Below are 115,343 nucleotides of genomic sequence, written 5' to 3'. Positions count from 1 at the left end.
CGTAATGGAGCTGAAGATGATCCAATAGGAGTTATACCTATTGATAGCCTTTATTCACCTATTAGAAAAGTTTCTTATAAAGTTGAAAATACACGTTCTGGACAAATTCTTGATTATGATAAATTAATTTTATCTGTGGAAACTAATGGATCAGTTAGTGGTGAAGATGCAATTGCATATGCAGCTCGTATTTTGCAAGAACAGCTTTATGTGTTTATTAATTTTGAAGAACCACAGAAAAAATCTGTTGAAACTTCAGTGGCTGAATTATCTTTCAATCCAGCTTTATTGAAAAAAGTGGATGAATTAGAATTATCAGTGCGTTCAGCAAATTGTTTGAAAAATGACAATATTATTTATATTGGTGATTTAATTCAAAAAACAGAATCTGAAATGTTAAGAACGCCTAATTTTGGTCGTAAATCACTTAATGAAATTAAAGAAGTTCTAGTTTCAATGGGTCTTCATCTTGGAATGGATGTGCCAACTTGGCCACCAGAAAATGTTGAAGAGTTAGCTAGACGTTATGAAGATCAGTATTAATATTAGAAAAGGAGAAAGCTTATGCGCCACGGTAAATCAGGTCGCAAGCTAAATCGTACAGCTAGTCATCGTAAAGCGATGTTTTGTAATATGTCTGCCTCATTGATTGAGCATGAGCAAATAGTTACTACTTTGCCTAAAGCAAAAGAAATTCGTCCTATAGTTGAGAAATTAGTTACTCTTGGTAAAAGAGGAAATTTACATTCTCGTCGTCAGGCACTTGCTTCAGTCAAAGATTCTAGTTTAGTTGCTAAACTTTTTGATGTTTTAGCTCCTCGTTATGCTGCTAGACAAGGCGGATATCTACGTATTGTAAAAGCTGGATATCGTTATGGTGACAATGCACCTTTAGCTGTTGTAGAGTTTGTTGACAGAGATGTTAATGCAAAAGGTAAGGCTGATAAAGAACGTGTAGCAAATAATACCGTTGAAGAGCCTGTATCTGAGTAATTAAAATTACTTGTTATTTAATAAAGAGACCTTATAGAGGTCTCTTTATTCTTTTATATTATTAATTATCCAGATAGTTTAATAATAGATTATGGTTATTGTAAAATAATTTTTAGCTTTTTTCTATGAGTTATATTATATTAATGTAACTCATAGAAAATTAGGAAATATAATGCCGGAAAATTTATTTGCAGATTTACCTTTTGACGATAATAATTCTGGTAGTAAATTATATATACCTTTAGCTGAAAAAATGCGTCCTAAAAATTTACAACAATTATTAGGGCAGGAACATTTAACTGGTTCTGATGGAATATTAGAACGTAATCATTTATCCTCTATGATATTTTGGGGCCCTTCTGGAACAGGTAAAACTACCGCGGCTCGTTTATTATCTCAACGTGATGAGTATGAATTTATTCAGATTTCGGCTATTTTTTCTGGTGTTGCAGAATTAAAGAAAATTTTTGACAAAGCTAAAGAATATAGAAATAATAATAAACAAACAATATTATTTGTAGATGAAATACATCGTTTTAATAAAACGCAGCAAGATTCTTTTTTACCTGTATTGGAAGATGGTACGGTTATTTTAATTGGAGCAACCACCGAAAATCCTTCTTTTAATTTAAATTCTGCATTATTATCCAGGGCTCGTGTTATTATTTTTAAACCTCTTAGCGAGGAGATTTTAGATAATTTATTGACTCAAGTAGAAGAAACAGAAAATCGTTGTTTACCAATAGATGAAACAGGAAAGAAAATCTTAATTAATTTAGCAAATGGTGATGCTCGTTTCCTTTTAACTTTAGTTGAAGAAATTTTATCGAGAACTGATCCAAATATTTTATCTAATGACCAATTATTAACAATATTACAGAAAAAATTTGCTATATATGATAAATCAGGTGACGGACATTATAATTTAATCTCTGCTTTACATAAATCTATTCGTGGTAGTGATGCTGATGCTTCTTTATATTATTTTTGTCGTATGTTATCTGCTGGTGAAGATCCTTTATATTTAGCACGGCGTTTGATTAGGATAGCTAGTGAAGATATAGGTTTAGCAGATCCTCAAGCTTTATCTATTTCAATTGCTGCTAGGGAAAGTTATTTGCATTTAGGTTCTCCTGAAGGAGAATTAGCAATTGCGCAGGCATGTTTATATTTAGCTACTGCGCCAAAGTCTAATGCTATATATAAAGCTTTTAAGGAAGCTATGAAAGACGCTAAAAAATTTTCGCATTATGCTCCACCCGCTCATATTCTAAATGCACCTACTAAATTGATGAAAGAATTAGGTTATGGTGCTAATTATAATTATGATCATAATTATGAATATGCTTTTTCAGGTGCTGATTATTTTCCTACGGAGCTAGGTAGAAAATCTTATTATCACCCGGTTGAGCGCGGGTTTGAGAGAGAAGTAAAAAAAAGAATATCTTGGTGGAATAATCTTAGAGAGAAAAAAAACAAAAATAATGAAATTTAATAAAATGATTGTGGAAATATATATTTCAATCATAATAAACAATTAATTACCTGTATAAATAGATTATAGTTAATATATTGAACTTTGGAAAGTAAATATTATGACAACGGATAAGACAAAAGCTTTAGCAGCAGCATTATCGCAAATTGAGCGAACTTTTGGTAAAGGTTCAATTATGCGGATGGGATCAAATGATCAAGTTAAGGGAGTGGAAGTTATTCCTACCGGATCTTTGTCTTTAGATATAGCTTTAGGCATTGGCGGTGTTCCTAGAGGTAGAGTAATAGAAATATATGGTCCTGAAAGTTCAGGTAAAACCACTCTATCTTTACATATTATTGCTGAAGCTCAAAAAATGGGTGGTGTGTGTGGCTTCGTAGATGCTGAACATGCTTTGGATCCTGTTTATGCTCGTAAATTAGGAGTTAATCTAGAAGATTTATTAATTTCACAGCCTGATACTGGAGAGCAAGGATTAGAAATAACAGATACTCTTATACGTTCAGGTGCTTTAGATGTTTTAGTAGTTGATTCAGTCGCGGCATTAACTCCTAAAACTGAAATTGAAGGTGAAATGGGCGATAGTGCTCCAGGTGCTCAAGCGCGTCTTATGAGTCAAGCATTACGTAAAATTACAGCTTCATTATCTAAATCTAATTGTGTATTGATTTTTATCAATCAAATGCGCATGAAAATAGGTGTATTTTATGGATCACCGGAAGTTACTACAGGTGGTAATGCATTGAAATTTTATGCATCTGTTCGTTTAGATATTAGGCGTATAGGTCAAATAAAAGATAAAGAAAATATTATAGGTAATCAAACTAAAGTTAAAGTTGTTAAAAATAAAATGGCTCCTCCTTTTAAACAGGTGGAATTTGATATCATGTATGGTGAAGGTATTTCTAGGTATAGCGAGTTAATCGATCTTGGAGTAAAAGCTGGTATTGTTGAAAAATCCGGCGCTTGGTTTTCTTGTAATTCCAATAGGTTAGGTCAAGGTAAAGAAAATGCTAAACAATATTTACGTGATAATCCAGAATTAGCTGAATTTATAGAAAATTCTATAAGAGAAAATGCTGGTTTATTAAGCACTAAACTTATGGAAGGTTCAGATGATTTGACGTCTAATAGTGATTTAGTATTAGAAGAATAATATTTAAAAAATTTAATTATTTATAGAATTAGCTTTTATTGTGTTTAGTTTAAGAGAGTAAAAAAATGAATAGCGTTAATAAGATTAGGTCTGTTTTTTTAGATTATTTCGCTAAAGTTGGACATGTGAAAGTTGATTCTGCTTCTCTTATTACGCATGACGATCCTAGTCTTATGTTTACCAATGCCGGTATGGTACCTTTTAAAAATTTTTTTACTGGTGTAGAAACACCTAAAGATAAAAGAGTTACTTCTGCGCAGAAATGTGTTAGGGCTGGTGGTAAACATAATGACTTAGATAATGTAGGTTATACTGCCAGACATCATACTTTTTTTGAAATGTTAGGTAATTTTTCTTTTGGGGATTATTTTAAAGAAGAAGCTATATTTCACAGTTGGAATTTATTAACTAAGGAATTTGCTCTTCCTAAGGAGAAATTGTTAGTTACTGTTTATCATACAGATGAAGAATCAATTAATTATTGGAAAAAAATTGCTAATTTATCTGAGGATAAAATAATCCGTATTAGTACTAAAGATAATTTTTGGACGATGGGCGAAACAGGACCTTGTGGACCATGTTCTGAAATATTTTATGATCATGGTGATAAAATATGGGGTGGACCTCCTGGAAGTGCCGATGAGGATGGCGATCGTTTTGTTGAAATTTGGAATTTAGTGTTTATGCAGTTTGAGCAAACAGCTAGAGGTGAAATGCTACTGTTGCCTAAACCATCTATTGATACTGGCATGGGTCTTGAGCGTATAGCTGCTGTATTACAAGGCGTGCATGATAATTATGATATAGATTTATTTAAAAAATTAATAGATGCTTCTGTGACCTTCTCAAATAAAGCGGCTAAGGGTGATAGTTTAATCAGTCATAGAGTTATTGCTGATCATTTGCGTTCAGCGAGTTTTTTGATTGCTGAAGGTATATTACCGTCAAATGAGGGTAGAGGTTATATATTACGCCGTATTATGCGTAGAGCGATGCGTCATATAAATTTACTTGGTGTACAAGATTCTATGATGTGGCGTTTAGTGCCGACTCTTATAAAGGAGATGGGTGATTTTTATCCAGAATTAGCAAATAATGAGTCATTAATTTCTGAGACATTATTGTTAGAAGAAGATCGCTTTAGACGAACCTTAGATCGTGGTTTATTGTTATTAGATGAAGCTACAAAACACATGAAATCTGGAGATGAATTGCAAGGTGATATAGCCTTTAAGCTTTATGATACTTATGGATTCCCTTTGGATTTAACTCAAGATGTATTACGTAAAAGAAATATCAAAGTTGACGTAAAGTCTTTTGAAGTTGCTATGGAAAAGCAAAAACAGGATGCTCGTTCTAATTGGTCAGGATCTGGTGAGCAAGCAATTGATTCTATCTGGTTTAAATTGCAAGAACAATTAGGTGAAACAGAATTTTTAGGTTATTCAGGTTTGCATTGTCATTCAGAGATTAAAAATATAATTTGTGCAGATAAATTAGTCGATAAGATTATCGAAGGACAAGAAGCAATTATTATCAGTGATAAAACTTGTTTTTATCCTGAATCTGGTGGGCAAATAGGTGATAAAGGTTTAATAAACGGAGATGATTTTAGTTTTGAGGTGTTAACCACTAAAAAACATGCCGGTATTATAAGTCATTATGGTATTGTTAGAAGTGGTATTATTAATAAATCTATGAAAGCAGATTTTATAGTTGATAAAGATTTTAGGAAAAAAACAGCTATCAATCATTCAGCCACTCATTTATTACATGCTGCTTTACGTAAGATACTTGGTAATAATGTTATGCAAAAAGGATCGTTAGTTTCTGCTGATCGTCTTCGGTTTGATTTTTCATATCCAAAACCTTTGACTAAACAAGAATTGATAGATATCTCTAATTTGGTTAATCAACAAATATTTTTGAATAACAATGTAAATACATCAGTAATGGATAAAGAAAAGGCTATTGATAAAGGCGCAGTAGCATTGTTTGGAGAAAAATATTCTGATTTAGTACGTGTTGTCACTGTATCAGGTAATAAGTTCGATAGTGATGATAATATTTGTTTTTCTACTGAATTATGCGGGGGTACTCATGTAGAAAATACTGCTGAGATCGGTTTATTTCATATAATATCTGATAGCGGTGTGAGTGCAGGAGTCAGACGTATTGAGGCTTTAACCTCTGAAAAAGCAAGAGAATATCTATTGCAACAAGAAGACTATGCAGAAAAAGCAGCTAGTTTATTAAAAACACAACCAGAAAAATTAACAGAACGTTTAGTTAGTCTATTAGAAGATAAAAAGAAATTAGAAAGAGATTTAACTAAGTTACGTAAAGAATCTTTATTATCTAGCAATGATACTAATAATGGTAAAAATGATAATATAGAAGAAATTGCAAATATAAAATTTTTATCTAAAATATTATCCGGTGTGTCCGTAAAGGAATTGAAAGCTTTAGTAGATGCAGCAAAAATTAGAATTAAAAGTGGTATTGTAGCTTTTATTGCTGTCGACGAAACTAATAAAGCCACTATAATAGTAGGCGTTACAGCTGATTTACTTGATAAATTCACTGCTGTAAGTTTAGTTAAATTAGCTGCTGAAATATTAGGGGGCAAGGGTGGAGGAGGGCGTCCTGATATGGCCCAAGCAGGTGGCTCAAATGGTAGTAATGCTTTAAATGCTATTGAAGCTATTAAAGAAGTTATTCTAGATAAACAAAAGTAATATATAGCTGTAAAATATTTGTAGCAAATTAATCTATTATAAATTATTTAGTAAGGTGTGTTGCGATATCACGGCTTATTGTGGTAAGTGGTTGATGATATAATATTGTTACTTGTAGCAAGGCTATATTGAGATTATAAATTATTTTTAGTTAAGTAGCTTAAGAATATTTCTATTACCGTAGTAAAGTTAGGTAACTATATAACATTGTTGTTTGCAGCAAAGTTATATTGAGGTTATAGTTTATTTTCAGTAAAAGGAGCGTAACAATATTATTATATTACTTACTGAAAGAAATATAATAATATTGTACGTTCCCCTTATATTTTAAGAATTGCGCAGTAAATTACGTACTAGTCCTGCGATTATAGTGACGATTATACCACCTAATAGACCGCTTATTAATATATTTACTAAGTTTTGAAGATAGCCAACACCCCAGACGCTTAACACATTTGATAATAATATTCCACCTAAAGCTCCTGCAATAGTGTTTCCAGTGCTTCCTAGGCTTATTTTACGGATAAGACCGGCAATATTACCTCCAGCAGCTCCAGTTAAAAGTTGAATAATGAGTATTATAAGACCATTCATACGTATATCCTTTATTTTATCATATATAATAATTTAATTTTTATAGCTGGTTTAGCATTTAGTGGAATTTTTAGTAAAGTGAAGAGGGTAAGCGTTATTAAAGGATTTTTTCTTTTAAAAATTATACTTTTTTGTTAAAAATAGATAAATAATAGCAATACTTAATAAATCAATATTTAATTAAGTGAAAAATAGCTAAAACATAAATTAAAATAATAAGGAATAAGAATGACTGGCGTAGAGCAAAAAATAGTCCAACAAGATGAAGCTGAAATGCGTTTAGATCGTTGGTTCAAGATTCATTATTCTGGTTTAGCTTTTGGAGCATTGCAAAAGTTATTGAGATCTGGACAAATTAGGGTAGATGGTAAAAGAGCTAAATCTGATAATCGTTTAAAAGTCGGTCAGATTGTTCGTATACCTCCCTTAAATATAGATATCAAAAATAACCCTAGTTTAACTAAAAATTTATTAAAGCAATATGATGATAATAGTGCATTGCAGAAAATGTTATTATATGAAGATAAAAATATGTATATCTTGAATAAACCAGCTGGTTTATCTGTACAAGGCGGTTCTGGAGTGACTCGTCATATTGATGGCATGTTAGAGAGTTGGCGTAATAAGAAAGGTGAAAAACCTAGGTTAGTACATCGTATAGATAAAGACACATCTGGGTTATTAATAGTTGCTAAAAGTCGATTAGCAGCGCAAACTTTAACAGATGCCTTTAAAAAAAGAGAAGTTAAAAAAACATATTGGGCAATTGTGCGTGATATTCCTGCAAAAAGAACTGGAAGAATATCTAACTGGCTATGTAAAAAGTCAGGTTCACAAGGTGATTATATGACCGTTTGTGAACATGGAGATCCAGACGCTCAACATGCTATTACTTGTTATAAGGTGATAGATCATATTCCTAAAAGTATTTCTTGGATGGAGTTAGAGCCATTAACCGGTCGTACGCATCAACTTAGGATACATACAGCTAATATGGGGAATCCTATTATAGGCGATCCTAAATATTTTCATGCTGATAGTAATTGGATTTGTCCAGGTGGTATACAAAATAAATTACATTTACATGCTAGAAAATTGTTTTTTGCTAACATTTTTGGTAAAAAATTAGAAATAATAGCGCCTTTACCAGCTCACATGCAACAAACTTTCAATTTATTTGGGTTTGACGAAAATATAGACGAAGATAAAAATATTTAAGGATAATAGATGAATAAGTCGACGCTAAATAAATTTTACAATAAAGTTACTATCGCAGCTGCAGAGGGAGGTTATAAAATATATTTAGATGATAAATTTTTGACTACACCAGCCAAAAATATATTAATTTTACCTAATGAGAATATAGCAAATTTAGTTGCTCAAGAATTTATTAATCAAACAAGTGAAATAAAGCCACAGCAAATGTTTGTAACACGAATGGTTAATACAGCTATAGATGGGGTAGCTAATGATACTCAAGTTATTTATGAGGATTTATTAAGATTTACTTGCTATGATTCAATCTTATACCGTGCTCCTTATCCTGTAGGATTACGTGAACTACAAGAAAAATCATGGGATCCTATTTTAGATTGGGTAAAAGATACAATAGGAGCAGATTTTTTAGTAACGCAAGAATTAATATCTATTCAGCAACCGAAAGAATCCATTGCTTTATTTGGTTCTTTTCTAAAGAAAATAACCAATCCATTTGCGTTAACTGCTTTTTACACGATAACTTCTATTTTTAAATCTAGTCTATTAACTTCTGCTTTATTATTTGATCAAATAACCTTAGAAGATGCATGGAATTATTCTAATATAGATGATAATTGGGTAGATGATCAATGGAAAAAAGATGAAGAAAAACAGCAAATTCAGCAAAATAATTTGGCTGAATTAACTGCTGCTTATAATTTATTTAAGGCTAGTTATAATTAGAGTAATATCAGGTAGTTATTTAATTAAAAGGCTAACAATATATAAATTATAATAATTTCATTATTATAATTTATATATTAATTTTGTTAGTTAATCTATAAATGGGTATAATGTACCCATTTATAGATATAGGATGTAAGTTATAGTGAATAATAAAGTTCAAATTCAATAGGGTGAGGTGCCATTTCGAATTGTTCTACTTCTTGCATTTTTAAGTTAATGAAACTATCAATAATATCGTCATCAAACACATTGCCGACTTTTAAAAATTCTCTATCTTGATCTAAGGCATTTAGAGCTTCTCTTAATGAAGTGGCTACAGTAGCTATATTTTTTAATTCCTCTTTAGGGAGTTTATATAGATCCATATCCATTGGTTCACCGGGGTGAATTTTATTTTTAATTCCATCTAAGCCGGCCATAAGTAAAGCTGCAAAAGCTAAATATGGATTAGCAGTAGAATCAGGGAATCTTACTTCTACTCTTTTTTCTTTATCAGAATTTGAAAATGGAATGCGACAAGACGCAGAACGGTTAGAAGCTGAATAAGCTAATAATACTGGAGCTTCATATCCAGGTACTAATCTTTTGTAAGAGTTAGTTGATGCATTTGTAAAGGCATTTAATGCTTTAGCATGTTTGATAATACCGCCAATAAAATATAAACATTCTTGAGATAAACCTGCATATTTATCTCCTGCGAATATAGGTTTATCTTGTTTCCAGATAGACATGTTAACATGCATACCTGATCCATTATCTTTATATAAAGGCTTTGGCATGAATGTTGCCGTTTTACCGTAGGCATTAGCTACTTGATGTACCACATATTTATGTATTTGTAATTTATCAGCTATTCTGGATAAATTATCAAATTTAATACCTAATTCATGTTGAGCGGGGGCTACTTCATGATGGTGTTTTTCAACTGTTACGCCCATCTCTTTTAAAATGGTTATCATTTCTGAACGGATATCTTGACCGGTATCCACAGGCGATAAAGGCGCATATCCTCCTTTAGCTTTAGGGCGATGAGATAAATTTCCAACATCATATTTTTTGCCATTATTAGCTGGTAATTCGATTGAATCCAATTTAAATGACATTTCATTAGGTTCTGTGGTAAATTGAATATTATCAAATAAGAAGAATTCAGCTTCTGGTCCAACATAAATAGTATCACCTATATCGGTGGTTTTTAAATAAGCTTCAGCTTTTTGCGCAACGCTGCGTGGATCTTTATTGTAATATTTTCCTGTTTTAGGATCTATTATATTACAAAAAAGCACAATCGTTGATTGTGCAAAAAAAGAATCAATATGTGCAGTATTTATGTCTGGCATGAGGATCATATCTGAATTATGGATATCACACCAACCATCAATGGAAGAACCATCAAACAACATACCATTTTCAAACAAATTTTCATCTACTAAAGCTTCGTCAATAGTCATATGGTGTAATCGTCCACGGCTATCGGTAAAGCGTAAATCAGCAAATTTAATTTCATTTTCTTTTATTTGGTTCAATAGGTGTGGTATTGTTATCATATTTGCACAATCCTTAAATTTAACTACAACCTAGTTAGGTTATAAAGAAATTATCTTAATGACAATAGTTCTTTTACAATTTAATGACTTATTAACATTTTAACTTTTGGTGCATTTGTGCCTATCTAACGCAATTTTTAAAAAATGTCCTGTGTAAGATAATTTAGAATTTATTATATCTTTAACAGTTCCTTGAGCGATAATTTTTCCGCCTCCGTCACCACCTTCTGGACCAAAGTCTATAATCCAATCAGCATTTTTTATTAAATCTAAATTATGTTCTATTATTATAACGCTGTTACCCTGTTGTACAAATTCGTCAAGCAATTCTAATAATTTTGCTATATCATGGAAATGTAAACCGGTAGTTGGTTCATCTAATATATAAAGGCTATTGCCCGTAGCGCGTTTTGATAATTCTTTCGCAAATTTAATTCTTTGCGCTTCACCACCTGATAAAGTTGTAGATGGTTGCCCTAATTTTATATAGCCTAAACCGACTCTTTCTAATGCGTTTAATTCTCTACGGATTGAATTAAGCGGTTGAAAAAATTCAGCAGCTTCGAAAACGGTCATATTTAAAATATCAGATATAGATTTATTCTTATATGTAATTTCTAAGGTTTCTCGATTATATCTTTTTCCTTTGCAAATATCACAAGTAACATATACGGCTGGTAAAAAATGCATTTCTATTTTAATTAAACCATCACCTTTACATGCTTCACATCTTCCCCCTTTTACATTAAAAGAAAATCTGCCACTTGTATAACCGCGGGCTTTTGATTCTGGTAATTTAGCGAACCATTCTCTAATAGGGGTAAAAATACCCGTGTATGTTGCCGGATTAGAACGTGGAGTACGACCAATAGGAGATTGGTCTATACGAATAAGTTTATCTATTTGATCTAATCCTTTAATCTCCTTATGAGGAGCAGAAGAGATTTTGCTGTTATATAAATATTTTTGTGCTTCTTTAACTAAGGTTTCAATTAAAAAAGTGGATTTACCTGAGCCGGATACGCCAGTAATACAAGTAAAAACACCTAAAGGAATTTCCACATTAATATCTTTTAAATTGTTACCAGTAGCTCCAAAAACTTGAATTTTAGGTTGTGTCTCAAAATTAAAGATTTTTTGTTGACGCTCTATTTTTAACTGTCCAGATAAATATTGACCAGTTAGAGATTCTTTATTAGCCATTATTTCTTCTGCTGTGCCTTGGGCAATTATTTGTCCACCAAATTCCCCTGCAAATGGACCTATGTCAATAACTTGGTCAGCTCTTAAAATAGCATCTTCGTCATGTTCTACTACTAATACACTGTTACCTAAGTTGCGCAGATGTTCTAAGGTGATTAATAATTTTTCATTATCTCTTTGATGTAATCCAATAGATGGTTCATCTAATACATATAATACTCCAGTTAGTCCTGATCCTATTTGAGAAGCAAGTCTGATACGTTGACTTTCTCCACCAGATAAAGTTTCTGAACTTCTTGAAATAGTTAAATAGTTTAAACCTACATTGATTAAAAATTTTAAGCGAGAGGTTATTTCTTTTATAATAGGTTCAGCTATAGTATTTTCTTTATCAGATAAATGTTGCGGTAAATCTGTGAACCATTCATATGCAGATATTATCGACATATCACTTATTTGTCCGATATGTCGATCATTAATTTTAATGAATAAACTTTCCTTAGTTAATCTATATCCATTACAGCAGGAGCAAGTTACTCGAGTCATAAATTTTTCTATATCTTCTCTTACTGTAGGGGATTCAGTTTCTTGCCACTTTCTTTCTAAGATTGTGATTAATCCATCAAAAACTTTTGTATTTTTATAGTGGATTTTTTCATTACTATAATCAAATGGAATTTTTTGTTCACCAGAACCATGTAAAATTATATTTTTATATTGTTCAGGTAAATCTTTCCATGGGGTTTTTAGATCAAAATTGTAGAAATTTGCTAATGATGATAAAATTTGTTGATGGTAAGAAGATTGCCAAGGTATTAACACTCCTTCCGCTAAACTTTTTTCATCATTATCTATAATTAGATTACTATCTATTTTTTGTTGGAACCCTAAACCATTGCAACCGGAGCAGGCGCCAAAAGGACTATTAAAAGAAAATAATCTAGGTTCTATCTCCGTTAAAGTAAAGCCTGATTCTGGGCAGGAAAATTTTTCAGAAAAAGTAATTCTTTTATGTGTTTCATTTTTAAATTTACCCGGTTTTATTAATGGCTCATCGGCAAATTCTATAACTGCAATTCCATCGGTTAAAGCTAAAGCAGTTTCTAAACTATCTGATAATCTAGTTTGAATATCTTCTTGTATGACAAGACGATCAACAACAACATCAACATCGTGTTTTTTATTTTTGTTTAAGATTGGAACATCGTTAATATCGTAAAATTGACCGTTAACTTTTAATCTTTGGAATCCTTTTTTTTGTAAATCTGCTATTTCTTTTTTAAATTCTCCTTTGCGTTCTTTGATGCAAGGTGCTAAAAGATATAATCTAGTATTTACTGGAATAGCCATAATTATATCTATCATTTCAGAGACAGTCTGTCTCTTAATGGGCAGTCCCGTAGCAGGGGAATGGGCTATGCCAATCCTAGCAAAAAGTAGCCTTAAATAATCATATATTTCTGTTATAGTGCCTACAGTAGATCTAGGATTGTGATTAGTTGTTTTTTGTTCAATTGATATAGCCGGAGATAGACCTTCAATTTGTTCAACTTGTGGTTTTTGGACTTTATCTAGAAATTGTCTTGCATATGCTGATAGACTTTCTACATATCTTCTTTGTCCTTCAGAATATATTGTGTCAAATGCTAAAGAAGATTTTCCTGAGCCGGAAACCCCAGTTAAGACGATTAATTTATGACGGGGGATATCTATATTTATGTTTTTAAGGTTATGCTCTTTTGCTCCTTTGATTGAAATCATGGAATTTGGCATTGTAAAATCCTTAGTATTAGTTGTAATATTGTTTATAAATAAAAAAAACTTTTATTACAATTTGTCATTTACATTTAATGGTAATAAAAGATATAAGTTGCATAAATTAGTTAACGGAGAGTAAAATGGCAGGTAGCATAAATAAAGTAATTCTAGTAGGCAATCTGGGAACCAATCCAGAATCGCGTAGATTTGCATCAGGGGATTTAATGGTTAGCTTTTCTATTGCTACCTCAGAAACCTGGAAAGATAGGCAATCTGGTGAAAAACGGGAAAAAACTGAATGGCATAATATTGTTGTTTTAAATGAAACAATAGCAAAATTTGCAGAATCTTATCTAAAAAAAGGTAATAAAATATATCTGGAAGGTCAATTGCAAACTCGTAAATGGCAAGATAAAGAGGGCAAAGATAGATATACAACAGAAGTTGTCATACCAAGATTTCGTGGAGATTTGCAAATTTTAGATAGCCGAAATCAAGGCGACAATTCTGTTTCTCAAACTAATAGATTTGATAATAATTTCGAAAATAAAACGAATACTGACAATTCGAATAATAAACATTCAATGGCTGACTTTGATGATGAAATACCATTTTAATATAATGGGCGCTTAGCTGCCCATTATATTATATATTATTACTTTTTAATAATATAAATTCTTGTATACCATCACCAATTAATTGGATGGATAAAGCAACGAGTAACACTCCTAATAAGCGTGATAATAAGATTCCACCCGTTTCGCCTAATACTTTATGTATAGAACCAGCTAATAGCATGCAGGTATAAGAAGCGGCTACCACTATAAATATTAAGAATATGATAATTATTCCACCAATAATACCTGAGGATTGTTCGGCCATTAAAATGCTAGTAGATATTGCACCTGGACCAGCAATTAAAGGTACTGCTAGCGGAAAAGCTGCAATATTTTTAATATGGTCTTTGGTGATAGCGGTTACAGCAGTTTCTTGTCTTCTTTCTGTTCGTTTTGAAAAGACCATTTCAAATGCGATCCAAAATAATAATAATCCTCCTGCTATTCTAAAAGCTGGAAAACTAATACCTAATATCATTAGGATTTTAGACCCTAATAGGGCAGAAATGATTAATATATAAAAAGCTATAGAACAAGCAAAAAAAGCGGTTTGTTTACGCTGTGCGTTGCTCATATCTGGAGTTAGCCCGAGTAAGATCGGAGCTAATGCAGGTGGATCAATAACAACTAATAAAGTTACAAAAAGACTAGAAATGGCATCAAAACTATACATGATAATCTCGTGAAGTTAATAATTATAGGACTAAGTTATATTATATTATATTTAAATTCAGTAGATAAGATATTTTTTATATCAGCTTGTAAAGATAAATATATGTAGCTACTAGTTTTTACACTTATTATTTTATTATTATTATTAAAATAATATATTTTTTGTATAAATGTTGCATAAATTATAATTACTAGCCTAAATATTTTAGAAAAATGGTAAAATATGCTATAAAACATAACGATTCGTAATAGAAAGTTGGGAAAGCGTGACAAACTATAATTTAGATAATGAAAATATTATAGAGATTGAACAAATATCTATCATTGATGAGATGCAAAGATCTTATCTTGATTATGCGATGAGTGTTATCGTATCACGGGCTTTGCCGGATGTGCGCGATGGATTAAAACCAGTACATAGACGTATATTATATGCTATGAATGAAATGAGCCTCCATTGGAATAAATCATACCGTAAATCTGCAGGTGTGGTTGGTGAGGTTATGGGTAAATATCATCCGCATGGTGATAAATCAATTTATGATGCTTTAGTAAGAATGGCGCAGGAATTTTCTTTGCGGGATCCTCTGATTAATGGTCAAGGAAACTTTGGTTCAATTGATGGTGATTCTGCTGCTGCTATGCGTTATACAGAATGTAAATTAGAAAAAATCAGTGAATTTCTATTACATGATATTGATAAAGACACTGTGGATTTTCAAGCTAACTACGACGGTCGTGAACAAGAACCAGTAGTTTTACCAACACGATTCCCTAATTTATTGGTGAATGGCGCCGGTGGTATCGCTGTGGGTATGGCTACTAATATACCACCACATAATTTAGGAGAGTTATTACAAGCTTGTTTGGCATTAATAGATAATCCTAATATTTCATTAGATGAAATATTGGAATTTATTCCTGGTCCTGATTTTCCTACCGCGGGTATTATATTAGGAAAGGCTGGTATTAGGTCAGCATATGAAACTGGTAGGGGTTCTATTGTAGTGCGAGCAAAAGTAGATATCGAACAGATGTCTAATGATAGAGAAAGATTAGTAATTACCCAAATTCCTTATCAGGTTAATAAAGCAACTATGATAGAGAAAATCGCGGAATTAGTGCGCGGTAAAAGAATAGAAGGTATTTCAGATCTTAGAGATGAATCTGATCGCGATGGTTATAGGGTGGTGATTGAATTAAAACGTGATGCCGTGGCAGAAGTTGTATTAAATCAATTATTTAAATATACTCCTTTGCAATCTACTTTTAGTGTCAATATGGTTGCTTTAAATAGCGGTAAACCAGAATTGATGTCTTTATTATCGATTTTACGTGCTTTTATTAATTTTAGAGAAGAAGTAGTAAGTAGACGTACGAAATATTTATTACGTAAAACAAGAGAAAAAGCGCATATTTTAGTAGGTTTAGCCATTGCCGTAGCTAATATTGATGAAATTATTCAACTGATTCGACATGCACCAGATCCAGCTGCTGCACGCGAACAATTGTTAGCGCGTAATTGGGATGCTAGAAATGTTGAGACTTTATTACAATTAATAGATGATCCTCTTCATCAGATTTTAGATGATAAAACTTATAAATTATCTCAGGAACAAGCAAAAGCTATCTTAGATTTAAGATTGCAGAGATTAACAGCTTTAGGATGTGATGAAATAGGTGAAGATCTCAATAAATTAGGTCAAGAAATTTCTGATTATTTACAAATTTTAGCTTCTCGTGAGCGGATTATGAGCATCGTAAAAGAAGAGCTCTCCTTGGTTAGTGAAGAATTTTCTACACCACGTCGGACTACTTTTGGTAGCGCTATTGGTGACGTGCAAGATGAAGATCTAATAGCTCGTGAAGATATGGTAATAACTGTTAGTCATGCTGGATATATAAAAAGAGTTCCGTTAGCTACTTATCGTGCACAAAAGAGAGGCGGAAAAGGTCGTTCAGGAATGTCTACTAAAGATGAAGATGTAGTAACAAAATTATTTATTTCGTCTACTCATACTTCAGTATTATTTTTCTCCTCTAAAGGAATGGTATATAAAGAAAAAGTTTGGCGTTTACCATTATGTTCGCCGCAAGCAAGAGGTAAAGCCTTAATTAATTTATTGCCTTTATCACAAGGGGAAACTATAACCAGTATATTATTATTACCAGAAGAACAAGAAAAATGGAGCCAGTTAGATGTGATGTTTGCTACATCATCTGGTACCGTAAGGCGTAATAAGCTTAGTGATTTCGTACAAATTAATCGTAATGGAAAAATTGCGATGAAGCTTGAAACATCAGAGGATAAAATTTTATCAGTACAAACATGTACTGCTGATGATGATATATTATTAACTTCTGCTGGTGGTTTTACTGTGCGTTTTCCGGTAAATGATGTCCGCGTTTTCTCTGGTAGGAATTCTGTAGGGGTAAGAGGAATTAGATTAGAAAAAGGAGATAGGGTTATCTCCATGGCAGTTATTAAACATATTAATGTTGAATATCAAGAACGCCAGGCTTACTTAAAAGCAGCTTTATTAGAGCGTAAATTAGAACAGAATATTGATGAAGAATTAATTGACGCTGATGATAATTCAGAAGATGTAAATATAGATAAATTTAAATTATCAAAAGAAAGATATGAGGAATTACGTGAAAAAGAAGAATTTTTACTTACCGTGACTGAACAAGGTTATGGAAAAAGATCTTCTTCTTATAGTTTTAGAATATCTGGCCGGGGTGGTAAAGGTATCAGGTCTACAGATTTCAATAAGGTAAATGAAATCGGTAATTTAGTATCTTTATTTCCAGTTGAACATGATGACCAAATTATGCTAGTTTCCGATGGTGGACAGTTAATAAGGGTTCCTGTAGCCGATATTCGCATAGCAAGACCTTCAAGTAAGGGTGTTAAGATCTTTAATACCGCAGATGATGAAAAAGTTGTGTCAGTAGAATCTATATCAGAAAATGATTGTGATAATGACAATATAGACGAAATGAAAATAGATTAACCTAGTTTTAATTTGGGTATCTGTTGTTTTTCTATGAGGAATATATGAAAAAAGCTATTTTTGCTGGGTCTTTTGATCCATTAACTCGGGGGCATGTGGATATTTTACAGCAGGCTTTGTCATTATTTGATCATATTTCGATTGGTATAGGTAAGAATGTCTATAGAAAAAAATGCCTATTTACAGTAGAAGAAAGAATGAGTCTTATTAATCAGGTAATAGATGAAGAGTTAAAAGATTATAAAGATTCGTTAGTTGTTTTTTCTTATGATAAATTATTGGTAGAGGCCGCTAAAGAAGTAAAAGCTAATTTTTTAGTCAGAGGTGTTCGTAATACTATTGATTTTGAGTATGAATTACAGGTAATTGGAACCAATGCGCTATTAGATAGCGGTTTAAAAACAATTTTATTTGCTTCTTCCTTAACTCATCGTCCAATAAGTGCGACTTTGGTAAGACAAATTGCCTTAATGGGCGGTGATGTATCTGCTTTTGTTCCTAATGTTGTAGCTCAGGCTTTAGCTAATAAATTTCAGAAAGGTTCTATATGTTAAGAAAAATTGTTTTATTATTTACTTTATTTTTTGCTTCTATTACGTTAACTTGGTCAAATTCTGCAAAAATAGATACATTAGTTTTAGTGTTAGCTTATGGTAATGTTGAAATAACTCTTGATAGTAAGCTTGCCCCTAAAAATGTGGAAAGAGTTAAAAAATTAGCAGAGGAAGGTTCATACGATGGAGTAGTATTCCATCGAGTGATAGATGGATTTATGGCGCAAACTGGTGATGTGCAATTTGGTAATATTTACGGTTATAATGATAAATTAGTAGGTTCAGGTGTTTCTGATTATGCAAATTTACCAGCCGAATTTAGTGATAAACCATTCAAGCGCGGTGTGGTAGCAATGGCTCGTAGTAGTGATGTTAATTCTGCTAATGCACAATTTTTTATTTGTTTTGGTGATGCACCATGGTTAAATGGTCAATATACCATTATAGGGGAAGTAACTAAGGGGATGAAATATATAGATCAATTACGTAAAGGTAATACTGCTAATAACGGAGCAGTAATAGACCCCGACCATATTATAAAAGCTTATTTAAAGTAACGGAGATTATAATGAATGATAAAACTACTCAAGATACATTGATCTTGGAAACAACTCAAGGAGAGGTTACTATAGAGGTATTTCCTGACGTAGCTCCTAAACATGTAACACGTATTAGAGAGTTAGTAGCTGAAGGTGCCTATGATAATGTAGTATTTCATCGGGTTATTGAAGGTTTTATGGCGCAAACTGGTGATGTGCAATTTGGTAAAACAGATGGCAGTAATTTTGATATGAAACGTGTTGGCATGGGAGGATCTGATAAAAGTGATCTTGCTGCAGAATTTTCTGATTTATCACACGAGAGGGGTGTAGTATCCATGGCTAGAAGTCAAAACCCTAATTCTGCTAATTCTCAGTTTTTTATCTGTTTTGAATCTGCGCCTTGGTTAGATAAACAATATACTATTTGGGGTAAAGTTGTTAAAGGCATGGAAAATATTGATAAATTAAAAAGAGGTGAGCCAGTTCAAGATCCTGATAAAATAGTTAAAGCATATTTTGCTGGTTAGCTTTTATTGGTATTTATTTAAGTGTTGTTTTAATAATTAAGATCCTAACAGGGTCTTAATTATTATTTATATCTAATTGAGAATATTATGCTTGTTAATGAATTTGATTTTAGCTTACCAGAAGAATTGATTGCTTTACGTCCTGCTAATCCTAGGGATAATGCTAAATTATTATATGTTCCAAAAAACAAAAATGCGCCAAGTAACTTTAAAATAAAAGATATTGTTGATTTATTAAAGGAGGGCGATGCTTTAGTATTGAATGACACTAAAGTTATTCCTGCTCGATTACAAGGTAAAAGAATTAGAGCAGAGCATATAGTAGATATCTCAGTAACTTTACATCAAAGAAAATCTTTATCTAGCTGGCATGCTTTTGTGCGACCTGCTAAAAGATTAAAGGTAGGGGAAGAAATTATCTTCACGGCGGATGATATTAAATTAGTTGCAAAAGTAGAAGAAAAATTAACAGATGGTGGAGTAATTTTAAAATTTCAGGCTGAGGGAGATTTATGGGAGGCTTTAGAAAAAATAGGTAAAATGCCCTTACCTCCTTATATTGCTAGTAAAAGGGCTGAAGATAAGCAAGATCAATATGACTATCAGACAATTTATGCTAATGAAAAAGGTGCAGTAGCAGCTCCAACTGCTGGATTACATTTTACAGAAGATTTATTACAAAAAATTAAACAAAAAAATATAAAAATTTATTTTATAACTTTGCATGTAGGAGCAGGAACTTTTTTGCCTGTTAAGGTTGATAATATTCACGATCATAAAATGCATTCTGAGTGGGGAGTTATATCTGCACATATTGCTGATGAATTGAATAAGGTTAAGCAGCAGGGGGGGCGTATAGTTGCTGTAGGTACTACATCTTTGCGTTTATTAGAAACAGCCGCTCAAGAGGGCAATTTAACGGCTTGGAGTGGTAATACAGATATATTCATTACTCCAGGGTATAAATTTAAATTTGTAGATCTATTAATGACTAATTTTCATTTACCTAAATCTACTTTATTTATGTTAGTATCTGCTTTTTGCGGTATAGAAAAAATAAAAAATATTTATCAATATGCTATTAATAATGGATATAGATTTTATTCATATGGGGATAGTTCTTTACTAGAGAGAGATAATGATAACCAATAATTTTAGTTTCCAATTATTAAACCAAGCGGCAAAAGCTCGTAGGGGTAAAATATCAATGCCACGAGGCAATATTGATACGCCTGCTTTTATGCCCGTAGGAACTTGTGGTACTGTTAAAGCTATGTATCTTAATCAGGTGAAAGAATTAGGAAGTGATATTATTTTAGGAAATACTTATCATTTGATGTTGCGTCCAGGAGCGGAAAGAATTGCTAAACTAGGAGGCTTGCATAGTTTTATAGGTTGGGCTAAGCCTATTTTAACGGATTCAGGCGGATTTCAAGTTATGTCATTAGCGTCATTGCGGAAAATAAATGAGCAAGGTGTAACATTTAAATCTCATATTGACGGTCGTGCTTATGAAATGTCACCAGAAAGATCTATTGAAATACAAGGCTTATTAGGATCTGATATTCAAATGCAATTGGATCAATGTGTTTCATTACCTAATGATATTAGCGAGATAGAAAAAGCTATGCATCTTTCTATTCGTTGGGCTGATAGATGTAAACAAGCGTTTGGTGATCAAGCTGATAAGGCTATGTTTGGAATTGTGCAAGGTGGTGATAATTATAAGTTACGCGAAGAATCTGCGAAAATGTTAACGGAAATGGATCTTAAAGGTTATGCTATAGGTGGTTTAGCTGTAGGTGAGACGCAAGAAGTTATGTTAGATATATTATCTGTAGTTTGTCCTTTGTTACCAGCGAATAAACCTCGTTATTTAATGGGGGTTGGTACACCTGATGATATCTTAAAAAGCGTAGCTGTTGGAGTGGATATGTTTGATTGCGTAATGCCTACTCGTGCTGGTCGTCATGGTTTGGCTTTTACTCGTTATGGTAAAATAAACTTGCGTAATGCTAAACATGCTGAAGATTTGCGTCCTTTAGATATTGAATCTAATTGTCCAGCTAGCAGAGATTATAGTAGAGCTTATTTACATCATTTAGTTAAAGCGGGGGAACCTTTAGCTGCTATGTTATTAACCTGGAATAATTTGGCATATTATCAACAATTGATGAGAGAAATAAGAGAGTCTATTGAGAAGCAAACATTTGCTGATTTCTTTGTGCAAACTAGATTAAACTGGGAAAAAGAAACTAACAAAGCAGTTTAGAGTTAAGCTATAAATAAATCCCTCTTTAAAGAGGGATTTATTTATGTTACTTGCAGTATATTCAGTATGATTTATTGGCACATAGCTTTTTTAAGATTTTCGTCGATTTTATCGATAAATCCAGTAGTTGATAGCCATTCTTGTTCTGGACCAATTAGTAAAGCTAAATCCTTGGTCATATAGCCTTGCTCTACTGTTTTTATACATACGTCTTCTAGTGTTTTAGAAAAATCTGCTAATTTTTGATTATTATCTAATTTTGCTCTATGTGCTAAACCACGTGTCCAAGCAAAGATAGAAGCAATAGAATTGGTTGAAGTTTCTTCGCCTTTTTGATATTGGCGATAATGTCTTGTTACTGTACCATGTGCAGCTTCTGATTCTACTGTTTGACCATCTGGTGTCATAAGAACAGATGTCATTAAACCTAGTGAGCCAAAGCCTTGTGCGACTATATCTGATTGTACATCACCGTCGTAATTTTTACATGCCCACACATATCCACCAGCCCATTTTAGTGCTGAAGCTACCATATCATCTATTAATCTATGCTCATACCAGATTTTTAAATTATCAAACTCTTGTTTAAATTCTGTATCAAATATTTGTTGGAAAATATCTTTAAACCGTCCATCATAAGATTTTAAAATAGTATTTTTAGTTGATAAATAAACAGGAAGTTTACGTTGTAAGCCATAGTTAAATGAAGCCCTTGCAAAATCTTTAATAGATTCATCTAGGTTATACATTCCTAAAGCTACGCCGCTACTTGGAGCATTAAATACTTCATGTTCGATTACTTGTCCATCATCTCCTACGAATTTTATTGATAATTTTCCTTTTCCAGGAAATTGGAAATCTGTCGCTTTATATTGATCACCAAAGGCGTGTCGTCCAATGATAATAGGTTGTGTCCAATTAGGTACTATGCGTGGTACGTTTCTAGCAATAATTGGTTCTCTGAAAATAACTCCTCCTAGAATATTTCTGATAGTACCATTAGGAGACTTCCACATTTTTTTAAGATTAAATTCTTTGACTCTAGCTTCATCAGGTGTGATTGTAGCGCATTTTACCCCAACACCATATTTTTTAATTGCATTTGCGGCGTCTATAGTAACTTGGTCATCAGTTGCATCACGATTTTCAATTGAAAGATCATAATATTTTAATTCTATGTCAAGGTAAGGATTTATTAATTTATCTTTAATTAATTGCCAGATAATGCGGGTCATTTCATCGCCATCTAGCTCTACTACTGGATTTGTAACTTTAATTTTTATCATTTTATACCTCGCTTAAAATTACTATTTATCATATAATAATTACTAATATAATAACTATTTTTACTTTTACCAAAAAGAGTTTACGGCACTAGGGTTATTAAAAGTAAAATTTAATTTTTTTAGTTAATAATATATGTAGTACTATTATTTTTAAAAAGTTCTACAGGTGCTCTTATAATATTCTAGAATTTTTCAGAATGTTGGTTTAGATAGATCTTGCTTGCCATTATCGTTAAATATTTCAATTAATATTAGTTTTTTTGGTATGGATCAAAGGTTCAAAGGTAATAAGGGTAGGTTAAAGCAATCAGTTAAATAATTTTTATAAAAAGTCTCTTAAGCTAGATATGTGATTGGAAATATTGTTGTAGTTAAAGAATTAATCAGACTTCAATTGTTCTATTTTATATTTTTCAGTAAATTATAGGGTTGGTTACATTATGCGTAGGAAAAAGGAAAAGCAGTATTAGTAACAAATAAATGCTTATATGTAATATTGTATAACTTACTTTTATATTTAATAATCTATTTAAATATAAGTTATATTATTGGTTTTATTTTTATAAAATAATTTATAGTTGACAATGGATTTAGAATCAACTAGCCTGAGATAGTTCAATAAATTTTGGGAGGATGAAAAATGAATAAAATAAAATCCGTAGAGAAAAAATTATTGATGTAATTTAAATCAAATTTTCAGTTTAATTATAATCTAAAGTAATGTTTGGTAGTTATGTATCGTAAGCAAGTTTTTTGCTTGTCTGTTGTAATAATAAAAATATGATCATATGGAAGCATGTGATTTATAAAAATTTACCGTTACAGGTTAACTTTTATGAATTTTTATCTAGTGTATTGGCTTATGCAAATATAAATGATTTTGCTAAAAGGTTAATTTTGTAGGCGGAAAAATTAACTTTTGAGCAGGTGGAAATGCACAAAAATTACCAGAAAAAGTTAATATATTATATTCTTTTGATGAAAATATAAAAGAAAATTTACAAATTTTAAAAAAAATATTTTATGAGTGCGAATGTATAAAAAGATTTATTTATTTAGGATATTATATTTTTTACCTATGGCTCTTTCTAAAATGCTATTTCCTATCTTATGGGAAATGGAAGGTAAATTAGATTTATTTTCTATTTCTTATGTAACCATGGCGTGTGTTGGAGCATTTTCTTTCCTTTATGCAAAAGTTATTAAAAAATTTGGCTTAGCTTATTCTTTAGCCTTTGGTTATATTTTATATGCTGTGGGGCTTATTTTACGAGCATTTCCAGTGGATATATATTTAGCAATGACTACAGGTATAGTTGCTGGTATAGGAGCAAGTGCTGTAGGATTAGTTTTAAGTGCTTTAATGGTAAATATTGATTCTGAAGTAAGACCTAAGGTCATTTTGAAAATAGGGAACATTAGTGCAATAGTTAATATGTTAGGCCGCACTATTGCCGGTTTTTTAGTTGCTGGTTTGGCTTATTTTACTATATATAATTATCAATTAGCTATTATATTGACCGGTGTTATAACTTTTTCTGGTTGTTTATTCATTAATAAGAAAGAAGATATTTATAAATATAATCCTAAGCAGAAGAATAAGGATAAACAAAATTTAAGTTTTATTAAGAATTTTAAAGCTAATAAATCTCTTTATTTATCGTTAATGTCTTATGTTTTTATATCAGGAATATTTTTTGCATGTTTTTTGCCATTGATACCTATCTATCTGAAAAATTTAGATTTTTCTATTTCTGCAATAGGTATGATTATGTCGTTAGCTGTAGTTAGTGCTCTAGCCGCTAAAAATCTTTATATGTATGTTTCTGCTAATGATTCTATTTTTGCATATATGGTTTTTGCTTGTTTAAAAGCTATTACTATATCCTTATTATTTTATATTTTAGGACAGCAGTTAGCTATATTATATGTAGCTTGTTTGTTAATTTATAACATGTTTAGTTCTATTGAAGGAATTATAGAATCTATATTAGAACTTAAAATAGCTGAGGAAAATGATAGTGCTACAATATTTGGTTTGATTCAAAGTTGTTATTTATCAGGTGATGTTTTGGGTGGAATACTTATGCCGATAGTCTATAAATATAATATATTTGTTAATTACCCTATATTGGTGGGAGTTATTATGCTCAGCTGCTCATTGATCTTTGCTACATGTGCTAGGGTAAGTAAAAAGTCTTCTGAGTCTGTTTCTGTTACTGCTTAGTTGATAAGGTAGATTGTAATAAAATTATTTTATTACAATCTATGGTATTAATGTTGCTATTTGTTTTAGGTTATTAATTTTTTTGAAAAATATTTGAGTATATGTAATGCTATTTTATATATTACATCACTTTATTTTAAACAAAGGTAAATAATTGATTTTTGGATATTTTTATATTTTGTATAAAAGCTATTTAAGGTTAATTCTATTGTTTAATCAATTATTTTATGAGTAATAGTTAACTTATTAAATATATTGTTTATATATAAAATTTTGAGCAGAATGTCACGTAAGATAAAAATATAATTATAAGAGAGTAATTTATTATATAATAATATATCTTATTGTAGATATGACTTAAAAGAGGGCTAATATAAAGTACAAGAATATATTATTGTTTGCTGGTATTTTTTAAAATACACTGGTACGCCCAAGGGGAATCGAACCCCTGTTTCCGCCGTGAAAGGGCGGCGTCCTAACCGCTAGACGATGGGCGCCTAGGTTATTTTCTTCTTATAAAGTTATTTTTTTTATTATGCAAGAATAATTTTTAAAAAAAAATAATTTTTGTTTTGCTTGGGGAAAACTATATTATTATGCTAATAAATATTATAGTTTAGCAAAAATCTTGCTAAAAGAGGATTATTTTTATAAATAAATGAGGACTAATTATGTCACATAATTCATCAACTTCTCTTTCAAGGAACTTAATTATTGATTTGGCTTATGTCACTGAACAAGCGGCTATTGCAGCTGTTGGAATGTGTGGTAAAGGTGATGAAAAAGCAGCCGATCAAGTTGCTGTAGATGCAATGCGTAATGCTTTAAATCAGTTGGATATTGACGGTACAATAGTAATTGGTGAAGGGGAAAGAGATGAAGCTCCAATGTTATATATTGGAGAGAAAGTAGGAACTACTAAAGGCATTGCGGTTGATATTGCTTTAGATCCTCTTGAGGGCACTACAATATGTGCTAAAGATATGCCAAATTCCTTAGCTGTGGTAGCTGTAGCTAAAAAAGGAAATTTATTATATGCTCCAGATGTATATATGGAAAAAATAGCTATTGGTGCAGGATATCCAAAAAATATTGTTAGCCTTAATAATAGTCCAACAGAAAATATTCTTGCTTTAGCTAAGGCAAAAGGCGTCGCACCAGCACAAATTATGGCTTGTGTGATGGATAGACCAAGACATGAAAATATCATAAATGAAATAAGGGCTACTGGAGCAGGGGTAAGATTAATAGGGGATGGTGATGTTGCTGCAGTAATACATACAGCGACAGCAGAATCTACTATTGATATATATATGGGCATAGGCGGAGCTCCAGAAGGTGTTCTAGCGGCTGCTGCTTTACGTTGTTTAGGTGGGCAAATGGAAGCTAGATTAATTTTAGATACTGATGAAAAAATTGCTAGGGCTGCTCAAATGGGAATTAAAGATCCTAATAAGATATATCAAGCAGACGAATTAGCTAAAGGTGATGATGTTATATTTTCTGCTACCGGTGTAACGGATGGAAATATGTTATCCGGGGTAAAAATTTGTGATAACTACATAAAGACTCATACACTAGTCATGCGTTCAGCTACGAAAACTATTCAATTTATAGAAACTAAATATCCAAATAATAAATAGTTTAACGGAATATATGATTTATATATTATGCAAAATATTAAAGATAAAAGTAATTCTATAGGAGGATATATTTGGCAAGAGATTCTTGATCAACAAAAGATTAATTATGCTCTTTCCATTAGCCAGAAAAAAAATATACCAGAAATTATTGCTCGAATTCTGGTCGCTCGTGGCGTAACTGAAGCAGAAGTAGAAGATTTTTTAGATCCTAAAATAAAAAATACTTTACCAGATCCTTTAACTTTAAAAGATATGGATCGCTGTGGTGAAATATTGGTTAATGCTATTTTATCAAAACAGAAAATCGCTATATTTGGTGATTATGATGTGGATGGAGTTTGTTCATCTTCTATATTATCAAAATTCTTAGAAAATTTTGCTATAGAGCATGAAGTATATATACCTGATCGAATGTATGAGGGGTATGGCGCTAATGAAACAGCTTTAACAGAATTAATAAATAAAGGTTATAAGTTAATTATATTAGTAGATTGCGGTTCAGGAAATATTGATTTATTACGTGATGTACAAAAGTTGAACGATATTAAGATTATTGTATTAGATCATCATCAAATAATTGATGATTTGCCTGATGATCTTGTTGTAGTAAATCCTAACCGTATAGATGATTTTTCTGGGTTAGGTAATTTATGTGCTGCAGGCGTAGTTTTTATGGTTTTAGTGCATATATCGCGCTTGTTACGCAATAGTACTAATACAAATTTACCTAATTTATTGGAATTATTAGATTTAGTTGCTTTAGCGACTATTTGTGATGTGATGACTTTAGTTGGTTTAAATCGTAGCTTTGTGGTTAGCGGGCTAAAAATTATGCATAAACTACATAATAAAGGAATCGCTGCATTAGCTAAAGTAGCAAGAATAGGAGAGCCTTTAAATATTTATCATTGTGGTTTTTTATTAGGTCCTCGTATTAATGCTGGTGGAAGATTACGAGATGCGGCTCAAGCAGTTAAATTATTAACTAGCAATGATAAAAATATAGTAGAAGATATTGCTGAAAAATTAGATAAATTAAATTTTCAACGTCAATCTATACAAAATTTAATGATCGAACAAGCTTTAGTAGAGTTAGATTGTATGGAGAATAAAGATTCACAGAATTCCTGTGTGATTTATAATGAAAGTTGGCATATAGGTTTGATAGGCTTAGTTGCTTCTCGGCTCAAGGATAAATTATTTTTACCTACAATTGTTATTGCACCAAAAAACGATGGTTCCGCAGTTGGATCTGGTAGATCTATTGCAGGATTTGATCTAGGTAAGGTAATTAAAGAGGCGGTAAATTTAAAACTTTTAGAAAAAGGGGGCGGTCATGCTATGGCAGCTGGTTTAACAATTAAACCAGAAAAAATAGCTGAATTCCGTAATTGGTTTGAAGAAAAAGCAGCTAAGATTATTCCTAATCTTAAATCTAATCGTTTGTTAAAAATAGATGCAGCTTTAAGTGCTTCAGGGGCGAATGTGAACTTAGTGAAAATGATAGAACAGGCTGGACCATATGGAACTGGGCACCCTAAGCCTTTATTTTTATTTGCATCGCATAAATTAGCTAATATACATGTAATTTCTAATGATCATTTAATCTTAATGATAGAGGATGGTTTTAAAAAGAAATTAAAGATAATGGCTTTTAATTCTTTAGCGGATGATATAAAAAAATTTTTATTAGCTAACGAAGGTAGTTATTTAGATTTTATTTGTAATTTATCGATTAATAATTATCAATTTAAAGAAAATGTAATAGGTTTTCTAGTGGATGTTCGCACTGCTAATTAATATTACATCTATTAGATGTCAATGTTATTTGCAAATGCTGCATTTTCTTGAATAAATTTAAATCTTGTTTCTGGTTTAGTGCCCATTAAATTATCTATTGTTTGTTTGGTGATTTCTTTATCATTTTCAGCTATTACGATTTTTAATAAATTTCTATTTTCTGGTGCCATGGTAGTTTGTTTCAATTGATCTGCTCTCATTTCACCTAAGCCTTTAAAGCGATTTATTTCAATTTTTCCACGTCCTTTAAAAATATTTTTAATAATTTCTTGTTTTTGTTCTTCATCACGAGCATAGAAAATTTTTCCGCCTTGATTTAATCTAAATAAAGGTGGTACAGCTAAATATAAATGACCATGTTCAATAACTTGAGGAATTTCTTGATAAAAAAAGGTAATTAACAATGAGGCAATATGTGCACCGTCTACATCTGCATCGGTCATAATTATAATTTTATCATATCTAAGATCCTCTTCACGATATTTGCTACCAGTTTGAACACCAATCGCTTGTAAGAGGTCTTGTATTTGTTGATTATGTAACAGCTTTTCTCGGCTAGCACTAGCTACGTTAAGAATTTTTCCTCTTAATGGTAAAACGGCTTGAAAAGCTCTATTTCTTGCTTGTTTTGCTGATCCTCCTGCAGAATCACCTTCTACTATGAATATTTCAGCTCCTTCAGTAGCAGATTGTACGCAATCAGCTAATTTGCCAGGAAGTCTTAATTTTTTTGTCGCTGTTTTTCTATTAACTTCTCTTTCTTGACGTCTTTTAAGTCTTTCATCTACTCGTTCTAATATCCAATCTAACAGTTTATTCGCTTCGGTAGGTGATTGAGCTAGCCAATGATCAAAAGGATCTCTTAAAGAATTTTCTACTAGCTTTTGTGCTTCTACAGTAGCTAAACGATCTTTTGTTTGACCAACGAATTCCGGCTCTCTGACAAAAACAGATAATAATACATTTATTGAAGATAAAATATCTTCGGTTGTGATATTATTTGCTCTTTTTTTACCAATAAACTCGCCGTATGCTTTTAATCCTTTAGTTAGCGCTAAACGTAGCCCAGATTCATGTGTTCCTCCTTCACGGGTAGGAACCGTATTACAATAAGAATTAATAAAAGAATCATCTATTTGCCATGATATAGCCCACTCTAGATAACCATGTTTACCAGGTTTGCCTATTTTACCAGCAAATATATCTTTGGTAATTTGTTTTTGTGGATTTATTCTTGTAAGTAGATAATCTTTTAAACCACCAGAAAATAGAAAAACTTCTTTAGTCGGAGGAGATTTGTCATCTGGTTGTGAAAAGTTATCTTGCCAAGTAATTTCTATACCACCAAATAGATAAGCTTTCGAGCGCGACATTTCAAAGAGTAAATGAGGGTCAAATTTCTGAGAGCCAAATATTTGACTATCTGGATGGAAGGTAATAGAAGTCCCTTTGTTTTTAGTAGTAGATATTTCTTCTAATGGTGTTTGTGGAATACCACGTGAATAATTTTGTCGATATAATTTTTTATTTCTCGCTACTTCTATAGTAAGAAAATCTGATAAAGCATTAACTACAGAAATACCAACCCCATGTAGACCTCCAGAGGTTTCATAGGCATTTCCTTCAAATTTACCTCCAGCATGTAATTTAGTCATAATTACTTCTAATGTAGAAATATTAGGCATCTGAGGATGGGGCTCAATAGGGATACCTCTACCGTTATCTGATACTGTTAATGAGCCATCAGCATTTAATGTTACGGATATTTTAGAGGCATGACCTGCGATTGCTTCATCCATTGCATTGTCAATCACTTCTGCAAATAAATGATGCAGTGCTTTTTTATCCGTACCGCCGATATACATACCAGGGCGCAAGCGAACAGGCTCTAAACCCTCTAATATTTTAATTGATGAGGCATTATAGTCATTATCTGATTTGTCTGTTTTTACAGCTGTTGTTTTCTTATTTTCATGTTCGTTAACAAGGCATGAAAATAAATCAATCTTATCATTAGACGTTGTAGATTTTTTTTTCAAAATGTTACCTCTTATAGCGTCAGAATAAATATATTATATTATAAGGTTATTTTTATGCGTAAAAAGACGGATAAAGTTTTTTTTAAGTGATAAATCAACATCATTTAAATCAGTAAGATAACCTAAATCTTCAAAAGAGGTTATACCATATTCAGATATACCACAAGGAATAATACCTGTATAGTGACTTAAATTAGGATTAATATTAATAGCAAAACCATGCATAGTAACCCATTTTTTTACTCTAACTCCTATAGCCGCTATTTTATCTTCTCTAACTTTATTATTAGCTAAAGGTGGTTTATCAGTGCGAGTAACCCACACACCAACTCTATCTTCTCTTGTTTCACCCTTTATATTAAAATCGGCTAGACTATTAATTATCCATTTTTCTAAATAAGCGATGAATAATCTAATATCTGTTTGTCTGTTTTTTAGATCTAATAATATATATACAATTCGTTGACCAGGTCCATGATAAGTAAATTCACCGCCGCGTCCAGAATAATATACTGGAAATTTATCTTTTAATAATAGGTCATCATTTTTAGCGCTGGTACCAGCACTATATAATGGTGGATGTTCTAAAAGCCAGATAAGTTCACAAGCTTTTCCTTGTTGTATAGATAAGACTCTTTCTTCCATTATTTCGACAGCTTCGTGGTAATCAACTAATTGATCAGAAATTTTCCATTCTATCGTATTATTAGTCTTTGGAAAAAAACCAGATAGCTCTTTAGTATCAATAAGATTAGTTCGTTTAGTAGCAATAAGATGTGACATAATGTACCATAATTAGTTAAATTAACTTATCTTAGTATAATTCAGTTATTTTATAATTTTAGAAAAATCAGCTACGCTTTTTGCAATATTCCAAATATATTGTAATAAAATAACACGATTATTTTTTATGGTCGGGTTTGGATCATTAATGAAGATATTTTCAAAAAAATTATCAATAGCAGGAGATAAGTCAGCTAAAGCTTCTAATATTAATAAATGATCATATTTATTTAAATTATTTATTCTTTTTGTGACCTCTAATAACTTATTATATAATTCTTTTTCTGCATTATGAGTAAAATTATCAATATTAGGTAAGGTTAAATCATTGGATAATTTTTGTTCATTTAATATATTATAGATTCGATAGAGAGAATTTTTTACGTTTGGATTATTTATTAACCATTTTGCTAATTCATCTATTCGACCTGCTATTAAATATAGATCATCATTCTCTTTGAGCATTAAAGCATCTATTAGATCTATTTTTTTACCTTCACTTAGTAAAATAATTTTAAAACGTTCTTGAATGAATTTTAATAAATCATCTGCGGTTTTTTCAATATCTGGAGCTTTAGTTAATTGAAGATCTTTTGCTATATTTGATAAGGAATGACGTAAGATAGGGAGTAAGTTAATATATTTCTTTTGAGTTAATAATATTCTAATAACTCCTAATGCTGCACGTCTTAGAGCAAATGGATCACGTGAACCGGTTGGTTTTTCATTTATTAACCAAAAACTACATAAAATATCTATTTTATCAGCCAATGATAAACTTGCAGTTACAGCAGAAGTAGGTACATAATCATTTGGACCCTGAGGACGATAATGATCACTAATAGCGGAAGCTACTGCATCTGTTTCGCCTTGTAGTTTAGCATATTTACCACCCATTATACCTTGTAACTCAGGGAATTCTCCTACAATTTCAGTTTGTAGATCTGCTTTGCATAAAATAGCAGCTCTTACAACTAAGTTTTTATCAGCATCTAGTAATGGAGCTATATAAGAGGACATTTTTATTATGCGTAAAATTCTATCACCTAATGTGCCTAATGAAGAGTGAAAGATAACATTTAATGAGATTAATTTGGCTAATCGTTGATCTAGGGGTTTGCTAAGATCTAAATTAAATCTTTCTGCAATTATGGTTGAATTTTCAATATTGGTTAAAGGCTCTTGATCTTTTTGCCAAAAATATAATGCATCTGATAGACGGGCATTAACTACTTTGCTATTACCTGTTATAATTTTTTCACCTTTATCGGTGGGTAAAATATTTGCTACAATAATAAAATGGTTAGATAAATTATTAATATCATCACCTTGATAGGTAACAAAGGATTTTTGATGAACTTTTATTGTTAATCTAGTAATTTCAGCCGGCATGGTTAAAAATTTAGGATCAAATTCTCCTAAAAAGACAACTGGATATTCTACTAATCCTGCTATTTCATCTAATAAATTTTGATCTTCAACAATTTTTAATTGTTTAGCAAAAGCAATATTTTTGGCGTCAGTAATAATAATATTTTTACGCTGATTTACATCTAAAATTACTTTTTGTTTAGCTAAATTATCTTGATATTCTTCAAAATTATTGACAGCAATTGCTTGAGATTGACCCAAAAACGGGTGGCCGTAAGTAAGATTATCTGAGGCTATATCTTCAACTTTAAAGTTAACTATCTCTGACTGGTCATTATCACTTAAGATACATAAAATAGATCGCAATGGTCTAATCCATTTTAATGAATTTAGTGATATAGAATTAGAGCCCCAGCGCATTGATTTGCCCCAAGAAAAATTTTTAATAATTTCAGGTAATATTTGTGCAATTATTTCTTTTGCTGGTTGAGATGGATAGGTAATTGTAGCACAATAATAGCTGCCTTTTTTAGGGTCAGTTTTTATAGTAGCTTCTTCAATAGATTGTAAACCATTAGAACGGATAAAACCATCAATCGCTGATTTAGGAGCTTTGGTTGAGGGGCCTTTTTTTTCTTCTATACGCTTAGCAGTATGATTAGAAAGATTATGAATAAATAATGTCAGACGACGTGGAGTATAAAAAATTTGCGCAGTTTGATAGGATAAGCCATGTTCTACTAAAGAATCTGTCAATTTTTTTTGTAATTGACAAGCCGCATCTTGCTGTAGAGAAGCCGGGATTTCTTCACTATAGAGTTCAACGAGCAGATCTGACATTTAAGTTCCTTTATTTGGTTAGTTAATATTAATATTTTTTTTAAAACCACCAGCTTTAGTTTGTAAAAAAGCCTCACCGCATTTTCGTGCTAAGTCTCTAATTTTTAAAATATAGCTTTGACGCTGTGTAACAGATATAGCGCCTCGTGCTTGCAGTAAATTAAAAATATGACTTGCTTTTATACATTGGTCATAAGCAGGTAAGACACATTTATGTTCATCCATTTCTGTCGAATTTTGACCTAGTTTTAAAATATTTAAACATTCTTCTTCAGCTTGATTAAATAAAGAAAATAGAGTTTCTATATTTGCTAATTCGAAATTATAAAGTGAAAATTCTTCTTCAGCTTGTAGAAAGATATCGCCGTAACTAAGTCGATTCTCATCTGTGCGACCATTGTAATTTAATTCATAAACATTATTTACACCTTGAAGATACATTGCTAATCTTTCTAAGCCATAGGTAAGTTCGCCGGCTACAGGAGTACATTCAATACCGCATACTTGCTGAAAATAAGTAAATTGAGATATTTCCATTCCATCACACCAGCATTCCCAACCAAGTCCCCAGGCACCTAGGGTAGGGCTTTCCCAGTTATCTTCTACAAATCTGATATCATGTACAGCAAAATCTAAGCCGATTGCTTTTAAGGAGCCAAGATACAGTTCTTGTAAATTAGGCGGTGATGGTTTTAAGATAACTTGAAATTGATAATAATGTTGTAAACGATTAGGGTTTTTGCCATATCTACCGTCTGTAGGTCGTCTACACGGTTGTACATAAGCAGCATTCCAGGGCTTGGAACCAAGAGCTCTGAGAGTGGTAGCTGGATGGAAAGTACCGGCTCCTACTTCCATATCATATGGTTGTAATATAGCACATCCTTGCATTGCCCAGTAATTTTGCAATGTTAATATTAGATCTTGAAAGGATTTTTTAGGGTTAAGATTGGTGATATTAGACATACAATACTCATATTTTTTCTTTAGATTAAAGTACTTTTAATTAATTAACAAGGGATATTTTTAATTTTGGTTTAATTGTAAATCTTTTTGTGCATTGTTAATTTTTTGCGTAAGTGAATCTTTCAATTCGTCTGATATGTCAAGTTTTTTAGCTTGCTTCCATTGGTATAAAGCAGATAATTTTTTATTTATTGCCCAATATAGGTCACCTAAATGATCTTGAGCAGTGGCATTTCTCGGTAAGATTACTAATGCTTCTTCTAGATATTTTTGCGCATTTTTATAATCTTTCATATTATAATATATCCAGCCTAAAGTATCTACTATTGCACCATTTTCTGATTGTAAATTATAAGCTTTCTTTGCCATAGTTAATGCTTTTTTATATTGTTTTGGCTCTGTTTGTAATAAAGCTAAAGCGTAATCTGCTAGCAGTAACGGATCTGATGGAAATAACTTAATAGCTTTTTCATAATTTTCTCGCATAGCTATGTTATTTTTTAAATGTTTATAGCTTAAAGCGGTTAGATAATATAATTGCCAATCTTCAGTGGATATTTTTTTTACATTAGTTAAATAAGAAGTTAATGTATCTAAAGCTTTATCATAATTTTGTTGTTCTATATATATTTTAGCTTTTAAGATTAATAAATCTCGTAAGAAAGGATAATCTTTTTCTAGAGTATTTAAAACTTGCAGTGCATTATCATATTCTTTTAGTAAAGATAAACTATAAGCTTTCTCTAATTGAGCATCTACATAATATAGATCTTGTTTAGTTATTTGATTAAAATAAAATATGGATTTTTGTGTATCTAAATATCTTATCATTGTGCCATTATATAATAATGATAAGGAATTTTTGTGGTTAAGTCCAAGGCTAAAACTATTATAAATAGATGGTAATAATCTAATATTTAATTTTTCCAAAATATCTACCAAAGTAACAAAAAATTCACTTAAGGCTTCTGTGCTATTAGTAACTAATAGAGGAATTTCATCTTGTTTAGCTATAGTGGTATAAAGCGCCGTATATAATAAATTTCCTTCAATATCAGGAACTTTGCCTAAAAAATTTATTGCTTGCTTGTGTTTTTTTTGTAAAGACAATAACAAGATGTAATTACTAACAGATCTAAGATAACTATTAGTAGTAACAGGATCTTTGTTTTTAGTTATTTTTTGATAATATTTTATTATATCTTCAGTTCTATTGCTTAATTGTGCCATGTAAAATGCTTGATTATAAATAATAAATTTATTCCATTCTTCTACTGGTTTAGCAAAAAGCCTCGCTATAGCTTTATCATAACCATCTTTGGCGAAAATAAGCCAGCTCTCGACGGTTTTTTGTATTTCTTGTTCCATAGGAGACAGATTATCAGAAAAATTTATATATTTTGAAGCTTTATCATAATCATGGGTTTTGATAGCTTGTAAAGTTAGAGCTAATTTTGCCCAAGTACCTACTTCAGGATCATTTATCAAATCTGTTGCTAATTTTAAAGCTTGTTCAAAATTGTTACTTAATAGATTTTTTAAAAAAATATCTCTTTTTAATTCTAATGAATTTGGTTGATATATAAGAGCTTGTTCAAATGAGTTAATAGCAGTAGGGATATTCTGCTCAAAGCTTGCAACTTGACCTATTAAAATATAGCCAGAATAATTATCAGTACGACTAGGAGAAATATTTACATTTTTTAGAATAAATTTATTTATATGATTATTATAAATAAATATAATTGAGGTTATAATAATAAAAATAGTTAAAAAAACTGATAATTTAATATTTATACGTTGCATAAAAGCCTCAATTATATTTATTTATGGTGAAATTATTTAATTCTATTTAAGCAAAAATCAACAGTTTCTAATAAAGCAACTTTATATGGATTTTCAGGTAATATTTGTAGCGATTCTTTAGCTAATATTACATGTTGTATAGCTTTTTCTTTACATTGTTCTAATATTTTACCATTTTTCAAGATAGTTAAAGCTTGTTGTAATGATTCTGTATCCTTGATGTTATTGTTGAAGGTCTTTTCCCAAAAACTTCTAATTTGGGTGTCGCCATTTTTATAGCTTAGAATTATAGGTAAGGTTATTTTACCTTCTCTAAAGTCATCGCCAGTGTTTTTTCCTAGATTTTGACTGTCACCTTTATAGTCTAAGATGTCGTCCATTATTTGAAAGGCTAAACCTAAATTTAAACCATAATTTTTAAAAGCTTCCCTGTAGTTTTCTTTATTGGCTAGTATGGCTCCTACTTCTGTTGCAGCAGCAAATAATATCGCTGTTTTATTATAAATTATTTTCATATATTCTGCTTCGGAGGTATGTAAATTATCAGCTGCGGCAAGCTGCATTACTTCACCTTGCGCGATAATAGATGAAGCATTGGATATTAGTTTTAATGCTTCAATATTGTCGACGTTTACCATCATTTTGAAAGCTTGCCCTAATAAAAAATCACCTACTAAGACGGTTGCTTGGTTTCCCCATAATAAACGGGCTGTTTTTTTACCTCTACGCATATCACTTTCATCTACTACATCATCATGTAACAAAGTAGCTGTATGTAAAAATTCTATAGCGGTAGCTAAGGTTATATGATGAGATCCTTGGTAGTTACAGCAACGAGAAGCAGCAAGAGTAAGCATCGGCCTTAGACGTTTGCCATTGGCTGAAAATAAATAATCATTTATTTCATCGATCATAGGTATATGACATTGCATATTATTTAATGAAAAAGCATCAACTTTTTTCATATCTTCATAGGTAAGATTAATAAGTTTTGATATATTCATAGTTTTATTTTTCTTATAGAAGGACGGTAATACCGTAGGTTACTCATTAATATATTATATATCTTAAATATTTTAGCATATTTTTTACTTTATAAGGTTTTTTTTTATTCTTTAGCAAGTAAATAAGTTAATTATCTGCCAGAATATAGTTATAAATTAAAAATTAGCATTAGGAATGGGTAATAAATATATTACTTGTGATATTATATTTTATCAACTTATTAAGTTATAGGAATGGGTAATAAATATATTACTTGTGATATTATATTTTATCAACTTATTAAGTTAATTGTCTGTGATAATATAGTGATAAATTAAAAATTGGAATTAGAAATGGATAATATAGAGATTACTTGCGATGCATTTCATCGAGGTCGTTTTTACTTGTTACAACCAAAAAAAATTGGTCATCGTAGTGGTGTAGATGCTATGTTGTTGGCTTCTAGTGTATCTAGTAATTTTTCTGGTAATTTAGTGGATTTAGGGTCAGGTGTAGGTGCTGTTGCTTATGCGGTATTAAGTCGATGTAAGAATGCTAAGGCTACTCTAGTAGAAAATGATCCTTTTATGATAGAATTAGCAGAAAAAACCCTTAATTTACCGCAAAATACTGAGTTTTTAGAAAGAATTAGAATATTAAAAGCTGATATTGGTGTTACAGGGCAACAGCGTATAAAAAGCGGTTTAATTGATAATTATTTTGATTTTGCTTTGATTAACCCTCCATTTAATGCTTGGTATGAAACTAAAACGCCCCGACTATTAAAGCAACATGCTCATGTTATGCAACAAAATATGATCGAACAATGGATAAAAACAGCAGCTATAATATTAAAATCTAAAGCTTATTTAGCAATGATAGCTAGACCTTTCTGTTTAGCAGAAATATTACACAATTTAGAGAAATATTTTGGCGATATTAATATCGTGGCTATCCATTCTAAAAGAAAGCAAAATGCTAATAGAATAATAATATTAGCTAGAAAAGCTAGTAAAAAACCATTATCTATTAAACCAGCTTTAATTCTCCATAGTGATGAAGATTCGTCCTTTTTACCAGAAATAGAGGAACTTCTTAACGGAAAAAAATCTATATTTGATATATAAAAATTTTGAATATCTTTTAACTATATGTTATAGATAAGAATGGGGAACTTATAGAACAAGGGAACTTACTGTAGAGATATAAGTTATCCTTGATTATGAAGGTGGGTCTTATGGTTGAGTATTTTTTTGCAATTACTTTTTTATTGCTATTAGTAGCTTGTGTTTTATTATTGAATAGGAGTATAGCTCTATTAGCTCCTATTTCTGTTAAAGATAAAACTCACCGAAAAAAGGTAAAAAACGGCATATTAGTTTATAATCGTAAAACTAGGCATTATCACTTTTTTAAAGAATAATGATAAAGCAGCTTGATATATTAGCTCCAGCTAAGGTTAATTTATCTTTATCTATTTCTGGTAAAAGGTTTGATGGATATCATTTGCTAAGTAGTTTGGTTTGTTTCGCTGATTTCGGTGATAGGATATATTTGCAAAAGTCAAATGTTGATCGATTTTCCATCCGGGGCGAATATGCTTCTAAACTCAATCAAGAAAATAACTTAGTTACCAAAACTTATAATCTAGTTAAACAACAAGCCGTTATAGCTAAAAAATATATCGGAAATACTCTGATTTGTTTACAGAAAAATTTACCTATATCAGCAGGTATAGGAGGTGGTTCTAGTGATGCAGCCGCTACTTTGGTAGGGCTTAATAAATTATGGAATTTAAATTTAGCTAATGAAATTATATATCAATTAGCTGGTAAATTAGGTGCAGATGTGCCCATGTGTGTGTATAATATTTTAGAAAATAAGAATTTATGGGTTACTGGTATTGGTGAAAAAATAACCGTCTTACCGAGATTTCCAGCTTTTAAATTATTATTAATAAATAACTTAAAAGCTGTTTCAACAGAATTAGTCTTTAATAAATATACAGATGAAATTAAAACTACTAATAGGAAATATACAGCTAACATTATTGAACCAACGGTAAATGATTTAACTAATGTAACTAATTTGGTTGCTTATTTACGTAGATATGGTAATGATTTAATAGATATTGCACTAGAATTAGAACCATCTATCCAAAATGTCTTGAATCTTCTTAAGAATAGTGGTGCTTTATTTTATTCTATGTCAGGCTCAGGAGCTAGCTGTTTTGGAATTTATTCTAGCGATATTGACATTTGTAGCATTAGTGATAAAATCAAACGAGATTACCCAAAATATTTTGTTAATAGTACAACTTTTATAGGCTAAAATGCCGGATTTTTTACATGAATTAGAACTTATTAAGGAAGGGGCAAACTTTGTAGCAGGTGTAGATGAAGTGGGGAGAGGGCCTTTAGCAGGGCCGGTAGTCGTTTCGGCGGTGGTATTAGATCCATATAACTGTGATTTGCCTTTACAAGATTCTAAAAAAATATCAGCTAAACAGAGACAATATTTATATCAGCAAATATTGTCTAAAGCTCTCTCTATTAGTATTTGTAGTCTTAATGCTAAATATATTGATGAAAAAAATATTTTACAGGCTAGTTTAGATGCTATGCAAAAAGCTGTTAATGCTTTGTCTATCAAAGTGGATTGTGCAATTATAGATGGTAAATATATACCAAAAAATCTTCCTTGTGTAGGTAAAGCTTTAATTAAAGGCGATCAAAAATCTATGTCGGTTGCAGCAGCTTCAATAGTTGCTAAAGTAACTAGAGATAATATAATGTCAAGATTAGATGATTATCATCATGGTTATGCTTTTAAAAAACACGCAGGTTATGCCACTTTATTGCATAGACAATCATTAGATTCTTATGGTGCAATAGATGGTATTCATCGATTAACTTTTGCTCCATTACGGTTAAAATTATAAATGACTATAGAAACATTAACAACAAAATCTATTACTAAAGCTGTTGAATTATTAACTGCTGGTGACATAGTCGCATTACCAACAGAAACAGTTTACGGTTTAGCTGCAGATTCTTATAATACTACAGCTATAGATAAAATTTATACTATTAAGGGGCGACCTAAATTTAATCCATTAATAGCTCACGTTGCTGATTTAGAGATGGCAATGCAGCATGCTGTATTTTGTAACAAGGCAAAAATATTAGCTGAATATTTTTGGGCTGGGCCGCTGACCTTAGTATTACCTTTAAAAAAAAATAGCTCTATTAGCTCTCGTGCTTCTGCAGGTTTATCAACTATAGCCTTACGTAAACCACATGGGGTTATAGCAGAAATTGCTCAGATTTTAAATCGACCTTTGGTTGCTCCTAGTGCTAATAGCTCAGGGTTTTTAAGTGCTACCACGGCGCAAGCGGTATATAATGATTTAGGTGATAAATTGCCATTAATTTTAGATGGTGGAACTTGTGACATAGGTTTGGAATCTACTATTATAAAAATAGATGCTACAGGTAATATATATTTACTAAGAGCTGGTGGATTAGCTATTGAACAAATTGAACAAAAAATACAGCAAAAATTAATAACTTTAAATATTGCGCAGGCCATTGAAGCACCTGGAATGTTAAAATCACATTATGCGCCTAATAAAATTATTCGAATGAATGCTAATGAGATTTATAACGGTGAATTATTGCTAGCTTTTGGAAAAGATAGAGCTATTAATTCAGAAAATGCTGCTTATTATTTAAATTTAAGCCCCGAAGGTAATTTGATTGAGGCTGCTTATAATTTATTTGATTATTTACATAAATTAGATAACTTACTTAATAATGCTATCATAGCTGTAGAACCTATTCCTAATTATGGTTTAGGCGTGGCTATTAACGACCGTTTAATTAGAGCATCTGCTAACAAAGACTAGAGGGAATAATGTCCTTATATGAAAAGTTTGTTAATATAGTTGGTAGTCATTCTATAATTGCTGAGCCTAAGTTAATGCAGCCGTTTTTGCAGGAAAAACGCAATCTATTTCATGGTACTACAGATTTAATTTTACAACCTACTAATGTTCAACAAATAAGTGCAATTGTAAAATTAGCAAAAGAGGAAGATGTTACAATTACTCCTCAAGGTGGAAATACCGGTTTAGTAGGTGGACAACAGCCTAATACAATTAAAAAATCAATAATTTTATCTTTATCTAAGTTAAATAAAATAAGATCTATTAATTTGTTAGATCAGATCGCAACGGTGGAAGCAGGGGTTATTTTAGAAAAATTACAGCAACAGTTACAAACATCAAATTATTTCTTTGCTTTGAAACTTGCTTCACAAGGATCAAGTCAAATAGGTGGTATTTTAGCAACTAATGCCGGTGGTAGTAATGTGCTTGCTCATGGTATGGTGCGCCAATTATGTTTAGGGCTAGAGGTGGTTTTACCAGATGGGTCTATTATTAATGACTTGAAAAATTTATATAAAGATAATAGTGGTTACGATATTAAAGATCTTTTTATTGGATCAGAAGGAACTTTAGGTATTATTACTGCCGCTTCTTTGAAAATACTACCTCTACCAAAATCAAAAAATATTGCTTTTATAGCTATCACTGAATTAGCTCAAGCTTTAGACATATTACAACAAGCTCGGCATAATTTTTCTAATATGCTAACAGCTTTTGAATTAATGCCACATTTTGGTTTAGAGTTACTGAAAAAATATAATTATTATAATAGTCCAAAGATATTTAACCAATTTTATCCTTGGTATATTTTATTGGAAGTTTCTAGTCCTTTTGATAGTGATGAAGGGCAACAACAGCTAATAGATTTCTGTAATATATTGGTTGATAAAAATAGTATTGGAGAAGCTATAATTGCTCAAAATATTAATCAAGCTAATTTTTTTTGGAAACTACGTGATCTTATGTCTGAGGTGCAAAAAAAAGAATCTCCCTCTATAAAACATGATATTTCTTTGCCTATTTCTAAAATAGTAGATTTTATTATAGCAGCAGATAATTTGATTAAAAAGTTATTGCCAAATGCAAGAATTATGTGTTTTGGTCATTTAGGCGATGGAAATTTACATTATAATATTTTGCCTTCTGTTACAGAAGATCCAGAATTATTTATTAAAAAATGGAAGTTTATTAATCAAGAAATACATCAATTAGTACATAAATTTTCAGGTAGTTTCTCAGCCGAACATGGCGTAGGGCAATTGAAACGTGAAGAGATGGATAGTTATAAAGATAAAATTAGTTTAAAATTAATGAGGTCAATAAAAAAGACAATTGACCCTAATAATATAATGAATCCTAATAAAATATTTAAGCTTTAGTAGTTTTATAAAAAGCTAATCCTTTTTGTCCTATATCCGTACGCCATTGAGCGTTATTGAATGATATTTTATCAACGGCATAGTAAGCTGTATCTAATGCTTGTTTTAGGTCTTTACCTACAGAAGTAATATTTAATACTCTTCCTCCTGCGGTTATGTAATTTTGGTTTTCATCCTTACTAACCCCAGCATAGAATAATTTTATATTTTCTATTTTTTCCGCTTCCTCTATACCGGTTATTACATCACCTTTTACTGGTGCTTCTGGATATCCTTCTGCGGCCATTACTATACAAGTAGCAAATTCAGCACTCCAATTAGGCTGTTTGTTATCTGGTAATTTTCCTTCTGCTGCAGCTTTTAACCAAGGGATAATATCATCTTTTAAACGTCTCATTAATATCTGGCATTCAGGATCGCCTAATCTTACATTATATTCAATTAATTTGGCCCCTTGTTTAGTTAACATTAGCCCAGCATATAAAATACCTTTAAAAGGCATATTATTTTCTTTCATAGCTAATAATGTAGGGTTAATAATTTTTTCTAAAACTTCTTGTTGTAATTCATCGGTGAAGATAGGAGCCGGTGAATATGCGCCCATACCCCCAGTATTAGGACCTTGGTCATTATTGAATAATCTTTTATGGTCTTGTGCATTACCGAAAGCTATCGCTTTTTCGCCATCACATATACAAAAAAAGCTAACTTCTTCACCTATTAAACATTCTTCGATTACTATATTAGGATTTTCTGTATTAGATAAGAATTTTTCAATAGTTTGCTGTGCTTCGATTCTACAATTAGTCACTACTACGCCTTTTCCAGCGGCTAAACCGTCTTGTTTAATTACTATTGGCATAGTTTGTTGTGATAGATATTCTTTAGCTTTCTCTATTGATGAGAATCTTGCATATTTGGCGCTAGGTATATTATATTTATAACATAAATCTCTCGTAAAACCTTTTGAACCTTCTAATATCGCAGCTGCTTGTGACGGAGCAAAGGTTAAAATATTATTGTTAGTTAGCGCGTCACTTAACCCGTCTATTAAAGGTTGCTCAGGACCTATAACGACTAAATCAATTTGATTATTTTTAGCAAATTCACAAATAAACTCAATATCTGTGATAGATGCTTGAATAATTTGCGCTAAATGTGATATGCCTAAACTGCCGGGTAAAGCGTAGAAATTTTTGACTAATGGCGATTGAGAGATTTTCCAAGCTAAAGCATGTTCTCGACCACCTGAACCAATAAGTAGAATATTCATAGACATATCCAAATTAATAATTAATGCTAGTGTGAATTAACATATTATAACACGAGGAAAATAATGGCAAGAGATACTAACATCACACCTAAAAAATCAGAGGTTAAAATTAAAGATGCTGATAATAGTCTTTGGTATAATATGAATGTTAAAAGAATTTTACCTTTTGCACAGCTAGCTAGATGGGAGCGTTCCATAGGTTGGAAATTATTATTAATACCCTGTATATTTTCGCTATTCTTATATTCTATAGATCAAGCCCAACTTGATCCAACTCAGATAAAAGCAAAAGAATATTTATATTATCTAATATTATTTACGATAGGTGCTATAGCTGCTAGGGGGGCGGGTTGTACCTATAATGATTTAGTGGATCAGAATCTGGATACTAAGGTGGATCGTACAAAGTTACGCCCATTACCAGCAAAGCAAATATCTCGTTTATCAGCTTGGATATTCTTATTTTTACAGCTTTTAGTAGCTTTTTTAGTGATTTTACAATTTAATAATTATAGTTTTTGGTTAGCGCTTTCTTCTGTTTTTTTGGTAGCTCTTTATCCTTTTATGAAAAGAATAACTTATTTTCCACAAGTTATTTTAGGTTTATGTTTTAGTTGGGGAGCGTTGCTTGGTTGGAGTGTTATGGCTGGAGGATTATCTTTACCGCCTATTTTTGTTTATCTAGCTAATATATGTTGGGTTATTGCTTATGATACGATATATGCTTATCAAGATATTGAAGATGATAGGAAAGTTGGAATATATTCAACAGCATTGTTCTTTGAAAAGAATAGCCGTTTAGCTATATCTATATTATATAGTTTTACCGTTATATTTTTGGCTATGGCATTATTTTATGTGAATGCGCCTATAATAGCATACATAGGGTTAATTTTCTTTGCTTCTGGTCTTGTGCAGCAAATAATAAAATTAGATATAGCTAATCCAGAATTATGTTTAAAATTATTTAAAGATAATGCTAAAATAGGTTTTTTATTCGCTATATTTTTATGGCTAAGTTTAATTTATTTATTAGTGACATCTTATCTTTAAAAGTTGATGCTCGACCCTGATTATTTATTAGGGGTAGAGCCTATGTTTTTGCCACAGATTGCTATTTGTATCCTCGCGATTAAATATTATACGGTCATGTAATCTAGAGGGTTCTGCTTGCCAAAATTCTATTGATAAAGGTTTTAAGCAGAAACCTGACCAGTAATCAGGGCGAGGTACCTTATCGTTAGGGTATTTTTTTTGTTCTTTGAGTAGTTTATCTTCAAAATATTGTCTTGAAGGTAAAATTTTTGATTGCTGCGATACTCTAGCACCAATCTTGCTTAGATAGGGTCGACTAGCGAAATAAGAATCAGCTTTAGCGTCAGAAACGACATCTATTATTCCTCTAATTCTTATTTGTCGTTCTAGTGACTTCCAATAAAAGCCCATAGCAGCCTTTTTATTTGTTAATAATTCCTGCCCTTTTGTACTTTCAAAATTAGTATAAAAGATAAAATATTCATGATTATATTCTTTAAGTAATAAAATACGTACATTTGGTTGCCCTTCTTGGTTTACGGTAGCTAAAGAAAAGGCATTATGATCTTTTGGCTCAGTTTGCTTAGCAAGCTCTAGCCAATTTTTAAACAATTTAAATGGACAATCTGCCTTATCAAAATCTTGTATTATTTGTGTAAAACTAACAGACATATGCAACTCTATATGTTATAACGGATTTATAAGTTATTATTTCTATTATAGTACTATATGTATTATAGTACAATAATTACTATAATATTATACGTCAAAGGTAAAAATATGGAAGATCTTTACAAGGTATTAGAGGTATCCAGAAATGCTACAGCTACGGAGATTAAAAGTAGTTTTCGTAAATTGGCTAAAAAATATCACCCAGATCAAAATAAGGATGATCCTAAAGCAAAAGAAAGATTTGCTAAAATAAGTTCTGCTTATGAAATATTAGGTGATAAAAATAAAAAGCAACAATATGATAATGGTGAGATAGACGCTGAAGGAAAGCCTAAGGCGCCAGATTTTTCTTCCTATGGTTTTGGTAATAATCAAGGTGGATTCAATGGTTTTTCTCGGCAATCTACTGCTGGTTTTGAAGATATCTTTAGTGAATTATTTTCCTCGATGGGCTCTACAACAAACAGACGTCCTGACCATAATTTTACTTATCAATCAGCCTCTCCAAAAGTAACTGATATAGAAATTAATCTTACTATTACTCTAGAACAATTAATGTTAAGAGATACAACAGAAGTTACATTTCCTAATGGTAGGAAAATTAAAATAAAATTACCTGATTATATAGAAGATGGGCAGGTTATTCGTCTAAAAGGACAAGGTGAAGTAAATTCTTTAGGTAAAAAAGGAGATGCTTTAATAAAAATTAAAATAAAGCATCATGATATTTTTGAAGTTAAAAATAGAAATTTATATATGGATTTAGCCGTAACTTTGAAAGAAGCTGTATTGGGAGCTAAAAAAGAGATAAGTACCTTAACAGGTAAATTGTCTGTAAAAATACCTGAATGGAGTAGTTCAGGAAAAATTTTTAGAATACCAGGCAAAGGATTAAAATTAAAAAAAGGTGGATTTGGTGATCTATATCTTAAATTAATGATAATTTTACCAGATGAATCTGATCAAAAACTAAAAGATTTTTTAAGCAACAACTGATATAAAAGGATATGATTATGTTTTTAAAACGTGTATTAATTGCTTTAATTGCACTGTTATTTTGTATAAATACCGCTAATGCTCATTCACCTAATGTAGAATATAAATTTGGTGATCTAGTGATAAGTAATCCAGTAATAAATGAGCCTTTAACAAGTAGTAAGGTGACAGCTGGATATATGAAAATTCGTAATTTAGGTACTAAAGACGAATATTTAATTGATGCTTTTTCTGATATTGCTCAATCAGTTATGATACATAATATGGTAGTTAGAGATGGTGCTATGAAAATGGTGCATATGAAAAATGGTTTAAAGATACCAGCTGGTAAAGAGGTAATTTTAAAAAGAGGCAGTTATCATATTATGTTTGAAAAATTAAATAACAATAATATAAAGGCTGGAGAAAAAGTAAAGGTTGGTTTAAAATTTTCTAATTTAGGCGTGGTTACTATAGATTTTGATGTTAGAACTAATAAGAGACAACATAATAAAAATCATAAACATCACCATCATCACTAATTATGTAATTAGATCTATTTATTACCCTCTAGACAAAACAGTATAAAAAGTTTTAAAATACGCATCTTTAATAAGATAAAATAATATTTATAATATAAGGCTAGTTAAATATGGATAAAGTTGGATTACTGAAAGGTAAAAAAGGATTAATTATAGGGGTAGCAAATAATCGTTCTATAGCTTGGGGTATTGCTAAAGCTGCACATGAAGCAAGTGCAGAATTAGCTTTTACTTATCAGGGTGATGCTCTTAAAAAAAGGGTTGAGCCATTAGCAGAAGAACTAGATGCTTTAGTAGTAGGACATTGTGATGTAACTGATCCTGCTTCTATTGATAATATTTTCAATGTTATAAAAGAAAAATGGGGGAAAATTGATTTTTTAGTACATGCGGTAGCTTTTTCAGATAAAGATGAATTAACCGGGCGGTTTGTTGATAGTTCTGAAAAAAACTTTTCTCAAACTATGAATATTTCTGTTTATTCATTGATTGCCATAATGCAGCGAGCTGAAAAATTAATGTCTGACGGCGGATCTGTGTTAACTTTGACTTATTACGGAGCAGAAAAAGTTATGCCAAATTATAATTTAATGGGCGTAGCTAAAGCTGCTTTAGAAGCTTCAGTTAAATATCTTGCAGTTGATTTGGGACCACAAAATATACGTGTGAATGCTATTTCAGCTGGACCTATTAAAACCTTGGCAGCTTCAGGAATTGGAGATTTTAGATATATTCTTAAGTGGAATGAATATAACGCACCATTACGCAGGACTGTGACTATCGAAGAAGTAGGTGATTCTGCTCTTTATTTCTTATCAGACTTATCTAGAGGTGTGACCGGCGAAGTTCATCATACTGATTCTGGGTATCATGTGATCGGAATGAAGGCGGTTGACGCGCCAGATATAAGTGTAGTTAAAGATTAATTACAGAGTGTTGTTATATCTTAAATTGAGGAACACAAATGATTTTAAAAAAAAGTCCTTGGATTTTATCATCTGAATGGTTAGCTGAAAATTTAACAGATGATAAACTTAAAATCATAGATGCTTCTTGGTATTTACCAAATCAAGATGTTAATGCTAAGTTGGAATATAACAAGCAGCATATACCTAATGCTGTTTTTTTTGATTTAGATGAAATATGTGATAAAAATTCCTCACTACCACATATGGTACCCCCGGTAGAATTATTTGAAACTTCAGTAGCAAAATTAGGTATTTCTACTTGGGATCCAATAGTTATTTATGATCAACATGGATATTTTTCTGCTCCACGTGTCTGGTGGCTTTTTAGAATAATGGGACATAGAAAAGCTTTTATATTAGATGGTGGATTTAAAGCTTGGCAGAAAAATAAATTACCTGTAACTAATGATGTTATTTCTCCTAAATTAGGTAGTTTTAAAAGTAATTTTCACCCGGATATGGTGGTATCTTTATCAGAAATGCAAAAAATTGTAGCAGAACAAAAGGCTAATATTATAGATGCCCGAAGTTCAGCTAGATTTAATGGATTGGAACCGGAGCCTAGGAGTAATCTTAAATCTGGTCATATGCCTGGTGCAATTAATTTGCCTTATAATATATTCACAGAAGATGGATTTTTAAAAGAACTACCTGAAATAAGTAAAATTTTTAAAGAAAAGAATATTAATCTAGATGATCCAATAGTTGCTACTTGTGGTTCTGGTGTAACTGCCGCGATGATTATTTTTGCATTAACATCTTTGGGGATAGAAAATGCTAGATTATATGATGGTTCTTGGGCAGAATGGGGCGCTTTGTAGCATTATTTAGAAGTGTAAATAATAATTAAAACTAATATATTATATTAGTTTTAATTATTCCTCTTACAGAATTACCTATATAAATGTTTCGGGATGTTTTTATATCGCTTAGAGTTATTTGCGTTGGTTTAACTTGCAAATATTTTATTAATTTTTTTCTTAATATACCATCTAAAGCTCCTGAAGATAGATCTGGAGTCAATAATTGTCGCTGAGGGGTTTCAATGAAGATATTACTAATAGTACCATCAGCTAAGTGATTATTTTTATTAAAAATAATCACTTCTTGGATTGTTTTTTGATCAAATTCATTTCTAGCAATTTTATATATTTCTCTATAAGAAGTTTTATGATTATATAAAATATTATTATTATCTAATTTTTTTGAGGCTATAGCTATATTCCATTTATTATATGGTGCTTGTCGAATAAAATCATTTTCAGTTAATTCTAGTCTACCGTCTTTATCTAAAGTTATTCTTACTTTTTTGATAGATTTAAAGCTTTCTAATTTATTAGTTAGAAATTTTTGTATTTTATTTTTTGTATAAGGAAAATTAAAATATGCCGCGGATTTATCCAAGCGGGCTAAATGATCTAATAAGTTAACAGCGCCATAATTAGGTATATATAAAAAAGTTTCTATTAGTTTTAGATCAGTATTCATTATTACTTTAATATATTTATATAGGTGGTTTTTAATAATGCTTCTTGATATTCTTCTAGCGCCGTAGAATCGTAAATTACTCCACCTCCAGCATTTAAAATAGCTTTATTGTTTTTATATAATGTTAAAGTTCTAATTGCTACATTAAAATTAAGCTCTTTCTTAGGAGAAATATAACCTAAAGTACCACAATATATATCACGTGATGTTACTTCTAATTCTTTTAATATTTGCATGGTTCTAATTTTAGGTACACCAGTGATTGATCCACAAGGAAATAACGCAGAAAATATTTGATATAAGGTTAAATTAGGTAATAATTTAGCTTTTATAGAAGAAACCATTTGATGCAAGGTTTTATAGGTCTCTATGTCAAATAATTTTGTTACCGTTAAACTTTTTGGTTCACAAATACGTGCAATGTCATTTCTAAGCAGATCGACTATCATAACATTTTCACAGAGATTTTTAGGATCATTTTTTAATTGATTTTTTAATTTTTGGTCTTCTGCTTGCGTCTTTCCGCGTGGGGATGTACCTTTCATTGGTCTTGTTTCTATCCAGCCATATTCATCAATGTTGAAAAATAATTCTGGAGATCTAGATAGAATAATTTCATCACCTAAGTTGCAAAAAACTGAATAAGATACAGGTTGATTTTTTGCTAACTTTAGAAAAGCGTTCCAGGCATTTCCATTCCAATCTGCAGTAAATGGAAAGGTTAAATTACCTTGAAATAAATCACCATTTTTTAGATGAGTAACTAATTTATCAAATTTAATTTTATAATCATCAAATGATAAAGTTGGTGTTAGATTATCTAAGTTAAATTTTTTATCAATATTAAAATTAGGTAACTCCGTTGTAGGTGCATTAAAGATCGCAAAATATATCAACGGAATTTTACGATTTTGTGGTAGATAGTCTATTAAATTATCATCTAAACAATATCCTAATTCATAAGAGAAATAACCTGCTAGCCAATAACCATCTTGATGATATTTTTCTAATTGTTGAAAACAATGAGCTATATCTTTAGCTTCATAACAGATTATTTCTTTTATAGGATTTTGAAAAAGAATATTTTTGTTATTAATATCATCTTTAAAAAATATAATTTTTTGGTGCTGATACGACATAAGTTACATATCTTTATATAATTTTTTTTGCGTTAAATAATATAAAAAAATCATAAAGGATAATAAAGCTCCAATTTGAGTAGCTAAAGGCAACCCTCCTAAATTATAGCTAAAACCACCAATGATTGTTCCTAAAGCTCCCCCTATAAAAAATATGGCTAAATAATATTTATTTAATATTTCATAAGTATCCTTGTCAAAACTAGCAAAGATTTTTTGTCCTATTATAAAATTTGTTACTAAACCAATGTCGATTATGATAGCAGCTATAATAAGTAATATTAAAGAAAATACAGAGCTGACCGGGGCTATATGTGCTAACAAGAATGATAATATAATTAAGAAAGTAGCTAGTCCAGATAATATATAATAACATTTTTTGTCTAAATATTGTGTAATGAATGGAGTAACACTAATACCGAAAATAGCTGCTAAATAAAATAAAGTTACGCCTTCTTGATTAAGACCTATAATAGGGCTTAATAAATGTAACGGTATGATTATCCAAAATAAATTATAGCAGGCAAAAATTAAACTATGGTACAAAGATATATGGATAAATTTTTTATTTAATAAAGAATTTTTTAAAGAAGGGGCTAAGTCTTTATAGGAGTTCTTTTGACGAGAAATATTATTAGGAAGCAAGTAGCTTAACAATAAAAAAATTATAAAGATAGCGATAGCTGAAACACAATAAATTAATCGCCATGAGTAAATTTGTGCTGAAAAGCTTGCTAAAGGTCTAGCAAATAGAATTGCGATTATGATTCCAGTTAAAATATTACCTATAGCTTTTCTTTTATAAGATGCAGGAAAGTTATTTTTTATATAAGATAAAATTAATTGTATCAAACAACCGGATAAGCCAATGAAAAATGATAATATTAATAATAGACCCCAAGAAGAAGCATTATTGAACAAAAATAGACTAGTAAAATTAATAGCACATAATAATAAAATTAAAAGTTTATTATTTATACTACCAGTTATAGGCAAAATAAATAATAAACTAAAAGCGTAGCCTAATTGTACGAAGGCGGGGATAAAACTACTGTAAAAAGGTGATATTCCTAAAAGGTAACCAATATTACGTGTTAGTGGTTGACTATAATATAAATTAGCTACTATTAGCCCACAAGCTATACTTAATAAGATAGAAAATTTTCTAAAAGATAAATTATAGCTTTTAAAGTTCATCTTGTGCCTTATAAATATTAGTGGTTTTATGTGGTAATAATTCTGTTAAATAATAAAGGAATAATATAATACAAATTATTAAAGCAACTTTTGCCGTAATTAACCATGATATATCGCTGTAAGCATAAGTTCCTATAATAGAACCCATTACGCCGCCTACAAAAAATATAGTACGGTAAACACTGTTTAATCTTCCTCTAATGTTTTCTCCTAGCTGTAATATTTCTTTTTGTCCAACTACTAAATGTAAAGTAAAACCAAAATCCATCAAGATAGCGGCAATAATAAAGTAAGTAATTGATAGATGTCCTATATAATAAGCTGACATAGGAATTAAAAAACTCAATGATACACAAATTATAGAACCAATTGTAGATATATTTATGTAGCCTTTATCAGCTATATATCCTCCTAAAGAAGCGGTTATAACACCAACAAAGCTTATTAATGCAAAAATAGATAATTCATTAGGCGATAAATTAAATTCTACGCGGATAAAACGTGGAACTGTCATCCAAAATATAGTGAATAGGGCAAAAAGTAAAGCTTGATATATTGAACGACGTTGTAATACAGGCATTTTAATGAAAAAAACGGCCATAGATTTAAGAATCTGAGTTAATTTAATATTATTCTTGGGTTTTTTAGCAGGTAAATAATGGTTTAAAGTAAAAATTAATATCAATGATGAAAGTGCAGAAAAATAATAGACCCAGTGCCAAGATAATAAGCTAGCCATTTGTCCTGCAAAAGTACGTGCAAATACAACCCCGAGCATAAGACCACTAGTTACCGCTCCAGTAATTGTACCACGGTTCTGTTCATTAGAGATAAAAGCTGCATATAAAATTATATATTGATTAGCTGAGAGACTTAATCCAATAAAACAAGAAGCTATGATTAAATATGTAGGTGTTGTTGAGATGGAAAAAAATAAAGATGAGATACCTAATAGTAATAATATAGCGATTAACATTTTTTTATTATCTAATTTATCTGATAAAGGGACTAAGAATATTAATCCAGTAAGATAACCGGTTTTTATTGCGGTCATCATCCAACCCACGGATACTTCAGTTATGTTAAGATCTTGTGCTATATAGGGGATTAATAGATCATTATAGTATAAATTAGCAATAATGAGTGCACTTGCAATTCCTAATAATAAAGATAAAACTATAGTAGATGTTTTTTTCGATATTTCAGAAACCGATGAGGAGGATAAATTCATTATATAATCTTTCAGATAAGCTTAATCTGTATTTTTAATAAAAATGGTCGGAGCGGCGGGATTTGAACCCACGACCCCTTGACCCCCAGTCAAGTGCGCTACCAGGCTGCGCTACGCCCCGATATTTTTCTTTTAGCTATTTTTAGCTTTAACTGCAAGTTAATTTTATATCTATAGGATGATATGTTAATTTCAGATAAAGTTATTTATGTAAAAAAACATGAAAATACTAGCGAATTATTTGATTTTTTAGTAGATTTAGGTAATTTTAATAGGAAGCTCCAATGCCGTATTTTTCGTTAAACTCACAGCAATTAAAACGCAATAAATATATTCGTTATTGGTTATACTCAATATTATTTTTATTATTAGTGATTGTTTTGGTAGGGGGCATTACTAGAATGACTGATTCTGGTTTATCAATTACCGAATGGAAACCAATATATGGTATAATACCACCATTAAACCTGGCTCAGTGGCAACAGGAATTTTTTCAATATCAACAAATAGCTCAATATAAAATTTTTAATCAAGGTATGACATTAGAGGAATTTAAAAAAATCTTTTGGTGGGAATGGATCCATAGATTTTTAGCTAGATTAGTTGGTTTTTTAGTTATTGTACCTTTACTGTATTTTTGGATAACTAAAAAACTTAATAAGGCTTTAAAACGTCGTTTGCTATTTATCTTAGCGATTGGAGCATTGCAAGGTTTTATTGGTTGGTGGATGGTTTCTTCAGGTGTAGGAAATAGCTCGTTGATTTTTGTTAGTCATTATCGTCTAGCTATTCATCTTACATTTGCTGCTGTCCTTATCTTTTTAGTATTTTCTTTGGCGTGCCAATTAATTCATAAAAATTATTTATTCGCACCGAAATCAGTTCGAATTGGTAGCGGGATAATAATTTTTTTAATTATTGTACAAATTTATTTAGGAGCATTAGTAGCAGGATTAAGGGCGGGTTATATTGATACTAGCTGGCCTTTAATGACAGGTGGATTTTTACCGGCAGATTTATTTCCAAGCAATCCTTGGTGGGTATCATTATTTGAAGATAAATTAACAGTACAATTTGTACATAGGATGTTTGCTTATTTACTGGTGATTATTGTGGGGTGGCATAGTTTTTGGACTTCTCAAGTGGTACCAGCTAGCCGTCACTCTAAATCAGCATTATATTTGTTTTTAGTGGTGTTATTACAAGCAATAATAGGAGTATGTACTTTATTAACTGATATTTCTATTGAATGGGCATTATTGCATCAGTTAATTGCATTTGTGGTTTTGATATTTGCTGTAGTACATCGTCAAATTGCAAAAGGGGATAATATAAAAATATTGTTATAATATCAAACTAAGGGTTAAATATTAATTTTAGATTTGTGTAGCTATTTCGGTAGCTATGTATCTAAATTAAATAATTGAGTAATTAACATATTTAGTTGTTTATATATTGGAATGTATGGTTAGATTACCAAAGGGATAATATAAATATTGTTATAATATTAAACTAATGGTTAAACATTAATTCTAGATTTTGTACAGCTGCGCCGGCAGCGCCTTTACCTAAATTATCTAATTGTGCAACTAATAGAATTTGTTGTTGATCTTTCTGCGGGAAAATATAAATTTTTAGATCATCTCTATTAATGAAGTCCGCTGGATTAAGACGAGAAATATTGTTGATTTCATCATCTGTGGCTATAGAAATAAAATTTTGATTAGCGTAGTGAGAGGTATATATTTCTTTTATCAAAGATACATTATAGTTTGTTTCTAGCATAGCTAGATTTAAGCTAATACACACAAGCATTCCTTGAGGAAAAGATCCTACGCTAGGTGTAAAGATAGGGGTATTTTTTAATAAAGAATATTTAGTTATTTCAGGTAAATGCTTATGCCCGCCATGCATATTATAGGTAAAATAATTAAGATGGTTATCTAATTGCATTTCTTTTATTAGTTCTTTTCCTCCGCCGGTATAACCAGAAACAGCATGTATATTAAATGGAAAATTAGCGGGAATAATATTATTTTCCGTTAATGGACGAATAAGAGCAATAGCCCCTGTAGCATAACAACCGGGGTTAGAAATAAATTTAGCTTCTTGAATTAATTTCTTTTGATCTCGACACATTTCCGCAAAACCATAGATCCAATTATTGTTAGTTCTATGAGCTGTAGAGGCATCAATTATTCTGATATGATCATTATCACTTAATAACTTTACGGTTTCAACTGCAGCTTGATCAGGTAAACATAGAATAGCTACATCAACCTTATCTAATATAGCTTTCTTAGCGGTAATATTATGGCGATCTTGAAAATCTATTGAGATTAATTTAATATTATTTTGCTCGGCTAAACGTTGGTGTATTTGTAATCCTGTGGTGCCATATTCACCATCGATAAAAACTTTTATAGCCATAGCAAACTCTTACATTTCAGAAGTCATCTTAATTTAAAAAGTTATACAGAAAGACAAATTAATTATTATGTTTAATTTGTCTTTCTGTATGAATAAATAGACAGTTTTATCGTTTAGAGAATTGGAAAGAACGGCGAGCTTTAGCTTTACCATACTTTTTACGTTCTACTATACGGCTATCACGAGTTAAGAAACCGCCTTTTTTAAGAGCTGTACGTAGTTCTGGCTCGTAATATGTTAGTGCTTTTGCTATTCCATGCTTTACAGCACCAGCTTGACCAGATAATCCACCACCCGCTACAGTTGCTACTATATCAAATTCTGTGCGACGGTCAACTAAAACAGCAGGTTGGCATAATATCATTTGTAAAACTGGGCGAGCAAAATATTTAGTATAATCTTTACCGTTAACAGTAATTTTACCATTGCCTGGCTTTACCCATACACGAGCGATAGCATTTTTACGTTTTCCTGTTGCGTAAGCACGTCCATAAGAATCTAATTTTTGAACGTAGACGGGTGCTTCAGTTAGCTTATGATCAGCTTTATCAGAATTATTTAATGTTGCAAGATCTGCTAAAGAATTTAATTGGTCAGCCATTAACGGTCCCTCTTATTTTTTGGATTTTGATCAGCGAATACCACAAGTTCTGGTTGTTGTGCCTCATGTGGGTGTGTGTTACCAGCATAAACTCGTAAGTTTTTAAGTTGACGACGTCCCAGTGGACCACGAGGTATCATACGTTCTACAGCTTTTTCGATTACTCTTTCAGGAAAGCGTCCTTCAATTAATTGTCTCGCTGTTCTTTGTTTGATACCACCTATATATCCTGTGTGCCAGTAATATATTTTATCAGTGTATTTTTTGCCGGTAAAAACAACTTTATCTGCATTAATGATAATGACATTGTCACCATCATCCACATGTGGAGTAAATGTTGCTTTATGTTTTCCTCTTAGTCGATTGGCAATAAAAGCAGCCAAACGACCGACAACCACGCCTTCTGCGTCGATGACGATCCATTTTTTTACGACTTCTGCAGGCTTCTGAGAGAAAGTAGTCATAGAAAATCCTCTATATTAACCCTATTATTTAGGACATTTTTTGTTGCTTATGTTACTTAGTAACGATATATCTATAAGATAATAGATGGTATTTTTTAATGCTTTTAACTTCCTCTGTCAAGTTTTTTTACTATTAAAGGCAATAAAATTATTGCCTTTAATAGATTATAGTAATTTATTACATTATAATAGTTAGGTTTACCTGGAAATTATTTTTAGGACATCCGGTCACCAATTAGATTCATTATCAACATTATAACTTATTGGAGTGATTATATTATTGACGTCTAGGTGAAATTTGCGGTGTAACCTGTGGATTTATTGATTGATTTAGCGTATCTTTTTCTTTTAAATTTTGTCCTTCAATTATTATAGGTACTCGTTCACCACCCGTGAGAGGTTGTGATATTGGTTGATCTCTCATATGGGGTAAACCCTCTATCGCGTTATGTGGTTCTATAGTGGTTTTTTGATTATAATTATAGAGTGCGAATGATAACCATAATAATCCTAAAATAGAAGCTAATACTAAAAAGCTTCGCCAAATAATAGAACTAGATTGCGGTGATCTATCTTTATATAGTGGTTCTCCTCTTAATCGCTCACTATATACATTATGAGCCGCATTATTTAAACGGGTAGGCCGTTCATGTGTAATATATGGATAAGCGGGCCTATCTTCATATAAATATTTTTCTCTTAATAATCTGTTATTATCTATTAGATCATCTTTTTTGCTTGAGCGTCCTTTTTTAGATTTTATATTTATTTTTTTATAATTTGTTATAGGGCGATCATTGAGGGGACGTTTATTGTTAATATTCTTATCCATTGTTAAACTCCTTAGATATATTCTTATTAAAGATCTAAGTAAGTTTTTGTTCCAATATTATAATATTACAATATTAATTGAACTAAATTTATAGATAATGACTTAACTGATATATGTATGGTATAATATTGATATGAAGTGAGAAAGAGTTATGAAATCTATGAATTTAATTAAAAAATTGCAGAGGTCAGGATTTATTGTTGGGCTTACTATTTTTTTGATTGCTTGTGAAAAAGATTCTAACGATGGAAAAAAGCCTAATTTAGCAAATCCAGCAGCTGAAAAAAATTTGCTTACTTTAGCAAATCCTGCTGCAGTTCACTGTAAAGACATTGGTGGTAAATTATATCTTTATACTGATGAAGATGGTGGGCAAACAGGCTATTGTGAGATAAAAAAAGGTGTAATATGTGAAGAGTGGGAGTTGTTTCGTAGTGGAAAATGTGATCAAATTAGTGAAGAGAAAAAAAAGAGATTAACGTAAGTTAAGGATATTATAAATTAATATTTTATAATAAGTTGTGCAATGAATAATATAAAAGATATTGACAAAAAATTTAATGTAAATAGTGATGCAGATAAATATCTTAATTCTATCAAAGGGGTAGAGAATTGGTCACAAGCAGAAAGGTGGCTAAAAGAGAAAAATATAGAAGATATTGAGTGTATAACACCTGATCACGCTGGCATCGCTAGGGGTAAAATGATGCCGGCAAAAAAATTTGTTTCTGAAACTTCTCTAGCATTGCCTGGAGCCGTATTTATGACTACTATATCGGGCTCTTATCCAGAAGATAGTCATTCTTTTCAGTATCCAGAAACTGATGGAGATCTTAAATTGGTTCCAGATCTATCTACTTTATCTGTTGTACCTTGGGAGGATGATCCAACAGCACAAGTTATATGTGATTTAGTAGATCAAAAAGGGCAATATGTAGAATTTACTCCGCGTAATGTATTGCGTCGTATTTTAACTATGTATGATGATTTAGGGTTAAATCCAGTAGTGGCGCCAGAGATAGAATTTTATCTAGTTGATAAAAATACTGATCCTGACTATCCGCTTAGACCACCTATTGGTCGTTCTGGGCGTATAATAAGTGGTGGCAATGGATATTCTATAGCTGGGGTTAACGAGTTTGATGATCTTATTGATGATATATATCATTTTTCCGAAGCACAAGGTTTAGAAATTGATACTTTAATTCACGAAGAAGGAGTAGGACAGTTTGAAATAAACCTGCGACATGGAGATCCGCTTAAGTTAGCGGACCAAGTATTTTTATTTAAGCGTACTATTAGAGAGGCTGCTTTTAAACATAATATATATGCTACTTTTATGGCCAAACCTATCCAGGGACAGCCAGGATCGTCAATGCATATTCATCAATCAATAACGGATAAAATTACTGGAAAAAATATTTTTTCAGATGATGATGGTAATGAATCTAATATCTTTTTTAATTATCTTGGTGGTCTACAAAAACATATGTCTTCTGCTATCGTCATGCTAGCACCTTATGTTAATTCTTATAGAAGATTAGTACCAGATGCTGCTGCGCCGGTTAATGTTCATTGGGGTTATGATAATCGCACAGCAGCTTTTAGAGTTCCAATATCTAATGCGAATGCTCGTAGAATAGAAAATAGAATACCAGCTTCAGATGCTAATTCATATTTGGCTATTGCTGCATCTTTAGCTTGTGGATTAATAGGGATTATTGATAAATTAATTCCAGATGCTCCATCAAAAACAGGTGTTAATTATGAAGATGATATATCTTTTCCTAGAGGATTATTAGAGGCGGTAGCTGCTTTTGAAGCTGATAAAAGATTACGGGAAATTTTGGGGGAGCAATTTGTGCCGGTATATGCTGCTATTAAAAGAGCTGAATTTGAAACTTTTATGGAAGTTATTAGTCCATGGGAGCGTGAGTTTTTATTATTGAATGTGTAACGATGAATTTAAATAATGTTTGGTATGAAGCTACTCTTACTAGGCGTAAAAATTATGCTGCTTTACAAGAGGATAGTAATTGTGATGTCGCCATCATAGGAGGTGGTTTTACAGGTGTTTCTGCTGCTTATCATTTGGCTAAGGCCGGTTTAAATGTGATATTGTTAGAACAATGTAAAATAGGATCAGGTGCATCTGGTAGAAATGGCGGACAATTAGGAACAGGACATAGATTGTGGCTAGAAGATTTAGAAAAAGCATATGGTTTTGAAAAAACAAAAGCTTTGTTTAATTTAGCTGAACATGCAAAAAAACATTTATTGAATTTTATAACAGATAATAATTTAGATGTTGATTATGTAAATGGTCATATATCAGCAATACATAAACCTAGGTTTAAAAGCGCTTATCAAGATCATATCATTACAATGCAACATTTTGGTTATGATAAATTGTCATTCTTGGATAAAGAGCAATTAGCGAAACATTTAGGGTCAAGACGTTACTCAGGCGGAATATTAGATAAAGGGACAGGACATTTAAATCCACTAAAATTATTATTATCTACGGCTGAATTAGCTAGTAGTGCCGGAGCAAAAATTTATGAAAATACTTATGTGTCAAATATTAATATAGTAGATGGTAAAATTTTATTAAAGCATAAAAATATTGCGGTAAAAGCCGAGCATTTATTATTAGCTACTAATGGATATACTGGTAATTTAGAATCTAAAAGTGCAGCTAGAGTAATGCCAATTCGTTCTTATGTAGCGGCGACAGAAATATTGGACGATGAATTTAATATATTATCTTATGGTGAATCTGTTGATGATTCTCGATTTGTTGTCAGATATTTCAAAAAAACTCCACAAGGGAATTTATTATTTGGAGGAAAAGAAGCCTATACGAAAAATGACCCTAAGGATTTAGCTAAAAAAATGTCCAAGCAAATAGCTGAGGTTTATCCGCAATTAAAGAAAGTAAAAATAACACATGCATGGGGCGGAAATGTTGCTATTACTATTTCTCGTATGCCCTATGTACAGCAAGTTAGACATAATGTTTATTATATTGGTGGATATTCTGGTCATGGTGTTATGTTAGCAAATTTTTTTGGTTATTTATATAGTAAAAAAATAACTAAAAGTTATGATAAATATTTTGATTTAATACAAGAATTGAAAACATTTCCATTTCCTGGTGGGCGTTACTTACAAAACCCACTGTTGTTTTTAGCAATGACCTGGTATGCTTTATTAGATAGAATTTAAGTTCAGTTGTTTTTGCCAGTCAATTTTATCAAGAGATAAGCTAAGTCTAGTAGAATTTAAGGTGTTAGCCATAAGCATAGCGATTGTCATCGGACCAACGCCGCCCGGTACAGGAGTGATAGCCTTTGCAACTTGTTTTACATTATTAAAATCCACATCACCTACTAGTTTGCTAATTCCATTTTCATTAATTCTATTAATTCCTACATCTATAACTATAGAATTTTCTTTAACCCAATTAGCTTTTATTAGGTGAGCTTTACCTACTGCTACTATTAAAATATCTGCTGTTTTGCATAAATCTGGTAAGTTTTTAGTATAACGATGAGCTATTGTTACGGTGGCATTATGATTAATTAATAGATTTGCCATAGGCTTGCCGACAATATTGGATCTACCCACAACTAAAGCATTATAACCTGCAAGATTATCTCCTAATATTTGTTGAATCATTAATAAAATACCTGCGGGTGTACAAGGGATAAATCCACTATTATCATTTGTTACATATTTACCAACGTTAATATTATTAAAAGCATCTACGTCTTTATCTGCATTAATAGTTTGAATAATTATATTAGGATCTATATGTTTTGGCAGCGGAAGTTGGACTAATATACCATGTATATTAGGATCATTATTTAATTGTTTAATTAAACTTACTAATTCTGCTTGAGAGGTGTTTTCTGGTAAATTTTTTTGTATAGATAAAAAGCCTAATTGTTGAGCTTTTTTGCTTTTAGAGTTAACATATATTTGACTGGCTGGGTCATTACCCAAAATAATAACTGCTAACCCAGGCGTGGTAGAATATTTTTTTTTAAGATATTCAGTCTCTTGCATCATAGCTTTTGTTAGTTTATTTGCTAATTTTTTGCCATCAATAATCTCAGCCATGATATTGCTTATCCTTGTTTATTTATTGTTATTTTATAAAAAATAATATAAAATTTGGTTGTAAGATATTATTATATAATAACAATTACTGGAGCAAGGATATATGAAAAAAATTCTGTTAATAGGATGTGGTAAAATGGGCTTTGCTCTTTTGCAAAGGTGGGTAAAATATATTGATCCACAAAATATATACGTGGTACAGCCCTCTCAACATTCTAGAGATAAAGTTGCGGAATTAGGAGTCCATGTATTTTCTAAAGTTGACGAATTACCAGAGTTAACTAACATTATTGTAGTTTTTGCTGTTAAACCACAAGTTTTATTAGATATCTTACCTAGCTATAAATATCTTATTACTAAAGCTATCTTTTTAACCGTAGTTGCTGGAGTGACGGAAGTTGTTTATCAACAAAAATTAGGGGAAAATCTAGCCTTAGTTAGAGTTATGCCTAACACACCTTCTGCTATAGGGGAAGGTGTGTTAGGCTATTGGGCAAATGATTTAGTAGCGGAGGAGGATATTAAGATAGTAGAAACATTACTATCTTATAATGGATATAGCTTCTTGGTAAAAAATGAATTAGATTTAGATAAAGTAACAGCTTTATCAGGGTCAGGCTCTGCTTATGTATTTTATTTTTTAGAAGTTATGATAAAAATGGCGCAAGAATATGGTTTTAATGAAGAAACAGCTTATAAAATAGCGCAAAATACTGTAAAAGGAGCCGTTTTGCTTAGTGAGAAAAGTGACTTTTCTATCGAGGAATTACGTCAACAGGTCACTAGCCCAAACGGAACAACACAAAAAGCCTTGGAAATATTAATGCATCAAACTCATGGTTTATTTCCTTTACTAAAAAATACTATCTTAGCTGCAGAAAAAAGATCGAAAGAATTAGGTGCCGCTGTCAGCAATAATTTGAATAATAAGTTATAGGAAGCTTATGAATTATAGTGAATTTTTTGATCTTGCTTTAGCAAAATTACATCAAGAGAAACGATATCGTGTGTTTATTAATTTGGAAAGACAAGTTTCTAAACCTCCTTATGCTATTTGGCATTCTAGTGTGGGGGAAAAAGAGGTAATTTTATGGTGTTCTAATGATTATTTAGGGATGGGTTTTAATAAACAAGTTTTAAACGAGACTAAATCTGTTATTGATAGAATGGGTGTAGGGGCAGGCGGTACTAGAAATATTTCAGGAACGCATTGTCAGATTGTAAAATTAGAACAAGAAATAGCTGCATTACATAATAAAGAAGCGGCTTTAGTTTTTTCTTCTGGTTATGTGGCTAATGATTGTGCTTTATCTACTTTGGGTAAGATTTTACCAAATTGCGTGGTTTTTTCTGATCAGAAAAATCATGCCTCAATGATAGAAGGTATTAAACATTCTGGTGCAGAAAAATATATTTTTAAACATAATGATATAGTTGATTTAGAAGAAAAATTAAAAAAAATATCTTTGCAACAACCTAAAATAATAGCTTTTGAATCAGTTTATTCTATGGATGGTGATATCGCTCCAATTGCGGATATTATTGATTTAGCTAAAAAATATCGTGCTTTAACTTATATAGATGAAGTACATGCGGTAGGTCTATATGGTAAACAGGGTGGAGGATATGCTCAAAAATTAGGTTTAGAAGATAAAATTGATATTATTGAAGGAACTCTAGCTAAAGGTTTTGGTACTTTTGGTGGATATATTGCAGCTTCAAAACAGATTGTAGATTTAATACGTTCTTATGCGTCTGCTTTTATTTTTACTACTGCATTAGCACCTCATTCTGCTGCTGCTGCTTATGCTTCTATAAGTTATTTGCGTAATTCTGATATCGAGCGTTTAAAACATCAGGAAATAGTAGAAAAGACTAAACAATCTTTATCACAAGCGGGTTTGCCTATTAAAAAAAATAAAAGTCATATCATACCATTGATAGTAGGAAATGCTGAATTATGTAAAAAAGTAACTGATGAATTATTGGAGAATTATAATATTTATATACAGCCAATAAATTATCCTACCGTAACTAGGGGCGAAGAAAGGTTAAGAATTACTCCTACGCCATTTCATACTGATGAAATGATAAATGATCTTAAGATAGCTTTATCTGATTTATGGGAAAAATATAATATTAATTATCAGGAATGAGATAAAATGCTACAACGCCCTTTTTATAAGTTACAAAGATTATTTTTAGATCAACTTATTGATCTCGAACAAGAATTAATAATAAAAGATAAACAATATCATTATCTTATTAATGTGTTACGATTAAAAGTAGGTGATAAATTTTTAATCTTTAATGGAAAGCAGGGAGAATATTTAGCAGAAATAATAGAGATTAAAAAAAAATATCTTACTATTAAGATCATTCAACAAACTAATTCACAGCCAGATAAAATAGATATAATATATTGTTTTGCTTTGTTAAAACATGCTCGTTTAGATTATATGGTACAAAAAGCGGTGGAGATGGGGGCTAATATTTTGCAACCTATTCTAACACAACATACTCAAATATCTAAAGTTTCATTAGATAAAATAAGAGCTAATGCCATAGAAGCTTGTGAACAATCAGGTAATTTAAATGTACCTTTAGTTCGTGAGTTAATTAATTTTGATAAATTTTTAAATAATTGGAATAGTGAAATACCATTAATTTTTTGTGATGAGACTTGTTTTAAAGAAAATCCTCTACAAAAATTAATAAAAATGCCTAAATTAAAATCTGTGGCATTATTAATAGGTCCAGAAGGTGGTTTTTCGGAGCAAGAAAGAAAACAATTAAGAGCTTTACCATTTGTTATTTCTATTGGTTTAGGTTCTCGTATTTTGCGTGCTGATACTGCCGCTGTCGCTGCGCTAACAGTGATTGGTTTAACCGTCGGTGATTGGTAAGATAATATAAATCTATATATTATAGATTAGAAAATAAAGGTAGTACAATGGCACGTGACATCACTAACGCACAAAAAATTTCTAATATAAATGATTTAATAGATTATTTTGTTGAGGGTTGTAAGGTTAAATCTGATCTCAAAGTAGGAACAGAACATGAAAAAATCTTATTTAATCCTGATAATTTAACGCCATTACCATATGAAGGTGATAATGGTATTGCTGTTATTTTAGAAAAAATGGCTGATAAGTTAAAGTGGCAAAAAATTATTGATAATGGTAATTTAATTGGCTTATATGATCCTATGACTATGGCGGCTATATCTTTGGAGCCAGGAGGACAGTTTGAATTATCAGGCGCTCCGTTAGAAAATATTCATCAAACCTCGAATGAACTTAAGCAGCATTTTGTTAATTTACAGCAAGTAATACAAAATATGCAGGTGTCTATTTTAGGTATGGGAGCTGTACCTAATGTTTGTTTAGCAAATCTTCCGCAGATGCCTAAAAGTCGTTATAATATTATGCGATCTTATATGCCGCAAGTAGGTACTAGAGGCTTGAATATGATGCATCAAACTTGCACTATTCAAGCTAATTTAGATTATTGTTCTGAAGAAGATATGCGTAATAAGATGCAAATTTCTTTTAAACTGCAACCGTTAATAACTGCTATATTTGCTGCATCGCCTTTTAATTGTGCTATTCCTAACGGTTTATTATCTTGGAGAGCAGCTATCTGGCAGGATACTGATAATGTAAGATGTGGTATTTTACCATGTGTATTCAAGGAAAATTTTGGTTTTGAAGATTATATAAATTGGGCCTTAGATATACCTATGTATTTTATATTGCGTGATAATAAATATCATCAAGCAACAGATATTACTTTTAGGCAATTTATCAATGGAGCGATGAAAAATAAAATAAAAGATTATCACGCTAATATGGGTGATTGGATTAATCATCTAGGCACGTTGTTTCCAGATGTAAGATTAAAACAATATATTGAGGTAAGAGGAGCTGATTTTGGTTCCTATGAGCATATTTGTGCGTTACCGGCATTATGGGTTGGTTTATTATATGATAAAAATTCATTGCAACAAATAACTGACTTAACCAAAGATTGGAAATTGGAAGAAATTCTTACCTTAAGAGATCAAGTGCCTTCACGGGCATTAAATGTCACTTTTAGAAAAGAAAAATTGAAAGACATCGCATTAAAAGTTTTAAATATAGCAAATCTTGGTTTAGAAAAACGTAGTTTTATTAATAATAAACAGCAAGATGAAACTATTTATTTGCAACCATTATATGATATAGTGAAAAATGGTGAAACTTTAGCAAATAAGTGGAGAGATAATTATTATAACGAATGGAATTTAGATATTAATAAAGTATTTAATAGTGCATATATTACTATACCATAGAATAAAAATATATGTTATACGTTAAGTCAATTTAACTTAACTTGATGGAATGTTAATTATGAGAAAATTTAATATATTTATGGTATTATTTATGTCATTTTGTTTAACTGCATGTGCAGGCAGAATAGGAAATCCTGTTCCAATGATTCAACCTGGTGATAATTCTAAAAGTTGTAGCTCTTTGGAGTATGAAGTGATGGAGATCAATCAACAAATGTCGCTGTTGGCTCCATATCGAGATAAAACAACAAGGAATGTCGTCTTTGGAGTTTTAGGTTTGACTTTTCCGATTCTTTGGTTTTTTCTTGATTTAAAACAAGGTGAGCAAGTTGAATATAATGCCTATCAACAACGTTTATTACAGCTTTCAAATTTATTGAATAAAAAGGGTTGTAAGTAGGTTCATATGCAAGATGAATGCCTTGAGTTTAGTGTATCTTCTTTATCTTTAGCTCTTAAAAAAAGTGTTGAAGATAATTTTAGTAATATCCAGTTAAGAGGGGAAATCTCTGGCTATAAAGGTGCGCATGCTTCAGGGCATTTATATTTTTCTATTAAGGATGAAAATGCTAGAATAGATGTGATCATGTGGAAGTGGAACGTGTCAAAACTATCGGTTCAACCACAAGATGGCATGGAAGTAATTGTTAATGGAAATGTAACAACTTTTGGAAAAACTTCTAAATATCAAATTGTAATTGATAAAATGCAAGTTGCTGGCGAAGGAGCTTTATTAGCTCTGTTAGAAGAAAGAAAAAAAAAGTTAGCTGCGCTTGGTTTATTTGATGAAAGTCGAAAGCAAAAATTACCATTTTTTCCTAAAATTATAAGTGTTATAACTTCACCTACTGGTGCAGTAATACGAGATATTTGGAAGACATTATTACATCGTTTTCCAACACATATGTCACTTTGGTCTGTAAATGTACAAGGTGAAAATTCAAGTAAAGAAATTTGTAATGCTATTAAAGAGTGTAATAAATTAACTGCAAATACAGATATTAAGAGACCAGATGTAATTATCATTGCTAGAGGTGGTGGTAGTATAGAGGATCTTTGGGGGTACAATGATGAAGAGCTTATTCATGCGGTTAGTGAATCTAAAATTCCTATAATTTCTGCGATTGGACATGAAACAGATTGGACATTGTTAGATTTAGTATCAGATTTACGTGTTTCTACTCCTACAGCGGCAGCGGAGGCTTCTACCCCTAAATTACAAGAGTTAATACAAAAAATAGATGAATTAAGTAATCGAAAAAAAGTAGCTATAACTAAATTAATTGAATTAAAATATAAAGAGTTAAATTTTGCTGTTAGAATTTTAAATAATTTGGATAATATATTGGCAGTTCCTTATCAGCAATTTGATATATTATCAAATAGGCTCATAGAAGCATTGACAAATTATATAACAGTTAAAAAAACAGATAGGTATGAATTATTAACTTATCGTTTAATTAATTTTTCTTGGGATAGTTATTTTTATAAATATAAACAAAGGTTACAATATTTATCTAATCAACAAATTTATTTTGTTAAGCAAAAAATAATCCATTTAACTCAATCATTATCTTCTTTAGCTAGATTATTAGAAAATTTATCTTATTTAAGAATTTTAGATAAGGGATTTGCTTTAATTTTAGATAAAAATAATAAAGCTATTGTTAGAGCTCAAAATATTCAACCTAATAAATTGATAAAAATAAAATTTGCTGATGCAGAAATACAAGCTATTGCTAAAATTACGGCAAATAATAGCCATAAAATTACATCTAGTAATAATTTGCAAGGTAATTTACTAGCAAATTTATTGGATGATGTTAATGAATGATAAATTCTTTTTAATTAATAATGAGTATAATGTAGCGTAAAAATTAAAGATATATTTAGTTAAAGCGTTTGCGTCAGGTGTCTTGGGTTATTAGGGCTAGTTGTTTGCTAATATTGTAAATATAAGATTTGTACTGAAAATCACTATTATAATATCCTACAGTAATTTATCTGCTTAAATATATTAAAAACTTTGGTTATAAATTTATTATTAATACAAGAATTGTAAGTAGTAGATATCAATATTATTGGATATCAATAAACTTGTTTTAAAAATAATAAAATGTTAGATCTTTAGAATTAAATTATAGGTTGGTTTGAGAAACATGGCAAAAAATAGTAAAAAGCTTATAATACCACGCGTGGTAAAAGGATTTTCTGATATTTCAAAAGATCAATTAGATTATTTGAGAAATATGATCAATAAATTGAGAAATATCTACCAGCAATATGGTTTTGATGAAATTGAAACACCAATGTTTGAATATACTGAGGTATTAGGAAAATTTTTACCAGATAGTGATCGTCCTAATGATGGTGTCTTTTCTTTACAGGATGAAGACGAACAATGGTTATCGTTACGATATGACTTGACCGCTCCTTTAGCTAGATATGTAGCAGAAAATTTTGAAAGGTTACCTAAACCATATAAAAGTTATCGTTATGGTTGGGTATTTCGTAATGAAAAAGCCGGACCGGACCGCTATCGTCAATTTTTACAATTTGATGCAGATATAGTTGGTACTGCTAATATGTTAGCTGATGCAGAAATATGTATGATGGCAGCTGATGCTTTAATACAATTGGATATCAATAGAGCTAACTTTAACATTAGAGTGAATAATCGCAAAATTTTAGATGGTATTTTACAGCAAATAGGTATCACTGCAGATGTAAAAAATGATACTAAATTAACTATATTACGGGCTATAGATAAGTTAGATAAATTTGGTATAGAAGGTGTTAAATTATTATTAGCTGAAGGGCGCATGGATGAAAGTGGTGATTTTACTAAGGGAGCTGAATTAGCGCCGCAAGCAATTGATAAGATTTTAGCTTACTTAAATTGTAATAAATTTAGTCAGGAAGAGATTTTACATCAACTGTCATTAATTGTGGGTGATTCTGCAATAGGGCAAGAAGGTATTGAAGAGTTAAAAATTATTCAGACTATTGTTAATTCTGCTGGTTATAGTGATTGTATTAAAATAGATCCTTCTATAGTAAGAGGTTTAGAATATTATACGGGCCCCGTATTTGAAGCAACGTTGGAAGGTGATATTCCTAATGAAGATGGTCAAATAGTGGTTTTTGGGTCTATTGGTGGCGGTGGTCGTTACGATGGTTTAATAGATAGATTCAGATCAGACTCTGTACCTGCAACAGGATTTTCTATAGGTATTTCTAGATTATTACAAGCTTTAAAAAATTTACGGTTATTAGGTAAAATTAATCATAAAGAACTAGTAGTAGTTGCCGTTATGGATAAAGATCTAGAAAGTTTAAAAATTTACCAAAATATAGTGCAAAAATTACGCAGTGCTAATATCGCATCAGAATTATATGTTGGGTCGGCTGGTTTAAAAGCACAGATGAAATATGCTGATAAAAGAGGAGCTGCTTGTATAATTTTGCAAGGTACTAATGAGAGAGAAAAAGGCGTAGTAGAAATAAAAGATTTAGTAACAGGTTTAAAATTGTCTGAACAAATTACTAGCCATAACGAATGGAAAGAATTACGTCCAGCGCAAATTACGATAAAATATGATAAAATAATACCGGCTGTAAAGGATATTTTAGACAAAGTGAATAAGTAAATAAGTATGGTTACTCATAACTAGAATATAAAATAGTTATTAGTAACAGGTTTAAAATTGCTTGAACAAATTACTAGCCATAATGAATGGAAAGAATTACGTCCAGTGCAAATTACGGTAAAATACGATAAAGTAATTAGCTGTAAGAAATTTGGCAAACGTTAATATAATATCCTTATGAATATTATATGTTTATACTTATTATATGATAGATTAAAATTAATATTAGCGATGTTAGTAGCTACTGCGCTTACCTATTGGACTGCAGGATAATTTTATTTGTTAACCTATTCTACAAAGGTAAACTAGGTTAACAGCTAAATAATATTTTATTATTAATAATTTTAAATTGATGTAGAAAATTATTAAGTAACATAAAAAATGAAGAAAATTATATGCTACATAAATTGTGGTAAGTAAGATGAAATTATATAAGCTACGATAAATTTAGCAAATATTAATTCTAATAGCTTTATTAATATATGTTTATGTTGATTATATAATATTATGAAGTTAACATTAATGCTGTTAGTAGTTACTGCATTTATTTGTCTGTAGGGGAACTTTATTTGTTAACCTATTCTACAAAGGTAAAATAGGTTAACGGATAAGTAATATTAATTTTTTAAATAATTTAATACAGTTTCTGCATTACTTACTTCAAAAGGATCATTAGGTGCATTATCTTGTTTGCCTTCTTCGCTAAATAAAGCTTCAACTTTTTTATTGTTGATAATAGCTGCATAACGCCAAGAGCGCTCACCAAAGCCTAAATTATCTTTTGCTACTAGCATATCTACAGCTTTAGTAAATTCAGCTGAGCCATCTGGAATAAATTTCACATTTTTAATATTTAAGTGTTTAGACCAGGCATTCATTACAAAAGCATCATTAACAGATAAACAATATATTTCATCTATGCCTAATTTTTTGAATTCTTCATATAAAGCATCAAATCGAGGTAAATGTGTACTAGAGCAGGTTGGTGTAAATGCACCTGGTAAAGCAAATAGGATGACTTTTTTATTAGCAAAATAATCATCTGTAGTATAGTCTTGCCAGCGGTAAGGATTTTCACCGCCGACGCTTTCATCTTTTACTCTTGTATGGAAAGTAATATCTGGTAAAATATCGCCAATTTTCATTTGTATCTCCAATTTTAAGTTATTAAGCTGGTTCTAACATTAGACTAGGATCCACGATAATGTCATAGTCTTTTTCTGAGATTAACCCTGTTTTTAACGCTTCCTCCTTTAAAGTAGTACCATTGTTATGAGCTTTTTTAGCAATGGTAGCAGCGGCATCATAACCGATTACAGGAGCTAATGCGGTAACTAGCATAAGCGAACGTTCTAGTAAATTTTTAATATTATCTTCATTCACTATTATGCCTTTAATACAATGATCAGTAAATGAAACCATAGCATCTGATAATAAGCGAATAGATTCTAAAACATTATAAGCTATTACTGGTTTATATACGTTTAATTCAAAATGTCCTTGTGAGGCAGCAAAACCAACAGTTGCGTTATTTCCAAATATTTGAGTGGCTACCATGGTTAGTGCTTCACATTGGGTTGGATTAACTTTGCCAGGCATAATAGAAGATCCAGGTTCATTTTCAGGTAGTTGTAATTCACCAATTCCTGAACGTGGGCCTGAACCTAAAAATCTGATATCATTAGCAATTTTAAATAAATCCATAGCTAAAGAATTTAGGCTACCATGGAAATTTGTCAATGCTCCATGACTAGCTAAAGCTTCGAATTTATTTCCAGCAGTTTTAAATGGTAGATTGGTTATATTTGCTACTTCTTGAGCAAAAGCTTCTGCAAATCCTTTAGCGCTGTTTAATCCTGTACCTACAGCAGTTCCGCCTTGAGCAAGTAAAAAGACATCTTCTAAACTATTTAAGATACGTACTTTAGCATAATCTAAAGCCGCTCTATAGCCAGAAAATTCTTGCCCTAAAGTTATTGGAGTTGCATCTTGTGTATGGGTGCGTCCTATTTTGATGATATTAGAGAATTTTTGTTCTTTCTCATATAATTCATCACGTATTTTATCTAAAGCTGGAATAAGTGTATCTATAGTCTTGCTAGCTATCGCAATATGCATAGCGGTAGGGAAGGAATCATTAGAAGATTGTCCCATATTAACATGATCATTAGGGTGTATGGGTTTTTTAGAACCTAATTCACCGCCTAATAATTCAATAGCACGATTAGAGATTACTTCATTAACATTCATATTGGTTTGGGTTCCTGAACCGGTTTGCCAGACCACTAGAGGAAAATGATCATCTAATTTTCCGCTACGTATTTCCTTAGCTACAGTTATTATAGCTTGAGCTAATTTAGTATCAAGTTTTCCTAATTTTTCATTAGTAACGGCAGCAGCTTGTTTTACTAAAGTTAAGGCATGAATAAGTTCTATTGGTTGTTTTTGAGTGCCTATCTTAAAATTTAATAAAGATCTTTGTGTTTGCGCACCCCAATATTTATCTGATTGTACTTCGATACTACCGAAGCTATCAGTTTCGTTACGAGTATCTTTCATTTTTTTTCCATATTGTTAATAATATTTTACATATTATAGCATTAATTATGTTTCGTTAATGCTTTTTTTTGCTTATTACACAATTCAATTATTTAATATTAAAAAAAGCGACTATAAAAGCCGCTTTCTTTAAGTAATAGAGGGTTTTGCTGTCGGGGATTAAAAATCCATACCGCCCATACCACCCATGCCGCCCATACCACCAGGCATTGCAGGCATTCCGCTATCTTTTTTAGGTAATTCAGCAATCATTGCTTCAGTAGTGATTAATAATCCAGCAACTGAGGCAGCATTTTGTAGAGCTGTGCGAACTACTTTCACTGGATCAACAATTCCAAGTGAAATTAGATCTCCATATTCACCATTAGCTGTGTTATAGCCAAAAGTTTCAGATGAATTTTCTAAAATTTTACCAACAATGATAGAGGCTTCACAACCAGCGTTAGTTGTGATTTGGCGAGCAGGAGCTTGTATAGCGCGACGTACAATATTGATACCAGCTTCTTGATCAGCATTAGCGCCTTGAGCTGTAATAGCTACAGAAGCTCTTAATAAAGCAGAACCACCACCAGCTACTATACCTTCTTCTACAGCAGCGCGAGTAGCACTTAAAGCATCATCTACACGATCTTTTTTCTCTTTAACTTCTACTTCAGTAGCGCCACCAACACGAATAACAGCTACCCCGCCAGCTAATTTAGCTAGACGTTCTTGCAATTTTTCGCGATCATAGTCTGAAGTTGTTTCTTCAATTTGTGCTTTAATTTGATTTACACGGGCTTCAATGTTATTTTTTTCACCAGCGCCATCAATGATTGTAGTTGCTTCTTTAGTGATATGTATTTTTTTAGCGCGTCCTAACATATTTAGGTCTACATTTTCTAATTTCATACCTAATTCATCAGAAATAACTTGACCGTTAGTAAGGATAGCAATATCTTCTAGCATAGCTTTACGACGATCGCCAAAACCAGGGGCTTTAACCGCAGCAACTTTTAAACCTGCGCGAATTTTGTTAACAATAAGAGCAGCAAGTGCTTCACCTTCTACATCTTCAGCAATGATAAGCAATGGTTTACCAGATTGCATTACCATTTCTAGTATAGGTACTAATGTTTGTAGGTTAGATAATTTTTTATCATGGATAAGGATATATGGATCATCAAAGTCGGCTAGCATTTTTTCAGCATTGGTGACAAAGTAAGGTGATAAATATCCGCGGTCAAACTGCATACCTTCAACTACTTCTAATTCTGTTTCAGCTGTTTTAGCTTCTTCAACAGTAATTACGCCTTCGTTGCCAACTTTTTTCATAGCGTCAGCGATCATTTGACCTATTTCAGTTTCACCATTTGCAGATATAGTACCTACTTGTGCAATTTCTTCAGATGTCTGAATTTTTTTAGCACTTTTGATTAACTTTTCTACTACTTCATTTACGGCTAGATCAATACCACGTTTTACGTCCATTGGATTCATGCCAGCAGCAACAGCTTTAGCGCCTTCTTGTACAATTGCTTGACCTAATACAGTAGCTGTTGTAGTACCATCACCAGCAACATCATTTGTTTTAGACGCTACTTCACGTAACATTTGAGCGCCCATATTTTCAAATTTATCGTCAAGTTCAATTTCTTTAGCAACAGAGACACCATCTTTAGTGATACGAGGAGCACCAAAAGATTTTTCAATTACAACATTACGTCCTTTAGGACCTAAAGTCACTTTTACAGCATTAGCTAAAATATCAACACCACGTAATAAGCTTTCACGGGCGTCACGTCCAAATTTAACTTCTTTAGCAGCCATTATTTTACTCTCCTATAATTTAGTAATTAATTAAGCAATAATTCCTAGAATATCAGATTCTTTCATTATTAAAAGATCTTCACCATTGATCTTAACTTCAGTGCCAGACCATTTGCCGAAAAGAATATGGTCACCGGTTTTTACTTCTAAAGCTATGACTTTGCCGTTTTCATCTTTTGTGCCAGTTCCTACAGCTATTACTTTACCTTCTTGAGGTTTTTCTTTTGCTGTATCAGGGATGAAAAGACCGCCAGCGGTTTTTTCTTCTGATTCTAATCTTTTTACCAGAACACGGTCATGTAATGGACGAAAGTTTACATTTGTCATTTTTAACCTCTTAATCTAACATTTAATTCTTTCTAATAGATAAAAATTGTTATCTTTAATTTCAAGGGTAATCAAATAATATTTTCAACATAAGCTAAATTATTTAGTTTTATATTTTTCTAGTAATTCTATACTAAGTAATTCAATATTTTTTAGATATTTTTGTCTTGCTATTGTTGCTGATGTAGTACAATATTCATAGTTATCTCTGAAAGATTGGTAACCATGATTATAATAAGAAATCATTTGTGTTTTTTGTTCATCAGAGGCGTTTTGTGCTTCAATTAAACGTTCTAAATAATTTTTCCATATTGCAGATTTACTATTACATAATCGTTCTAAAAATTGTAACGACCCTAAAATTTCACTGAGACGATTAATTTTCTGATTGTAAATATTGCTATCGTATAATTGTTGATAATTATTACTTAACACAATATAATTAGCATTAAAAAATAATAGAATAAAGTATATATATTTTGCCATTCTATAACCCTTAAAATAAATGTTACATTTAAAGTTATGGGTTGGTTTTGTTGTTTGACAAGTGAGATAAATTAAAATAAAAGCTGCTAATAAAGGAAATAATATGACGTGTTTATCATTATATAATACTAAAAGTCAAACTAAAGAAACATTCCAACCAATAGATCCTGAAAATATTCGTATGTATGTATGTGGTCCTACGGTTTATGATAGTCCTCATATAGGGAATGCACGTCCAATTATAGTTTTTGATATTTTATTTAGGTTATTACAGCAAAATTTCGGTAAAAAAAATGTTATATATGTGCGTAACATTACTGATATTGATGATAAAATTATAAAAAGAGCAAATGAATTATATCCAGATATAGATATTAATCTTGCTATTAAAAAATTAACAAATGATATTAATAAAGAATTACAAACAGAGGTAAATTTTTTAAACTGTTTATCACCTGATGTACAGCCTAAAGCTACTGAATATATTGACCAAATGAGAGAAATGATCAATCTTTTGATTGATAAAGGCTTTGCATATATAGCGAAAGAACATGTGTTATTCTCTGTTACTAAAATGAACCAAAGTAATTTACAATATGGACAATTGTCACATAGGTGTTTGCAAGATATGCAAGCGGGTGCAAGGGTTGAGGTGGAAGATTATAAACAAAGTGAATTTGACTTTATTTTATGGAAGCCTTCATTGAAAAATGAACCAGCGTGGGAGTCTCCTAAAGGAGTTACTATCAAAGGTCGACCAGGATGGCATATTGAATGTTCAGCTATGTCATATGCTACTTTACTGATGCCTTTTGGGGGCGGGTTGGATAATGATAAAGCTGAAAAAAATATTTTTGATATCCATGGCGGGGGTATAGATTTAATATTTCCACATCATGAAAATGAAATAGCACAATCATGTTGTGCTTTAAACACTGAGATTATGGCAAATTATTGGATTCACAATGGGTTCGTACAGTTAGAAGGTAAAAAAATGTCAAAGAGCACCGGCAATTTTTTAACTATTCATGAAGTGTTGAATTATTCTATATTAGAAAATATCAATAATTTACCTGCGGAAATTAATAGTAAATGGAATGGATTAGCAACAAGATTTTCAATCTTACAAACTCACTATCATGAACCATTTAATTGGACATATGATAGATTATGTAATGCAAGTAAAGAATTATATAGATGGTATAAATTTTTACGTAACGAAAAAGTAAATATTAATGAAATTAAACAGGAGGATTTACAAAATGCTGCTAATATCCTTAATGATGATTTAGCTACTCCTGCTTTAATTACTTATATGAGGAAGAGCTATAAAGAAAAGGAAATATTGCCTTTATTAGCTGCAATGCAATTACTAGGATTATTTTCTAGTGATCTATTGAATGATAATCATCCTATCTTTATTCAGACTTCTGTTGTCGATGAAAACTATATTTTGGAACAAATAAAAATTAGGCAGGCTTATATTGATAAACAAGATTGGCACCAAGCAGATCTAATAAGGCAAAATTTATTGGAAAAAAAGATTGTGTTAAAAGATTATAAAGACCCCAATTCAGGGGTCAGAAAGACTAATTGGGAAATAAAAGATATTAGTTAGCCTATTTTAGGCTGTCTAATAGAGGAAATACTTCTTCAACATTATTTACAAATAGAGGTCCATTATCTTGAAAAGATGTGATAAAACCCTCTGTTAACATATGTTCAAAAAATACTTTAATAGGATCCCAGTAATTATTTATATTGACGAAAATGAACGGTTTTTTATGTTGATCTATTTGTGACCAAGTAAAAATTTCTACTATTTCTTCTACTGTTCCTATGCCGCCTGGTAAGGCTAAAAAAGCATCAGCTCTAGTGAACATTTCTTGTTTACGTTGGTGCATATTTTCAGTGAATATAGCTTCATTTAATAGGAGTAATTGATCGTGACTGGATTCTCGATTAATTAAAAAGTGCGGAATAATACCAGTTACGTGTCCACCATTTTGTTGCATACTTTTAGCTACGGCTCCCATTATTCCTTTAAAACCACCGCCGTATACTAGCTTTAGGTTTGCTTTTGATAATAATTTACCTAATAAAGTTGCTTGTTCAACATAAATTGGATTTTTACCTGGGGCAGCTCCGCAATATACACATACTGATTCTATAGCCATATCAAACTCCTTGTTAGTTGAAAATATTTTATTATAGCAATATTTTAAGTTATATAGCATTTTTTTGTTTACTAAATAGTTTTTTGTCTTTAACAATATGTTAAGTAAAGATAATATCAAAACTTAATAATAAAACTTAGGTGAGGTAATCATGAATATAGTAACTACTATACGTAATGTTTTGGTTCCAATTCATAGAGAAGGGTATATTTTTATTGCAATATTTTTTGTAACCGCTTTAGTGCTAGGGGTAGTAGTTTGGCAACCTTTTTTTTGGATAGGATTAATTTTAACTGTATGGTGTATGTATTTTTTCCGCGATCCTGAGAGAGTAACTCCACAAGATGATTCTTTAGTGATTAGTCCTGCTGATGGTAAAATATCTTGTGTAGAAAAAATTGTACCGCCTAAAGAATTAGGTTTGGATTATGAAGAAGTTTTGCGTATTTCCGTTTTTATGAATGTTTTCTCTTGTCATGTTAATAGATCTCCTGTTAGTGGAACTATAAAAAAAATAATATATAAAAAAGGTAAATTTTTAAGTGCTGAGCTAGATAAATCTAGTGAAGAAAATGAACGTAATATTTTGATAATTGATAGCCCACATGGAGAGTTAGCAGTAGTACAAGTGGCCGGTTTGTTAGCACGTAGAATTTGTTGTTGGGTAAAAGAAGGGGATCATTTAGTAGCTGGACAAAGATTTGGCTTAATTCGCTTTGGATCAAGAGTAGATTTATATCTACCTACTAATTTGTTAGAGCAAGTAGATGTTACACAAAATGCAATTGTTGGAGAAACTGTCTTAGCAAAATTAGGTGATCAAAGTAATATTTTATCCTTTAGAAAGAGTTAATTAACTAATGTCTAAAAATTTATTTTCTATAAGGTTATTTGTTCCAAGCTTTATAACTGTTCTTGCAATTTGTGCGGGGATTGCGTCTTTACGTTCAGCCTTGGCGGGTAATTTTTTTAATTCCTTGTTATTATTATTAACAGCGTCTTTTTTAGACGGTTTAGATGGTAGAGTGGCTAGAGCGTTGAAAGTTAACACTTCTTTTGGTGGACAATTAGACTCCTTAGCTGATGTTATAAATTTTGGTGTAATACCGCCGTTAATATTATATTTTTATATATTAAATCAATATGAGCATTTAGGCTGGATAATAGTTGTTACCTATACAGTAGCTTGTTGTTTGAGGTTAGCGCGTTTTAACGTTAATTTAGAGTCTGATAATACAAATGAATGGGAAAAATATTATTTTGTTGGTTTACCTTCACCAGGAGGAGCATTATTATTATTGTTACCAATATATATAGCAGAAACTATTAATACAGATCTTGTTTTTAATAAAGAGTTTATTATTATCTCTAGTATCTATGCTATAGTGATTTCTTTTTTATTAATAAGCCGTTTCCCTATAGCTAATGGTAAAGCGTTAGGAACTAATTTTAAAATAGAAACTATTATTTTTGCTTTATTGATTGCAGGAGCCTTTATAAGTTTATTAATGACATATTTGTGGATAATCATGTTGTTATTCAGTATAGTATATTTTATTTTTATACCTATTAGTTATTACTATTGGCACAAGAATTACGGTAACTTGGAGTAGCCTGGAACAGGCTCAAATTAAATCTGCGAACCTGATCGCTTAGATAATAGTTTGGAAGTATTTTCAGTTAAGGTAAATGTTAGAGTAACTCTGCGGATAATTTAGAGTTATTTTATTGTGTTCTTTGTCACTATATTTTGGATTAGACAAGTTTAACCGGCTATGGATAACTAAGTATCTAGAGATAGAATAGGCTATTTAGCCTATTTCGTATGGGTTATGGTTGCAGTGGATATGGATAAAGAGGGTTTTAAACCTATTGCAGATTAGGTGAGGAACAGCTTTATTTATAGAGAGGGCTTAACTAAATTATAGTAATTTTTATATTTGGTTTGTACCTAACTGTTGTAAAAGTTCATCATCTTCGTTATCTTTTAACGGGGTTGGATAATCTCCGGTAAAATAATGATCAGTAAATTGGGGTGATGAATTATTTCTATTTTGACCACATACGGCTTGATAAAGGCCATCAATTGATAGAAATTTTAAAGAATCAGTACCAATTTGATCGCTCATTTCTTCAACGGTATAATGGTTATTAGCTATTAAATTATGTCGATGTGGAGTATCTATTCCATAAAAATCAGGGTAATAAATACGGGGGCTAGCTACTCTAAGGTGGACTTCTTTTGCTCCTGCTTCCCTTAACATGCGTACTATTTTTAGAGATGTAGTTCCTCGAACTACAGAATCATCTATAAGTACGACTTTTTTACCTTCGATAACAGTTTTATTAGCCGAATGTTTTAACTTCACTCCTAAAGCTCTTATTTGTTGGGTGGGCTCTATGAATGTTCTACCAACGTAGTGATTACGTATTATACCTAATTCAAAATTGATACCACTTTTTTGTGCATATCCTATCGCAGCTGGTGTTCCACCATCTGGTACAGGAACTACTATATCAGCATCACATGGATGTTCTGTAGCTAAAATTTCACCCATTTTTTTGCGAGCATTGTAAATACTTTTGCCACCAACGATTGAATCAGGACGTGCAAAATATACATATTCAAACATACAAAGACGTTCGGGCTTAGTAGCAGATGGTTGTATAGTTTCGATAGTAACTTCTCCATCTTCTTTTAGTTCACAGATTATAATTTCACCATTTTTTACATCTCTGACATATGTTGCTCCTACGATATCTAAAGCACATGTTTCCGAGCAAAAAATTGGTTTACCATCTAAGAGCCCCATAACCAGCGGGCGAATACCAACAGGATCTCTTGTTACTATGAGTTTATTATTTGTTAAGGCTAGTAAAGCAAATCCGCCTTCAATTTGTTGTATAGATGCTCTAAATCTATCTATAATGTTGGAATTTTGGGCTCTAGCAATGAGGTGTAATATTACTTCAGTATCTGTAGTAGATTGATAAATAGCTCCTGTTTTTATTAGTTCTTTACGTATGGTGAGCCCATTAGTAAAGTTACCATTGTGCGCTACTGCTAATCCACCTTCTATTGATTCAGAGAATAAAGGTTGAATATTACGACGACTAGTTTCACCAGTTGTAGAATATCTAACATGACCTATAGCAATTGAACCAGAAAGTTTATTTAAATTATTAATGCTAGTGAAATGATCACCTACTAATCCTAGATGTTTTTCTTCATAAAATTTATGACCATCAGTAGTTACGATTCCTGCCGCTTCTTGACCTCTATGTTGTAAGGCATGTAATCCTAAAGCTGTTAACTTAGCTGCATCTACATGTCCTATAATTCCGAAGACGCCGCATTCTTCTCGAAGCCTATCGTTATAAATATCAAATTTATACATATTTATCCTTTACCGAGATCCAACATTATAATAATTTAGCGATAGTACATTATAATATATTTTTACTGATTTAAAGTAAAATAGTAAATTATTATAAGTTATTATTGCTCTTCTTCTGGAGGTATATGTTCAAAGTCTTGAGGTGTTGATATTTCGTCAATCTTTTTTTCGACCCATTCTAGCCAATCTTCTGGTGCAGGAGGAAATAAATTATATAATTTTTCTGATGTAGCTTCTAAAAATGGACGAAAGCTAGCCTCATGTAGCCATTTAGGTTGATTGATAGGTGATATTAATTTATCTAAAAACATAAAAGCTAATAAAGCTATTATAAATCCTCTGATACCTCCATAAATTAGTCCTAAAATATTGTCCACAGGGCCAACTCTACTGTCAGTTACCATGTTGCTTAATTTTTTCGTGATTAAGGACATAATTATAAGGGCTATTAGAAAAAGTGAGATGCCAGTTATTAAAAAAGCTATTAAGTTATTGCTAATATGCGGTTGTATATAAGGTAATAAATGTTCAACTCCATAATAGCTTATTAAAGCAGCTACTACCCAAGAGAATATAGAAAATATTTCTCTCGAAAAGCCTCTTAACATTGAGATAATACCAGATATAACTACAATTACAACTACGGCACCATCTAGAAAGGTAACTGACATTTTCCACCTTTAATTTATTAATCTATTGCAATGAATATAAGTAATTATGGTTAAAAAACAATTTATTTATGTTGTTTCCTAATTTTATCCCTAGCTAAAATTCGTTCTACTACCTCTTGTAATTTATTGATGTTAGCTGTCGCAAACTCTTCATTAGATGTTATATCAATGTTATCTGCAGATAAAACTGCTTGATTAAAACCTAATTTTTGCGCTTCTTTAATTCTAGAATTTGCTTGAGCTACAGGACGTAGGTTCCCCGATAAGCTGATCTCACCAAAATAAACACATCTAGAAGGCAGAATAATATTAGAAAATGAGGAAACTATAGCCGCCGCTACTGCAAGATCAGCTCCAGGATCCTGAATTTTATAACCACCGGCAACATTAATGTAAATATCATAATTGCTGAGTTTTATACCGCAATGTGCTTCCAGTACAGCTAATATCATATGCAATCTTTGGTTATCAAAACCCACGCATGATCGTTTAACATTAGTTGAAGCAGTAATAACTACTAAAGCTTGTATTTCTACTAAAATAGGGCGTGTTCCTTCAATACCAGCGAAAATAACGCTACCGGCGGATCTATTTTCGATTTTTCCAAGAAATAAACTAGATGGATTAGCTATTTCTTTTAAACCATATTCTGTCATTTCAAAAACACCAACTTCGTTAGTTGCGCCGAATCTATTTTTGACACCTCTTAATAATCGATAATGATGTTGATTATCGCCTTCAAAATATAACACACAATCTACCATATGTTCTACAACCCTAGGGCCAGCGATTTGTCCTTCTTTGGTGACATGTCCAACTAATATCATAGTAACATCGTTATTTTTAGCATAGTTAATTAAAGCTTGTGAGCATAATCTAACTTGAGTTACTGTACCAGGGGTGGAATCGGCTCCATTGCTCCAGATAGTTTGGATTGAATCGATGATAACTAGGTCAGCTTTTTCTTGATTTTGTAGGGTGGTCAATATAGTTTCTATATGAGTCTCTACAGCTAATAAGACATGGCTCTTACTAACGCCTAATCTTTTAGCTCGTAATCTAATTTGGCTTATGGCTTCTTCACCAGATATATAAATTATTTTATGTCCAGCCTGAGCAAGAGAAGTTGCAGCTTGCATTAAAATAGTTGATTTACCTATACCGGGTTCACCGCCTACCAATAATACGGAGCCGCGTACAAAACCACCGCCGGTTACTCTATCTAATTCCTTTATTTGTGAATTAATACGTGGCTTTTCTGGAGAGCTGCCTTCTAGACCAACTAACTCAAGCTTTTTACCGTTTTTAACCGTATCTTTAGATCCTATACCATAGGTTATTTCTTGTTCCTGAATAGAATTCCAATCGTTACACGAGTCGCATTGTCCACTCCAACGTGGATGACTGGTTCCACACGATGAACAAATAAAACGAGAGCGTTTGCGAGCCATAAAACCTACTATTAATTTTAGTTGTTATCTTCTGCTAAATTACTAAAGCGAGTATAGCGAGATTCAAATTGCAATTTCACGGTTCCTGTTGGACCATGACGTTGTTTAGCGATAATTACATCTGCTTTACCTTTAGATGCATTCATTTTTGTTTGCCATTCAGTATATTTAGATGAGTCTAATTCAGGTTCAGTATTTTGTAAATAATATTCATCACGATAAACAAATAATACCACATCTGCATCTTGCTCAATTGATCCTGATTCTCTTAAATCAGAAAGTTGCGGGCGCTTATCTTCTCTGTTTTCTACCTGTCGAGAAAGTTGTGATAAGGCAATAATAGGAACATTCAATTCTTTAGCTAAGGCTTTAAGACTATTGGTTATTTCAGTTATTTCAGCTACTCTATTATTAGAACTACTAGAATTAGCAACCGTCATAAGTTGGATATAATCAATTACTATTACATCTAATCCAAATTGACGTTTATGACGACGAGCTCTAGCAGATAATTTAGAGCTAGATATACCGCCAGTTGGATCAATGTATAAAGGTAGTTCTTGTAATTCACGCGAACATTTGATTAACCTATCAAGCTCAATATCTGTTAAATTTCCTCGTCGAATATTTGCGGAGGAAATTTCAGATTGCTCTGAAATGATACGCGTAGCTAATTGTTCTGATGACATTTCTAATGAGAAAAATAATATATTACCGTTAGTTTCTAATTTGTTTTTTTTAGCATAAGAAATATTAAAAGCTATATTAGTAGCTAAAGAGGTTTTACCCATACCAGGACGACCGGCTAAAATAATAAGATCTGATTTTTGCAGCCCGCCCATTAATTTATCTAAATCAGATAAACCAGTAGCAATCCCTGATAAATGCCCCGTTCTTTTATGAGCTGCTTCCGCCATGGCGATAGATTCAGTTAGCGCTATTGAAATAGGTTGCGGTCCTTGTTCAGGAGCATTATGTTCAGCTAAATTAAAAAGCTTCAGTTCCGCTTGTGCTATCTGTTCAACCGGAGGAATATCAATTTCTACTTCATACGCTGTATTAACAATGTCTTCACCTATATTTATTAATTGCCGTCTTAAGTATAACTCATAAATAATTTGAGCGTAATCTTTGATATTTATAATTGCAACAGTGTCTAAACATAGGTTTACTAGGTATTCAGATATAGGTAATTCATCCGAAACTAGTAAATTTGAGGGCAGATAGCTTTTTACTGTTTTATAATCAGCTCGTCTATCTGCTTGAATTAATTTACTACAAATTGAATATATTTTTTGATGTAATTTTTCATAGAAAAAATTTGGTTCTAGAATATGGGATATTTTATCATAATATTCATTATTGACTAATAGAGCGCCTAGAATAGCTTGTTCTATTTCAATGTTGAAAGGCGCTTCTCTAATATTATTAGTCGTTTGCTCTATATCAGAAGTTTTTTGCTTTTCTTCTTCGTTGGCAAGAACTTCTTCAGGAGATAGATTCATTAAAAATTACCTTAACTACATAATATATTTTTTCATAAGTAATATAGAGTGATAAGGTACCAATTTTATGGTACCTTATCAATGCATTTATTCTTCTGTTTCAGCAGTAGTAATTTCTTCTTCTATTTTTTGCTCTTTTTCAGCAGATGATTCTAATTGTTTTTCAGCTTCATCTGGAGTTCTGGCTATATTAATAGTGATTGTGATTTTTACATCTGCATGTAAATAAATCGGTAATGTATGTAATCCTAGAATTTTGATAGGATTAGCAATTTGAATTTGGCTGCGTTGTAAAGTAAATCCGCCGTCTTTAAGTAATTCTACTATATCACGAGTAGCTACAGAACCATATAATTGTCCTGTTTCTGAAGCAGCGCGAATGATAGTGAAAACTTTCTTGTTAAGTTTTTCTGCTACATATTCAGCTTCTTCACGACGTTTTAAATTTTGTGCTTCAAGTTGAATTTTTTGGTTTTCAAATTTAGCTAAGTTAGCTGCACTTGCACGTAATGCTTTCTGTTGTGGAATTAAATAATTACGTGCATAACCGGGTTTAACATCGACTATTTCACCCATTTGACCTAATTTAAGTACGCGTTCTAATAAGATGACTTTCATGGTATAATCCTTTCAAATATAATATGATTATTTTGCAGTTTTTGCAAAAATTCCGATAAGAAAAATTAGCATAAAGCTAATGAAGCTAATAATTTGTAACATGACGGCAATAAAAACATTGGTAAAAGCAACTAATTGTCCCATTACTAAAAAGCCAATTGAACAAATATAAGTCGTTAAAAGGAGTTTATTACCCCATGTTTTATGCGACGAAAAATTATGTATAACGGCAAAACCGGCTGCTATTGTAGCAGCTATTAATAAGCCTAGAAAGACATTTAAAAATAATTGTATATTTAAGTTTGAAATGGTGAATATACTAATAAGAGTAACTAATAAAATAATTTTGGTGAATAACGATAGACGAAAACTTTTAGTTAAAGGCGTCCATACCCTACCTGAGATAGGATTAGGAACAACATTGCGTGTTAAATATAGATTTATTATCATATTAAAGAAAAGCGATATTCCAATAAAAATTGTTAGTAAATTAATAATGACTTTAGTATATAGATTTAAAAGATCCTCTTTTACCAAAACTATTTGTTTTGAAAGTAACAGTTTATCTTTAAGTTCCATATAAATAAATTCAGATAATTTGGTTATTTGTGCCTCCATTGCTGGAGAATAAAATTGAAATTTAATAGATAAACTATAACTGAATAATAAAATTATTATAACTGATAATACCAGATGAGGTATACTTAAAAATACCTTGTTCTGAGCTTGATTCGTTGCTTTTAAAGTTTTATTAGTTATCTTTATATTACTTTTATCTGAAGATGATGTAAATAATAAATTAAAAAATTTATTATTTTTTATATCATTGCTATTACGGGAAATATTTAACATGTATCCAGTTAAAAATGCGGGTATAATATATACTAATAAATAATGGAAAAAATTAGTTTCTCCACCTGGATATAAAAATGATAATATAGCTGCTGTTACTGTGGTTGCAAATAAGCTAGCAAAATTACCAAATTTTAAAGATATATATAATATCGGTAATGGACATAAAAAGGCGAAAAGCGGCGATATAGAGAATAAAGCAGCTAGAACGCCAAAGAAAATAGATATAAAAAATATACGGGAATTAAATGTCATAATCTGCTGTCCTGCCTGAGTTATTGTTGGCAGTTAGAAGTTGCGAAATAATCTAGTTATAGGAATTAAATCTCTATATCTAAATTATTTATGCAACCCCAACCAAATATTTTAGTATCTTAGATAATGAACCTAAGTTAATTATTTTACTACATAAGGTAAAAAAGCAAGGAAACGAGCACGCTTAATAGCTTTTGCTAGTTCACGTTGTTTTTTCTGACTTACTGCAGTTATACGTGACGGGACTATTTTGCCGCGTTCAGAAATATAACGTTGCAATAATTTTACATCTTTATAATCAATAGGAGCGGCGCCTTTTTCTAAAAAAGGGCAATTTTTACGACGGCGGCTAAAAGGACGACGTACGGAAGACAAGCTAGCTGTATCATTCATTGTTATTTTCCTCTTTATTAGATTCGTCTAACTTTTTATCTAACTTATTATCTAATTTAGCATGATTACTGCGATTTTCTTGTTGATTAGATTCGTCACGTTCACGACGAGACATAAAGATAGAAGCTCCTTCTTCGTGTTTTTCTACACGGATAGTAAGAAAACGAATAACATCTTCATTGATTCGCAACTGACGTTCAAGTTCAAAAATAGCTGTTGCTGGTGCATCAATATTTAGCATAGCATAATGAGCTTTACGATTTTTTTGGATTCGATAAGCTAGAGTTCTAAGCCCCCAATTTTCTACACGTGTTACTTTACCACCTTCTGATTCAATAACATTTTTATATTGTTGAATCATAGATTCAACTTGTTGTGTAGATAAATCTTGGCGAGCCATGATTATATGTTCATATAAAGCCATAATTTGCCTTTCTTCAAAAGTATGTTCGACGCCAAGCCTCTGCGACATCTCTTAGAAAAACTGAAGAAAGGACGCTAAAACTATATGATCGAGAGCGGAGACACGGGAAGGATAGAGCCAAGGCTCAACATAGAATATTAATATATTCCATGCCTCCGTTCAGCCCCCAGCCGAACATAGGTTAATTACAAGTTTCCTTATAATTAATTTTTTCTTTTTTTACAAGTTATTTTTAGTGATAGAATTAAGTAATATTAAATTAAAGTGGATGATGTCAGATAGATAATATTATGGTGTTAATATTATTTCAATTTTATTAACCAATCTTATGATTGTTTATCTTTTGTGTTCTACTAAAAAATTTATATTTTTTAATAAATATTTTTTGTATTGATCGTTTGTTAAGATTAGATTTAAAGTTTATAATTTAAGATAAAATTATATTGCGGTGGTTGATTTATTATATTAATTAGTAAAGAGAATATAACTATAATTGGTGTTATTATAATTAATTTAATTAAAGGCTGTTGCTAAATATAGTCTTTTTTGCTATCAAATTGGTTTTATAGATGTAAATAGATATAATCAGTCATCTACTTATAGATATTGTAATTTTTACAGAAAGCAATAATAATTTACTAAGACCATATTGCATAACGTAATATTTAATAAAGTAAGGTAATAATTAAGCTAGGGAATAAAAATGTTGAAAGCTTTTACTTTTCCAGGACAAGGTAGTCAGTTTGTCACCATGGGTAAGGATTTATATGAGAATTTTACCGTTGCTAAAGAAGTATTTCAAGAAGTGGATAATGCTTTAGATTTTTCTTTGTCTGATATTATTTTTAATGGTCCAGAAGAGCAGCTAAAATTAACCGTAAATACTCAACCAGCATTAATGGCTGTTTCTATAGCTGTGGTACGTATTTTAGAAACTGAAGGTTTTATTTTAAAAGATAATGTTAAATGGTTAGCGGGTCACTCTCTTGGTGAATATAGTGCTTTATGCGCAGCAGGAGTTTTTTCTTTACATGATACTGCACAATTGTTAAAAAATAGAGGTAAATTTATGCAGGAAGCAGTAGCTGTAGGTGTTGGAGCTATGGCCGCTATTATTGGATTATCTGCTGAAGTGGTTGAAGATCTTTGTTTTCAAGTAAAAAATATTGGAAAATGTCAAATAGCAAATGATAATGGTGGAGGACAATTAGTAGTTTCAGGAGAAAAACTAGCCGTTGAGCAACTTATGATCCTAAGTAAAGAAAAGGGAGCAAAAAGAGCAATAGCATTACCTGTATCGGCTCCTTTTCATTCAGAGCTAATGCAACCAGCGGCTGAAAAAATGCAAGAAGAGTTAAGCAAGGTTAAAAAGAATAATGCTTCAATACCGGTAATATCTAACGTACTAGTAGAACCAGTAACAAATGCAGAAGAAATTATTCAGTTATTAGTAAAACAGGTTACCGGACAAGTAAGATGGAGAGAAACCATCGAATGGTTTGAAAAAAATAATGTTACTCAGATAGCTGAAGTTGGAGCAGGAAAAATATTAACAGGTCTAGCCAAACGTATATCTAGCGATGTTAATTTAATAAATATTGGTACAATAGAAGAAATAAAAGATTTTCTAAACAAATTAAATTAAGGAATAAAAATGTTTGATTTATCAGGTCGTAAAGCATTAATCACCGGGGCTAGTGGTGGAATAGGTGAATCCATAGTAAGACAATTACATAGTTTGGGCGCAGAAATATTTTTACATGGTACAAGAGAGGAAAAACTTAATGAGTTGGTTAGCGAATTAGGATCCAATTGTCATGTGATTACAGCTAATTTAGCAGATAGGTCTCAAGTAAAAGAATTAGCAAAAAAAGTTGAAGAAAAGGGCGGAGTGGATATCCTAGTTAATAATGCTGGTATTACTAAAGATGGTTTATTTATAAGAATGAAAGATGAAGACTGGGATCAGGTATTAGCAGTTAATCTAACAGCCGTTTTTAATTTAACAAAAGATATAGTTCAATCCATGATGAAACGTCGTTATGGTAGAATAATAAATATTTCTTCAGTTGTTGGTGTAAGTGGCAATCCAGGGCAAGTTAATTATTGTACTACAAAAGCTGGAATTATCGGCTTTAGTAAAGCTCTCGCGCAAGAAGTAGCAAGTCGTAATATAACAGTGAATGCTATTGCTCCTGGTTTTATCGAGACAGCAATGACGCAGGAATTAAATGAAAAACAGAGAGAATTAATTTTAGCACGTATACCACAAAAACGTATGGGTAAGGGAGCTGATATAGCTAATGCGGTTGCTTATTTAGCTAGTGATGCTAGTTCTTATATAACGGGGCAAACTTTACATGTTAACGGTGGTATGTATATGGTTTAAAGGTAAAACCATTGATTAATTAGATTTATTAACAATAATTAAGTAAATAAAATTAAAAAATACTTTAGGTTTTTTAAAAGGCGTGTTAAAGGGCTAAAAATAGAATTTATTTTAACTTTTAAAATGATATAACTTAAAAGTTAAAATAATAGAATATTAATACAGTTAATATTCTAATAACAATCTGTCCTTACAGATAAGGTAATAACTATAACAAAAGGTTAAAAATATGAGTGATACTATTGAACGTGTAAAAAAAGTTGTTTGTGAACAATTGAGTGTAACACCTGAAAAAGCAACTGATAATGCAAGTTTTATTGAAGACTTAGGTGCTGATAGCTTAGATACAGTAGAGCTTGTTATGGCTTTTGAAGAAGAATTTGGTATAGAAATTAATGACGATGCAGCGCAAAATATTCGTACAATTAAAGATGCTGCAGATTATATTGATTCTGTAAAATAATTGTAATATTTAACAGATTGTATAATCTGTTAAATATTAACTATTTGTAGGATATGAAAATATTATAGGATATATTTTATGAGACGTGTTGTTATAACAGGTTTAGGTATGATATCACCTCTAGCTGATGGGGTGGAAAATAGTTGGAAACAACTGTTAGCAGGGGTAAATGCTGCTAAAAAAGTAACCGCTTTTGAAGTAGATGATTTATCTTCAAAAATAGCCTGTATGGTACCTAAAGGTGAGCAAAAATACGCATTTAATCCAGACTTAATTATGGAACCACGTGAGCAAAAAAGAGTGGATCCATATATTATCTATGCTATGGCAGCTGCAAAAGAAGCTCTAGAAGATGCAAATTGGCATCCTACTTCTTATGAAGAACAAGTAAAAACTGGTGTGTTAATAGGAGCCGGTATAGGTGGCTTGGAGGGTATAGTTGAAAATGGCTATATTTTAAAAGATAAAGGCGCTCGTAAAATATCTCCATTCTTTATTCCTGGTTGTTTAATCAATCTTGCTTCTGGTTATGTATCTATTAAATATGGACTTAAAGGCCCTAACCATTCTGTAGTTACTGCCTGTGCATCTGGTACACATGCCATTGGGGATGCTATGCGATTAATTGCATATGGAGATGCTGATGTTATGGTAGCTGGTGGAACAGAAGCGGTAATCAGTCGTATTGCTTTAGCAGGATTTGGCGCTTGTAGAGCATTATCAACAAAATATAATGATGATCCACAACGTGCATCACGTCCATTTGATAAAGATAGAGATGGTTTTGTAATAGGAGAGGGAGCTGGTATCCTAATTTTAGAAGAATTAGAACATGCTAGAAAAAGAGGGGCAAAAATATATGGAGAAATTATCGGATATGGTCTTTCAGGCGATGCATATCATATAACTGCACCTAGTCCAACCGGAGATGGAGCAAAAAGATGTATGGAAGCAGCATTAAATAGAGCAAAAATAGAGCCTAATCAGGTTGATTATATTAATGCGCATGGTACTTCAACTATGGCTGATATAATAGAATTATCTGCTGTAGAGCAATTGTTTGGTAAACACGCTGAAAATTTAACGATGTCTTCGACTAAATCTTCAATAGGGCATGCTTTAGGTGCAGCCGGAGCATTAGAAGCGATTTTTTCTCTGTTAGCAATCAGGGACAATATAGCGCCAGCTACATTGAATCTAGATAATCCTGATACTGATACTAAAATTGATTTAGTACCACATAAAGCTAAACAGAAAGAAATTAATGTAGTTATATCCAACTCCTTTGGTTTTGGAGGCACTAATGCTTCTATCGTAATGCGACGTTTTAAAGAGTAGATATAAGGATATAGTGATGTCAAAACAACTGCTAAGTAAATCATTCATTATATCTTATATATTAGTGGTGTTTATTTTAGCAGGTGGTGCTTTATTGTATCAGATGTTTAAATCTGGACCTTTAAAAGAGAGCTACATCATATATGTACAACCTAATAGCAATGTTCAAACTATAGTAAATGAGCTGGTAGATAATAATGTTATTGAATCACCACATATTTTTAAATTACTATTGCAATCTCCATTGATGGGTAATTCTTTAAAAGCTGGAGAATATCAAATAAATGAACATGCATCTTTAATAGACTTAGTTAGACTTTTAAAGCAAGGTAAGTCATTGCGACGGAGTTTTACGGTCGTTGAAGGTCAGACACATGTTGCTATTATAGAAAATCTGAAAAATAATCCTTATTTAACCGGAGATATACCTAAAGAGATGCCACCAGAAGGTTGGTTATTAGCGGATACAATATATTATTTTAGAGGTGCTTCAAGAGAATCGATAATTAAAGAATTAGCACTTAAACAACAACAAAGAGTAAATTCTATCTGGCAGAAAAGAGATAAGGATTTACCAATTAAAACTATTGAGGAATTTGTTATTTTGGCCTCTATAGTAGAAAAAGAAAGTTCTTTACCAGAAGAGCAGCCAATGGTTGCAGGGGTGTTTATAAATAGATTAAAAAAATCTATGCGGTTACAATCGGATGTTACGGTAGTATATGGAATATGGCGTGGTGCAAAGCCTCCTGAAGGTTTTAAGCTATATAATAAAGATCTTAATAATAAAAATGAATATAATACTTATAAAATTTTAGGGTTACCTATTGGGGCTATAGCTAATCCTAGTACTACTGCTTTACAGGCTGTAGCACATCCTGCAAAAACAAAAGCTTTATATTTTGTAAGTAATGGTATGGGAAAACATAATTTTTCAGAGACTTTAGTTGAACATAATCAAAATGTACAACAATGGAGAGAATATAGTAAAGGAAATAATGGTAAATAGAATGGACATAAATTTTAATAATTTAAAAAACTTACCAATATTTACTCGTGGTTTTATTCTTTCTTTATCGGCTCCGTCAGGAGGTGGTAAATCTACTCTAGCTAGCCGTTTAATGGATGATAAATCTTTGAATTTTAATTCTTCCATAAGCATTACAACCCGTTTGCCTAGGGGGAATGAAAAAAATGCTATAGATTATTATTTTGTTTCAAAAGAAGAATTTTTACAATTAGTCAAGAATAATAGTTTATTAGAATGGGCAGAAATACATGGACATTATTATGGTACTCCTTACTTAGAAGTTGAAAAAAATTTAGTAAAAGGTAACAATATATTATTTGATATTAATTGGGAGGGAGTTAAACAAATTAAGACTATTTGCCCAGAAGATATTGTTTCAGTTTTTATTTTACCACCTTCAGCTAGCCAATTAAAACAGCGGTTACATAAAAGAGGAGAAGATAATTTATCATTAATAAAAAAGAGGATAGAAACAGCTAAAATTGAAATAGAACAATATCAGTTATTTGATTATCTATTGATTAATGATGATATCGAACAAACTACGCAACAATTAATATCTATAATTATAGCTGAACAGCAAAAAATTAAGCGTAAACAAAATTTGTCTAATTTTATATATAATTTTAGTAACGATCTTTAATCTGATACTGCTTTAATTATAGCAATAAATTCTTCTAAAGTTAATGTTTCTGCTCGTCTTTGTGGATCAATATTAAGTTTCGGTAAAATATCGTTAGCATTTATGGATTTTAAGCTTTGTCGAAGCATTTTCCTTTTTTGCCCAAAAGCCATTTTAACAATTTTATCAAAAATTTTTGCGTCTACAGCGATAGGATTTTCTTTTGGTTTTAAAAATACTACAGCGGAATTAACTTTTGGAGGAGGGGTAAAAGCTGAAGGGGGAAGAGTTAAGCAAATTTTATTTATAGTTTTCCAGTTAGCTAACAAAGATAACCTACCATATTTTTCAGTATTTACTTTAGCTGTTATTCTTTCAGCCACTTCTTTTTGGAACATTAAAGTCATATCTTTATAAAAGGCATGACAGTCACTAGTTAGTAACCAATTAACTAATAGTTGTGTTCCTATATTGTAAGGTAAATTGGCGATTATTTTAGGTTTGTTAGCGCAATTTTGTGCTAGTTGTTCGAAATTAACCGTTAGAGCATCTGCACTAATTATAGTTAATTTATTAGGATATGCTGCAGAGATTTCCTCTAATATTGGAATACATCTTTTATCTCGTTCAATTACAATGAGATGTTGAGGATTTTTTTGTAATATTGATCTAGTTAGACCTCCTGGCCCTGGTCCTATTTCAATGATTGTTTCTCCTTCTATATTGCCTGCTTGACTGGTAATTTTATTAATTAAATTCGTATCTAATAGAAAATTCTGCCCGAGAGACTTTTCAGCAATTAAATTATATTTTTTAATTATCTGTTGCAGAGGTAATAAAGGAAGGAGGTCCTTAGACATATTAAAAGGCCTTTGTTAATTTATCAGCAGTTTTAATTGCTTCTATTAAACTATCAGCATTAGCTATATTTTTAGTAGCAATGTCAAAAGCTGTACCATGATCAGGAGAAGTGCGAACGAATGGTAATCCTAGAGTAATATTAACAGCATCATGAAAATGTAATGTTTTTATTGGTATAAGAGCTTGATCGTGATAGATACATAAAGCTACATCATATTTTTGTCGTGCTTCTGAATGAAATAAAGTATCAGCCGGAAAAGGTCCTAATATATTGATATTCTTATTTTGCTTTAAGTAATTTATAGCTGGTATAATTATAGTTTCTTCTTCGCTACCTATAGTTCCTGCTTCTCCGGCATGAGGATTAATACCGGTGATAACAATTCGAGGAGAAGTAATTTTGAATTTATTAACCAACTCATTATGTACTATAGTTGCAGTATCTATTATAACTTCTTTAGATAATCGTTCAGCCACTTCTGATAAAGGTATATGGATAGTTATAGGAACAGTTTTCAAAGTTTCACCAGCCAACATCATCACGGGTGTAGCGTCTTGATTGAAAAATTTTTTTGCTAATGCCGCTAAAAACTCTGTATGACCGGGGAAGGTAAAACCGGATTGATATAAGTTATTTTTTGATATAGGGCAAGTTACTAGAGCTCTAGCTTGGTTTTTTGCAATATATTCTACAGATCTACTAATTGATTCAATTATTGCAGAAGCATTTTCTGTGTTAGGCTTTGCTAATTCACCAGTAATTTTATTCTTTAAAGGTATTATAGGTAAATAGTTGTCAAAAATTTTAAATTCTAAAGGGGTATTTATTGAGGCGACTGGAATATTAAAATTTAAGATTTTTTTCTGTTTGTTAGTATATTCAGGATCTGCTAGACAAATAAAAGGCGGTAATTTTTTCTCAGTGCGCTGTAACCAAGCTTTAAAAATTAGTTCTAGTCCTATACCTGCTGGATCTCCACAACTAATAATTATAGGAAGATTAGGTTGCATTAATTATTATTGCCTTTGATTTTAATTCGTTAAACAATTTTTTTTCTTCTTCCATAAATTCTTGTTGCGTTAAAGATTGGAATTTTTTATTAGATATTACGTGTCTAACTACAGCATCATTTTTTATATTTTCTATTGAGCAAACCATTATGGAGGATAATCCTTCGTTGGTTCTGATAGGTTCGCTTAATGTTGATATTTTAGTATCTAAAATTAGTTTTTGATAAGGTTCTGGAAATTCGTCAAGTGATTTTAATCCTAGATGATTATAAATTACATTATTATATTTCGATGATTTTTCTTTTAGTTGATTGCAATGTTTAACTTCTGTTTGTAATTTTTTTATTTCTTTATAACGTTTATTAATAAATTCATCGCTGCTGTCTTGAGGAACAAAGAACGTTACCGATTTTAATACATAAGCTTTTACGCTTGGTATATCTTTAATGTCTTTTTTTAAGTTTTTTGCTGATTTTTCAGATTCTAAAAAAACTTTTTCTCTTAATTTATTTCCTATAAAACGTTCCCAGGCTATTTGTACAGAAATTGAATCGATAAAATGTTGAAAGGAAACATTATTAGTTTCTATTAATTGTTTAAATTGTCCTATTGTCATATTATTTTGTTTAGCTAGATTAGTAACTGCTTCACTTAATAATTCGTTAGGAGTTTCTATGTTAGCTTTTAGCGTTTCTGTTTGTTTAATAATTTGATCAATTAATGAGCGCTTAGCAGTAGCTTCTAAGTCTGGACCTTGGTATCCTTGTAATTTTATTAGAGACATACGATTTTTTATATCATAAGAAGTTACTGGCATGCCATTAACTATTATTTTAACTTGATTTTTTTCCTTAGCAATTGGTGTTATAAAAACATTTGTTAATGACAATAAGATAGCTAGTAAGGAAATAATATATTTGCAAGTTATATACATGATTTATCCAAAGTTATAAAATCTATTCTATATAACTACAGTAATTATTATTATTTTTCAAGTGAACTATTTATTATTTTACATAAAATATCTTATATTATATAATGATGTTTTTGTAATTGAAGGTAGTAAATGGAAGTTATTTTTTACCAATTGTCAGATGCTAATTTTGAAAAAATACTTTTAAATTTGATTCAAAAATCTTTGACAAATAACTGGAATATAGAAATACGCTTTCATTCAATTATAAAGTTAAATAATTTTAATGATTATCTATGGACGTTTGAAAAAGATTCTTTTTTAGTGCATGCTACTGAGGAAGATAATTTTTTAGAGCAACAAAAGATATTATTATCATTAGATAATAATAAATCAGATTTGGTCCTCGATGATAAAATTTTAAATCGTAATTCAGCTAAGGTATTTTTTTGTATAGGTGGTTCAACACCTCCTCTTAAACCAGATTATGAAAAAATTATTATAATTTTTTATAATGATGGTGGAGAGGAATATGACAGAATAAAAAAGCAATGGTATAGTTATAAAGATAATAATATACCTATAAAATGTTATGTGCAAAATGAGAATAGAAAATGGATAGAAAAAAATTTATAGAATTAGCAATTATAAACCATCAGCTGACTGATTTTTAATTAGTTAATTTATAGTTTAGTTGTTAACCTATTAATGGTTTTGAATTCTTTAGGTCTATTATCTTTTTTCAGTTAACTTTAAAGAAATATTTGTAATTCAAATAAAATTCGTCCATGCCTTTTAAAAGTTATTGCCATAGTGTTAGAGATTTTGATTATATTGGTTAGGATATTGTCTTTTTAATTATCTTTTATTGATTTCGTTGAATAGTTAAAGAGATGCAGTGGAATAGTAAATTTATGAGGATGTCGTGGGTTAGTTTTTATTATCTTGTATCTTTTGCATATTCATTTAGCCAGCAGAATGTATTTACTAGTTTCATCTGTGCCACAGTGTTACATGGAATTTCTAGCAGCCTAGGATTAGCGACCACAACAGCAAGACATTGTGCTCGAGAAATTGCAACATTGAGACGGTTCTTGCTGTATAAAAATTGTATGTTGTGTGGAAGATCTTCCACACTTGAGGTTACCATAGAAATTAGTACAATAGGTGCTTCTTGCCCTTGAAACTTATCAACAGTACCAACCTTTGCATTATCTGGTAGGATAGAGCGTAGATAATTGACTTGTATATTGTATGGCGAGAGCACCAGAATATCATCTATGGTGATCTTACGTGTGCTGTTATCGTTGTTGGTGAATTCCTGACCAAGTAAAGATAGGTATTTCTTTTTGATAATCTCGCCTTCTTCTACGCTTTTTTGTGAACAGTTTTTATGTTCTATTGGAATCATAACAATCCCTTCATTAGGTAGATAGATATTTTGTAGGTTAAGGCTTCTTTTAGTCGTAATTTCGTGTGCTGTTAGGCGACCATCGTAGAAGGCATTAGAAATAAACTGGCAAATGCTTGGGTGCATACGGTAGGTCTGCTTAAGGAAAATACCGCGGTTAGCTGGAACAGTCGAGTTATCTTCTAATAAAAATTCTAGCACTGATAATCCAGCTGTGTCTGGATGGATGCCTTGTATAGGTTGACTTAACTGCATTTGGTCGCCTACTAGAATGATGTTCTTGGTTGCTATAGACATAGCGATTACATTAGCAATTGAGACCTGCCCAGCTTCATCAATGAACAAATAATCAAGTTTGCCAGCGAAATGGGGGTTAGCAAAGGTCCAAGCGGTACCAGCAAATAAATCTGCGTTAAGATCCATATTTTTGGTTGTAGTTTTAGAAGAGATGAATTGTGTGTCAAAGAATGTGTCTTTATTTTCTTTGTTAGCTTTTTTAATGCCGCGGAATTTCACGTCTTTTTCAACGGCAACCTCTTCTACCTTTTGTAAGAGGTTATGAATAGCTTTGTGTGAGTTAGAAGTAACCCCAATTTTTTTTTCTTTGTTTGATAAGTTCAATAATTATGTGGCTTATGGTATATGTTTTACCTGCTCCTGGAGGGCCTTGGATAAAGAGATAGCTATTGTCAAGTTTTGTGATAGCATTTAGCGTATCAGTTTGCAAATCATCAGAGGTAATTATCTTTTCATTTTCTTGTTTGCCCTTAATGCGTGGTACATTCTGATTTAGCAACTCTGTAGCTGGATGCGGGGTGTTTGGTTCCTTTAAGATATGGTCAGCATAGCGATAGATAGCAGAACGGAGTCCTGCGGAGTTAATTGGATGTGGCGGTCCTAGGGATAGGCTTTGCGGTAGTGACTTTTGATTTTTTCTGCGCTTAATTTTGATAAGTCTATTATTATCGTCTATTTCAACGATAGTACCAGCCTCCTTCATAAGAGTAATTATAACTGGTTTATCACCAACCTTTAGTTTATATTCTTGTTCTGAAAAGCGATAGCAATAAATAAAGGATTTTTCTTCTTCTTTTGGGTCATCTACTAGTTGTAAGCCTCCTAAACATTCAGGATCATTAATCAGTTCATCTTCAGTTTTATTTTGTCGTTCAAAAGTGTTCCACCATTGCGACTTGGTTTCTCTGTTATGAAACTCTAGTAAATGAGATAACCGTTCGTTAATAGGTAATAATTGGTTATCTTTGGTTCTGCCTAGTCGAGACTTGTAATCCTCATATTCAATTTCCCAGTCTTTGCGTTGCGGTTTTTCTTCTTTCATATCTTCAGACATATGCTTAAACCAGGGAGTATTTTTTGGTTTGATGGTGAGTAGCCAATTACGCAGTGAATAGGTAGAAACACAATCTATTTTATTATAATCAGCAATATTTTGTAGTAATTTAGCATCTTGGGTTTCTAGCCATTCGTGGTAAACTATTATGCTATCAGCGGCGGTTGTTACTGTGTTGGTTCGCTTGTTCATATAGAAAGTTTCCATATTTTTAATGGAATAGCCTGGTTCAGAGGTGCGGATGCTCTCACGTACTACCAAATATAGATCGACAAATTTTTTATTGCGTAGAAGATTATCAAGCTGCTCTTCACATACAGCATAACGGCAAGCTAGGCGTTTTAAAGCTGTGGTTTCATAATGGTTGTAATGATAGATATAAGCATGCGGATGTTTATCTAGATGGTTAGTAAGAAAATCCATAAAGTGCTTAAATGTTTCTTTTTCTTCTTTATGGTTATGCGCCCAGAATGGCTTAAATAATTCTTGATTATCTTTTAAATAATACACCCCAAATAAATATTCTAATCCTTTCGGGTGTAATGGATCACCTTCCATATCAAAGAACAAATCACCATCATTTGGCTCAGGTATACGGGTAAAGCCTTTACCAGGTTGAAACGGCAGAAGTTCGTATTTATTCTCTCCAGTGGTATTTTTGTGATGTTGTAAGATAGCTTGTGAGCGCAGGCGCTTAAATACGTCTTGGCTAAGATCAGCTATTTTGGTGTTCTGTACCGTAGTCGCTAGCTCTGCAACAGTATTTATACCTGACTTACGTAACTTGTCTATCTGTGATTTCTGTATGTTGGCGACAAGACTTAAATGGTCATCTTGTTTCCACTGTTTTTCGCAGTTTTCACGCCAATTGCAGGAATTGCAGTGGCTGCATGGTTCTGGATATGACTCTGTAGGTGGATTTTGCAAATATCTTTCAAAGCGTGTTTTAGTGCGAGTGTAGTAATAGAAAAAGTCATCTATTCGGAAGCTGTGCTTTTCGTCATCGTCTAGAAATAGGTGCATATTAGTTGGTCGTATTCCTTGCAGATTAGTTAACAGTTCTGAATAAACACAGAGTTGTATAATGTGTTTTGGTTCAGCTGTTTTTTTTAATTTAGTATCTAGTACTTCATAACTAAAAGTTCCTAAATCTGATGGTGTATTACATTTGATTAAAAAATCCGCATTACCTTGCCAAGGTTTAGTAAAGAGTACTGCTTGATAAATAACATCTACACCGGAACGTATAGCTTCAAGTGTTAGTTTGATGCTATTTTGTAGATTATGATCTTTGGGGATTTCAACAACTGATTTACCTTCATCTTTGAGTTGTTGCAGATAAGCTATCTCATGCTTTAAGCCTTTTTTCTGCAGTAATTGATTGGTGGAACTGATTTTGTTTTTATCTATATCTTTGTTGAGTGTCTTTAAATCAAGGAAGATTGCGTGGCGACACCCTAAAAAGGTGACCAAATCTGATGGTGAATATATAATCTGATCTTTATCGTATTTTTGCATGGCTTTATTCTATAAACTTAATTCATAACAAGTTACTTGATTATTAACTTAATTTCCATTATTTTCAATTTGCATATTCCGAGGAGTATTTTAAGCTGTGTTAAATAATTATATATTATAGTATGAAAAACTCGCAAATTATTTCAAAATTGTTAATAAATGGTTCATTTACTTGTATCTTAAGAAAGATTACGTACTTTTAATGTGGGTGACGGTTGGTTTTTCAGAAGAGCAAATTAGATTTTTGAATTAATTAATAAGAACAAAGACAAGGATAAAACAATGGCAATTAAAAAATCAGCATTATATAGTTCACTTTGGAAAAGTTGTGACGAATTGCGTGGTGGTATGGATGCTTCGCAGTATAAGGACTATATACTGATATTGCTTTTTGTGAAATATGTTTCAGATAAATATGCTGGTAAAGCGACTTCATTGATTGAGATTCCTCCAGGCGGTAGTTTTGCTGATTTAGTTGCATTAAAGGGTAATAAAGATATAGGGGAACAAATTAATAAAGCTATTAGTAACCTTGCTGAAGCTAATGATCTTAAAGGCGTGATAGATGTAGCTGATTTTAATGATGAAGATAAGCTTGGTAAAGGCAAGGAAATGCAAGACCGGCTATCTAAGCTGATAGCTATTTTTAATGATTTAGATTTTAGTAGTAATTGCGCGGAAGGGGATGATCTACTCGGTGATGCCTATGAATATTTGATGCGTCACTTCGCTACAGAAAGCGGAAAGAGTAAAGGTCAATTTTATACTCCTTCTGAAGTGTCGCGTATTATGGCAAAGATTATTGGTATTAATAAAAATACGCGTCAAGATCAGACGGTATATGATCCTACTTGCGGTTCTGGTTCTTTGCTATTAAAAGTTGCAGCTGAAGCGCCCAACGGTATATCTATTTACGGACAAGAAAAGGATGTTTCTACTACTGCTTTAGCAAGAATGAATATGATTTTACACAATAATGCAACTGCTGAAATAGCAGCAGGTGGTAGTAGCACACTTTCTGCTCCTGCATTTGCAAAATCTGAATCTGAGCTTAAAACATTTGACTTTATCGTTGCTAATCCACCCTTTTCAACAAAATCTTGGCAAAATGGTTTCGCTAAAGATGAGAAGAAAAACACTATTTCTGATTCATTCAATCGCTTTGAGTATGGTGTTCCGCCTGCTAAGAATGGTGACTATGCTTTTTTATTGCATATTTTGCGTTCGTTGAAAACAACTGGTAAAGGTGCGGTTATTCTTCCGCATGGTGTTTTGTTTCGTGGAAATTCTGAGGGCATTATCCGTAAAGAAATAATTAAACGCGGTTATATTAAAGGTGTGATTGGTTTACCTGATAATTTATTTTATGGTACTGGTATATCAGCCTGTATTATTGTGCTTGATAAGGAACATGCTGAATCCCGCAAGGGTATTTTTATGATTGATGCTAGTAAGGGTTTTATTAAAGATGGTAATAAGAACCGTCTACGTGAACAAGATATTCACAAAATCGTTGATGTTTTTAATAAAAATCTCGAGATTGAAGGATTCTCTCGTTTAGTTCCTGTTTCTGAAATAGCTGACCCTAAAAATGATTATAACTTGAATCTACCGCGTTATATTTATAGTGCCGATAAAGCAGATATTCATGATTTAATAGCTCATTTAAAAGGAGGTATTCCTAAAAGGGATATTGACGAACTGCAATGTTATTGGGATGTATTCACTGCTACAAGGGAAGTGCTTTTTAAGCAAAATGGTAGCCCAGATTATTTAACCGCGCGTGTAGCAAGTGATCAGGTTAAAACAGCAATTCTAGATTCTGTAGAATATCAGGAATATGCTAAAAAAGCTCAAGTCACATTAAGAGAATGGCAAAGTAAATATGAGCCTTATCTTAAAGCACTTGAGCAAGGATGTAAGCCTAAAGATGTGATAAAAGAAATATCAGAAGATTTACTTGCTAGATTCTCAAATGTTCCATTGATTGATAAATATGATATATACCAGAATTTGATGGATTATTGGTCTGAGGTTATGCAAGATGATTTGTATAAAATATCTGCAGAAGGTTGGAAAGATGCCGCGCAAATACGTTTGATAATTGATGAAAAAGATAGGGATATGAAAGTTAGAGAGATACCAGATCTTGTTATTGGTAATGGTAAAAATACGCAAAAATTTAAAGTTGATCTTATTCCTCCAGCTTTAATAGTGAAATATTATTACGCAGATGAAAAAAAGTTACTTGATGATTTAGAGGTACAACGTGAGTCTATCGTACAAGCAATTGAAAAGCTTACAGAAGATCATAGCGGTGAAGAATCTTTACTAGAAGATGCTAAAAATGAAAAGGGTAAAATAACTAAAACAAGTCTGAATGATCGTATTAAGCAGATTAAAGATGATGAAAATTTTGCCGATGAAATGTTAGTTCTTAAGCAATTGCAACAACTGCTAGAGCAAGAAGCTAAGTTAATTGCTGAAATTAAGTTAAAACAACTAGAAGTTGATAAGAAAATTATATTGCATTATGCTAAGTTAGATATTGATGAGATTAAAAATTTAGTTGTAACTAATAAATGGTTTTATCAGATGAATATTGTGGTTGCTAATGAGGTTGAGCGTGTAACGCAAGTTTTAGCTAATCGTGTTCAAGAGCTTGAAGAGAGATATGAACACCCCATGCCGGAACTAGTCAAACAAGTTTCATATTATTCTGACCGCGTAGAAGAGCATTTGAAAAAGATGGGGTTCAGTTGGTAATGGAAAAAATAAAAGCCGGTTACAAACAAACAGATATCGGACTTATTCCAGCTGACTGGCAGGTAAAACCAATATCAGCATTATGTGATATTTTTAATGGTACAACACCATCTACAGCTAACCCAGCTTTTTGGTTTAAGGGAGATATTCCTTTCTGTACACCATCAGATATAACAAGTATCTCAGGCAAATATATTGAAAAAACAGAGAGAAATATTACTTCTTTAGGACTTGCTAAAAGTGCTGGAAATTTGTCGCCAGTTGGTAGTCTTTTACTATGTAGTGCTGCTACTATTGGCGATGTTAAAATTGCTAATAGGAAAGTTCTGACGAATCAGAACATCACTTCTCTAATTTGTCATTCTGTAGATAATGAATTTATGTATTATAAGTTTCTCACCTTAAAAGACCAGATTTTAAAAATTTCCATTGGTTCAACTTTTTTGTTGTTGACCAAGAAAGATATTGCATGTTTTAAGGTTGATATACCTACACTAGAAGAGCAAAAAGCGATAGCGGCAGCATTATCTGATGTAGATAGCTTGATTGATAGCCTTGAGCAATTGATTAACAAAAAGCATGATATGAAAAAAGCCATGATGCAGCAGCTCTTGACAGGAAAAAAACGCCTCCCTGATTTTGCTGCCCAGCAAGATGATGAATCAAATTACAAACAAACAGATATAGGACTTATTCCAAAGGATTGGGAGGTGGTTTTGGTGGGTGATTTGTTTGATTTTAAAAATGGATTAAATAAAGCCAAAGAATTTTTTGGATACGGAACGCCTATTGTTAATTATATGGATGTTTTTAAATTGTCAGGTTTGCGGTTTAATAATATTCAAGGAAAAGTTAATGTAACTTTTCAAGAGAAACAAAATTTTTCAGTTAAGAAAGGTGATGTTTTTTTTACTAGAACATCTGAAACCGTTGAGGAGATCGGAATTGCATCTGTAATGTTGGAGGATTGTAATGAGACTGTATTTAGTGGTTTTGTATTGCGTAGTCGACCTAAGTCCAAGTTAATAAAAAAGGATTATTGTCAATATTGTTTTTCTTCTGATGAAGCAAGAAAACAGATAGTTTCTAAAAGTACTTATACTACGAGAGCTTTAACGAATGGGCGCCTTCTTTCGTCTGTGATTTTAGCTCTCCCCAAACCAGAAGAGCAAAAAGCTATTGCTAAGGTGCTCTCTGATATGGATAAAGAAATTGATATGTTAAAACAACGTCTCGATAAAGTACGTCTTGTTAAAATGGGTATGATGCAGGAACTGTTAACTGGTAAAACACGCTTAATTAAAACTGCTATAGCATAAGATATGTTCTGAAACGGCTTATTATTGTGCCTGCTGATAATTTTTAGTTTATTTCTTGCAAAGCAAAAGCGGATTAATTGCAAATATTTACTAATTATTATTTATAAAATAGGTTGAATTATCTTAATCTTTATTTACAAATATTAGTCAGATATTTTATTATAAATCTGTTCGTTGGTAATTTGGTTGCTTGAGTTTATGTTTAAAATCTTTATTGTTTGTTGAACTATCCATAAGCTTGAAAGCTAATATTATATCGAATAAAATTATTTAATTACTAGATATTGGGATAATAAGTTATGAGTGCAGTAGGAGCCCTAGAGCGTGTTACGCAAAATCGTATAGTTGAATTGTTCAAAAATCAACTTGGATATAAATATTTGGGTGATTGGAAAGATAAAGATAATAAAAATATAGAGATAAATTTATTAAAATCCTTTTTGCAAAAAAATAATTATAGCGATAAATTAATTGAGCGTGCTTTACGTGAGTTAGATAAAGCTACGGCAATAGGTTCTGGCCGTAGTCTTTATGATGCAAATAAAGATGTATATAGTCTACTGAGATATGGTATCAAAGTAAAAGACGGTGTTGGGGAGAAAAATGAGACCGTTTGGCTTATTGATTGGGCTAATCCAGAAAAAAATGATTTTGCTATTGCAGAAGAGGTAACTGTTAAAGGTGATAATGATAAGCGTCCAGATTTGGTGCTTTATATTAACGGTATTGCTATTTGTGTTATTGAACTGAAACGATCTACAAAGGGTGTGAGTGAAGGGATTAGACAGAATATTTTAAATCAAAATAAAGAATGTATTCGTCATTTTTTCACTACTATACAGTTGCTTATGGCAGGCAGTGATACCGGTGGTTTGCGTTATGGAACAATTGAAATAAGCGAGAAATATTACCTTGAATGGAAAGAGGAAGGTGGTATCGGTGATTATAAATTGGATAGACATTTATCACTTATATGTGACAAAAAGCGTTTGCTTGAGTTAATCCATGATTTTATTGTGTTTGATGCAGGCATAAAAAAGACATGCCGTCATAATCAATATTTTGGTGTTAAAGCAGCACAAAATTCTATAAATCGTCGTCAGGGCGGTATTATTTGGCATACACAAGGCTCTGGTAAAAGTCTTACCATGGTATGGTTAACTAAATGGATACGTGAAAATAAAAAAAACGCACGCGTACTTATCATTACTGACCGTAGAGAATTAGATGAACAGATAGAGAAAGTTTATCACGGGGTCAATGAGAATATTTATCGTACCACTAGTGGCGAAGACCTTATACATAGTTTGAATGCTAGCGAGCCATGGTTGATATGTTCGCTTATTCATAAATTTGGTAGTTCTGATAATAATGATTTAGCCGATAAAGATGTCGATAAATTTGTAGCAGAAATTCAGAAATATAGCAGATCAAACTTTAATGCAAAAGGTGATATTTATGTCTTTGTGGATGAGTGTCATCGCACTCAAGCGGGCAAACTTCATACTGCTATGAAAAAGCTTTTACCACATGCTTTATTCATTGGCTTTACTGGAACTCCTATACTTAAAAAGGATAAACAAACTAGTATTGAGATCTTTGGTCCTTATATTCATACATATAAATTTGATGAAGCTGTTAAAGATAAAGTTGTGTTAGATTTGCTATATGAAGCAAGGGATATTAACCAGATTGTTATTGCTCCTGATAAAATAGATGCTTGGTTTAAGGGCAAAACATCAGGTCTTACTGACTTCGCGCGAGCGCAATTAAAAAAGAGATGGGGGACTATGCAAAAGGTTCTTAGTTCTCAATCACGATTAGAAAAAATCGTAACTGATATCTTGTTTGATATGGAGATGAGACCCAGGCTTGCTAATGGGCGAGGCAATGCTATTTTAGTTGCTGGTAGCATATATCAAGCATGTAAATTTTATGAGATTTTTGCTAAGACAGAGCTTGCAGGTAAATGTGCTATTGTAACCTCTTATAAACCATCTTTGCAAAGCATTAAAGATGAGTATAGCGGAGAAGGTTATACAGATAAACTTAACCAATATAATATATATAAAAAAATGTTGTCTGATTTCTTTGAGCAACCAGAGGATCAATCGGTTAATCGTATAGACGAATTTGAAAAGAAAGTAAAGGAAAAATTTATTAAAGAACCTGGTCAGATGCGATTATTGATTGTCGTTGATAAGCTGCTTACAGGTTTTGATGCGCCATCAGCAACTTATCTTTATATTGATAAAAAAATGCAAGATCATACGCTTTTCCAAGCTATTTGTCGTGTAAATCGTTTGTATGGTGAAGGTAAAGAATATGGATATATTATTGATTATAGAGATTTGTTTAACTGTTTAGAAAGCTCAATTAGAGATTATACTAGTGGTGCATTTGATAATTATGATAAAGAGGATGTTACTGGATTAATCAAAGATCGCTTTACTACGTTAAAACAACGGATAGATGAAGCTCGTGAAACATTAAAAGCTCTTTGTGAAAATGTTAGCGAACCAAAAGATACAGCCGCTTATATTAAATATTTTTGTACGGAAGATAAACAATCAATTAGATTTGCCTTATACAAGGCAATTAATGCTTTTATTCGTGCTTATGCTGCTTTGGCTAATGAAATGCCTCAGGCGGGTTATTCAGCAGCAGAAATTGCCGAGATTAAAAATGATGTTAAACATTATGAACTTCTGTTACAAGAAATAAAAATAGCTAGTGGTGATTATATTGATATGAAGCTTTATGATCCTGCAATGCTGCATTTGATTAATTCATATATACAAGCAGATGAAAGTAGAACAATATCAGATTTTAATGATATGAGCCTTATCCATCTTATTGTTGAACTTGGAGAAGGGGCAATTGAAAGTTTGCCGAAAAAAATTCGTAATAGTGAGGAACTTACGGCAGAAACTATTGAAAATAATATGCGAAGATTAATAATTGATGAGTCAGAAGTTAATCCAAAATATTATGAAGAAATGTCTAAACTATTGGAGGAATTAATTAAAGAACGTAAAGATCAGGCAATAAAATATAAGGAATATATGCAAAAAATTAAAAATCTAGCAGCTAAACTTGTAAGAACAGAAACAAATAGCGCTTATCCTAAATCTTTAGCTTCACCAGCAAAACGAGCTTTATATGATAATCTAGGAAAAGATGAACAGCTTGCTCTTAAAGTGGATAATTTAGTTAGAACTACTAAAAAAGATAACTTCTTAGGAAATAAGGCTAAAGAACGTGAAATAAAATTAGCTATTACAGAGGTTGTAACCACTGCTGGATATGATGTCGAACATATATTTGAATTAGTCAAAAAGCAACAAGAATATTTAACATGATTATTAATGAGAAAATGATCACCGTTAATGAAATACCGGTTAAAGTTATTCGTAAAAAAATCAAGAATCTTCATTTAGGAGTATATCCACCTAATGGATTAGTAAGAGTTGCTGCACCAGAAAAATTTAGCGATGAATCTATAAGGTTAGCTGTTATAACGAGACTTAGCTGGATTAAACAACAAATAAAATCTTTTCAAGAACAACCGCGTCAAAGTAAGAGAGAGATGGTCTCAGGAGAAGATCATTATTATCTTGGTCGTAGATATTTATTAGATGTTGTTTATACGGATAAAACTCCTTTTGTGGAAATTAAAAATAAAAAAAAGATAGTATTAAATATCAACCTTGATACTGGAAGAGAAGCACGCGAAAAATTGCTAAAACATTGGTATCGTAACGAAATGCAAAAGATCCTCCCGAAAATTATTAAAAAATGGGAGATAAAATCAGGATTAAAGGTTCAATCTTACGGTATTAGAAGAATGAAAACAAAATGGGGAAGCTGTAACCAAACGCAAAAAAGAATATGGCTTAATTTAGAGCTTATAAAAAAGCCAAAAAATTGTATTGAATATGTAGTAATGCATGAAATGGTTCACTTTCTTGAACGCACACATAATGATAACTTTATATATTATATGGATCGATTTATGCCAAAATGGAGAATTTTCAAAAATGAATTAAATAAATCTGTACTTGCTTATGAAAATTGGTAATACGATTATTTTAGCAATAGTTGCTTAATTACTCTTTGTAATTTACAATAAATTCCTATGCTGCAAATTTAATTTACCTTTTGTTTTTTTAATAACTTTTCTATTTCGATAGTATTTTTAAATGAGAAACGGTGATCTACTATTATTATAGTTGTATTAGTTTTTTTTGCGTAATTTTCTATATCTTTTTTTAAATCTGTAAATTTTTTAGCATCTACACAAGAGAAAACTTCATCTAAAATAATAAGCGGTGACGTCGTTAGTTCTTTTTTTCGTAGTGTAGGCGAGCAATCAGTGTAGACTAGTGATTGGTGAATATTATTTTTATTATCAGTTATTGTTTTATAATAACTGGAGTCAATAGTTGATGCAATTAATGGTAGGATATCGTCAAAAGATAATATTTTTAGTCCTAAAATATTTAAAGTTTTAACTCCTATATAAATAGCTTTTTCATAGTTTGACGTTACTATTTGATTTTTATTATCTGAGTAGGTAGGGATAATATTTGCTACGCCTTTTAGATATTCACTTTTACCACCACCAGATGATCCGCTAAGAGAATAAACTTTGCCGCGCATAAAAATTTGTTCTTTATAGGTTTGGCGAGCTATAAAGCCCGAGATTTTAATTTTATCATTTGTTACTTTCATTGGAACATAAGAGTAGGGTGAAGCAAAAAGAGCTAATCGATCTAAAGAAATAGCTTGCGATTTAAATCCAGTAATTGCTAAAAATGCATTAGATAGATTAGAACGAATTAATAAAAAAGCGCTTACTATTAAAACAAAAGCTTCTTGAGTTGTAGAGAAATTACTGTAAAGGGCAACAATAATCACCAATGTAATATCACTTATAAAACGACATAATAAGGATAATACTCCGCGACAAATGACACTTTGCAGTCTTGTTTTATAAAATTGTTCTAATTGCTCTTGTATATTTTTTTTATACCATTGCATAAAATAAGTTATATATGGTGCTAAAGAAGTATTTTTGGCCTTGGAAATAGCATAGGCAATATATGTTGAACGTGTTAGGGCATCGAACCCTTTTACCGATTGTATACGAGTAGTATATAAAGACTCGATCGATAAACGATAAATTGTAAATAATAAAAATCCAAAAGCTAGTACTACTCCCAGACCGTAAAGACCATATGATAACCATAAAATTAGCATATTGCCAAAGATAAGAGCAGTTATACTTACAATATCCTGAAAATACCACGCGATACGCTCAAAACATGTGGTTAAATCCCGCGAAATTACCTGCAAATAAGTTTCTTGACGCTCCTCTCTGATGTTATGCAATCCTTCTAAAAATCGTGTACAGCTTTCTTTGCGTAAAAGATATTCAATATAAACCATAGCTAAAGTTCCTATAATAATACCAATAAGGATATATAGGATAATCCACCAGTATGAAATGGTATATTCTGGCAAAGTAAGATTTGTCATGAACATGAGCATAAAAGTTGGTATTGATATAGCACAAAAGCTTAATAAACTGGATTTAGTAAGAGATTCAAAACGCTTTTTAACTTTTGATGGTTTTCTTTCTTCCTCAGTCACTGTTGAGTAAGTTCTTTTTGTATCGTTAGATGTAAGACGCTTAGAGGTATAAGTGTTACTTGTAGCAAGATTTTCATAACTTTTGATTATTTTATCGGTTATTACTACATTCTCCATTTTTTTTAAATAATTTAATATGCGTATCGCTGCTATAGCATCAAGATTTGCAAAAGATTCGTTAATATATAAGGTTGTTTGCGTGGCATGTGCTAAAACAACCCCGCGCAGTAATTGAAGGCGAAAATATTGACCATCAGAGATATTTTTACCATCATAATCAATAAATTTTTGTAATGCTTGTTGTGCATTATGACCAAACTCTGGAATAAAAAGAAAAACCTCCAATAACTCCTCAATGAAAGATTCAGCAAGTGTAGTTTCTTTCCCTTGTAAGAGCTCTCCTAATGTAGTAGGCCAGATTGGCCATTCTTTAGAAAAAGTTATGGTTTTTTTTAATGTAGGTTGGTTTACGTTATTAGTTTCTCCACATGAAGAAATAGTAATTAGTTCTTTCAGTTGCGCAAGTGAACGATTTGCTTGTTTAAAAGCCATATATGATTGTGGAAAGGAAAGAATAGCTGATAAAATTGGTAATGATAGCCAAACAATTATACCTCCCCATTCTGTTGAAATCAAACCTATGCCTAGAATTACAGTTAATATATAAGGAAATAATCTACCAAATCCAATTGTATAGGTTTCAAGACCTTTTAAAAAAGTGTCTTTATTCCGCAATTGTACTTCTTCTTGAACATGTCGAGATATCTTTGTTAAGTCTTGTATATTTTTTATACTTTTTAAATAAGCTCCGTGCTTTACCCAAGTAGATCCTAACTCAATGCGTTCCGCGGTGCGATCCATAATTTTTTGATAATTTTTATCACTTAGTTTTGATAAAATATGGCTTATAGGTAAGAGTATAATTATAAGAGAAATAACAAATAAACCAGCTATACCATATAGATAAAATGATAATATAGTAGTTATAAAAATAAAAACAGGAGTTATTATAACAGATTGTGCAGACATAATATTATCTAAAACAAGATTTAAATCACGTGTACTTAAACGCTCCAATTTATTTAGTTCTATTTTATCGGCTTTTACAGAAAGTAATCTATATTCGTATTTTTTTATTAATTGCCTACCCCAAAAAGCATCTATCCGCATTAATATAGCACCAGATATAAGAAATAATATTGTTAAGGAAAATAATATATATATATTATGAGTTGTGCTCACATTATTGTTTATAGATGATCCAAGCGTATAAATAAAAAACAGCTGGGCAACAGATGATATAATTTGTAATAAAAAATAAATGGAGGTTATCGCTGGAGATATATTCCAAACACAGGCGAGTATATTGTTATTTATTATTTTTATATGCTCTTCGTGTTGATCTCTTTTATATGGTATTAAGGGAACAAATTTATAAAAAAATTTCATAACATTGGTTTGCATGAGTTTATTTTTCCCTGATTAATATATTAGTAATGCCATGTAGGAGATATTTTATTTAGTAATGAGATGGTTGAATTAATAGTCTTATTAAATTGCTCCTATACTTAAAATGGATTCACTGATAGTAGTTTATAGCCTTTAGTGCTTAATTTAATAGATTTAATAAAGCAGAAAATTATAAAAAATGTCAATAATTTACTTTACTTGTAATTTATTAAACGTTTATCTTTTACAAATTATCACTTATAAATTATTTATTAATATACTAACTTAATTTGTTTTTAGAAAAAAATCTGTAATATCATATACACATCGTTTTACCTTAGAATAATCATAAAAATGATATGGTATCTTTCTAATTTATAATTTTTAAAAATATTATCAAAATTATTAAATAAAATATTTCTAAAGGTTCTATATCTTGAAAAAGAAAAAAATATCCCCTATACACTTCCTCTGTAATGTTGAGCTCTTTAGATCAATGATAAAAAATATGAGTTATTTTCACTACAGCAATGCTCTATTTTAGCATCTCCAATTCTAGTAGACTGTGCGTTAGGATAATAAGCTTTTTCTGAACAACATTCATCTTTATTTAAATTTTCATCTTTAAACCAACATGCCATAAATTTTTAACAGCAACCGTATGTAAATTGGCATACGTCATGATAATTTTTTAAAGGTATGTTATTTAAATGAAGCCTAACATTTGGAATATATTCTATAATTATAGTAAAAAAATCGTAAAAAATACCAAGAATATTTGTTATATATCCACCTTTAAAAAGTGTATATCTAAAAATCTCTTTGAAAAAACTATCATGAATCAAATGTTTTTTTATAACTATTTTCTCATTAACTTCTTAGAAAAAGCAGTACAAATAAGGGCCTTATACGGACTCATTACTACTATGTATTTTATTTATATAATACTCACGCTCAGGTTTTAATTTTAGACCGTCACAACAGGAGTAATCATATTTCAAGAATATTGTAAATTCCTCTAAGAGTTAAAGATAAAACAAAAATAAAAATTAAAATGCTTAAAGTACAAAAGAAAATAATAGATCCTGTTTTGATTTTTAAAACATCTTTAGCTATTTTTTCTTATTATCCAATTTTTAAATATAACTAAAATAGCAATAAGATCATTTGTTATTATTTTTGAAATTATTAGTAATTTTTATAAAATATTATTTCCTATATCAATAATGATATCAATTCTGTCCGCAGACATTCTTAGAGTTTTTGGCTATGAATTCGACTTATTAAATATCTAGATGTGTATTTAGTAAAATATCTTGTTTTTGATTTCATTAAATATATAGACTTAATTAATAATTTTTTTGCTTAATATCTTACTAAAACTATTAGTATGTTTCCAACTAAGACTCTACTTACTATTGCAATAGTAAGTATCTTTGAAGCAATAGATAGCTTCTTCATTAACTTTAGTCTTAAACCATATAAAGTGGTAGATAATTATCATTCTTATATAAAAGATAACTGGCTTTATGCAAGAAAAGAGAAAGATATAGAAGAAAAAGATAACCATTAATTTAATATTTTCAAAAATTTTACCTACTAAGAAAGTTGGTAAAATTTGTTATAACCATTTTTTTCCTTCTCTTGTTTTAATTCTTTTTCATGCTGTTCAGGTGTCTTGGTTCACTCATTTCTATTATTTTTTAACCATTTTTTCCTTTGTACTTATATTTATAATGATTTAACGATTGATATGTTTTTAAAAAAATTCATTAATTTTATCTATGCTTTTTTGAATATCTGATTTAGCCTGTGAAAAGATTACCAATAGGAGCTCAATGAAGCAGGAACTTGTCAAAATGAGTCAAATTACTGCTTGAACATAGCCGGAATCCTAGCTCTTTAGGGCGGGGTGGATGTCAATTAATGTTTAGTTATGTTCTATAGCGCTGGATGATAAATGATTGAATTCGATTAAAAACTCCGGAGATATGTCGCCGGAGTTAAGAAAAGGAAAGATTAGCAAATCTCTACGTATTTATCCAGTAATTGCTGTATATGTTGGTAATCTTCCAGTAATGAATATTTGTTTTCAGCTGCTAAATGCACCATGCCGAGCGAACTACTTAGATCAAAGGTTTTGACTACAATATCCCCTATTTTTGGTTTTAGATTGAAGTTAATTACGCTAGGAATTTGACTAAGCTGTTTTGGTAAATCCATTGCTGTGATTGTTCCAGCCTTCTTCGATGATAGAAAGACCTGAAGTCCGTTTTTCTTGATCTGATAGCGTTGACCAATGCGTTGCAGAAATTTTTGCGGGGTCAAATAACTTTCCAAAGTTAATTCAATTTGATCATTGCCGAGACAGGTCTGGTTAAATAGAGGGTCTACGCCGCCGCTGATGCGTGCGGCGATCTCAACCAGCATTGGCCCTTGCGATGTGATGATGACTTCTGCATGTGCTGGGCCGAATTGAATATCTAGCGCATCTAAAACTCTGAATACGTATTTTCTTAGAATCTCGTATTCTTCGGAGTCGCTGTCAATGAGATAGTTTTTATCATAAATTTGCGCATAGCCTTCAATGCGAACTTTATCACAATGCCAAATATCACAAACATAGTGTTTTCCCTCGTGGCTGACGGTATTTACCATATATTCCGCACCCCGTAAAAAAGCTTGTACTAATACGGCCTGATTAACGGTTCCCATATTGTTTTCTGTACCAATAACTTGGTGAAACGCCTTGCTTAATTCCAGTTCTGAATGACAAATATGTACGCCGTCAGTGCCGGCACTATTAAGTGGCTTTAGTACGAGAGGCCATTGTTGTTGCTGTGCAAAAGTCAGAACTTCCTGCAGATCTGTAGTACGGCAATAGGCAGGAATTGGAATATCTGCCGCGGCTAACACATCCGCCATTGCAGATTTATCGCGCCGCGCAAGGCTTTTTTCAATGCCATTGCTATGCAGGCCGAAATGATGACTAAGTTTATCGGCTAGCAATACACCGGGTTCAATACCAGGCAGAATTTCACATAATTTTGCGTTCATTTTGTGTGCCAATTCTTTGATATTTTTTATAGTCATATTATCATCGCCGTTATGGACCAATGTGGCATCATAGCTTTCTAGATCAAATAGCTTAAGGCGTGGTAGGGGCATAGCGGTGCTAAGTAGATGAGCGCATAGATATCCTTTCTGATGTAGATAGTGGCAAAATTTACTCGCGGGTCCGTAGGCATCGACGATAACTACTAGCTTGTGATTTGTATGCATGGTTGGTTCCAATCTTATGAATAAATGAAATAAAAAAATACCTATACTGATGAAAAAAGTTTCTTAAATTATATGCTAATTATCATATAAAAGTATTTCTTAAAATATGATAAAATTGGAGCTAGTAATAGAAAATTTAATGTTATTCAATGATAATTATTCTTGATAAGTGATGAGAATTGGGTATATGGTAGAGATTAATATCAAGATTATATTTTCAATGTGTATCTTGTATATCGAAAGCTAAACTGGCAAGCTTTAAGCTGACGCCTATAGTGATAAAATTAGATGTGATTCGCAGACGTATAATGCACCGTGCGGACGCAACCTGCATAGTTCGCTAAATTTATTAGTATTTTTTAATAATTAATTAAAGTTGGCGATAAGAAATTTTTAAATCTCAAGTGTTATATAGGGGAGATTTATATCATTTGAAATCGATGTAAGGTTACTATTTTTCAATATTATTTCAAGTTTAAGATGAGGAAAATATATGATGCAAATAGGTTTTGTTGGCTGGCGGGGTATGGTAGGTTCTGTTTTGTTAGAACGTATGGTGGAGGAGAGTGATTTTAAAGATATCGCTCCACATTTTTACAGTACATCTAATCCAGGTGCAGACGGTCCAACCATTGATGGCATTACTTATCAACTGAAAGACGCTAAGGCTATAGAGGCATTAGCGGAAATGGATATTATTATCACGTGCCAAGGCGGAGATTATACAAAATCTATTTATCCAGCGTTGAAAGCTAGCGGCTGGCAGGGTTATTGGATTGATGCAGCTTCTGCATTGCGTATGGATAAAGATGCTTGCATTATTCTTGATCCTGTTAATCGCTTAGAGATCGACAAGGCGATTAATGAGGGCATTAAATTATTCGTCGGCGGCAATTGTTCCATTACGCTAAGCTTAATGGGGTTAGCCGGATTGCTTAAGGCCGAGCTGATTGAATGGATGAGCGTGATGACATATCAATCGGCCTCCGGTGCGGGTGCTCAGCAGGTGCGTGAATTAATTACCCAAAGTGCTTATATTGGTAAACACTTAAGTGAAGATGAATTAACGGATAGAGGCTCTGTATTGCCATTGGTGAAAAAGGTTAATGCTTTGATTAATAGCGCAGACATGCCAATCAAAGCTTTTGGTGTCCCGTTAATGGGTAGTATCATTCCTTGGATTGATAGCGATTTGGGTGATGGCAATAGCCGTGAAGAATGGAAAGGTGAAGCTGAAACCAACAAGATCCTTGGCTTGCAGCCTGGAACTATTCCAGTTAACGGACTATGCATTCGTGTAGGTGTTCTTCGCTGCCATAGTGCTGCTATTACCATGAAACTGAAACGCGATATTAGCGAAGAAGAATTTGCCGCTTTGGT

Annotated in this window: 98 protein-coding genes and 2 tRNA genes (2 of these 100 cut by a window edge); 54 read left to right on the top strand and 46 right to left on the bottom strand. The window is 31.5% G+C overall.

Going from position 1 to position 115,343, the window contains the following annotated elements; genetic code table 11:
* The 5 genes from AB6T46_RS05770 to alaS all read left to right on the top strand — a co-directional run.
* Positions 1 to 543: the 3' portion of a DNA-directed RNA polymerase subunit alpha gene (locus AB6T46_RS05770; protein WP_370931197.1), read on the top strand. The gene continues 471 nt to the left of window position 1, outside the view; 543 of the gene's 1,014 nt are visible here — the last part of the coding sequence; its start codon lies off the left edge, out of view; it ends in the stop codon at positions 541 to 543.
* Positions 544 to 564: 21 nt separating this feature from the next.
* Positions 565 to 993: a 50S ribosomal protein L17 gene (gene rplQ, locus AB6T46_RS05765; RefSeq protein WP_370931196.1), complete on the top strand. Its 429-nt coding sequence runs from the start codon at positions 565 to 567 to the stop codon at positions 991 to 993.
* A 253-nt stretch (positions 994 to 1,246) separates the two neighbouring features.
* Positions 1,247 to 2,488 carry a replication-associated recombination protein A gene (locus tag AB6T46_RS05760; RefSeq protein ID WP_370932053.1) on the top strand — a complete coding sequence of 414 codons (1,242 nt, stop codon included), beginning with the start codon at positions 1,247 to 1,249 and terminating at the stop codon, positions 2,486 to 2,488.
* A gap of 100 nt (positions 2,489 to 2,588) precedes the next feature.
* Positions 2,589 to 3,644: a recombinase RecA gene (gene recA, locus AB6T46_RS05755; protein WP_370931195.1), complete on the top strand. Its 1,056-nt coding sequence runs from the start codon at positions 2,589 to 2,591 to the stop codon at positions 3,642 to 3,644.
* 65 nt (positions 3,645 to 3,709) lie between these two features.
* Complete coding sequence (alaS, locus tag AB6T46_RS05750) at positions 3,710 to 6,382, top strand: alanine--tRNA ligase (protein ID WP_370931194.1); 2,673 nt, start codon at positions 3,710 to 3,712, stop codon at positions 6,380 to 6,382.
* A gap of 327 nt (positions 6,383 to 6,709) precedes the next feature.
* Here alaS and AB6T46_RS05745 read toward each other — a convergent pair whose 3' ends face one another.
* Positions 6,710 to 6,976 (bottom strand): hypothetical protein, encoded by a 267-nt coding sequence (locus AB6T46_RS05745; RefSeq protein WP_370931193.1) that lies wholly within the window; start codon positions 6,974 to 6,976, stop codon positions 6,710 to 6,712.
* Between the two features lie 228 nt (positions 6,977 to 7,204).
* On the opposite strand from AB6T46_RS05745, the gene AB6T46_RS05740 reads away from it, so the two are divergent.
* The gene (locus tag AB6T46_RS05740) at positions 7,205 to 8,194 is read left to right on the top strand and encodes an RluA family pseudouridine synthase (RefSeq protein WP_370931192.1); all 990 of its coding nucleotides are present in this window, start codon (positions 7,205 to 7,207) and stop codon (positions 8,192 to 8,194) included.
* A gap of 9 nt (positions 8,195 to 8,203) precedes the next feature.
* On the top strand, positions 8,204 to 8,917 hold the full coding sequence (locus tag AB6T46_RS05735; RefSeq protein WP_370931191.1) for an ATP12 family protein: 714 nt from the start codon (positions 8,204 to 8,206) through the stop codon (positions 8,915 to 8,917).
* 140 nt (positions 8,918 to 9,057) lie between these two features.
* Here AB6T46_RS05735 and glnA read toward each other — a convergent pair whose 3' ends face one another.
* Both glnA and uvrA read right to left on the bottom strand, forming a co-directional pair.
* Positions 9,058 to 10,467, bottom strand: coding sequence for a type I glutamate--ammonia ligase (glnA, locus tag AB6T46_RS05730; protein WP_370931190.1), 1,410 nt, complete (start codon positions 10,465 to 10,467; stop codon positions 9,058 to 9,060).
* A gap of 99 nt (positions 10,468 to 10,566) precedes the next feature.
* Positions 10,567 to 13,443: an excinuclease ABC subunit UvrA gene (uvrA, locus tag AB6T46_RS05725; RefSeq protein WP_370931189.1), complete on the bottom strand. Its 2,877-nt coding sequence runs from the start codon at positions 13,441 to 13,443 to the stop codon at positions 10,567 to 10,569.
* 125 nt (positions 13,444 to 13,568) lie between these two features.
* Between uvrA and ssb the strand changes: the two genes are divergently transcribed.
* Positions 13,569 to 14,045 (top strand): single-stranded DNA-binding protein, encoded by a 477-nt coding sequence (ssb, locus tag AB6T46_RS05720; RefSeq protein ID WP_370931188.1) that lies wholly within the window; start codon positions 13,569 to 13,571, stop codon positions 14,043 to 14,045.
* Between the two features lie 28 nt (positions 14,046 to 14,073).
* On the opposite strand, the gene AB6T46_RS05715 is transcribed toward ssb, so the two are convergent.
* Positions 14,074 to 14,718 (bottom strand): MarC family protein, encoded by a 645-nt coding sequence (locus AB6T46_RS05715; RefSeq protein WP_370931187.1) that lies wholly within the window; start codon positions 14,716 to 14,718, stop codon positions 14,074 to 14,076.
* Positions 14,719 to 15,049: 331 nt separating this feature from the next.
* On the opposite strand from AB6T46_RS05715, the gene gyrA reads away from it, so the two are divergent.
* From gyrA to tgt, 6 genes are all read left to right on the top strand, one after another.
* On the top strand, positions 15,050 to 17,734 hold the full coding sequence (gyrA, locus tag AB6T46_RS05710; RefSeq protein ID WP_370932052.1) for a DNA gyrase subunit A: 2,685 nt from the start codon (positions 15,050 to 15,052) through the stop codon (positions 17,732 to 17,734).
* 44 nt (positions 17,735 to 17,778) lie between these two features.
* Positions 17,779 to 18,288 carry a pantetheine-phosphate adenylyltransferase gene (gene coaD / locus AB6T46_RS05705; protein WP_370931186.1) on the top strand — a complete coding sequence of 170 codons (510 nt, stop codon included), beginning with the start codon at positions 17,779 to 17,781 and terminating at the stop codon, positions 18,286 to 18,288.
* Complete coding sequence (locus AB6T46_RS05700; protein WP_370931185.1) at positions 18,282 to 18,845, top strand: peptidylprolyl isomerase; 564 nt, start codon at positions 18,282 to 18,284, stop codon at positions 18,843 to 18,845. Before coaD ends, AB6T46_RS05700 begins: the two co-directional genes overlap by 7 nt.
* Before the next feature lie 11 nt (positions 18,846 to 18,856).
* Positions 18,857 to 19,357: a peptidylprolyl isomerase gene (locus AB6T46_RS05695; RefSeq protein ID WP_370931184.1), complete on the top strand. Its 501-nt coding sequence runs from the start codon at positions 18,857 to 18,859 to the stop codon at positions 19,355 to 19,357.
* 87 nt (positions 19,358 to 19,444) lie between these two features.
* The gene (queA, locus tag AB6T46_RS05690; RefSeq protein ID WP_370931183.1) at positions 19,445 to 20,509 is read left to right on the top strand and encodes a tRNA preQ1(34) S-adenosylmethionine ribosyltransferase-isomerase QueA; all 1,065 of its coding nucleotides are present in this window, start codon (positions 19,445 to 19,447) and stop codon (positions 20,507 to 20,509) included.
* Complete coding sequence (gene tgt, locus AB6T46_RS05685) at positions 20,496 to 21,629, top strand: tRNA guanosine(34) transglycosylase Tgt (protein ID WP_370931182.1); 1,134 nt, start codon at positions 20,496 to 20,498, stop codon at positions 21,627 to 21,629. Before queA ends, tgt begins: the two co-directional genes overlap by 14 nt.
* A gap of 71 nt (positions 21,630 to 21,700) precedes the next feature.
* Here the strand turns inward: tgt and AB6T46_RS05680 are convergent, their stop codons facing one another.
* Positions 21,701 to 22,915, bottom strand: coding sequence for an NADP-dependent isocitrate dehydrogenase (locus tag AB6T46_RS05680; protein WP_370931181.1), 1,215 nt, complete (start codon positions 22,913 to 22,915; stop codon positions 21,701 to 21,703).
* A gap of 1,033 nt (positions 22,916 to 23,948) precedes the next feature.
* Here AB6T46_RS05680 and AB6T46_RS05675 point away from each other — a divergent pair.
* Positions 23,949 to 25,142: an MFS transporter gene (locus AB6T46_RS05675; RefSeq protein ID WP_370931180.1), complete on the top strand. Its 1,194-nt coding sequence runs from the start codon at positions 23,949 to 23,951 to the stop codon at positions 25,140 to 25,142.
* A gap of 422 nt (positions 25,143 to 25,564) precedes the next feature.
* Here the strand turns inward: AB6T46_RS05675 and AB6T46_RS05670 are convergent.
* Positions 25,565 to 25,639: transfer RNA gene (locus AB6T46_RS05670), tRNA-Glu, on the bottom strand.
* A gap of 174 nt (positions 25,640 to 25,813) precedes the next feature.
* Between AB6T46_RS05670 and glpX the strand changes: the two genes are divergently transcribed.
* Both glpX and recJ read left to right on the top strand, forming a co-directional pair.
* On the top strand, positions 25,814 to 26,785 hold the full coding sequence (glpX, locus tag AB6T46_RS05665) for a class II fructose-bisphosphatase (RefSeq protein ID WP_370931179.1): 972 nt from the start codon (positions 25,814 to 25,816) through the stop codon (positions 26,783 to 26,785).
* 27 nt (positions 26,786 to 26,812) lie between these two features.
* Positions 26,813 to 28,585, top strand: coding sequence for a single-stranded-DNA-specific exonuclease RecJ (recJ, locus tag AB6T46_RS05660; RefSeq protein WP_370931178.1), 1,773 nt, complete (start codon positions 26,813 to 26,815; stop codon positions 28,583 to 28,585).
* An 11-nt stretch (positions 28,586 to 28,596) separates the two neighbouring features.
* Here recJ and parE read toward each other — a convergent pair whose 3' ends face one another.
* The 6 genes from parE to AB6T46_RS05630 are packed head-to-tail and all read right to left on the bottom strand — an operon-like array spanning position 28,597 to position 37,394.
* A complete protein-coding gene (parE, locus tag AB6T46_RS05655; RefSeq protein ID WP_370931177.1) occupies positions 28,597 to 30,624 on the bottom strand; it encodes a DNA topoisomerase IV subunit B in 2,028 nt (675 codons plus the stop codon).
* Between the two features lie 33 nt (positions 30,625 to 30,657).
* On the bottom strand, positions 30,658 to 31,407 hold the full coding sequence (gene lipB, locus AB6T46_RS05650) for a lipoyl(octanoyl) transferase LipB (protein WP_370931176.1): 750 nt from the start codon (positions 31,405 to 31,407) through the stop codon (positions 30,658 to 30,660).
* Positions 31,408 to 31,452: 45 nt separating this feature from the next.
* The gene (gene glyS / locus AB6T46_RS05645; protein ID WP_370931175.1) at positions 31,453 to 33,618 is read right to left on the bottom strand and encodes a glycine--tRNA ligase subunit beta; all 2,166 of its coding nucleotides are present in this window, start codon (positions 33,616 to 33,618) and stop codon (positions 31,453 to 31,455) included.
* A gap of 18 nt (positions 33,619 to 33,636) precedes the next feature.
* On the bottom strand, positions 33,637 to 34,584 hold the full coding sequence (locus AB6T46_RS05640; protein WP_370931174.1) for a glycine--tRNA ligase subunit alpha: 948 nt from the start codon (positions 34,582 to 34,584) through the stop codon (positions 33,637 to 33,639).
* A gap of 60 nt (positions 34,585 to 34,644) precedes the next feature.
* Positions 34,645 to 36,390 carry a tetratricopeptide repeat protein gene (locus AB6T46_RS05635; RefSeq protein WP_370931173.1) on the bottom strand — a complete coding sequence of 582 codons (1,746 nt, stop codon included), beginning with the start codon at positions 36,388 to 36,390 and terminating at the stop codon, positions 34,645 to 34,647.
* A gap of 32 nt (positions 36,391 to 36,422) precedes the next feature.
* On the bottom strand, positions 36,423 to 37,394 hold the full coding sequence (locus AB6T46_RS05630) for a polyprenyl synthetase family protein (protein WP_370931172.1): 972 nt from the start codon (positions 37,392 to 37,394) through the stop codon (positions 36,423 to 36,425).
* Positions 37,395 to 37,727: 333 nt separating this feature from the next.
* Here AB6T46_RS05630 and AB6T46_RS05625 point away from each other — a divergent pair, with 333 nt between their 5' ends.
* The 6 genes from AB6T46_RS05625 to AB6T46_RS05600 all read left to right on the top strand — a co-directional run bounded on the left by AB6T46_RS05625 (position 37,728) and on the right by AB6T46_RS05600 (position 42,702).
* Positions 37,728 to 38,501 (top strand): tRNA1(Val) (adenine(37)-N6)-methyltransferase, encoded by a 774-nt coding sequence (locus AB6T46_RS05625; protein ID WP_370931171.1) that lies wholly within the window; start codon positions 37,728 to 37,730, stop codon positions 38,499 to 38,501.
* Positions 38,502 to 38,611: 110 nt separating this feature from the next.
* Entirely contained in the window at positions 38,612 to 38,797 is a 186-nt protein-coding gene (locus AB6T46_RS05620; RefSeq protein ID WP_370931170.1) for a hypothetical protein, read from the top strand.
* On the top strand, positions 38,797 to 39,705 hold the full coding sequence (locus AB6T46_RS05615; RefSeq protein WP_370931169.1) for a 4-(cytidine 5'-diphospho)-2-C-methyl-D-erythritol kinase: 909 nt from the start codon (positions 38,797 to 38,799) through the stop codon (positions 39,703 to 39,705). Before AB6T46_RS05620 ends, AB6T46_RS05615 begins: the two co-directional genes overlap by 1 nt.
* Before the next feature lies 1 nt (position 39,706).
* A complete protein-coding gene (locus AB6T46_RS05610) occupies positions 39,707 to 40,315 on the top strand; it encodes a ribonuclease HII (RefSeq protein WP_370931168.1) in 609 nt (202 codons plus the stop codon).
* The gene (locus AB6T46_RS05605) at positions 40,316 to 41,281 is read left to right on the top strand and encodes an L-threonylcarbamoyladenylate synthase (protein WP_370931167.1); all 966 of its coding nucleotides are present in this window, start codon (positions 40,316 to 40,318) and stop codon (positions 41,279 to 41,281) included.
* A gap of 8 nt (positions 41,282 to 41,289) precedes the next feature.
* Entirely contained in the window at positions 41,290 to 42,702 is a 1,413-nt protein-coding gene (locus AB6T46_RS05600) for an FAD-binding oxidoreductase (RefSeq protein WP_370931166.1), read from the top strand.
* On the opposite strand, the gene purD is transcribed toward AB6T46_RS05600, so the two are convergent.
* The gene (purD, locus tag AB6T46_RS05595; RefSeq protein WP_370931165.1) at positions 42,692 to 43,975 is read right to left on the bottom strand and encodes a phosphoribosylamine--glycine ligase; all 1,284 of its coding nucleotides are present in this window, start codon (positions 43,973 to 43,975) and stop codon (positions 42,692 to 42,694) included. The genes AB6T46_RS05600 and purD overlap by 11 nt on opposite strands.
* 63 nt (positions 43,976 to 44,038) lie before the next feature.
* On the opposite strand from purD, the gene ubiA reads away from it, so the two are divergent.
* Complete coding sequence (gene ubiA / locus AB6T46_RS05590) at positions 44,039 to 45,028, top strand: 4-hydroxybenzoate octaprenyltransferase (protein ID WP_370931164.1); 990 nt, start codon at positions 44,039 to 44,041, stop codon at positions 45,026 to 45,028.
* Between the two features lie 27 nt (positions 45,029 to 45,055).
* On the opposite strand, the gene pdxH is transcribed toward ubiA, so the two are convergent.
* Positions 45,056 to 45,682, bottom strand: coding sequence for a pyridoxamine 5'-phosphate oxidase (gene pdxH, locus AB6T46_RS05585; protein ID WP_370931163.1), 627 nt, complete (start codon positions 45,680 to 45,682; stop codon positions 45,056 to 45,058).
* Between the two features lie 108 nt (positions 45,683 to 45,790).
* On the opposite strand from pdxH, the gene AB6T46_RS05580 reads away from it, so the two are divergent.
* The 4 genes from AB6T46_RS05580 to sseA all read left to right on the top strand — a co-directional run bounded on the left by AB6T46_RS05580 (position 45,791) and on the right by sseA (position 48,988).
* Complete coding sequence (locus tag AB6T46_RS05580; RefSeq protein WP_370931162.1) at positions 45,791 to 46,678, top strand: DnaJ C-terminal domain-containing protein; 888 nt, start codon at positions 45,791 to 45,793, stop codon at positions 46,676 to 46,678.
* 17 nt (positions 46,679 to 46,695) lie between these two features.
* Positions 46,696 to 47,199 carry a copper chaperone PCu(A)C gene (locus tag AB6T46_RS05575; protein WP_370931161.1) on the top strand — a complete coding sequence of 168 codons (504 nt, stop codon included), beginning with the start codon at positions 46,696 to 46,698 and terminating at the stop codon, positions 47,197 to 47,199.
* 110 nt (positions 47,200 to 47,309) lie between these two features.
* Positions 47,310 to 48,125, top strand: a complete 816-nt coding sequence (gene fabI / locus AB6T46_RS05570) for an enoyl-ACP reductase FabI (RefSeq protein WP_370931160.1) — start codon at positions 47,310 to 47,312, stop codon at positions 48,123 to 48,125.
* Between the two features lie 38 nt (positions 48,126 to 48,163).
* Positions 48,164 to 48,988, top strand: coding sequence for a 3-mercaptopyruvate sulfurtransferase (gene sseA, locus AB6T46_RS05565; protein ID WP_370931159.1), 825 nt, complete (start codon positions 48,164 to 48,166; stop codon positions 48,986 to 48,988).
* Between the two features lie 31 nt (positions 48,989 to 49,019).
* Here the strand turns inward: sseA and AB6T46_RS05560 are convergent, their stop codons facing one another.
* The 5 genes from AB6T46_RS05560 to AB6T46_RS05540 form a co-directional block, all read right to left on the bottom strand.
* The gene (locus AB6T46_RS05560) at positions 49,020 to 49,655 is read right to left on the bottom strand and encodes an aminotransferase class IV (protein ID WP_370931158.1); all 636 of its coding nucleotides are present in this window, start codon (positions 49,653 to 49,655) and stop codon (positions 49,020 to 49,022) included.
* 2 nt (positions 49,656 to 49,657) lie between these two features.
* The gene (locus AB6T46_RS05555) at positions 49,658 to 50,794 is read right to left on the bottom strand and encodes an aminodeoxychorismate synthase component I (protein ID WP_370931157.1); all 1,137 of its coding nucleotides are present in this window, start codon (positions 50,792 to 50,794) and stop codon (positions 49,658 to 49,660) included.
* Positions 50,795 to 50,797: 3 nt separating this feature from the next.
* The gene (locus AB6T46_RS05550; RefSeq protein WP_370931156.1) at positions 50,798 to 51,991 is read right to left on the bottom strand and encodes an MFS transporter; all 1,194 of its coding nucleotides are present in this window, start codon (positions 51,989 to 51,991) and stop codon (positions 50,798 to 50,800) included.
* The gene (locus AB6T46_RS05545) at positions 51,981 to 53,222 is read right to left on the bottom strand and encodes an MFS transporter (protein ID WP_370931155.1); all 1,242 of its coding nucleotides are present in this window, start codon (positions 53,220 to 53,222) and stop codon (positions 51,981 to 51,983) included. The genes AB6T46_RS05550 and AB6T46_RS05545 overlap by 11 nt, the downstream gene beginning before the upstream one ends.
* 44 nt (positions 53,223 to 53,266) lie before the next feature.
* Positions 53,267 to 53,343: transfer RNA gene (locus tag AB6T46_RS05540), tRNA-Pro, on the bottom strand.
* Between the two features lie 163 nt (positions 53,344 to 53,506).
* Here AB6T46_RS05540 and AB6T46_RS05535 point away from each other — a divergent pair.
* Complete coding sequence (locus AB6T46_RS05535; RefSeq protein WP_370931154.1) at positions 53,507 to 54,571, top strand: COX15/CtaA family protein; 1,065 nt, start codon at positions 53,507 to 53,509, stop codon at positions 54,569 to 54,571.
* 163 nt (positions 54,572 to 54,734) lie between these two features.
* On the opposite strand, the gene argC is transcribed toward AB6T46_RS05535, so the two are convergent.
* The 4 genes from argC to AB6T46_RS05515 all read right to left on the bottom strand — a co-directional run bounded on the left by argC (position 54,735) and on the right by AB6T46_RS05515 (position 57,549).
* On the bottom strand, positions 54,735 to 55,652 hold the full coding sequence (gene argC / locus AB6T46_RS05530) for an N-acetyl-gamma-glutamyl-phosphate reductase (RefSeq protein WP_370931153.1): 918 nt from the start codon (positions 55,650 to 55,652) through the stop codon (positions 54,735 to 54,737).
* A gap of 106 nt (positions 55,653 to 55,758) precedes the next feature.
* On the bottom strand, positions 55,759 to 56,253 hold the full coding sequence (gene rpsI, locus AB6T46_RS05525; protein ID WP_370931152.1) for a 30S ribosomal protein S9: 495 nt from the start codon (positions 56,251 to 56,253) through the stop codon (positions 55,759 to 55,761).
* Positions 56,253 to 56,717 (bottom strand): 50S ribosomal protein L13, encoded by a 465-nt coding sequence (rplM, locus tag AB6T46_RS05520; RefSeq protein WP_370931151.1) that lies wholly within the window; start codon positions 56,715 to 56,717, stop codon positions 56,253 to 56,255. The genes rpsI and rplM overlap by 1 nt, the downstream gene beginning before the upstream one ends.
* A 277-nt stretch (positions 56,718 to 56,994) precedes the next feature.
* Positions 56,995 to 57,549 (bottom strand): hypothetical protein, encoded by a 555-nt coding sequence (locus AB6T46_RS05515; RefSeq protein ID WP_370931150.1) that lies wholly within the window; start codon positions 57,547 to 57,549, stop codon positions 56,995 to 56,997.
* Positions 57,550 to 57,700: 151 nt separating this feature from the next.
* Here AB6T46_RS05515 and AB6T46_RS05510 point away from each other — a divergent pair, with 151 nt between their 5' ends.
* The 3 genes from AB6T46_RS05510 to AB6T46_RS05500 are packed head-to-tail and all read left to right on the top strand — an operon-like array spanning position 57,701 to position 60,777.
* Positions 57,701 to 58,033 (top strand): DUF333 domain-containing protein, encoded by a 333-nt coding sequence (locus AB6T46_RS05510; protein ID WP_370931149.1) that lies wholly within the window; start codon positions 57,701 to 57,703, stop codon positions 58,031 to 58,033.
* 42 nt (positions 58,034 to 58,075) lie between these two features.
* A complete protein-coding gene (locus tag AB6T46_RS05505) occupies positions 58,076 to 59,506 on the top strand; it encodes a glutamine synthetase family protein (RefSeq protein ID WP_370931148.1) in 1,431 nt (476 codons plus the stop codon).
* Between the two features lie 2 nt (positions 59,507 to 59,508).
* Positions 59,509 to 60,777 (top strand): NAD(P)/FAD-dependent oxidoreductase, encoded by a 1,269-nt coding sequence (locus tag AB6T46_RS05500; RefSeq protein ID WP_370931147.1) that lies wholly within the window; start codon positions 59,509 to 59,511, stop codon positions 60,775 to 60,777.
* Here AB6T46_RS05500 and folD read toward each other — a convergent pair.
* Positions 60,763 to 61,674, bottom strand: coding sequence for a bifunctional methylenetetrahydrofolate dehydrogenase/methenyltetrahydrofolate cyclohydrolase FolD (folD, locus tag AB6T46_RS05495; RefSeq protein ID WP_370931146.1), 912 nt, complete (start codon positions 61,672 to 61,674; stop codon positions 60,763 to 60,765). The two genes, AB6T46_RS05500 and folD, sit on opposite strands and share 15 nt — an antisense overlap.
* A 103-nt stretch (positions 61,675 to 61,777) precedes the next feature.
* Between folD and proC the strand changes: the two genes are divergently transcribed.
* The 7 genes from proC (at position 61,778) to hisS (ending at position 69,660) form a co-directional block, all read left to right on the top strand.
* Positions 61,778 to 62,611, top strand: a complete 834-nt coding sequence (gene proC, locus AB6T46_RS05490; protein ID WP_370931145.1) for a pyrroline-5-carboxylate reductase — start codon at positions 61,778 to 61,780, stop codon at positions 62,609 to 62,611.
* A 7-nt stretch (positions 62,612 to 62,618) separates the two neighbouring features.
* Positions 62,619 to 63,830, top strand: coding sequence for a 5-aminolevulinate synthase (gene hemA / locus AB6T46_RS05485; protein WP_370931144.1), 1,212 nt, complete (start codon positions 62,619 to 62,621; stop codon positions 63,828 to 63,830).
* Between the two features lie 6 nt (positions 63,831 to 63,836).
* On the top strand, positions 63,837 to 64,580 hold the full coding sequence (locus tag AB6T46_RS05480; RefSeq protein ID WP_370931143.1) for a 16S rRNA (uracil(1498)-N(3))-methyltransferase: 744 nt from the start codon (positions 63,837 to 63,839) through the stop codon (positions 64,578 to 64,580).
* 47 nt (positions 64,581 to 64,627) lie between these two features.
* Positions 64,628 to 66,010 (top strand): glutamate--cysteine ligase, encoded by a 1,383-nt coding sequence (locus AB6T46_RS05475; protein ID WP_370931142.1) that lies wholly within the window; start codon positions 64,628 to 64,630, stop codon positions 66,008 to 66,010.
* Between the two features lie 58 nt (positions 66,011 to 66,068).
* Positions 66,069 to 66,410, top strand: a complete 342-nt coding sequence (locus tag AB6T46_RS05470) for a hypothetical protein (protein ID WP_370931141.1) — start codon at positions 66,069 to 66,071, stop codon at positions 66,408 to 66,410.
* Between the two features lie 6 nt (positions 66,411 to 66,416).
* Positions 66,417 to 67,844 carry an exodeoxyribonuclease VII large subunit gene (gene xseA / locus AB6T46_RS05465; RefSeq protein ID WP_370931140.1) on the top strand — a complete coding sequence of 476 codons (1,428 nt, stop codon included), beginning with the start codon at positions 66,417 to 66,419 and terminating at the stop codon, positions 67,842 to 67,844.
* A gap of 325 nt (positions 67,845 to 68,169) precedes the next feature.
* On the top strand, positions 68,170 to 69,660 hold the full coding sequence (gene hisS / locus AB6T46_RS05460; protein ID WP_370931139.1) for a histidine--tRNA ligase: 1,491 nt from the start codon (positions 68,170 to 68,172) through the stop codon (positions 69,658 to 69,660).
* A gap of 617 nt (positions 69,661 to 70,277) precedes the next feature.
* Here the strand turns inward: hisS and AB6T46_RS05455 are convergent.
* The 5 genes from AB6T46_RS05455 to AB6T46_RS05435 all read right to left on the bottom strand — a co-directional run bounded on the left by AB6T46_RS05455 (position 70,278) and on the right by AB6T46_RS05435 (position 74,841).
* On the bottom strand, positions 70,278 to 70,805 hold the full coding sequence (locus AB6T46_RS05455) for a peroxiredoxin (RefSeq protein ID WP_370931138.1): 528 nt from the start codon (positions 70,803 to 70,805) through the stop codon (positions 70,278 to 70,280).
* Between the two features lie 22 nt (positions 70,806 to 70,827).
* A complete protein-coding gene (fumC, locus tag AB6T46_RS05450; protein WP_370931137.1) occupies positions 70,828 to 72,219 on the bottom strand; it encodes a class II fumarate hydratase in 1,392 nt (463 codons plus the stop codon).
* A gap of 159 nt (positions 72,220 to 72,378) precedes the next feature.
* Entirely contained in the window at positions 72,379 to 74,028 is a 1,650-nt protein-coding gene (gene groL / locus AB6T46_RS05445) for a chaperonin GroEL (RefSeq protein ID WP_370931136.1), read from the bottom strand.
* 30 nt (positions 74,029 to 74,058) lie between these two features.
* Complete coding sequence (gene groES, locus AB6T46_RS05440; RefSeq protein ID WP_370931135.1) at positions 74,059 to 74,355, bottom strand: co-chaperone GroES; 297 nt, start codon at positions 74,353 to 74,355, stop codon at positions 74,059 to 74,061.
* A 99-nt stretch (positions 74,356 to 74,454) separates the two neighbouring features.
* Positions 74,455 to 74,841 carry a TIGR02301 family protein gene (locus AB6T46_RS05435; protein ID WP_370931134.1) on the bottom strand — a complete coding sequence of 129 codons (387 nt, stop codon included), beginning with the start codon at positions 74,839 to 74,841 and terminating at the stop codon, positions 74,455 to 74,457.
* Between the two features lie 103 nt (positions 74,842 to 74,944).
* Between AB6T46_RS05435 and cysS the strand changes: the two genes are divergently transcribed.
* Entirely contained in the window at positions 74,945 to 76,459 is a 1,515-nt protein-coding gene (cysS, locus tag AB6T46_RS05430) for a cysteine--tRNA ligase (protein WP_370931133.1), read from the top strand.
* A gap of 1 nt (position 76,460) precedes the next feature.
* Here the strand turns inward: cysS and AB6T46_RS05425 are convergent, their stop codons facing one another.
* A complete protein-coding gene (locus AB6T46_RS05425) occupies positions 76,461 to 77,018 on the bottom strand; it encodes a TIGR00730 family Rossman fold protein (RefSeq protein WP_370931132.1) in 558 nt (185 codons plus the stop codon).
* A gap of 151 nt (positions 77,019 to 77,169) precedes the next feature.
* Between AB6T46_RS05425 and AB6T46_RS05420 the strand changes: the two genes are divergently transcribed.
* Together AB6T46_RS05420 and AB6T46_RS05415 are read left to right on the top strand one after the other, a co-directional pair.
* Positions 77,170 to 77,871, top strand: coding sequence for a phosphatidylserine decarboxylase (locus tag AB6T46_RS05420; protein WP_370931131.1), 702 nt, complete (start codon positions 77,170 to 77,172; stop codon positions 77,869 to 77,871).
* A 7-nt stretch (positions 77,872 to 77,878) separates the two neighbouring features.
* Positions 77,879 to 78,631 (top strand): phosphatidylcholine/phosphatidylserine synthase, encoded by a 753-nt coding sequence (locus AB6T46_RS05415; RefSeq protein ID WP_370931130.1) that lies wholly within the window; start codon positions 77,879 to 77,881, stop codon positions 78,629 to 78,631.
* Positions 78,632 to 78,952: 321 nt separating this feature from the next.
* On the opposite strand, the gene purF is transcribed toward AB6T46_RS05415, so the two are convergent.
* From purF to rpsF, 8 genes are all read right to left on the bottom strand, one after another.
* A complete protein-coding gene (gene purF / locus AB6T46_RS05410; protein WP_370931129.1) occupies positions 78,953 to 80,416 on the bottom strand; it encodes an amidophosphoribosyltransferase in 1,464 nt (487 codons plus the stop codon).
* 101 nt (positions 80,417 to 80,517) lie between these two features.
* Positions 80,518 to 81,087, bottom strand: coding sequence for a CvpA family protein (locus AB6T46_RS05405; protein WP_370931128.1), 570 nt, complete (start codon positions 81,085 to 81,087; stop codon positions 80,518 to 80,520).
* Between the two features lie 62 nt (positions 81,088 to 81,149).
* Positions 81,150 to 82,538, bottom strand: coding sequence for a DNA repair protein RadA (gene radA / locus AB6T46_RS05400; RefSeq protein WP_370931127.1), 1,389 nt, complete (start codon positions 82,536 to 82,538; stop codon positions 81,150 to 81,152).
* Positions 82,539 to 82,555: 17 nt separating this feature from the next.
* The gene (locus tag AB6T46_RS05395) at positions 82,556 to 84,043 is read right to left on the bottom strand and encodes a replicative DNA helicase (protein WP_370931126.1); all 1,488 of its coding nucleotides are present in this window, start codon (positions 84,041 to 84,043) and stop codon (positions 82,556 to 82,558) included.
* 87 nt (positions 84,044 to 84,130) lie between these two features.
* Entirely contained in the window at positions 84,131 to 84,661 is a 531-nt protein-coding gene (gene rplI, locus AB6T46_RS05390) for a 50S ribosomal protein L9 (protein ID WP_370931125.1), read from the bottom strand.
* 27 nt (positions 84,662 to 84,688) lie between these two features.
* Positions 84,689 to 85,768: a hypothetical protein gene (locus tag AB6T46_RS05385; protein ID WP_370931124.1), complete on the bottom strand. Its 1,080-nt coding sequence runs from the start codon at positions 85,766 to 85,768 to the stop codon at positions 84,689 to 84,691.
* Positions 85,769 to 85,909: 141 nt separating this feature from the next.
* Positions 85,910 to 86,161, bottom strand: a complete 252-nt coding sequence (gene rpsR / locus AB6T46_RS05380; RefSeq protein WP_370931123.1) for a 30S ribosomal protein S18 — start codon at positions 86,159 to 86,161, stop codon at positions 85,910 to 85,912.
* Positions 86,154 to 86,585, bottom strand: coding sequence for a 30S ribosomal protein S6 (gene rpsF, locus AB6T46_RS05375; protein ID WP_370932051.1), 432 nt, complete (start codon positions 86,583 to 86,585; stop codon positions 86,154 to 86,156). The genes rpsR and rpsF overlap by 8 nt, the downstream gene beginning before the upstream one ends.
* Positions 86,586 to 87,288: 703 nt before the next feature.
* On the opposite strand from rpsF, the gene fabD reads away from it, so the two are divergent.
* The 6 genes from fabD to gmk all read left to right on the top strand — a co-directional run bounded on the left by fabD (position 87,289) and on the right by gmk (position 92,448).
* Complete coding sequence (fabD, locus tag AB6T46_RS05370; RefSeq protein WP_370931122.1) at positions 87,289 to 88,230, top strand: ACP S-malonyltransferase; 942 nt, start codon at positions 87,289 to 87,291, stop codon at positions 88,228 to 88,230.
* A gap of 9 nt (positions 88,231 to 88,239) precedes the next feature.
* A complete protein-coding gene (fabG, locus tag AB6T46_RS05365) occupies positions 88,240 to 88,974 on the top strand; it encodes a 3-oxoacyl-[acyl-carrier-protein] reductase (RefSeq protein ID WP_370931121.1) in 735 nt (244 codons plus the stop codon).
* 229 nt (positions 88,975 to 89,203) lie between these two features.
* The gene (locus AB6T46_RS05360; RefSeq protein WP_370931120.1) at positions 89,204 to 89,437 is read left to right on the top strand and encodes an acyl carrier protein; all 234 of its coding nucleotides are present in this window, start codon (positions 89,204 to 89,206) and stop codon (positions 89,435 to 89,437) included.
* A 78-nt stretch (positions 89,438 to 89,515) separates the two neighbouring features.
* Positions 89,516 to 90,775: a beta-ketoacyl-ACP synthase II gene (fabF, locus tag AB6T46_RS05355; RefSeq protein ID WP_370931119.1), complete on the top strand. Its 1,260-nt coding sequence runs from the start codon at positions 89,516 to 89,518 to the stop codon at positions 90,773 to 90,775.
* 16 nt (positions 90,776 to 90,791) lie between these two features.
* Entirely contained in the window at positions 90,792 to 91,784 is a 993-nt protein-coding gene (gene mltG / locus AB6T46_RS05350; RefSeq protein ID WP_370931118.1) for an endolytic transglycosylase MltG, read from the top strand.
* A 1-nt stretch (position 91,785) separates the two neighbouring features.
* Complete coding sequence (gene gmk, locus AB6T46_RS05345; RefSeq protein ID WP_370931117.1) at positions 91,786 to 92,448, top strand: guanylate kinase; 663 nt, start codon at positions 91,786 to 91,788, stop codon at positions 92,446 to 92,448.
* Here the strand turns inward: gmk and rsmA are convergent.
* Genes rsmA through AB6T46_RS05330 form a run of 3 tightly spaced genes read right to left on the bottom strand, consistent with a single transcriptional unit; the run spans position 92,445 to position 95,233 of the window.
* The gene (gene rsmA, locus AB6T46_RS05340) at positions 92,445 to 93,287 is read right to left on the bottom strand and encodes a 16S rRNA (adenine(1518)-N(6)/adenine(1519)-N(6))-dimethyltransferase RsmA (protein WP_370931116.1); all 843 of its coding nucleotides are present in this window, start codon (positions 93,285 to 93,287) and stop codon (positions 92,445 to 92,447) included. The genes gmk and rsmA overlap by 4 nt on opposite strands.
* A 1-nt stretch (position 93,288) precedes the next feature.
* Complete coding sequence (pdxA, locus tag AB6T46_RS05335; protein WP_370931115.1) at positions 93,289 to 94,299, bottom strand: 4-hydroxythreonine-4-phosphate dehydrogenase PdxA; 1,011 nt, start codon at positions 94,297 to 94,299, stop codon at positions 93,289 to 93,291.
* The gene (locus AB6T46_RS05330; RefSeq protein WP_370931114.1) at positions 94,289 to 95,233 is read right to left on the bottom strand and encodes a hypothetical protein; all 945 of its coding nucleotides are present in this window, start codon (positions 95,231 to 95,233) and stop codon (positions 94,289 to 94,291) included. The genes pdxA and AB6T46_RS05330 overlap by 11 nt, the downstream gene beginning before the upstream one ends.
* Positions 95,234 to 95,365: 132 nt before the next feature.
* Here AB6T46_RS05330 and AB6T46_RS05325 point away from each other — a divergent pair, with 132 nt between their 5' ends.
* Positions 95,366 to 95,848 (top strand): DNA polymerase III subunit chi, encoded by a 483-nt coding sequence (locus tag AB6T46_RS05325; protein ID WP_370931113.1) that lies wholly within the window; start codon positions 95,366 to 95,368, stop codon positions 95,846 to 95,848.
* A 304-nt stretch (positions 95,849 to 96,152) separates the two neighbouring features.
* On the opposite strand, the gene AB6T46_RS05320 is transcribed toward AB6T46_RS05325, so the two are convergent.
* Together AB6T46_RS05320 and AB6T46_RS05315 are read right to left on the bottom strand one after the other, a co-directional pair.
* A complete protein-coding gene (locus tag AB6T46_RS05320; RefSeq protein ID WP_370931112.1) occupies positions 96,153 to 97,244 on the bottom strand; it encodes a DEAD/DEAH box helicase in 1,092 nt (363 codons plus the stop codon).
* Entirely contained in the window at positions 97,201 to 99,492 is a 2,292-nt protein-coding gene (locus tag AB6T46_RS05315) for a TM0106 family RecB-like putative nuclease (RefSeq protein WP_370931111.1), read from the bottom strand. The genes AB6T46_RS05320 and AB6T46_RS05315 overlap by 44 nt, the downstream gene beginning before the upstream one ends.
* A gap of 282 nt (positions 99,493 to 99,774) precedes the next feature.
* On the opposite strand from AB6T46_RS05315, the gene AB6T46_RS05310 reads away from it, so the two are divergent.
* The 4 genes from AB6T46_RS05310 (at position 99,775) to AB6T46_RS05295 (ending at position 107,658) form a co-directional block, all read left to right on the top strand.
* Complete coding sequence (locus tag AB6T46_RS05310) at positions 99,775 to 102,258, top strand: type I restriction-modification system subunit M (protein ID WP_370931110.1); 2,484 nt, start codon at positions 99,775 to 99,777, stop codon at positions 102,256 to 102,258.
* Positions 102,258 to 103,577, top strand: coding sequence for a restriction endonuclease subunit S (locus AB6T46_RS05305; RefSeq protein WP_370931109.1), 1,320 nt, complete (start codon positions 102,258 to 102,260; stop codon positions 103,575 to 103,577). Before AB6T46_RS05310 ends, AB6T46_RS05305 begins: the two co-directional genes overlap by 1 nt.
* Before the next feature lie 299 nt (positions 103,578 to 103,876).
* Entirely contained in the window at positions 103,877 to 106,939 is a 3,063-nt protein-coding gene (locus AB6T46_RS05300; RefSeq protein WP_370931108.1) for a type I restriction endonuclease subunit R, read from the top strand.
* Positions 106,940 to 106,953: 14 nt separating this feature from the next.
* Positions 106,954 to 107,658: a M48 family metallopeptidase gene (locus tag AB6T46_RS05295; protein WP_370931107.1), complete on the top strand. Its 705-nt coding sequence runs from the start codon at positions 106,954 to 106,956 to the stop codon at positions 107,656 to 107,658.
* A gap of 68 nt (positions 107,659 to 107,726) precedes the next feature.
* Here the strand turns inward: AB6T46_RS05295 and AB6T46_RS05290 are convergent, their stop codons facing one another.
* From AB6T46_RS05290 to AB6T46_RS05280, 3 genes are all read right to left on the bottom strand, one after another.
* Complete coding sequence (locus AB6T46_RS05290; protein ID WP_370931106.1) at positions 107,727 to 110,696, bottom strand: hypothetical protein; 2,970 nt, start codon at positions 110,694 to 110,696, stop codon at positions 107,727 to 107,729.
* A 473-nt stretch (positions 110,697 to 111,169) separates the two neighbouring features.
* Positions 111,170 to 111,322 carry a hypothetical protein gene (locus AB6T46_RS05285; protein ID WP_370931105.1) on the bottom strand — a complete coding sequence of 51 codons (153 nt, stop codon included), beginning with the start codon at positions 111,320 to 111,322 and terminating at the stop codon, positions 111,170 to 111,172.
* Positions 111,323 to 112,700: 1,378 nt separating this feature from the next.
* The gene (locus AB6T46_RS05280) at positions 112,701 to 113,963 is read right to left on the bottom strand and encodes an ATP-grasp domain-containing protein (RefSeq protein ID WP_370931104.1); all 1,263 of its coding nucleotides are present in this window, start codon (positions 113,961 to 113,963) and stop codon (positions 112,701 to 112,703) included.
* A 493-nt stretch (positions 113,964 to 114,456) separates the two neighbouring features.
* Here AB6T46_RS05280 and asd point away from each other — a divergent pair, with 493 nt between their 5' ends.
* Positions 114,457 to 115,343, top strand: the 5' portion of a protein-coding gene (gene asd, locus AB6T46_RS05275) for an aspartate-semialdehyde dehydrogenase (RefSeq protein ID WP_370931103.1). The gene runs 232 nt beyond the window's last position; the window shows 887 of its 1,119 coding nt (coding positions 1-887); the start codon lies at positions 114,457 to 114,459; the stop codon falls past the right edge of the window.

This window comes from Bartonella sp. DGB1 (assembly GCF_041345015.1).
Lineage (GTDB): Bacteria > Pseudomonadota > Alphaproteobacteria > Rhizobiales > Rhizobiaceae > DGB1.
Note: the sequence above shows the minus strand (reverse complement) of the source record. Positions and strands in the feature narration are given on the sequence as shown.

Coding starts and splice junctions, on each gene's coding strand:
- rplQ (WP_370931196.1), top strand. CDS start 565: ATGCGCCACGGTAAATCAGGTCGCAAGCTAAATCGTACAGCTAGTCAT.
- AB6T46_RS05760 (WP_370932053.1), top strand. CDS start 1,247: ATGCGTCCTAAAAATTTACAACAATTATTAGGGCAGGAACATTTAACT.
- recA (WP_370931195.1), top strand. CDS start 2,589: ATGACAACGGATAAGACAAAAGCTTTAGCAGCAGCATTATCGCAAATT.
- alaS (WP_370931194.1), top strand. CDS start 3,710: ATGAATAGCGTTAATAAGATTAGGTCTGTTTTTTTAGATTATTTCGCT.
- AB6T46_RS05745 (WP_370931193.1), bottom strand. CDS start 6,976: ATGAATGGTCTTATAATACTCATTATTCAACTTTTAACTGGAGCTGCT.
- AB6T46_RS05740 (WP_370931192.1), top strand. CDS start 7,205: ATGACTGGCGTAGAGCAAAAAATAGTCCAACAAGATGAAGCTGAAATG.
- AB6T46_RS05735 (WP_370931191.1), top strand. CDS start 8,204: ATGAATAAGTCGACGCTAAATAAATTTTACAATAAAGTTACTATCGCA.
- glnA (WP_370931190.1), bottom strand. CDS start 10,467: ATGATAACAATACCACACCTATTGAACCAAATAAAAGAAAATGAAATT.
- uvrA (WP_370931189.1), bottom strand. CDS start 13,443: ATGCCAAATTCCATGATTTCAATCAAAGGAGCAAAAGAGCATAACCTT.
- ssb (WP_370931188.1), top strand. CDS start 13,569: ATGGCAGGTAGCATAAATAAAGTAATTCTAGTAGGCAATCTGGGAACC.
- AB6T46_RS05715 (WP_370931187.1), bottom strand. CDS start 14,718: ATGTATAGTTTTGATGCCATTTCTAGTCTTTTTGTAACTTTATTAGTT.
- gyrA (WP_370932052.1), top strand. CDS start 15,050: ATGCAAAGATCTTATCTTGATTATGCGATGAGTGTTATCGTATCACGG.
- coaD (WP_370931186.1), top strand. CDS start 17,779: ATGAAAAAAGCTATTTTTGCTGGGTCTTTTGATCCATTAACTCGGGGG.
- AB6T46_RS05700 (WP_370931185.1), top strand. CDS start 18,282: ATGTTAAGAAAAATTGTTTTATTATTTACTTTATTTTTTGCTTCTATT.
- AB6T46_RS05695 (WP_370931184.1), top strand. CDS start 18,857: ATGAATGATAAAACTACTCAAGATACATTGATCTTGGAAACAACTCAA.
- queA (WP_370931183.1), top strand. CDS start 19,445: ATGCTTGTTAATGAATTTGATTTTAGCTTACCAGAAGAATTGATTGCT.
- tgt (WP_370931182.1), top strand. CDS start 20,496: ATGATAACCAATAATTTTAGTTTCCAATTATTAAACCAAGCGGCAAAA.
- AB6T46_RS05680 (WP_370931181.1), bottom strand. CDS start 22,915: ATGATAAAAATTAAAGTTACAAATCCAGTAGTAGAGCTAGATGGCGAT.
- AB6T46_RS05675 (WP_370931180.1), top strand. CDS start 23,949: ATGTATAAAAAGATTTATTTATTTAGGATATTATATTTTTTACCTATG.
- glpX (WP_370931179.1), top strand. CDS start 25,814: ATGTCACATAATTCATCAACTTCTCTTTCAAGGAACTTAATTATTGAT.
- recJ (WP_370931178.1), top strand. CDS start 26,813: ATGCAAAATATTAAAGATAAAAGTAATTCTATAGGAGGATATATTTGG.
- lipB (WP_370931176.1), bottom strand. CDS start 31,407: ATGTCACATCTTATTGCTACTAAACGAACTAATCTTATTGATACTAAA.
- glyS (WP_370931175.1), bottom strand. CDS start 33,618: ATGTCAGATCTGCTCGTTGAACTCTATAGTGAAGAAATCCCGGCTTCT.
- AB6T46_RS05640 (WP_370931174.1), bottom strand. CDS start 34,584: ATGTCTAATATCACCAATCTTAACCCTAAAAAATCCTTTCAAGATCTA.
- AB6T46_RS05635 (WP_370931173.1), bottom strand. CDS start 36,390: ATGCAACGTATAAATATTAAATTATCAGTTTTTTTAACTATTTTTATT.
- AB6T46_RS05630 (WP_370931172.1), bottom strand. CDS start 37,394: ATGAATATATCAAAACTTATTAATCTTACCTATGAAGATATGAAAAAA.
- AB6T46_RS05625 (WP_370931171.1), top strand. CDS start 37,728: ATGGATAATATAGAGATTACTTGCGATGCATTTCATCGAGGTCGTTTT.
- AB6T46_RS05620 (WP_370931170.1), top strand. CDS start 38,612: ATGGTTGAGTATTTTTTTGCAATTACTTTTTTATTGCTATTAGTAGCT.
- AB6T46_RS05615 (WP_370931169.1), top strand. CDS start 38,797: ATGATAAAGCAGCTTGATATATTAGCTCCAGCTAAGGTTAATTTATCT.
- AB6T46_RS05610 (WP_370931168.1), top strand. CDS start 39,707: ATGCCGGATTTTTTACATGAATTAGAACTTATTAAGGAAGGGGCAAAC.
- AB6T46_RS05605 (WP_370931167.1), top strand. CDS start 40,316: ATGACTATAGAAACATTAACAACAAAATCTATTACTAAAGCTGTTGAA.
- AB6T46_RS05600 (WP_370931166.1), top strand. CDS start 41,290: ATGTCCTTATATGAAAAGTTTGTTAATATAGTTGGTAGTCATTCTATA.
- purD (WP_370931165.1), bottom strand. CDS start 43,975: ATGAATATTCTACTTATTGGTTCAGGTGGTCGAGAACATGCTTTAGCT.
- ubiA (WP_370931164.1), top strand. CDS start 44,039: ATGGCAAGAGATACTAACATCACACCTAAAAAATCAGAGGTTAAAATT.
- pdxH (WP_370931163.1), bottom strand. CDS start 45,682: ATGTCTGTTAGTTTTACACAAATAATACAAGATTTTGATAAGGCAGAT.
- AB6T46_RS05580 (WP_370931162.1), top strand. CDS start 45,791: ATGGAAGATCTTTACAAGGTATTAGAGGTATCCAGAAATGCTACAGCT.
- AB6T46_RS05575 (WP_370931161.1), top strand. CDS start 46,696: ATGTTTTTAAAACGTGTATTAATTGCTTTAATTGCACTGTTATTTTGT.
- fabI (WP_370931160.1), top strand. CDS start 47,310: ATGGATAAAGTTGGATTACTGAAAGGTAAAAAAGGATTAATTATAGGG.
- sseA (WP_370931159.1), top strand. CDS start 48,164: ATGATTTTAAAAAAAAGTCCTTGGATTTTATCATCTGAATGGTTAGCT.
- AB6T46_RS05560 (WP_370931158.1), bottom strand. CDS start 49,655: ATGAATACTGATCTAAAACTAATAGAAACTTTTTTATATATACCTAAT.
- AB6T46_RS05555 (WP_370931157.1), bottom strand. CDS start 50,794: ATGTCGTATCAGCACCAAAAAATTATATTTTTTAAAGATGATATTAAT.
- AB6T46_RS05550 (WP_370931156.1), bottom strand. CDS start 51,991: ATGAACTTTAAAAGCTATAATTTATCTTTTAGAAAATTTTCTATCTTA.
- AB6T46_RS05545 (WP_370931155.1), bottom strand. CDS start 53,222: ATGAATTTATCCTCCTCATCGGTTTCTGAAATATCGAAAAAAACATCT.
- AB6T46_RS05535 (WP_370931154.1), top strand. CDS start 53,507: ATGCCGTATTTTTCGTTAAACTCACAGCAATTAAAACGCAATAAATAT.
- argC (WP_370931153.1), bottom strand. CDS start 55,652: ATGGCTATAAAAGTTTTTATCGATGGTGAATATGGCACCACAGGATTA.
- rpsI (WP_370931152.1), bottom strand. CDS start 56,253: ATGGCTGACCAATTAAATTCTTTAGCAGATCTTGCAACATTAAATAAT.
- rplM (WP_370931151.1), bottom strand. CDS start 56,717: ATGACTACTTTCTCTCAGAAGCCTGCAGAAGTCGTAAAAAAATGGATC.
- AB6T46_RS05515 (WP_370931150.1), bottom strand. CDS start 57,549: ATGGATAAGAATATTAACAATAAACGTCCCCTCAATGATCGCCCTATA.
- AB6T46_RS05510 (WP_370931149.1), top strand. CDS start 57,701: ATGAAATCTATGAATTTAATTAAAAAATTGCAGAGGTCAGGATTTATT.
- AB6T46_RS05505 (WP_370931148.1), top strand. CDS start 58,076: ATGAATAATATAAAAGATATTGACAAAAAATTTAATGTAAATAGTGAT.
- AB6T46_RS05500 (WP_370931147.1), top strand. CDS start 59,509: ATGAATTTAAATAATGTTTGGTATGAAGCTACTCTTACTAGGCGTAAA.
- folD (WP_370931146.1), bottom strand. CDS start 61,674: ATGGCTGAGATTATTGATGGCAAAAAATTAGCAAATAAACTAACAAAA.
- proC (WP_370931145.1), top strand. CDS start 61,778: ATGAAAAAAATTCTGTTAATAGGATGTGGTAAAATGGGCTTTGCTCTT.
- hemA (WP_370931144.1), top strand. CDS start 62,619: ATGAATTATAGTGAATTTTTTGATCTTGCTTTAGCAAAATTACATCAA.
- AB6T46_RS05480 (WP_370931143.1), top strand. CDS start 63,837: ATGCTACAACGCCCTTTTTATAAGTTACAAAGATTATTTTTAGATCAA.
- AB6T46_RS05475 (WP_370931142.1), top strand. CDS start 64,628: ATGGCACGTGACATCACTAACGCACAAAAAATTTCTAATATAAATGAT.
- AB6T46_RS05470 (WP_370931141.1), top strand. CDS start 66,069: ATGAGAAAATTTAATATATTTATGGTATTATTTATGTCATTTTGTTTA.
- xseA (WP_370931140.1), top strand. CDS start 66,417: ATGCAAGATGAATGCCTTGAGTTTAGTGTATCTTCTTTATCTTTAGCT.
- hisS (WP_370931139.1), top strand. CDS start 68,170: ATGGCAAAAAATAGTAAAAAGCTTATAATACCACGCGTGGTAAAAGGA.
- AB6T46_RS05455 (WP_370931138.1), bottom strand. CDS start 70,805: ATGAAAATTGGCGATATTTTACCAGATATTACTTTCCATACAAGAGTA.
- fumC (WP_370931137.1), bottom strand. CDS start 72,219: ATGAAAGATACTCGTAACGAAACTGATAGCTTCGGTAGTATCGAAGTA.
- groL (WP_370931136.1), bottom strand. CDS start 74,028: ATGGCTGCTAAAGAAGTTAAATTTGGACGTGACGCCCGTGAAAGCTTA.
- groES (WP_370931135.1), bottom strand. CDS start 74,355: ATGACAAATGTAAACTTTCGTCCATTACATGACCGTGTTCTGGTAAAA.
- AB6T46_RS05435 (WP_370931134.1), bottom strand. CDS start 74,841: ATGGCAAAATATATATACTTTATTCTATTATTTTTTAATGCTAATTAT.
- cysS (WP_370931133.1), top strand. CDS start 74,945: ATGACGTGTTTATCATTATATAATACTAAAAGTCAAACTAAAGAAACA.
- AB6T46_RS05425 (WP_370931132.1), bottom strand. CDS start 77,018: ATGGCTATAGAATCAGTATGTGTATATTGCGGAGCTGCCCCAGGTAAA.
- AB6T46_RS05420 (WP_370931131.1), top strand. CDS start 77,170: ATGAATATAGTAACTACTATACGTAATGTTTTGGTTCCAATTCATAGA.
- AB6T46_RS05415 (WP_370931130.1), top strand. CDS start 77,879: ATGTCTAAAAATTTATTTTCTATAAGGTTATTTGTTCCAAGCTTTATA.
- purF (WP_370931129.1), bottom strand. CDS start 80,416: ATGTATAAATTTGATATTTATAACGATAGGCTTCGAGAAGAATGCGGC.
- AB6T46_RS05405 (WP_370931128.1), bottom strand. CDS start 81,087: ATGTCAGTTACCTTTCTAGATGGTGCCGTAGTTGTAATTGTAGTTATA.
- radA (WP_370931127.1), bottom strand. CDS start 82,538: ATGGCTCGCAAACGCTCTCGTTTTATTTGTTCATCGTGTGGAACCAGT.
- AB6T46_RS05395 (WP_370931126.1), bottom strand. CDS start 84,043: ATGAATCTATCTCCTGAAGAAGTTCTTGCCAACGAAGAAGAAAAGCAA.
- rplI (WP_370931125.1), bottom strand. CDS start 84,661: ATGAAAGTCATCTTATTAGAACGCGTACTTAAATTAGGTCAAATGGGT.
- AB6T46_RS05385 (WP_370931124.1), bottom strand. CDS start 85,768: ATGACATTTAATTCCCGTATATTTTTTATATCTATTTTCTTTGGCGTT.
- rpsR (WP_370931123.1), bottom strand. CDS start 86,161: ATGAATGATACAGCTAGCTTGTCTTCCGTACGTCGTCCTTTTAGCCGC.
- rpsF (WP_370932051.1), bottom strand. CDS start 86,585: ATGGCTTTATATGAACATATAATCATGGCTCGCCAAGATTTATCTACA.
- fabD (WP_370931122.1), top strand. CDS start 87,289: ATGTTGAAAGCTTTTACTTTTCCAGGACAAGGTAGTCAGTTTGTCACC.
- fabG (WP_370931121.1), top strand. CDS start 88,240: ATGTTTGATTTATCAGGTCGTAAAGCATTAATCACCGGGGCTAGTGGT.
- AB6T46_RS05360 (WP_370931120.1), top strand. CDS start 89,204: ATGAGTGATACTATTGAACGTGTAAAAAAAGTTGTTTGTGAACAATTG.
- fabF (WP_370931119.1), top strand. CDS start 89,516: ATGAGACGTGTTGTTATAACAGGTTTAGGTATGATATCACCTCTAGCT.
- mltG (WP_370931118.1), top strand. CDS start 90,792: ATGTCAAAACAACTGCTAAGTAAATCATTCATTATATCTTATATATTA.
- gmk (WP_370931117.1), top strand. CDS start 91,786: ATGGACATAAATTTTAATAATTTAAAAAACTTACCAATATTTACTCGT.
- rsmA (WP_370931116.1), bottom strand. CDS start 93,287: ATGTCTAAGGACCTCCTTCCTTTATTACCTCTGCAACAGATAATTAAA.
- pdxA (WP_370931115.1), bottom strand. CDS start 94,299: ATGCAACCTAATCTTCCTATAATTATTAGTTGTGGAGATCCAGCAGGT.
- AB6T46_RS05330 (WP_370931114.1), bottom strand. CDS start 95,233: ATGTATATAACTTGCAAATATATTATTTCCTTACTAGCTATCTTATTG.
- AB6T46_RS05325 (WP_370931113.1), top strand. CDS start 95,366: ATGGAAGTTATTTTTTACCAATTGTCAGATGCTAATTTTGAAAAAATA.
- AB6T46_RS05315 (WP_370931111.1), bottom strand. CDS start 99,492: ATGCAAAAATACGATAAAGATCAGATTATATATTCACCATCAGATTTG.
- AB6T46_RS05310 (WP_370931110.1), top strand. CDS start 99,775: ATGGCAATTAAAAAATCAGCATTATATAGTTCACTTTGGAAAAGTTGT.
- AB6T46_RS05305 (WP_370931109.1), top strand. CDS start 102,258: ATGGAAAAAATAAAAGCCGGTTACAAACAAACAGATATCGGACTTATT.
- AB6T46_RS05300 (WP_370931108.1), top strand. CDS start 103,877: ATGAGTGCAGTAGGAGCCCTAGAGCGTGTTACGCAAAATCGTATAGTT.
- AB6T46_RS05295 (WP_370931107.1), top strand. CDS start 106,954: ATGATCACCGTTAATGAAATACCGGTTAAAGTTATTCGTAAAAAAATC.
- AB6T46_RS05290 (WP_370931106.1), bottom strand. CDS start 110,696: ATGCAAACCAATGTTATGAAATTTTTTTATAAATTTGTTCCCTTAATA.
- AB6T46_RS05285 (WP_370931105.1), bottom strand. CDS start 111,322: ATGGCATGTTGGTTTAAAGATGAAAATTTAAATAAAGATGAATGTTGT.
- AB6T46_RS05280 (WP_370931104.1), bottom strand. CDS start 113,963: ATGCATACAAATCACAAGCTAGTAGTTATCGTCGATGCCTACGGACCC.